This is a genomic window from Pedobacter montanisoli (assembly GCF_022809115.1).
Taxonomy (GTDB): Bacteria; Bacteroidota; Bacteroidia; order Sphingobacteriales; family Sphingobacteriaceae; genus Pedobacter; species Pedobacter montanisoli.
The window spans coordinates 575,845-685,444 of the sequence record NZ_JALGBH010000002.1 but is presented as its reverse complement, the minus strand read 5'-3'; the positions used below and the strand labels follow the sequence as shown (position 1 = coordinate 685,444).

Annotated in this window: 81 protein-coding genes and 1 tRNA gene (1 of these 82 cut by a window edge); 31 read left to right on the top strand and 51 right to left on the bottom strand. The window is 36.0% G+C overall.

What is annotated here, in order from left to right; all coding sequences use genetic code 11:
• Positions 1-3,037, bottom strand: a 3,037-nt coding sequence (locus MMF97_RS10725) for an Ig-like domain-containing protein (protein ID WP_243362279.1), incomplete at its 3' end; no start/stop codon positions are given.
• A gap of 308 nt (positions 3,038-3,345) precedes the next feature.
• Here MMF97_RS10725 and MMF97_RS10720 point away from each other — a divergent pair.
• On the top strand, positions 3,346-3,723 hold the full coding sequence (locus MMF97_RS10720) for a hypothetical protein (protein ID WP_243362278.1): 378 nt from the start codon (positions 3,346-3,348) through the stop codon (positions 3,721-3,723).
• 109 nt (positions 3,724-3,832) lie between these two features.
• Here MMF97_RS10720 and MMF97_RS10715 read toward each other — a convergent pair whose 3' ends face one another.
• The 9 genes from MMF97_RS10715 to MMF97_RS10675 form a co-directional block, all read right to left on the bottom strand.
• On the bottom strand, positions 3,833-4,516 hold the full coding sequence (locus MMF97_RS10715; protein WP_243362277.1) for a GDSL-type esterase/lipase family protein: 684 nt from the start codon (positions 4,514-4,516) through the stop codon (positions 3,833-3,835).
• 2 nt (positions 4,517-4,518) lie between these two features.
• Entirely contained in the window at positions 4,519-5,868 is a 1,350-nt protein-coding gene (gene glpT / locus MMF97_RS10710) for a glycerol-3-phosphate transporter (RefSeq protein ID WP_243362276.1), read from the bottom strand.
• 94 nt (positions 5,869-5,962) lie between these two features.
• Complete coding sequence (locus MMF97_RS10705) at positions 5,963-6,865, bottom strand: glycerophosphodiester phosphodiesterase family protein (protein ID WP_243362275.1); 903 nt, start codon at positions 6,863-6,865, stop codon at positions 5,963-5,965.
• A 10-nt stretch (positions 6,866-6,875) separates the two neighbouring features.
• Positions 6,876-8,294, bottom strand: coding sequence for a calcineurin-like phosphoesterase C-terminal domain-containing protein (locus MMF97_RS10700; protein ID WP_243362274.1), 1,419 nt, complete (start codon positions 8,292-8,294; stop codon positions 6,876-6,878).
• 13 nt (positions 8,295-8,307) lie between these two features.
• The gene (locus MMF97_RS10695; protein ID WP_243362273.1) at positions 8,308-9,504 is read right to left on the bottom strand and encodes a phospholipase D-like domain-containing protein; all 1,197 of its coding nucleotides are present in this window, start codon (positions 9,502-9,504) and stop codon (positions 8,308-8,310) included.
• A gap of 4 nt (positions 9,505-9,508) precedes the next feature.
• Positions 9,509-11,071 (bottom strand): DUF5689 domain-containing protein, encoded by a 1,563-nt coding sequence (locus MMF97_RS10690; RefSeq protein WP_243362272.1) that lies wholly within the window; start codon positions 11,069-11,071, stop codon positions 9,509-9,511.
• 11 nt (positions 11,072-11,082) lie between these two features.
• Positions 11,083-12,654 (bottom strand): SusD/RagB family nutrient-binding outer membrane lipoprotein, encoded by a 1,572-nt coding sequence (locus MMF97_RS10685; protein WP_243362270.1) that lies wholly within the window; start codon positions 12,652-12,654, stop codon positions 11,083-11,085.
• Positions 12,655-12,666: 12 nt separating this feature from the next.
• A complete protein-coding gene (locus tag MMF97_RS10680; RefSeq protein WP_243362268.1) occupies positions 12,667-15,996 on the bottom strand; it encodes a SusC/RagA family TonB-linked outer membrane protein in 3,330 nt (1,109 codons plus the stop codon).
• Between the two features lie 361 nt (positions 15,997-16,357).
• The gene (locus tag MMF97_RS10675; protein WP_243362266.1) at positions 16,358-17,119 is read right to left on the bottom strand and encodes a DeoR/GlpR family DNA-binding transcription regulator; all 762 of its coding nucleotides are present in this window, start codon (positions 17,117-17,119) and stop codon (positions 16,358-16,360) included.
• 167 nt (positions 17,120-17,286) lie between these two features.
• Here MMF97_RS10675 and MMF97_RS10670 point away from each other — a divergent pair, with 167 nt between their 5' ends.
• The 3 genes from MMF97_RS10670 to MMF97_RS10660 are packed head-to-tail and all read left to right on the top strand — an operon-like array spanning position 17,287 to position 21,133.
• On the top strand, positions 17,287-18,873 hold the full coding sequence (locus MMF97_RS10670; protein WP_243362264.1) for a glycerol-3-phosphate dehydrogenase/oxidase: 1,587 nt from the start codon (positions 17,287-17,289) through the stop codon (positions 18,871-18,873).
• 19 nt (positions 18,874-18,892) lie between these two features.
• On the top strand, positions 18,893-20,383 hold the full coding sequence (gene glpK, locus MMF97_RS10665) for a glycerol kinase GlpK (protein WP_243362262.1): 1,491 nt from the start codon (positions 18,893-18,895) through the stop codon (positions 20,381-20,383).
• 21 nt (positions 20,384-20,404) lie between these two features.
• Positions 20,405-21,133, top strand: coding sequence for an MIP/aquaporin family protein (locus MMF97_RS10660; protein WP_243362260.1), 729 nt, complete (start codon positions 20,405-20,407; stop codon positions 21,131-21,133).
• Positions 21,134-21,342: 209 nt separating this feature from the next.
• Here MMF97_RS10660 and rplT read toward each other — a convergent pair whose 3' ends face one another.
• The 5 genes from rplT to MMF97_RS10635 all read right to left on the bottom strand — a co-directional run bounded on the left by rplT (position 21,343) and on the right by MMF97_RS10635 (position 25,125).
• Positions 21,343-21,687, bottom strand: a complete 345-nt coding sequence (rplT, locus tag MMF97_RS10655) for a 50S ribosomal protein L20 (protein WP_113661241.1) — start codon at positions 21,685-21,687, stop codon at positions 21,343-21,345.
• A gap of 76 nt (positions 21,688-21,763) precedes the next feature.
• Positions 21,764-21,964: a 50S ribosomal protein L35 gene (rpmI, locus tag MMF97_RS10650; protein ID WP_243362259.1), complete on the bottom strand. Its 201-nt coding sequence runs from the start codon at positions 21,962-21,964 to the stop codon at positions 21,764-21,766.
• Positions 21,965-21,989: 25 nt separating this feature from the next.
• On the bottom strand, positions 21,990-22,562 hold the full coding sequence (gene infC / locus MMF97_RS10645) for a translation initiation factor IF-3 (RefSeq protein ID WP_243362258.1): 573 nt from the start codon (positions 22,560-22,562) through the stop codon (positions 21,990-21,992).
• Between the two features lie 11 nt (positions 22,563-22,573).
• Positions 22,574-24,499 carry a threonine--tRNA ligase gene (gene thrS, locus MMF97_RS10640; RefSeq protein WP_243362257.1) on the bottom strand — a complete coding sequence of 642 codons (1,926 nt, stop codon included), beginning with the start codon at positions 24,497-24,499 and terminating at the stop codon, positions 22,574-22,576.
• Between the two features lie 125 nt (positions 24,500-24,624).
• Positions 24,625-25,125: a D-glycero-alpha-D-manno-heptose-1,7-bisphosphate 7-phosphatase gene (locus MMF97_RS10635; RefSeq protein ID WP_243362256.1), complete on the bottom strand. Its 501-nt coding sequence runs from the start codon at positions 25,123-25,125 to the stop codon at positions 24,625-24,627.
• Between the two features lie 193 nt (positions 25,126-25,318).
• Between MMF97_RS10635 and MMF97_RS10630 the strand changes: the two genes are divergently transcribed.
• Positions 25,319-27,373, top strand: a complete 2,055-nt coding sequence (locus tag MMF97_RS10630; RefSeq protein WP_243362255.1) for an OPT family oligopeptide transporter — start codon at positions 25,319-25,321, stop codon at positions 27,371-27,373.
• 204 nt (positions 27,374-27,577) lie between these two features.
• Here MMF97_RS10630 and MMF97_RS10625 read toward each other — a convergent pair whose 3' ends face one another.
• From MMF97_RS10625 to guaB, 8 genes are all read right to left on the bottom strand, one after another.
• Complete coding sequence (locus MMF97_RS10625; protein WP_243362254.1) at positions 27,578-29,368, bottom strand: STN and carboxypeptidase regulatory-like domain-containing protein; 1,791 nt, start codon at positions 29,366-29,368, stop codon at positions 27,578-27,580.
• On the bottom strand, positions 29,365-30,339 hold the full coding sequence (locus MMF97_RS10620) for a FecR family protein (protein ID WP_243362253.1): 975 nt from the start codon (positions 30,337-30,339) through the stop codon (positions 29,365-29,367). The genes MMF97_RS10625 and MMF97_RS10620 overlap by 4 nt, the downstream gene beginning before the upstream one ends.
• A 10-nt stretch (positions 30,340-30,349) precedes the next feature.
• Positions 30,350-30,916: an RNA polymerase sigma-70 factor gene (locus MMF97_RS10615; protein ID WP_243362252.1), complete on the bottom strand. Its 567-nt coding sequence runs from the start codon at positions 30,914-30,916 to the stop codon at positions 30,350-30,352.
• A 36-nt stretch (positions 30,917-30,952) separates the two neighbouring features.
• A complete protein-coding gene (locus MMF97_RS10610) occupies positions 30,953-32,440 on the bottom strand; it encodes a DUF4833 domain-containing protein (RefSeq protein ID WP_243362250.1) in 1,488 nt (495 codons plus the stop codon).
• Between the two features lie 17 nt (positions 32,441-32,457).
• Entirely contained in the window at positions 32,458-33,123 is a 666-nt protein-coding gene (locus tag MMF97_RS10605) for a head GIN domain-containing protein (protein ID WP_243362249.1), read from the bottom strand.
• A 28-nt stretch (positions 33,124-33,151) separates the two neighbouring features.
• Entirely contained in the window at positions 33,152-34,210 is a 1,059-nt protein-coding gene (locus MMF97_RS10600; RefSeq protein ID WP_243362247.1) for a hypothetical protein, read from the bottom strand.
• A gap of 183 nt (positions 34,211-34,393) precedes the next feature.
• Positions 34,394-34,915 (bottom strand): hypothetical protein, encoded by a 522-nt coding sequence (locus MMF97_RS10595; protein ID WP_243362245.1) that lies wholly within the window; start codon positions 34,913-34,915, stop codon positions 34,394-34,396.
• Between the two features lie 33 nt (positions 34,916-34,948).
• A complete protein-coding gene (gene guaB, locus MMF97_RS10590; protein WP_243362243.1) occupies positions 34,949-36,418 on the bottom strand; it encodes an IMP dehydrogenase in 1,470 nt (489 codons plus the stop codon).
• A 228-nt stretch (positions 36,419-36,646) separates the two neighbouring features.
• On the opposite strand from guaB, the gene MMF97_RS14640 reads away from it, so the two are divergent.
• The 3 genes from MMF97_RS14640 to MMF97_RS10575 all read left to right on the top strand — a co-directional run bounded on the left by MMF97_RS14640 (position 36,647) and on the right by MMF97_RS10575 (position 42,623).
• Positions 36,647-38,479 carry an outer membrane protein assembly factor BamB family protein gene (locus MMF97_RS14640; protein ID WP_243362241.1) on the top strand — a complete coding sequence of 611 codons (1,833 nt, stop codon included), beginning with the start codon at positions 36,647-36,649 and terminating at the stop codon, positions 38,477-38,479.
• Between the two features lie 264 nt (positions 38,480-38,743).
• Positions 38,744-40,729 (top strand): DUF3858 domain-containing protein, encoded by a 1,986-nt coding sequence (locus tag MMF97_RS10580; RefSeq protein WP_243362239.1) that lies wholly within the window; start codon positions 38,744-38,746, stop codon positions 40,727-40,729.
• A gap of 1 nt (position 40,730) precedes the next feature.
• Positions 40,731-42,623: a DUF3857 domain-containing protein gene (locus tag MMF97_RS10575; protein ID WP_243362238.1), complete on the top strand. Its 1,893-nt coding sequence runs from the start codon at positions 40,731-40,733 to the stop codon at positions 42,621-42,623.
• Positions 42,624-42,680: 57 nt separating this feature from the next.
• Here the strand turns inward: MMF97_RS10575 and MMF97_RS10570 are convergent, their stop codons facing one another.
• Together MMF97_RS10570 and MMF97_RS10565 are read right to left on the bottom strand one after the other, a co-directional pair.
• A complete protein-coding gene (locus MMF97_RS10570) occupies positions 42,681-43,955 on the bottom strand; it encodes a M16 family metallopeptidase (RefSeq protein ID WP_243362237.1) in 1,275 nt (424 codons plus the stop codon).
• Positions 43,948-45,186, bottom strand: coding sequence for a M16 family metallopeptidase (locus tag MMF97_RS10565; protein ID WP_243362236.1), 1,239 nt, complete (start codon positions 45,184-45,186; stop codon positions 43,948-43,950). The genes MMF97_RS10570 and MMF97_RS10565 overlap by 8 nt, the downstream gene beginning before the upstream one ends.
• A 147-nt stretch (positions 45,187-45,333) precedes the next feature.
• Here MMF97_RS10565 and mqnC point away from each other — a divergent pair, with 147 nt between their 5' ends.
• The 7 genes from mqnC (at position 45,334) to MMF97_RS10530 (ending at position 53,420) form a co-directional block, all read left to right on the top strand.
• On the top strand, positions 45,334-46,458 hold the full coding sequence (gene mqnC / locus MMF97_RS10560; RefSeq protein WP_243362235.1) for a cyclic dehypoxanthinyl futalosine synthase: 1,125 nt from the start codon (positions 45,334-45,336) through the stop codon (positions 46,456-46,458).
• A 12-nt stretch (positions 46,459-46,470) separates the two neighbouring features.
• A complete protein-coding gene (locus tag MMF97_RS10555) occupies positions 46,471-46,986 on the top strand; it encodes a hypothetical protein (protein WP_243362234.1) in 516 nt (171 codons plus the stop codon).
• Positions 46,987-47,081: 95 nt separating this feature from the next.
• Positions 47,082-47,864: a LytR/AlgR family response regulator transcription factor gene (locus MMF97_RS14635; RefSeq protein WP_243362233.1), complete on the top strand. Its 783-nt coding sequence runs from the start codon at positions 47,082-47,084 to the stop codon at positions 47,862-47,864.
• On the top strand, positions 47,854-50,787 hold the full coding sequence (locus tag MMF97_RS10545; RefSeq protein WP_243362232.1) for a sensor histidine kinase: 2,934 nt from the start codon (positions 47,854-47,856) through the stop codon (positions 50,785-50,787). Before MMF97_RS14635 ends, MMF97_RS10545 begins: the two co-directional genes overlap by 11 nt.
• A 307-nt stretch (positions 50,788-51,094) precedes the next feature.
• A complete protein-coding gene (locus tag MMF97_RS10540) occupies positions 51,095-51,751 on the top strand; it encodes an ATP-binding cassette domain-containing protein (RefSeq protein WP_243362230.1) in 657 nt (218 codons plus the stop codon).
• Between the two features lie 263 nt (positions 51,752-52,014).
• Positions 52,015-52,212: a hypothetical protein gene (locus MMF97_RS10535; RefSeq protein WP_243362228.1), complete on the top strand. Its 198-nt coding sequence runs from the start codon at positions 52,015-52,017 to the stop codon at positions 52,210-52,212.
• An 89-nt stretch (positions 52,213-52,301) separates the two neighbouring features.
• The gene (locus MMF97_RS10530) at positions 52,302-53,420 is read left to right on the top strand and encodes a GNAT family N-acetyltransferase (protein WP_243362226.1); all 1,119 of its coding nucleotides are present in this window, start codon (positions 52,302-52,304) and stop codon (positions 53,418-53,420) included.
• A 116-nt stretch (positions 53,421-53,536) separates the two neighbouring features.
• Here the strand turns inward: MMF97_RS10530 and MMF97_RS10525 are convergent, their stop codons facing one another.
• From MMF97_RS10525 to MMF97_RS10495, 7 genes are all read right to left on the bottom strand, one after another.
• A complete protein-coding gene (locus MMF97_RS10525) occupies positions 53,537-54,115 on the bottom strand; it encodes a DJ-1/PfpI family protein (RefSeq protein ID WP_243362224.1) in 579 nt (192 codons plus the stop codon).
• 66 nt (positions 54,116-54,181) lie between these two features.
• Positions 54,182-54,529, bottom strand: a complete 348-nt coding sequence (locus MMF97_RS10520) for a helix-turn-helix domain-containing protein (RefSeq protein WP_243362222.1) — start codon at positions 54,527-54,529, stop codon at positions 54,182-54,184.
• A gap of 5 nt (positions 54,530-54,534) precedes the next feature.
• Entirely contained in the window at positions 54,535-55,887 is a 1,353-nt protein-coding gene (locus MMF97_RS10515) for a UDP-N-acetylmuramate--L-alanine ligase (RefSeq protein WP_243362221.1), read from the bottom strand.
• Positions 55,888-55,917: 30 nt separating this feature from the next.
• A complete protein-coding gene (prmA, locus tag MMF97_RS10510; RefSeq protein WP_243362220.1) occupies positions 55,918-56,754 on the bottom strand; it encodes a 50S ribosomal protein L11 methyltransferase in 837 nt (278 codons plus the stop codon).
• Positions 56,754-57,515 carry a triose-phosphate isomerase gene (tpiA, locus tag MMF97_RS10505; RefSeq protein WP_243362219.1) on the bottom strand — a complete coding sequence of 254 codons (762 nt, stop codon included), beginning with the start codon at positions 57,513-57,515 and terminating at the stop codon, positions 56,754-56,756. The genes prmA and tpiA overlap by 1 nt, the downstream gene beginning before the upstream one ends.
• 3 nt (positions 57,516-57,518) lie before the next feature.
• Positions 57,519-58,691 carry a putative sugar nucleotidyl transferase gene (locus MMF97_RS10500; protein WP_243362218.1) on the bottom strand — a complete coding sequence of 391 codons (1,173 nt, stop codon included), beginning with the start codon at positions 58,689-58,691 and terminating at the stop codon, positions 57,519-57,521.
• 73 nt (positions 58,692-58,764) lie between these two features.
• Positions 58,765-59,013, bottom strand: a complete 249-nt coding sequence (locus tag MMF97_RS10495; RefSeq protein ID WP_138721706.1) for a type B 50S ribosomal protein L31 — start codon at positions 59,011-59,013, stop codon at positions 58,765-58,767.
• 286 nt (positions 59,014-59,299) lie between these two features.
• Between MMF97_RS10495 and MMF97_RS10490 the strand changes: the two genes are divergently transcribed.
• The 8 genes from MMF97_RS10490 (at position 59,300) to MMF97_RS10455 (ending at position 67,732) form a co-directional block, all read left to right on the top strand.
• Entirely contained in the window at positions 59,300-60,478 is a 1,179-nt protein-coding gene (locus MMF97_RS10490) for an acetyl-CoA C-acyltransferase (RefSeq protein WP_243362217.1), read from the top strand.
• Positions 60,479-60,498: 20 nt separating this feature from the next.
• A complete protein-coding gene (locus MMF97_RS10485; RefSeq protein ID WP_243362216.1) occupies positions 60,499-61,431 on the top strand; it encodes a hypothetical protein in 933 nt (310 codons plus the stop codon).
• Between the two features lie 97 nt (positions 61,432-61,528).
• Positions 61,529-63,301 (top strand): peptide MFS transporter, encoded by a 1,773-nt coding sequence (locus tag MMF97_RS10480; protein ID WP_243362215.1) that lies wholly within the window; start codon positions 61,529-61,531, stop codon positions 63,299-63,301.
• Between the two features lie 88 nt (positions 63,302-63,389).
• Positions 63,390-64,970 carry a peptide MFS transporter gene (locus MMF97_RS10475; RefSeq protein ID WP_243362214.1) on the top strand — a complete coding sequence of 527 codons (1,581 nt, stop codon included), beginning with the start codon at positions 63,390-63,392 and terminating at the stop codon, positions 64,968-64,970.
• 97 nt (positions 64,971-65,067) lie between these two features.
• Positions 65,068-65,793, top strand: a complete 726-nt coding sequence (locus MMF97_RS10470; RefSeq protein ID WP_243362213.1) for a polyprenol monophosphomannose synthase — start codon at positions 65,068-65,070, stop codon at positions 65,791-65,793.
• Between the two features lie 13 nt (positions 65,794-65,806).
• Entirely contained in the window at positions 65,807-66,934 is a 1,128-nt protein-coding gene (locus tag MMF97_RS10465; RefSeq protein WP_243362212.1) for an aminotransferase class I/II-fold pyridoxal phosphate-dependent enzyme, read from the top strand.
• Positions 66,927-67,541 carry a dethiobiotin synthase gene (bioD, locus tag MMF97_RS10460; RefSeq protein WP_243362211.1) on the top strand — a complete coding sequence of 205 codons (615 nt, stop codon included), beginning with the start codon at positions 66,927-66,929 and terminating at the stop codon, positions 67,539-67,541. Before MMF97_RS10465 ends, bioD begins: the two co-directional genes overlap by 8 nt.
• Positions 67,542-67,659: 118 nt before the next feature.
• Positions 67,660-67,732 (top strand) — tRNA-Lys (locus MMF97_RS10455).
• A 92-nt stretch (positions 67,733-67,824) separates the two neighbouring features.
• On the opposite strand, the gene MMF97_RS10450 is transcribed toward MMF97_RS10455, so the two are convergent.
• Positions 67,825-69,348, bottom strand: a complete 1,524-nt coding sequence (locus tag MMF97_RS10450) for a TlpA family protein disulfide reductase (RefSeq protein WP_243362210.1) — start codon at positions 69,346-69,348, stop codon at positions 67,825-67,827.
• A gap of 234 nt (positions 69,349-69,582) precedes the next feature.
• Between MMF97_RS10450 and MMF97_RS10445 the strand changes: the two genes are divergently transcribed.
• From MMF97_RS10445 to MMF97_RS10435, 3 genes are all read left to right on the top strand, one after another.
• Entirely contained in the window at positions 69,583-70,800 is a 1,218-nt protein-coding gene (locus tag MMF97_RS10445; protein WP_243362209.1) for a S41 family peptidase, read from the top strand.
• 91 nt (positions 70,801-70,891) lie between these two features.
• Positions 70,892-71,464 (top strand): YdeI/OmpD-associated family protein, encoded by a 573-nt coding sequence (locus tag MMF97_RS10440; protein ID WP_243362207.1) that lies wholly within the window; start codon positions 70,892-70,894, stop codon positions 71,462-71,464.
• Between the two features lie 155 nt (positions 71,465-71,619).
• Positions 71,620-72,018, top strand: coding sequence for an SRPBCC family protein (locus MMF97_RS10435; RefSeq protein WP_243362206.1), 399 nt, complete (start codon positions 71,620-71,622; stop codon positions 72,016-72,018).
• A gap of 28 nt (positions 72,019-72,046) precedes the next feature.
• On the opposite strand, the gene MMF97_RS10430 is transcribed toward MMF97_RS10435, so the two are convergent.
• The 4 genes from MMF97_RS10430 to MMF97_RS10415 all read right to left on the bottom strand — a co-directional run bounded on the left by MMF97_RS10430 (position 72,047) and on the right by MMF97_RS10415 (position 76,540).
• Entirely contained in the window at positions 72,047-73,189 is a 1,143-nt protein-coding gene (locus MMF97_RS10430; RefSeq protein WP_243362205.1) for a serine hydrolase domain-containing protein, read from the bottom strand.
• Positions 73,190-73,528: 339 nt separating this feature from the next.
• Positions 73,529-74,452, bottom strand: a complete 924-nt coding sequence (locus MMF97_RS10425; protein ID WP_243362204.1) for an NAD-dependent epimerase/dehydratase family protein — start codon at positions 74,450-74,452, stop codon at positions 73,529-73,531.
• Positions 74,453-74,461: 9 nt separating this feature from the next.
• Positions 74,462-75,157, bottom strand: a complete 696-nt coding sequence (locus MMF97_RS10420) for a type 1 glutamine amidotransferase domain-containing protein (RefSeq protein ID WP_243362203.1) — start codon at positions 75,155-75,157, stop codon at positions 74,462-74,464.
• 186 nt (positions 75,158-75,343) lie between these two features.
• Positions 75,344-76,540 carry a serine hydrolase domain-containing protein gene (locus MMF97_RS10415; RefSeq protein WP_243362202.1) on the bottom strand — a complete coding sequence of 399 codons (1,197 nt, stop codon included), beginning with the start codon at positions 76,538-76,540 and terminating at the stop codon, positions 75,344-75,346.
• Positions 76,541-76,736: 196 nt separating this feature from the next.
• Between MMF97_RS10415 and MMF97_RS10410 the strand changes: the two genes are divergently transcribed.
• Both MMF97_RS10410 and MMF97_RS10405 read left to right on the top strand, forming a co-directional pair.
• A complete protein-coding gene (locus tag MMF97_RS10410; RefSeq protein ID WP_243362201.1) occupies positions 76,737-77,363 on the top strand; it encodes a SatD family protein in 627 nt (208 codons plus the stop codon).
• A gap of 4 nt (positions 77,364-77,367) precedes the next feature.
• On the top strand, positions 77,368-78,189 hold the full coding sequence (locus MMF97_RS10405; protein ID WP_243362200.1) for a DUF3307 domain-containing protein: 822 nt from the start codon (positions 77,368-77,370) through the stop codon (positions 78,187-78,189).
• A gap of 29 nt (positions 78,190-78,218) precedes the next feature.
• On the opposite strand, the gene MMF97_RS10400 is transcribed toward MMF97_RS10405, so the two are convergent.
• The 12 genes from MMF97_RS10400 to MMF97_RS10345 all read right to left on the bottom strand — a co-directional run bounded on the left by MMF97_RS10400 (position 78,219) and on the right by MMF97_RS10345 (position 104,628).
• Positions 78,219-78,941, bottom strand: a complete 723-nt coding sequence (locus MMF97_RS10400) for an AAA family ATPase (RefSeq protein ID WP_243362199.1) — start codon at positions 78,939-78,941, stop codon at positions 78,219-78,221.
• 311 nt (positions 78,942-79,252) lie between these two features.
• Entirely contained in the window at positions 79,253-80,323 is a 1,071-nt protein-coding gene (locus MMF97_RS10395) for a hypothetical protein (RefSeq protein ID WP_243362197.1), read from the bottom strand.
• A gap of 75 nt (positions 80,324-80,398) precedes the next feature.
• Entirely contained in the window at positions 80,399-82,741 is a 2,343-nt protein-coding gene (locus MMF97_RS10390; RefSeq protein ID WP_243362195.1) for an autotransporter outer membrane beta-barrel domain-containing protein, read from the bottom strand.
• A gap of 71 nt (positions 82,742-82,812) precedes the next feature.
• Entirely contained in the window at positions 82,813-84,615 is a 1,803-nt protein-coding gene (locus tag MMF97_RS10385) for a hypothetical protein (protein ID WP_243362193.1), read from the bottom strand.
• A 36-nt stretch (positions 84,616-84,651) separates the two neighbouring features.
• On the bottom strand, positions 84,652-85,278 hold the full coding sequence (locus MMF97_RS10380; protein WP_243362191.1) for a hypothetical protein: 627 nt from the start codon (positions 85,276-85,278) through the stop codon (positions 84,652-84,654).
• 3 nt (positions 85,279-85,281) lie between these two features.
• Positions 85,282-86,625: a hypothetical protein gene (locus MMF97_RS10375; protein WP_243362189.1), complete on the bottom strand. Its 1,344-nt coding sequence runs from the start codon at positions 86,623-86,625 to the stop codon at positions 85,282-85,284.
• Between the two features lie 12 nt (positions 86,626-86,637).
• Complete coding sequence (locus MMF97_RS10370) at positions 86,638-91,590, bottom strand: hypothetical protein (protein WP_243362187.1); 4,953 nt, start codon at positions 91,588-91,590, stop codon at positions 86,638-86,640.
• 20 nt (positions 91,591-91,610) lie between these two features.
• Positions 91,611-97,922, bottom strand: a complete 6,312-nt coding sequence (locus tag MMF97_RS10365; protein WP_243362185.1) for a hypothetical protein — start codon at positions 97,920-97,922, stop codon at positions 91,611-91,613.
• Positions 97,923-98,236: 314 nt separating this feature from the next.
• A complete protein-coding gene (locus tag MMF97_RS10360) occupies positions 98,237-98,788 on the bottom strand; it encodes an REP-associated tyrosine transposase (protein WP_243362184.1) in 552 nt (183 codons plus the stop codon).
• Positions 98,789-98,954: 166 nt separating this feature from the next.
• On the bottom strand, positions 98,955-99,560 hold the full coding sequence (locus MMF97_RS10355; protein ID WP_243362183.1) for a hypothetical protein: 606 nt from the start codon (positions 99,558-99,560) through the stop codon (positions 98,955-98,957).
• Positions 99,557-102,496 (bottom strand): hypothetical protein, encoded by a 2,940-nt coding sequence (locus tag MMF97_RS10350; protein ID WP_243362182.1) that lies wholly within the window; start codon positions 102,494-102,496, stop codon positions 99,557-99,559. The genes MMF97_RS10355 and MMF97_RS10350 overlap by 4 nt, the downstream gene beginning before the upstream one ends.
• Complete coding sequence (locus MMF97_RS10345) at positions 102,493-104,628, bottom strand: hypothetical protein (RefSeq protein WP_243362181.1); 2,136 nt, start codon at positions 104,626-104,628, stop codon at positions 102,493-102,495. Before MMF97_RS10345 ends, MMF97_RS10350 begins: the two co-directional genes overlap by 4 nt.
• A 473-nt stretch (positions 104,629-105,101) precedes the next feature.
• Between MMF97_RS10345 and MMF97_RS10340 the strand changes: the two genes are divergently transcribed.
• A complete protein-coding gene (locus MMF97_RS10340) occupies positions 105,102-106,031 on the top strand; it encodes a peptidoglycan-binding domain-containing protein (RefSeq protein WP_243362180.1) in 930 nt (309 codons plus the stop codon).
• A gap of 75 nt (positions 106,032-106,106) precedes the next feature.
• On the opposite strand, the gene MMF97_RS10335 is transcribed toward MMF97_RS10340, so the two are convergent.
• A complete protein-coding gene (locus MMF97_RS10335) occupies positions 106,107-106,919 on the bottom strand; it encodes a hypothetical protein (RefSeq protein ID WP_243362179.1) in 813 nt (270 codons plus the stop codon).
• 314 nt (positions 106,920-107,233) lie between these two features.
• Positions 107,234-108,283, bottom strand: coding sequence for a linear amide C-N hydrolase (locus MMF97_RS10330; protein ID WP_243362177.1), 1,050 nt, complete (start codon positions 108,281-108,283; stop codon positions 107,234-107,236).
• A 179-nt stretch (positions 108,284-108,462) separates the two neighbouring features.
• Here MMF97_RS10330 and MMF97_RS10325 point away from each other — a divergent pair, with 179 nt between their 5' ends.
• Entirely contained in the window at positions 108,463-109,410 is a 948-nt protein-coding gene (locus MMF97_RS10325) for a GLPGLI family protein (RefSeq protein ID WP_243362175.1), read from the top strand.
• Between the two features lie 31 nt (positions 109,411-109,441).
• A protein-coding gene (locus MMF97_RS10320) for a carboxypeptidase regulatory-like domain-containing protein (protein WP_243362173.1) crosses the window boundary here: on the top strand, positions 109,442-109,600 show its 5' end (the start). 2,481 nt of this gene lie beyond the right edge of the window; the window shows 159 of its 2,640 coding nt (coding positions 1-159); the start codon lies at positions 109,442-109,444; its stop codon lies off the right edge, out of view.

Below are 109,600 nucleotides of genomic sequence, written 5' to 3'. Positions count from 1 at the left end.
CTGCGATGTTATTAAAAACACCCGTAGAGTTCGTTACGCCATTTAAAGTATATTGGTAGCTTCCATTACCACCATTTGCAGTTAAAGTTACCGTTGAACTTCCGCCATTACAGTCGATCACCGTATGGTTTTCAGTTGCCGTGATCAGTGCAGGTTCGGTGACCGTTACGCTGCCCGTTGCAGGTGCACAGCTCTTGCCATCCGTTACGCTCCAAGTATATGTTCCAGCAGGGATGTTATTGAAAACGCCCGTAGAGTTGGTTACGCCATTGAAAGTATATTGGTAGCTTCCATTACCACCATTTGCAGTTAAAGTTACCGTTGAACTTCCGCCGTTACAGTTGATCACCGTATGGCTTTCAGTCGCAGTGATCAGTGCAGGTTGAGTTATCTCATATCCTTCAGTAATTGAACAGTTATTCGCATCCGTTACCTTTAAATAATAAGTTCCTGCTTTTAAATTGCTAATATCTTTGTTAATTGAAGAAAAAGAATCGGGTCCCGTCCAGCTATAGGTTAAAGTTCCAACTCCACCTCCTGCATTAATGATAATATTTCCATCACTTCCACCAAAACAGCTTATGTTTCCGATAGTAGGATTTGCATAAATTAAAGGTTTAGGCTGGTTAATAATCAGCGTGCCAATATCATATGCACCCAGTCGGTCTGTTACTCTAAACTTAATAGTAATTGTTCCAAAAAATCTTGTAGCAGGAAGAAAAAGAAAAGTACCATCAGAATTTAAAGTTAATGTACCTTTGGTGGTATCGTAGGTACCTTCTAATGAATACACTAAGTTTTGGGGCGTATGTACTTCATCAGGATCGGTTGCAGTCAATTGTCCAGCTGCTTTGTCATCACATTCGATTACATCCAACGTTAAATCGTTAGGTTTCGGTTTAGCGTTAATATGTACATCTTCGGTTATAGAAGCGGGTAAATTACCATTATAATTTATTCCTGCCACATTTGCCTGATCACCTGATTCATAATTAGTATTGGCACCTGAAAAAGCGTTCTGAAATGGCGTAATCCTTCTATCAGGATTTAGAAACGTTCTTGTTGGATCTAAATAGGTAGCCTGAGCACTTGTATGATGCATACCAGGTGAAACAGTATTAGCAATATTTACATTAATTGTAAAAACTACCTGATCTCCCGGTGAAATATTATATGATCCAAAAGAATAAACATTACCTGTCTGAGTAAATGAAGGAATTAACGGACCTGAAGCATTACCCGTTAAGTTAGCCGCTATGCTACTAATTGTAAAACCCGGAGGTAAATTCAGATTTGCCAGTACATCACCAGCATTTCCGCCATTAGGACTATTAGAAATAGTAAGGGTATACACTGCGGTTGAACCAGGGTTTCTACTGCCGGGTATTCCGGGATTAGCCTCTGAAAGTGTAACCGTTAATTCAGGGTAACAGATCTTTCCCCCTCCTTTTAAATGATTAGGTAGTTCAGCATTTGAAAAACCATATACTGAACCTGCTTTTCCATCGGCTGCTCCATGAGGAATACCTTTTCCATCGTCTGCTTTACCGGATTTTCCGAAATCAACTTTAGTAAATACTACTGCTCCTGGCACATTATGGTAAATCATCCCCCCACCAGCACCACCACCCGGCCCATGTTCATTACCTTTATCATTGGCTGTGTTTCCACCCATGCCTCCGTTGGCCTCTAAAGTTAACGTTGCACCAGCACTATTTGCTAAGGATCTTACAAAAATAGTTCCTCCGGCACCTCCCCCTCCGGCACCATCTGGAGAATTACCAAGAGCACCTCTCTTTCCATTTCCTCCGTTTGCCAAAATGGTACCATTACCAAGAATACGCTCAACATTTATCAATACTATTCCACCACCAACTCCCCCTATGACCCCACTTAGTGCATCGTTGGCATTACCGCCGCCGCCACCACCGCCCATAATTAATCTTGTAATATCTATGGGTACCTTAGTTCCTGGTCGGCCACCATTTGGAGTTGGGTTAGCACCACCAGCACCAGCCCATCCATCTCCACCTACTCCGCCATCTCCACCATTAGCTCCACCGCCGCCACCTGCATTATGGTTATTACCCCCACCACCTGCATTTGCTGGTGCTCCTTTGCCTGATGAACCTCCAGGCAAACCATCAGATCCATTATCTACCTGATTAAAGCCATCGTACATAAAACGTGGGGTCCCCGCAATTCCCTCACCTTTACCTACAGAGGTATTAATACTTGATGGCCCTACATAAACATCTCTTAAGTTTTCGCCAATGCCAACTAATTTTGGTGCATAGCCTCCTCTAAATCCTCTTTCACTAGCATCTATTTTATAACCTCCAAATGACATCGTCCCTGCTACATCAAAAGCAATTACCCCTCCTGCTCTACCATTATAAGGTGGCGTAGTAACATTTGATGTTAATACTAAATTAGAATATTGTGGAACTCTTACAATCTGAAAGCGCCTTTGTCCTCTGTTACTTGTCGCTGCAGAATTATTATATTCATTTATTGTCCCTCCATTATTAGCACCTTTAAATGTCAATGTTCCCCCGGTTAATGGAAGATTATTGGTGGCGATCACATATTCGTATTTCCCAGAAAAGCCCAAACCCGTATAACCAGTTCCACCTAAATTGTCAGGACCGGATTTATTATTACTAGCGCCATATAAATTATTATTTTCAAAATTTATAATCGCATCTTGCATTTGGATAATTAAAATCAGATCACCCGCTCTGATGCCTATTTTACCATAACTATTTCCATAGTTTGGATCATCAAGAGGTACAGGATCCAAAAAGATAAAGGTTGAACCTATGCTCAAAGTTACATCCTTATTCAAGGGAATAGGATAATAAGTATTAACCGGATTTGCATTGGTACTAGGTCCATCGATACCTGATGTACCACAGATCTGAGCTGAAGCTGAACAACAAAACAATAAATACAGAAGAATGATTACCGAAACTTTAAACAAACGTTCGGTCGCATTTTTTTTTAAAGAATTTCCACAAAGGTATTTGTTGGACATAGGCTAAAAAAATCAAATGCACAACACCACCTGTTAAAACAGCACCAGAAAATAAAATTGTGTATTTATAAACAGTTTGTTGTTTAGTTCACTAATGTAAAAAATATTCTACAAGTAAGAAATTTTCTCCACAAAATTAATCTTAATTTAATACTCTTAGCATTATTATGGGGAAAAATATACTCAAAAAATTACTAAGCCTACTTTTTAAAAATCCCTGTAATTTTTAACAGATTTTAACACCTTGCATATTAAACGATTAGCATTTAAACCTATCTATTCTATAAAAACCCTGAATCCTTTTAGTTATGAAAAAAGTATTTTATTTATTCGCTATTACGATACTGTTCATCACCAGTAGCTATGCCCAGCAACAAAAATATAATCGGGCTACACCAGAAGAAAAAGCAGATCGATATGCTGCCAGACTTCAGGAGAAATTGTCTTTAAGTAATGAGCAGAAAGACAAAATCAAGCAAATTGAATTAAAGGCCTTGAATGAAAACGTAAAACGTCGGAAACAAGACACAGAAAACAGAAAGAAATATATTAACGAAAGGCAGGCTAAAATTGAAGCTGTTTTAACTGCTGAGCAGCTTAAAAATTTTAAGGCTTTAAAAAAAGAGCATCATCCTGCTCAAAAAAAGGAAAGGAACAAAAAAGCTCCTCTAAAACAGGAAATGTAGTTTAACAATTTTGGGCTTGTATAATTAAAGCTATTGCAGTTAAGTTTCCAAGTTTCTTTTTGCAATATTTTCATTGTTCAAAAGCTTTTATACAAGCCCTTTTATTTTTCTAATTGAGGTATTTACCCTTGATAATCACATTTTTCCATACTTCATAGCCTTCATTATTGAGATGCAAACCATCTTTGGTATAAGCTGATTTTAAATGGTTATTCTCATCCAAGAATTGCGGATATAAATCTATAATAGTTAGGTTCTTATACTTTAACTTTCTAATCTGTTCGTTCAAATAGAGGATGTGCTGATCTTTGTTATAATGGTTCTTAAACTTTTCAAAAGCAGCGTTTACAGGCAACAAAGTATTGAAATAAATTTTGGTTTTAGGCGAACCTTTAACAATACGTTTAAGTATTTTATGGTAATTATCCAATATGATGCTATCAGGTATGTTTCTGGAAACATCATTTATACCAATCAGAATAAAAATTTTAGTAGGTTTTGAATCTATAATATCCTGTAAACGTTCAAGCACCCCAAAAGTAATATCGCCCGAGATACCTCGTTGTTTAGCATTATCTATATTCAACAATTTACCCCAATCTGTACCGGCGGTAATGCTATTGCCCAAAAAGACGAAGTTGTTTTTACGTATGGTGTCTTCTTTAAATTTAAGAACCTGCTCTTTATATTTTGTAGGTCTAAAAGTGCTGTCCCATTGTAAAGTCTGAGACTTGGCAACACCAGAGCCAACAATCAAAAAAGCGAAAACCAGTTTACAAATTATGCTTCTCATTTTTATTCAATTATATTTTCTGATAAATTTCTTTTTTCTCTGTTCCAGGTAAAGGCAGTAAACAATATAGCCAATACACAAGAAACCAAAATGGCAATAAAGCAATTATCCCAGCCTGAGTTATCTACCAAGCTTCCTAATGCAGCATTTGCCAATAAATCTCCAATAAAATAACCAAAAAGACCCGTTAAACCTGCTGCTGTTCCTGCAGCTTTTTTAGGCACCAAGTCTAAAGCCTGTACACCAATCAGCATAACCGGACCATAGATTAAAAAACCTATTGCCCATAAAGCTACGTTAACCAGCCAGGTTTCTGCACCAGCAGTTTTCCAGTAAACAAATACTGCTACAAATGTTAGTGCCATATAGATAATAGTTGCAGGTGCTCTTCTGCCTTTAAAAATCTTATCGCTCAATAAACCGCATAATATGGTACCCGGTATAGCTGCCAGTTCATAAAATGATGCCGACCATGCAGCCTGAGCAGGGGTGTAATGTTTGGCTTCTTGTAAAAAAGTAGGTGCCCAATTCACAATACCATTACGCACCAAATAAACAAAAGCGTTAGCTATGGCAATGTACCAAAGCATTTTATTGTTCAGCACATACTTTAAAAATATCTCTTTTGCAGTAAACTCCTTTTCTTGCGAAGCGTCGTATGTTTTAGGGTAATCATTATTGTATTCTTCTATTGGCGGCAAACCGCAAGATTGAGGTGTATCCCTAATGAACAAAATAGCGATCAATGAAAAAACGATAGCGATCAAACCCGGAAAGTACAGTCTGGCATGCCAATCCATAAACAGCTCTACACCCCAAATGGTTAAAGGCCCTACTAAAAACCCACCCATATTATGTGCCAGGTTCCATATAGACATTGCAGTTCCGCGTTCTTTTACAGAATACCAGTGCACCACCACACGACCACAGGCTGGCCATCCCATACCCTGAAACCACCCGTTTATAAATAAAAGAACAAACATGACCGTAACAGAGGATGTAGCAAAAGGGAAAAAGCCCATACAGATCATGGTTAATGATGATAAGATGAGACCTACTGCTAAAAAGTAACGGGCATTGCTCCTATCTGAAACGTTACCCATAAAGAATTTGCTAAAACCATAAGCAATAGAAAGTGCCGACATGGCCAAACCCAACTGCCCTTTGGTATAACCCAATTCTTGTAGGTCTTTAATAGCAAATGAGAAGTTTTTCCTTACAAAATAATAAGCTGTATATCCGATAAAAATACCAGCAAAAACCTGTAAACGTAATTTCCAATAAGAAGAATTCACTTCCTCTTTGGCTTTGATTGGTTTATGTGCCGCAGGTTTTAAAAAATTAAAAATCATATATTTAGTAGTAGTTAGTTGATTTATTTATTATAAACTCAAAAATCTACTGATTTTAAAACCAGTAGATTTTTTGAAAGACATGCCTTAGTTATTACAAAAGATTTGGATAATCAGATATAATCCCATCCACTTTTAAATTACGCAGTTTTTCAATTTCCTCTTTGGTATTTACCGTCCAAGGCACAACCTTAACTCCATCAGCGTGTGCTTTTTTTACCAGTTCGGCATCAACCATATTAGAATTAGGGCTTAATATAAAAGGTTTAAAACCTAGATCGGCCATATTTTCTTCGTATGTTTTTTTATTACTTACCAGATAAGAAGTCCTTACTTTAGGGTATTTCTTATGGATAATCTGAATGGTTCTTTTATCAAATGACTGGATAACCACATAAGGAGTAATATTTTTGCTCTCGATCACATCCATTAGCAATTTTACAAAAATCTCAGGCTTAGGATTGGTAACATCATCTCCTTTTTCGGTAGATTTTGTTTCAATGTTATAGAAACATTGTTTCCTGTTATTAACTTTTATATCGTGCTGTACGCTATCTATTAGATCGGCCAGTAAAGGGATATAAGTCTTTATCTTTTTTTGCTGGGGAAAATCTTTGTTAGGTTTTGAACCATTATCAAATGTTTTCAGATAATCATAGGTCATATCCAGTATTGCATACTTTTTGGAATCTTTAGCTGGAATGTCTTTTCCATCAGGCATGCGCATAAAAGAAGGGCTTAGATAATCATCGTGCGAAACCACAACTTTCCCATCTTTTGTAATATGCGTATCCATTTCAAGCGTGGTAATGTTGCCATAAGTTAGCGCATCTTTCATGGCTATGATCGTATTCTCAGGCATCAAACCTCTACCCCCTCTATGGGCTTCGGCGCTAAATGAAGGAAACTGGCTATTTTCAGTTTTTACGTTCTTATTTATAGAACAAGCATTGAATGCCAAAGCTGCGATACAAAGTGGATATATTATCTTTTTCATTGATCTGGTTTTAAATTATGTTTTTAATCGCTACAAATTTTTCTCCGAAACGGTCTGTTGCAACCACCTTAACTTCTTTTACTTCGGGGCCGCAATGTACCATAAATAAGTGATCAGTACTTTTAGGTTCTGCAAAACCTCTCGATGCAGGTAGTTCTGGCCCTTTATAGAGTCTTACTGCTTCTGGATCGTAGCCTTTTTGTTGCGGCATATCTCCCATCAATTTACCATCCAAATAATATTCTATCTTCCACTTAGGGTCATAATTCCAAACATTGGCTATTACCCTGTTGTTTCCGGTTAATTTCTCTACATCTAATGAAATTTGGTAAGTACGTTCCTGTCCGGTTCCTTTATAGTACCATTTCAGTTCATTTCCATTTACTTCATAAACACCATATCCACGAGGTGTGCCATCTTCACAGATTGGTCCTGTCCACCAAGCTCCACAAACTGCACCATGGTTATGCTCAAAAACGCCTTCTTTGATCACATTTCGATTGTAGTGGGTGTGTCCAGACATGACATGGGCATTTTTATAAGCTTTAAGTAATTTATAAAAATCTTTATTGTTTTTTACGCTGTTATGGATAGGTATATGCGCATTAACAATAACCAACGCATTCTTATCTACAAACTTGAGGTCTTTTTCCATCCAAGCCAATTGCTCTTCTGTAATATAGCCATCATAATTACGCTCTGTACCTAAATAGCGTACATCATCTAATACGATATAGTGCGCTTTTCCTCTGTTAAATGAATAATAAGTTGGCCCGAAATATTTTTTAAATGTACGGTCAGAAGTTTCATCCCCTCCCTGGCGGTAATCCATGTCATGGTTACCTAAACATTGAAAGAAAGGTATGCCCATTTCGGCAACAGCTTTATTATAAGATTCAAATAAAGGCAGGTTGTCCCATACCAAATCGCCTACACCTATGCCATGTACTAAGGCATCTTTACCCAAGCTTTCAACCACTTTTCTGGTATCAGGAACAGAAGTAGCCATCATCTGTTCTACATCTTTTTTATTCTTTACCTGTGGATCTGCCCAAATAATAAAATGATGTTTATTATCGTCTTTGCTAAGTTTTTTTAAGGTAAAATCAAACTCATTTATACTACTGATGTTTTCGTACTGCCTGTTGATACTGCCTCCATCTACCTTGAACTCGTATCCCGAAGGTGTGCTTAAAAATAAGAATTCTGATTTTTCACTTAATTTAATGGTGTAATAACCATCTTTATTGGTTTGTACAACTTCAAATCCATCTGATAAAACAGCATTCGCTATACCCTTCTTACCATCTGTTACTCTACCTTTTAACGTATCTGCATTTAAAAATCTATCGAAAGCGTTTAATTTAAGACTGATTACCATGCCACCGGCAAGTAAACCAAAGCCTTTTACAAATTCTCTTCTTTTCATCTGTGGTTCAAAATCAATTTATAGTTATACCGGGTAGCTTTTTCATTTCGGTATAATAGTTTAAATAGTTGTTATATATTTCTGTATAATTTTTCAGTAAAACTAAAGTTTCATTATTATTTCTAAGTGCATTTGTGGTATAATTATGACTTCCTGTAGCTATAATCTTGCATTGCTCACCTTTATACTTGCCATCTATCATTAAAAATTTAGAGTGGATGTTAGTCTGCGAGATATTATACATCTTAACAGTTGCTCCACGCTGTTCCATGCTTTTTAATACTGTTTGTATTTCGCTGTCAATTTTATTTTTAACCACGATTTCTACTTTAGCTCCTTTATCTAAAAGCTCACTTAATTTATTGGCAACATTAATTCTAGATGCTACCCAGTCTGACATGCCCACTCTAATAGTGGCGTTAGGCAAATCACTTATATTATTCAAAATTTCAATGATGCTATCTTCTCCATATGAGGTTCCATTACGTCTTTTGGGAAAGAAATAGGCATTAATTTTTCCATCTGTAGCGCTATACTCTTTATAGTAATAGTCTTTCATGCCCGATGTTGATTTTGCCTTGATGTCTTTCCAAAAATCTATATAAGCATTGTACAAACCGATATCATTTAAAATAATTGCATCCTGTATTTTCTTAGAGTCATCTAGGGTAAAATTGTGTGAGGTTTGAAACACTACATTTTCAAGGTTTCCATTTGTGGTTTTCAGTTCTGAGAACAGTACAAATTTGTTGTGGTTGATAGATGATGTATTCACATCATTGGTAACGATAACCAATTCAGAACCTGATTTAACAAAATCTCGTACAACTCCAATGGTAGACATGTTTTGCTTGATAGAATCATCAATACTGCTATCAATCATAATATGCAGGTAAACACCTCTATTTGAAGCTTCTTTTAAGGCATTGATCAAGGGTTGGTAATCGAACATATAAATGGACATGTAAATATGCGCCGATGCTGGTGTAGCATTGATCATACTAATAAGCTTATCCATTATAGCAGTTGAAGATTGCCCTTTACTAACCTTATCTAATTCTGTAAAAACAGAAGATGGCAGGGTTAAATTAACAGAGGTACCTTGATCGGTACCTCCGTTGTTATTATTGTTATTACTATTTTCTGATGTTTTTTTACAACCTGCAAATGCAAGAAATAAAGCGAGAAAATATATTTTAAATGAATTCATTTAATTAATTTTCAAGGGTTGTAATACCAACTCCTGTTTCCAATTCAGAAAGCTGCATAGTTAAAGACATTGTTATATTTCTCAATGATCTACCGGTTTTCCATCTGCCAGTAGCAGGATTGTAAATACCACCCAGACGTACAAAACTACCTCCGGTTGGATTTGACTGAGTAGCTTGAAACGACAGTCTGGTTGTATTACTTCCTCCGCCATAGATTGGCTGTGGTTTTCTCGTTGATGCATTAATAGTACTATAAAAATCAGTATTTGTAATTCTATAGCCTACTTCCGGAGGACCGGCAGAATAAACCATACCTGAAATAGGTGTGCTACCTCCATACATCATTACATCTAAAGGTACCGAACTGGCCGTAACTGTAGTTCCCTCGAATACGGCAATACCTGCAGGATTTCCACTATTGGCTAATAAATTGGTATTTGCAGTTCCAAAATCAGCACCATTATTTGAAGCATAATTAACTGCAGCAATCCATTTGGCATTTGAAACATTAGTTGAACCTGCGCCCCATATCAATTTTGATGATCCACCTACATAGAAAAACTCTCCTTTACGGACTGTTCCTGAAGTTAGATTAATTTTGTATGTTCTTACACCTCCTGTTGCCCATCCTAAGGTAGGATATGTAGCTGCTCCTGCGTTATTGTTTGTTACAACAGAAAATGGTGTTACAGCAAAATCGATATCTTTAGTAGCCATGAACTGTATATATTCATATTGAGCTGATGTAGAAGCATCTGTACCTTGAGGATCAGGAAGATATCCTGTAATAATTACCGGAGATGGTTTAATTAAAGGTAATTCGAAGGCATCATCTATATTTCTGATCCAAAGTTGTGGTTTACGTTGATTATTGTAATAAATAACCCCGGTAAAATTGGCACTTGGAGGTAATTGTTGGCTGGCAAAGTTAGCTGTTGCTTCTGTATGTAATGTGGCTATTCCAAAACCATCATTAATGGTTTTATCTCCTACATAAGTTTCGCCTTGAGCAGGTTCTGGCTCCAATACCGTATTACTCATGGTGATCAAGGTATTCTCGTATGTTCCAGGCGCTGCCAACAGTTGTGCAGAACTAACAATAGGCACTTTTATAGATTTTCCAGAAGCCACTTTATTTACAGCAGCCGATGATAATCCGGTAATCTGTAAAATACCATTCACTCTTTTTAATGTTCCTCCTTCAACTTTAATATGTACAGAATCACCAATAGCATATTTTACAGCATCGGCCCCTATATTAACCGCCATACCTCTTACTGAATCTATTCCGCTACCCACCATTCTGGAATTTTGGATAACCAATAAACCATTAGGTGCATTACCTGATGAATAATCAGATATAACTACTCCTTTTATTGAATTTGCACCAAGCATTATATCAGTATTCAGGAGTAAGTCTGCTTCTTTATATTGTTTCTTTAAGTCAAAATTAGAGATAAAAGGACTTGGAGTTCCTTTTATGTAATCAGCATCACGCTTGCATGCGCTCATCATGACACTTGTTATAATGGCCAATAGGCACAAATATTTTAACGTCTTTTTCATGATCAAAATAATTAAGGTTTCTGCCACCAAACTTTAGTACTGATTTCATCAGGACCTTGAGCTACCAAAGCATTCTTATAATTGGTAGGATTAGTTGACTGGGTAACAATTGGGTAATTTAGTCTTGCAGGCATTACTCCACCATTTACCAAACCTGCTCCTTTTGGTAAGAAAGGGTAAGAAGTACGGCGGTACTCAAACCATTGCTGGAAATCAACTAAGAACAACGCATAGTATTTCTGTTGGTGTATCAACAGCATTTTACTTACCTCGTTAGGGTTTGAACTTTCTAAAGGTAATGCGTTGTTCCATTTGATATCAGCAGCAGTCACATAACTTGCTACCGCAGGATCTGTTGCACCACCATTCATAATGCTTGGCACCCAATAGTTAATAGCATCAGCTATACCTTTATTATAATAAGTTTCAGCACTACCACTTATCCAGCCTTTTACAGCTGCTTCGGCTAAAATAAAATCAACTTCCGCACAGTTCATAATGATACCTGTATAAGGATCTGTTTGTAAGGTTATAGCTGGATTTTCATCTGCTGCATAAAAACGTGATTCAAGATTAGGTTTGCTACCAATTTCATAACCACTAGGTACACCGGCATAACCTCCCGATCCTGGTTTTATACCAAAACGGTTAACGTTATTTTTACCATAAGCCGGAAGGATACGGGGATCTGCCCATACGACCAAGTTATTGATAAAAAATTCTGCTATGCCAGGACCTCTAAAATCAACTGCTCTCACATTTATCATCAAAGGCGAAGAGAATAAGGAAGTTGTGCTGTTAGTACCATTCCATAAGATCTTGGCGGTATGGGTATTGTTTTCCATAATAGGATAATTGGCAGGATTGGTATCTACTATTTCCTTAATTTTTGCCAATACCATTGATGAAACTTCTGCTTTTTTAGCAATACGAAGTAGCAGTCTTAAATATAATGAATTACCTAATCTGCGCCATTTAGTTACATCACCTTTGTAAACCGGATCGCTGGTTGCTACAATAGTTGCTCCTTCTTTAAGGAGATTATTGGCTTCTTCCAGCTTTTTAAATAAATCCAGATAAATATCTTTCTGCTTATCAAAAGCAGGTTGATAATTTCCATTTCTTCCTTCATTAGCTTCTGAATATGGTACATCACCATAAGTATCCGTAATTAATGAATACACCCATGCCTGGGTAATAAGAGAAATACCCTGATAAGATTTGTTCAATGATTCAGGTTTACTGGCAATCGTATAAATATCCTTTAAATCGGTAAGGCTTAAATACCAGTTATTCCAGGTATAATCAGCCCATGTACGTCTAACATCATATCTAAATACCCTTCCGTCTGATTCGTTAAGATCAACGGTAACCTGCATTAATTCGTTATTAAAACTTCTGTTACGCACCAGATTAGTGCTTACAACATTAACTAACGAAGAAGCCATTAATTGATGTGCAGCCACATTACGCTGTCCAACAGGATCTGTATTTACTTTATTAAAATCTTTTGTACATGAAAATGAAGAAGTTATCAGAACTCCTAATAATGTATATGCGATTGTATTTTTTATAATCTTCATGGTTATTTGCTATTAAATGCCTACTACTAAACGTACACCAAAAGTTCTTGTTGATGGCAACTGTCCGGTTTCAAAACCTTGTACAATATCAGTCCCTGCCAAAGTACCAAACTCTGGATCAAATACTGGCCATGGCGACCATATAAATAAGTTACGGCCATAAACACCTAAGGTCATTTTGCTGAAGCCTACTTTTTGTAAAAAGCTCTTTTTAAAAGTATAAGTGATGTTAGCTTCTCTAAACTTTAAAAAATCGGTACTCATTACACTACCTTCAGCATTATTATTATACATTTCTGTATAGTACTGCTCCAGATTAGTAGCAATCACATCATTTTTACGATAAGTTCCATCGCCGTTAGCTATAACGCCATCTCCAATTATCCCGTTATATCTGCCTGGTAAAGTTATTTTCAATTTACCTAACGAAGCCATTCTGGCTAGTGTAAGTGAATGTGCTACCGCTCCTACCTGCGCATCAAACAATACGTTGGTACTAAATTGTTTATAAGAAATTCCTGTACCAAAGCTAAATTTATATTTAGGCATCGTATTTCCTAAATAGATAACATCTGTACTCCATTTTGGATAACCAGTATTTGCATCAAATACAATCTTTCCTTCTGGTGAACGTACAAATCCAAGCCCGTATAAGTCTCCCATACTACCTCCAACATTAGCCACTACTTGTCCGCCACCTAATGCGCCGGTACGTAATACTACAGAAGTATCTGCCAGTTCTTTAATAATATTTCTATTGGCTGAGAAAGTTCCGTTAAGTGTCCATTTAAAGGCTTTTGTTTGAACAGGTGTTGCACTCATTGTAAGCTCAATACCTTTATTATCTACTCTTCCTACGTTAAATATACCTACGCTATATCCTGTGGCTCGGTCTATAATCCTGCTAAGAATCTGGTTTTTTGTATTTCCAGCATATACCGCAACATCAAAATTTAAACGACTTTTAAACATCTTCAAATCCAAACCTAATTCTAAAGTTGTGGTTTTTAAAGGTTTTAAATTAGGATTAGGTAATATGCTAGGATTGGTCATAGCATTATCTGCGTAGATACCATTTGCTGCAACAAGGTAATTGTATTCTGTACGATATGGTATGGTACTACCACTTCCTACCTGAGCCAAAGATGCTCTCAATTTCGCAAAGCTTATCGCTTTAGGTAATCTCCAAAAGTCTGAAGCTATAAAAGATAAACTTGCAGATGGATAGAAGAAACCTACATTATCTGTTCTTGTAATGGTTGCTAAAGTACTGTTCCAGTCTTGACGGCCTGTTAAATCTAAAAACAGATAGTTTTTATATGCAAAAGATGCAGCGGCATAGAAACTATTAATTCTGTATCTTGCAGTATCAGGCACGTAGATTAAAGGATTTAAGTTATTATCTAATCTGTATTCATTTGGAATTACAAGGCCATCTGCCCTTACTTCATTTTTATCATATTCATTTCTCATCTGGCTACCACCCAATGAAGCTGTCAGACTTAAATCTTTATTGATTTTCTTATCGTATTTAAGCATGAAATCGGCATTGATCTCATAAGACCTGATATTGGTTACACGAAAAGAACCTTGATTAAATTTACCTCCAGAAGCATCATAAGGGCGTCTAGTTTCACGGATATCTTTTGTTAGATCACCCGAAGCTCTTACCATTAAACTTAATTCTTTAGTAAATTTATAGGTTGCCTGTACATTACCTAACCAACCGTTACGACGTTGCGCATTGGTATATTGCTCTGAAATCGCATAAGGACTTTCAGGGTTTGAGGTAGTAATATTTACAAGTTTTGTATAAGGTGCATATTTTGGATCATGATCCCAATAATCTCTGTACCAATCTGTATTTACGTTTGGTTGTGCAAACATAAACCAATACATTAATGACTGGTTGCCATATCCTGTAGCTGGTAAGTTATCACTATTTCTGTTATTGTATTGCGCCTTAATGCTTATACTTAAATTTTTAGTAAGGTTTGTATTAGCAGTAAATGAGGCTGAAGTACGTTCCATTCCTGTATTAGGTACAATCCAGTCGTTGCTGCCATGACTCGCAGAAAAACGCATTCCAACTTTTTTATAAGTACCATCTAAACTCACGGAGTTAGCTGATTCGAAACCAGTGGTGAAAAATGATTTGATTGGATCTTCATAAGCTACCCATGGTGTTCTGGTTAGACCACGCTTTTGCGTAGCAGGGTCATACTGATAGAACATCCCTCCTAACGAGAAAGGCGCCCCCCATGATGAACTGGTTCCATTTGTACTAGGTCCATCTTCAGTAGCACCATATGAAAAATATGAAACCCCGAACTGCCCCTGTCCATATTCACTTTGTCTGTCTGGCCAACGGTTTACCTGCTCCCATGTACTGTTAGAAGTAAAAGTAATCCCCATGGTCTTTCTGTTTTTTGTTGCCGATTTGGTTGTGATGATAATAGCTCCATTTGCACCACGTTGTCCATACAATGCTGATGCAGCAGGTCCTTTAAGTGTAGTAACACTCTCTATATCTTCCGGGTTTAAATCATTTAAGCCACTCCCAAAATCTGCCGGCATGATGTCTCCTGAAGTACCATATACTCCACCTCCTGTAGCAGCGGTTCTTCTAGACGAACTGGCAGCAACCACACCATCAATTACAATTAAAGCTTCATTATCACCGGTAAGGTTATTTTCACCACGTAGTATAATTTTATTAGAACCAGCAGGACCACCATTACGAACCAAGTTCAAACCCGCAACTTTACCAGACAAAGCATCAGTCCAGTTACTGGATACAGCGTCTGTAAATTGGTTACTATCTAATTTTGTAATGGCATAACCCAAAGCCTTTTCTTCACGCTTAATACCTAATGCGGTAACTACTACAGCATCAAGATCATGTGATGATGAAGCCATTTTTATAACCACTCCATTTTGGTCAGCATTAAAAGTTCTGTTAACGGTTCCAAATCCTATCATAGAGAAACTAACCGGTGTTCCTTTATTAATTGTGATAGAGAAATCACCCTTACCATCTGTAATACCTAAAACTTTTTTGCTTTGGTCAACTATACTTACGCCAGGTATCCCCAAATTATCAGCTCCATCAACCACAGTTCCTTTCACAACAATTTTTTGAGCCGGAGTTTGAGCAACAACCTGAACCGGATTAGCCAACTGGCCAATCAATACTCCGGCAGCCAGCAGTTTTCCACAGAAGGCCAAACCGGAAATTACTTTCTTTGTGTTTCGAAATACCGGATGCAATGGTCTGATTACCTCATCCTGATTTTCCAAAACTTCTGAAATCAATCTTCGCTTTGTAAATGTTTTGATCATAATTTAATTTATTCGGTTAGTTTTTAAAGCAAAACACGCTTCAGCTAACTGAAACGCAAATTTAGGTCACTTATGTTAAATTCATGTTAACACACAATTAACGATATGAAACCTTTCGCAATTACTATTTATTTGGTTTTTAATTACTAAATGTTTCGCAATATCAATAAAAAAACAATATGAAACTAAATATTAGTTTTAACTATTCAAAAATTTTATGATTTTTTTTTGAAAAAAAAATTTAGACAAGAAAATAAGCACCGAAATAAAATTGTTAAAATAAGCAGAAACGAAACAGAATATTTCGATTCAGAAAAAAGGAAGAAATTAAGAGAGTTAGCTAAAAAAGATGAACAATAGATTATACCAGGGTAACTGTAACCCCCATACTTTCTAAGTGATTAATAATCTGTTCAGAAACTCCCTTATCAGTTATAATATGATCAACATCCTCAAAACCACATATTTTACCAAAGCCACGTTTACCAAATTTGGTAGAATCGGCCAAGACCACAACTTTTTGCGAAACATCAATCATTTTTCTATTTAAATGTGCTTCCATAGCATTTGTAGTGGTTAAACCATGCTCCAGATCAATACCATCAACACCTAAAAACAAAGTATTAAAATAGAAATCCTGTAAAACCTGCTCAGCATAAGCCCCCAAAACAGAAGATGAACTTTTTCTCAATAAACCACCTAACTGAATAACCTCCACATCCGGATAACGCATCAGCTCCAAAGAAATATTTAAAGAAGATGAAACCGCAGTAAGATTTAAACCAGAAGGAATATTCTTAACAAAATAAAGCAAGGTAGTTCCTGATGCAATAACAATAGAATCATTAGCCTTAATCAGTTTCGTTGCCGCCATACCTATTTTATTCTTTTCAGAAGACTGTATCTTTTCCTTTTCATTAACTGGCCTATCAACAGCGTATGGATTATTCAAGGTCGCCCCACCATGCGTTCTGAAAAGTAAGCTCTTATCTTCCAATAATTTAAGATCTTTTCTTATCGTAACAGAAGAAACCTTCAGGTCTTTACAAAGCTCAATTACATTTATATATTGATCTTTTTGTATTTTGTTTATAATAAACTGATGGCGTTCAGCTAAAGTCATGTTTGTTGGTTTTAAGTAGACAAAGTCAGTATGCAAATTAGTAAAATAACCTCTAAAAAACATCTGTCTTTCATTTTTTTTATTTTTTTCATGTTATTTTTATTATTTGTGTTTTTGATTACTTATACTTGTTTATTGTTTCGTTTTATTACATATTACATTTTGAAATGCAAAGAATACACGCATATACATTATCAAATCAATCAAACTGGGATATTATCATTATAGGTGGAGGAGCTACAGGTTTGGGTACTGCTGTAGATGCAGCCAGCCGGGGTTTAAAAACCTTATTAGTGGAACAAGCCGATTTTGCAAAAGGTACGTCAAGTAGAAGCACTAAATTGGTGCATGGAGGTGTACGCTACCTGGCTCAAGGAGATATTGGACTGGTAAAACATGCATTAAAAGAAAGAGGTTTATTAGAAAAAAACGCTTCTCATTTAGTTAAAAAGGAAGAATTTATCATTCCCTGCTATAATTGGTTTGATGTAATCAAATATCTTACGGGATTAAAGATGTACGATTGGTTAGCTGGGAAATACAGCTTTGGTTCATCAAAATATTTATCCAAAACCGAAACCTTAAGTAGAATGCCCGGCATCAAACAACAAGGCTTAAAGGGTGGCATCAGCTACTTTGATGGTAAATTTGATGATTCTAGATTAGCTATAAATTTAGCCCAAACCGCAAAAGAAAAAGGTGCAACACTCATTAATTACATGAAAGTTGTAAACCTTATTAATCAAAATGAGGAAGTTAAAGGCGTAGAGGTACAAGATGTAATTACAGGAGAAACCTTTAAGCTTTCTGCCAAAGTGGTAATCAATGCTACCGGCGTATTTGTTGATGATATTTTGCAAATGAACAATCCAAAGGCCAAACCTATGGTAAGACCAAGCCAGGGTGTTCATGTTGTATTAAAAAATGAATTCCTGAAAAGCGATTCGGCATTGATGATTCCAAAAACTACAGATGGCAGAGTGCTTTTTGCTGTTCCTTGGCATGAACATTTATTGGTTGGCACTACAGATACACCTTTAAATGAACATAGCCTTGAACCAAGAGCCTTAAAAGAAGAAACTGATTTCATTTTAAATACTGCTGCGGCTTATTTTACCAAAGCACCTACAGAAAAAGATATTTTAAGTGTATTTTCAGGTTTACGTCCATTAGCCGCTCCTACCGATCCTAACAGCAACAGTACCAAAGAAATCAGCAGAGATCATAAACTAATGGTATCGGCAAAAGGACTGATTACCATTACTGGCGGTAAATGGACCACTTACAGACGTATGGCCGAAGAAACAGTTGACCTAGCTATGAAACATGCCGATTTGGGTAATATCAACTCACAAACAGATCATTTAACTATTCATGGCAATATAAATTTAACTGACGATAGTTATCTTAACACCTATGGTAGTGACAGAAAACATATAGAAGCTTTAATTGAGGAAAATCCTAAGTTAGGCAGCAAGCTTCATACTGATTTCCCACATACGGCAGCAGAAATCATCTGGTGTACCCGCAACGAAATGGCTGAAACAGTAGAAGATATTCTGAGCCGACGCCTCAGAATACTTTTTGTAGATGCCAGAGCTGCAATGGAAATGGCACCTCAGGTAGCTGTTCTTATGGCAAAAGAAATGGGCTTTGATACCAATTGGGAAAGAAACCAGATTAATTTATTTATAAATTTAGCTAACGGTTATATTTATCATTCAAAAAATGAACAATTGGCCGTTGCCAACTAAACCCGCAAATTAACAAACTATGGATAAATACATTTTAGCGTTAGATCAGGGAACTACCAGCTCAAGAGCTATTATTTTTGATGTTAATGGCGATATCATATCCATTGCCCAGAAAGAATTTAAGCAAATCTATCCACATGCCGGATGGGTAGAGCATGATGCCAATGAAATATGGTCTACTCAGCTAGCAGTAGCTACAGAAGCTCTGGCAAAAGCTCGCATAAATGCAGTCGAAATCAACTCAATAGGTATAACCAACCAGCGCGAGACTACTGTTTTATGGAATAAAAAAACAGGAAGACCTATATACAATGCTATAGTATGGCAAGACAGACGTACTTCAGCTTATTGCGATGAAAAAAAAGCATTGGGACTTACTGAAAAAATACAGGAAAAGACTGGTCTTATCATTGACTCTTATTTTTCTGCTACCAAAATCAACTGGATTCTAAATCATGTTGACGGAGCACGTGAACTTGCAGAAAAAGATCAGCTGGCTTTTGGCACTATAGACAGTTGGCTTGTATGGAATTTAACAGGAGGAAAAGAACATGTAACCGATGTTACCAATGCATCGAGAACCATGCTATATAATATCCATACCTTAACATGGGATGATGAGCTACTCAATATTTTCGATATCCCAAGATCAATTTTACCTGAAGTAAAATCTTCAAGTGAAATATATGGCGAAACAGCAGGAAATATCTTAGCAGCTAAAATTTGCATAGCCGGTATAGCCGGCGACCAACAGGCAGCTCTTTTTGGCCAAATGTGTACCAGCACAGGAATGGTAAAGAACACTTACGGAACGGGATGCTTTATGTTAATGAACATAGGATCCATACCTAAAATATCAAAAAATAACCTTTTAACTACCATTGCCTGGAAAATTAACAACGAAGTAATTTATGCACTTGAAGGTAGCATATTTATTGGTGGTGCTATTGTACAATGGCTACGCGATGAATTAGGTATCATACATAAATCATCTGAAGTTGAAGAGTTGGCAATGAAAGTTAAAGATACGCAGGGTGTTTATATCGTACCGGCTTTTGCAGGTTTAGGAGCACCTTATTGGAACCAATATGCCAGAGGTACAATAACAGGTCTTACCCGTGGTGCCAATAAAGCTCATATTGCCAGAGCTGCACTTGAAAGCATTGCCTTTCAAACTATGGATGTAATCAATGCCATGCAATCTGATGCAGATATCGCCATTAGTGAGTTGCGTGTAGATGGTGGTGCCACAGCTAATAATACATTGATGCAGTTCCAGGCAGACCTTTTACAGAAAAAAGTAATCAGACCAAAAGTAACCGAAGTAACTGCTACTGGAGCAGCATATTTGGCCGGATTGGCAACCGGATTCTGGAAAGATATTGAACAGATTAAAAAACAATGGCAGGTAGATCAAACTTTTAATGCAGACACTACTATTGATCACGGCCAGCATACTAAAGGATGGAAAAGAGCTGTCAAAGCAGCTATAGCCAATACTGAAGACTAGAACTTAACCAAAAAATAAACTATGAACGAACTTACTGCCGAATTTATTGGCACTGCTCTAATGATCTTATTAGGTGGCGGTGTTGTGGCTAATGTTGTTTTAAATGGCACAAAAGGTAATAACAGCGGATGGATTGTAATTACAACCGCATGGGCTTTAGCAGTATTTACAGGTGTGGTAGTAGCTGCTCCTTATAGCGGTGCTCACCTAAACCCTGCTGTTAGTATAGCACTGGCCATTGCACATAAATTTGACTGGGCTAAGGTCCCTTTATATGCACTTGCCCAGTTAGGCGGTGCTATGATAGGTTCTTTGCTGGTTTGGCTATTCTATAAAGATCATTTTGATGCAACTGCTGATAAAAACCTGAAAGCAGCACCTTTCGCCACAGCTCCTGCTATAAGAAACTTGACATCCAATCTGTTTTCTGAGATTTTGGCCACATTTGTACTGCTTTTCGTTATATTTTATTTTACCAATGCACAGTTAGAAGATCCTAAAACTCCTATCGGTTTGGGTTCAATAGGTGCAATACCTGTAGCTTTTTTAGTTTGGGTATTAGGTTTGGCATTAGGCGGCACAACTGGTTATGCCATGAACCCGGCAAGAGATTTAGGCCCTCGCATTATACATGCAATTGTACCCATTAAAGACAAAGCTAAAACAGACTGGGCTTATGCTTGGGTTCCAGTATTAGGACCTATTATAGGCGGTAGCTTAGCTGCAATGCTATATTTGATATTAAGTTAGCCCTTGTTAATTTAAGGGTTTTACAAATTCAAGATGGTTCAAACTCTACCTCATCGTCATCCTGAACTCGTTTTAGGATCTATCTTTTTAAAGAATGTTAATGCAGGAACAAAATAGCATTAAGATTATAATTTAAATCAACTATTAAAAACCTACAAAACAAAAAAGGAAGCAAAATTGCTCCCTTTTTTATTAGAAATTTCTTTCTCTTATTTTACCGCATCAATTACAGCTTTAAAAGCTTCCTTGTTGTTCATTGCTAAATCAGCTAATACTTTACGGTTTAAACCGATGTTTTTAGCAGCTAACTTACCAATTAATTGCGAGTAAGAAATGCCATGCTCACGAGCTCCGGCGTTAATACGCTGGATCCATAATGCACGAAACTCTCTTTTTTTAGCTTTACGGTCACGGTATGCATATTGCAAACCTTTTTCAACCGTGTTTTTAGCAATAGTAAAAACTTTGCTTCTTGAGCCCCAATAGCCTTTGGCCATATTTAGGACTTTTTTTCTTCTGCGTCTTGCAGCTACTACGTTTACCGAACGAGGCATAATGTGTTGTTTTTTGATAAGCGGTGTTGCTTTTTAAAGCAAACTTGATCGACCGAGTATCTGGTTAAAAAATTGATTACTTACCGATGCAAAGCATACGTTTAACGTTGCCCATATCTGCATCATTTACCAGACTAGTCTGGCCTAAGTTACGCTTACGTTTAGTGCTTTTCTTAGTTAAGATGTGGCTTTTGTAGGCGTTCTTTCTTGCAATTTTACCTGTTCCAGTAAGCGAAAAACGCTTTTTGGCACTGGAATTGGTTTTCATTTTTGGCATAACCTGTTTTAATTTATATAGTTTACTATTTTTTTACTGTTGCTTTAGGCGCTACGGTTAAGAACATACGTTTACCTTCTAGCTTAGGTAGCAATTCTACCTTGCCTACTTCTTCTAAAGCCTGTGCAAACTTTAACAATAAAATTTCACCTTGTTCTTTGTAAACAATGGCTCTACCTTTAAAGTGTACATAAGCCCTAACTTTTTCACCGTTCTCTAAAAAGCTGATAGCATGTTTTAACTTAAACTGGAAATCATGCTCGTTCGTATTAGGTCCGAAACGGATTTCCTTGATAACGGTCTGCTTAGCATTGGCTTTAATTTCCTTTTGCTTTTTCTTTTGCTCGTACAGGAATTTACTATAATCCATGATACGGCAAACCGGTGGATTGGCATTTGGAGAAATCTCTACCAAATCCAATTCAAGCTCATCAGCAATTGCCAATGCTTTTGACAAAGGATAAATACCCTGCTCTACATTATCTCCAGCTAGCCTAACTTCCTGAGCCGTTATAAACTCATTAATTCTGTGTTCTGCTTCTTTCTTTTTAAAAGGTGCTCGCGGCCCCCTATTAAATCCTGGTCTTCCTAATGCCAAATGCTTAATTGTTAAACTGTTACTTCTTTATTAATTAATGCGCTAAATTCTGCTAAAGTCATCGAGCCTAAATCTCCTTCGCCGTGTTTACGAACTGAAACTTTGCCTTCTTCCATCTCTTTCTCCCCTATAATTAACATATAAGGCAGTTTTTTAACCTCAGCATCTCTGATTTTCCTTCCAATTTTCTCATCACGGAAGTCAATCAGACCGCGAATATCGGAATTATTTAGCTCTTCTGAAACTTTTTTTGCATATTCTTCATATTTTTCTGAGATAGGAAGAATAATATATTGCTCGGGCGACAACCATAATGGGAAATTACCAGCACAGTGTTCTATCAGTACAGCAACAAAGCGTTCCATAGAACCAAAAGGTGCCCTGTGTATCATTACCGGTCTGTGTTTTTGATTATCGCTACCTGTATATTCAAGTTCAAAACGCTCAGGTAAATTGTAGTCAACCTGAATGGTCCCTAGTTGCCATTTTCTACCTAGCGCATCACGAACCATAAAATCTAATTTAGGCCCATAAAACGCTGCTTCGCCATACTCTACTACAGTAGGCAAACCTTTCTCCTCTGCCGATTCGATAATGGCCTGCTCTGCCAATCTCCAGTTTTCATCAGAACCAATGTATTTAGATTTATTTTCAGGATCTCTTAACGATATCTGTGCCACATATTCTGTAAAGCCTAAAGCACTAAAAACATGCAACACCAAATCTATCACCTTCTTAAATTCTTCTTTTACCTGATCAGGGCGGCAGAACAAATGCGCATCGTCCTGAGTAAAGCCACGTACACGGGTTAAGCCATGCAGCTCTCCACTTTGCTCATAACGATATACGGTACCAAATTCTGCAAAACGAACCGGAAGATCTTTGTATGAACGTGGTTTAAATTTATATAATTCGCAGTGATGCGGACAGTTCATTGGTTTTAATAAGAACTCCTCACCTTCTTGTGGTGTTTTTATAGGCTGAAAGCTGTCTTTACCATATTTTTCATAATGGCCTGAAGTAATGTATAAATTCTTATGACCAATATGAGGTGTAATTACTTGCTCGTAACCTGTTTTTTGCTGCGCCTTAGTTAAGAATTGTACCAAACGCTCACGCAAAGCAGTTCCTTTAGGTAACCACATCGGTAAACCCATACCTACTTTTTCAGAAAAAGTAAACAGTTCCAATTCTTTACCTAATTTACGGTGATCACGCTTCTTAGCCTCTTCAATCATATGAAGATATTCAGTAAGCTCACTCGCTTTAGGGAAAGTAACACCATAAATACGGGTCAATTGTTTTTTGGTTTCATCGCCACGCCAGTAAGCTCCGGCAACGTTCATCAGCTTTATAGCTTTGATAAAACCTGTATTTGGGATGTGTGGCCCACGACACAAATCAGTAAAATTTCCTTGTGTATAGAAAGTAATCTGACCGTCTTGTAAACCATCTATGAGGTCTAATTTGTACTCATCGCCTTTTTCAGTAAAATACTTTATAGCATCGGCTTTACTTACGTTTTCACGTTCAAAAACTTCTTTTTGTTTAGCCAGTTCAAGCATTTTATCTTCAATCTGCTTGAAATCATCAGATGAGAACTCGCGATCGCCAAAATCTACATCGTAGTAAAAACCTGTCTCAATAGCCGGACCAATACCAAATTTAGTGCCCGGATAAAGTGCTTCCAAAGCCTCAGCCATTAAGTGAGCTGATGAGTGCCAAAAAGTAGATTTTCCCTGTGGATCATTCCAGGTTAATAATTTAACCGTAGAATCGTTCTCAATTGGACGTGAACTGTCCCAAACTTCTCCGTTCACTTCTGCTGCCAATACATTTCTTGCTAAGCCTTCTGAGATTGATAGAGCAATCTGATGGGCATTTACGCCCTTTTCATACTGACGTACAGAGCCATCAGGTAAAGTAATGTTAATCATCTACAACTATGATTTAAAGTTTAAAATAAATTGTTTTGCAAAATCACTTACGTGTGTGATTTATTTTTCACAAAGATAGTAATTAGATTCTTAATTATAAGACCAATTTCGCAGATAAACAGGGTTTATTTACCGTTTAGAACAGCTTTGATTTCATCATAATCTAATTGCTGATTAGGCTCTATTAAAATGCCTTTTACACCTGCGCCATTGGCTGCTTCAACATCACGCGGTTTATCACCTATCATTACAGACTGCTCAGGATCTATATCAAACATATCAATAGCATCTAAAACCATTCCCGATTTAGGCTTACGACATTTGCATTCTCCATCTACTGTTGGGTGGTGCTTGCAGTAATAAAAAGCAGTAATATCGGCACCTTGTTTTACATAAGTTTGTTTTAAGATTTGGTGCATCATGGCTAGTTCTTCTTCAGTATATCTTTTTAACGCCAGTCCGCCTTGATTGGTGATAACAATAAGCATGTAGTCTTCATCAAAAAAACGTTTCAGTACAGGTATCTGATAGGTAAGCACTTCAAAGTCATCAACCCTACAGATATAATCGCCGATTTCCTTATTTAAAACACCGTCGCGATCTAAAAATATAGCTTTGTTAGTCATTTTCGTCTAAAGCACAAATGTACTATTTAGACCTTAATTTAAACGGTTATTTTGAGTTTTAAATTAGATTTACCAATTGTTAAGTTCTAATTTCTAACTTGTTTCTTTTGTTATTGATTTACTGAACGTTATCATTTTAGCTATTCCATAATTGCTTAATATTTGTAATTTTATTTTCCTAAAAATTTCTTAAATGAGTTCCGAAGATTTTAAACCCTTTGTTCCGGCCGAACAAAAAATGGCCGAGTTTACCATAAAATCTATTTTATTAGGTTGTATTGCAGGCATTATTTTTGGTGCTGCAACCGTTTATCTGGCCTTGAAAGCGGGATTAACAGTTTCTGCTTCTATTCCTATCGCTGTTTTAGCCATAACCTTAGGCAAACGTTTTTTTAAGACCACTATCTTAGAAAATAACATTATCCAGACTACAGGTTCGGCAGGCGAATCCATTGCTGCAGGTGTAGTTTTTACCCTTCCGGGATTTTTGTTTCTAAGTGTGAGCGAAAGTAGGCAAAGTACAGGTGATGCTTTTTTTAATTACATGACCATTCTTATACTGGCTATTTTAGGGGGCGCTTTGGGTACTTTAATGATGATACCTTTGCGTAAATCGCTCATTGTAAAAGAACACAAAAACCTGCCATATCCAGAAGGTACAGCTTGTGCATCGGTATTAGAAGCCGGTGAAAAAGGAGGAAACTTTGCCAAAACAGCTTTTTGGGGTTTAGGATTTTCACTGGTTTATGCCTTATTGCAAAAAGTTTTCCATTTAATAGCAGAAGCCCCAACATGGGCAACCAAACAGGCCAATAAGTTCCTCCCTTCAGCACAGGTAAGTGGTGAAATTACACCTGAATATTTAGGCGTGGGTTATATCATAGGACCTAAAATTGCAGGCGTACTGGTTGCCGGTGGTGTATTGGCATGGCTGGGCATTATCCCTTTGTTAGCTACTTTGATAGATCCTGTTATTGCGGCCAAACAATTGATTAAATTAGGCATGCTTGCCGATATCACTAAACCGGGTGGCGTAGGCGGATGGGATCCTCTTACACATACTTTTGCAGATTATCCAAGAGCCATTTATCAAGCTTTTGTGAAACAGATTGGTGCAGGCGCCGTTGCTGCAGGTGGTTTCATTACCCTATTAAAAACCATTCCTACCATTGTTTCTTCATTTAAAGATAGTTTAGGTTCCATTAAAAATAAAGATGAAAAGGCAGAGGTTAAACGTACTGAGCGTGATCTTTCTTTAAAAGTGGTAGCCTTAGGAAGTTTAGCCCTGATTATTTTAATGGCTATTTTACCACAAATACCGGGCGACAGTATCGTAAATAAACTGATTATTGGTCTTTTAGTGATTGTTTTTGGCGCATTCTTCGTTACGGTTTCAAGTCGTATTGTAGGTTTAATCGGTTCAAGCAACAACCCAATTTCGGGTATGACTATAGCTACTATTATGGGAACCTGTCTGGTGTTTATTGCTGTTGGGTGGACAGGAAAAATATATGAACCTATGGCTTTGGTTGTAGGTGGCATGATCTGTATTGCCGCAGCTAATGCTGGAGCTACATCTCAAGATTTGAAAACTGGGTATATTGTGGGTGCAACGCCTAAATACCAGCAATTAGCCTTATTTATAGGGGCTATTGTTTCTTCGATCGTAATTGGCGTAACTGTAAGGATCTTAGATACCCCTACTACTGAAATGCTTAATCAGGGCATTACCCATGCTATAGGTACAGAAAAATATGCTGCTCCACAAGCTACATTAATGGCTACTTTAATTAAAGGTATGCTTTCTTTTAACTTAGACTGGCAATATGTATTGGTTGGTGTTTTTATAGCGATTACCATAGAACTTTGCGGCATAAATGCTTTGTCTTTTGCTGTTGGTGCTTATCTGCCTTTATCTACTACCCTTCCCATTTTTGCTGGTGGTGCGGTTAAAGGTATTGTAAACTGGAGAGAAAAGAAAAAAACCAAATCTGCCGAAGAAGAAGAAATTGCACCGGGTAATTTATTTGCCACAGGCTTAGTGGCCGGAGGTGCCATTGCAGGAGTTATAGTGGCTATTTTAACGGTTATTCCTTCGGTAAATGACAATTTAGGAAAGGTAAATACAGAAACTTTCCTTACTCAGATTTTAGGAGATGGCGGTTACCAGTTATTGGGCGTTATCTTCTTTTTAATCATGGCTTTTGTATTGTATAGAATTAGTATGAAAAAGCAGGAAGAATTATAGGTTATTATACACTAAGATTACAGGTGTAGCATGATTGCTGCACCTTTTTTGTTTATTGCAAAATACCCTGATTAACTCGTAGTTGTCATGCTGAACTTGCATCTACAAGAAAAGTGTTATTTTAATCAAAGTCTATAGACCCTGAAATGAATTTACTCCGTAGCTTTACACTTCGTTCCAAGTCAGGTGACGCACCCTATTATCTTAAAACAAAGTAATTCCTGCATTCCATCCTAACCAGCCCTTGTGACCTCTGATGATTTTACTATTAGCAGGATCTATTTGTTTGTAGCCTACAGGACTCCTATAATCTGCAGGAGCATTGGTCACATAATAATTGGCAACAGGCCCACCGTATATACTCAATCCTTTAAAAACACGGAATTGTAGGTTAAGCTGAAATTTGTTTAAAATATTGACATAGTCCCACTGCCCGAGGTAAAGATGTTGGGCACTTAGCTCAGCAGCCACAGAAAACAGTTTTCCTGCAAAAAAATCATGTCCAAATCCCAAACCAAAGGTTTCTATATTTTCATCTTTAACAAAGTTCTTGCCCAACATAAATATGGTGTACAGGTTGGCATTGCCACTTTTAAAAGCTATGTTGGCATTAATCAATTCATTTGAAGAAATGCTGATTTTATGATAACCGTTCTTAACGAAATTAAACAAGCCTAAACTAACGCCAGATGAAGAATCAGCCGCATTAATCAACCCGATCTGCAAACCTTTATTTGACTTGGCATAGTTAAAAATACCCGATATCTGTATCCCTCGCATTAATCCTGATGTGATATTACCCAAAGCTGCTATTTGAACCCCTTTTGTGTTTTTACTTACAACATTACCAATTCCGGTAATCTGTAAACCTTGCAGGTCATCGGTTATAATATTTCCTACGGCCGATATCTGAACTGCTTTTGCTGAACGTCTTACATAATTTAAACCTGATACTTGTACACCCTCCATGTTTCGCTGCACATTATTAAAAGCACCCGATACCTGAACACCTTTAACATCTTGTCCGTTTATATTTAATGCTCCTGCTATTTGCACGCCTTTGGTCAATCCTCCCACCACATTAAATGCACCTGCCACCTGTACATATTGTACATTTCCTTTGTCAAGATTAAAAACTCCTGCGATCTCCATACCGTCAACTCCGGCTGTATAACCGCCTATAAGATTTAACGAAAATTTATTGACTACACTTGTACTCATTTTACCCTGCGAGCTTAAACCCGGTGTTAAAGAGGCTTGTATAGGCATATTGGCTAAAAAATTGGGTATGTTAATATTTTGAATACGTTGCTTTGAAGAAGTAAACCAACGGCTTATACGAAAGTTATCCAGCATATCTGAAAAAAGCGTTCCTTTTTCCTTATCGGGATCATCATAGCCCTGAGGTTTTACATTTATACTGGATAAAAATACAAGAGATGTATCACGGTAATTCTCTTTACTTGCCGTTAATACAATTGATTTATGCTCACCCTTAAATTTGAGGTTAAAAGTACCTTCTTCATCCGTAAGCGCCGATTGCAATAAGCGTTTTTCATAGACACTGGCATTTTTTACTCTTTTACCTGTCTGTATATCTACCACATAACCGGTAATAGCATAAAGGTTTTCTGCTGTAACAATACTTTCTGCCTCTATAGAAAACCGATTTGCAGCATACCTTAAAATGATATATTCCTCGTTTTCTTTATAAGCTACTTTACCTTCAAAAAGCTGGTCCAATACATCACGCACAGCTATATTTTTTACATTGAGGTTAACTACGCTGTCTTGTTTGAACAAGGCCCCATTATAAGCGAAGTAAAATTTTCCTGCATTGCTTATTTTCTGTAATACATCGCTTATACGATTATATTTAAGATCTAAGGTTACTCTTTTGGCTAAATTGCTCTGATTGTAATTTACAGCGGTTTGCGCCTGGGCTAAAAAACAGCTAAAAAATAGGATGATAAAGAATAATAGTCTGGTTCTCATTTACGTTTTTTAGACAACAAAATCTGGTTTTGGTTACGCTGTATTTCCAAATCTAATGCATCACATATATTATTCAGGTTTTTATCTAGGTTATTGAACGGAAGGGTTGTATATATCCTTAACCCTTTAATATCATCAGCAGGTACAATCTGTACGCCATAAGCCTCGTTAAGTACATTTACCAATCTGTAAAGCGGCGTATTACGGGCTACAAAAAGCTGCGTACGGTAATAATTATACAATTCGTCTTCATTGACCTGTTTTACAAGTTGTGCCTTAGCATCAGTACCTATAGTTATTCTTTCACCTTTTACCAAGCTTATTTCGCTCTGGTTTTTCTTAACCTTAACTACACCGCTTTCTACAATTACCTCTATACTGTTTGCATTTCGTTTGATGTTAAAAGAAGTACCTACTACTCGTACATTTACCTGATCCATTGAAATGGTAAAGGGATGTGAGCGGTCATGTGCCACATCAAAAAACACCTCTCCTCTTAATAGCAATACTTTGCGGTTTTGCTTAAAATCATCTGCGTAACTAAGTGTGGTATTTTTATTTAGCACCAGTTGAGACCCATCTGGCAATGCCTTATTCACGACCAAGGCCTCGCTTGAAACTTCTGTGTAGCCACTACCTATCAAACTGTAAACTAACCATGCGCCTGCCACAATAAATAGCGTTGCAGCTATGCTTAACCATTTTAAATTACTGTTATTTCGTTTTACTTTTAACTGAGCAGGCAGTATATTTTCTTCTTTTGGGACTACTCTTGTTTTAAATTTTTGCCAGGCCAGCTCTTCATCTACCGAAGACTGAATTGCCAAACCAGCACTCTCATTCCAGATCTGTTCAAGCTGTTTAAAATATTTTTCATTTTCCCCATCAGCACTAATCCAGTCCTGTACTTCGGCATTTTCTTTTTCAGAGGTTTCTTTAAGCAGAAACTTTATCAATAATTCATCATCCATATCGTTTTGCTTAATTTAAATAATCATGATAATTCCCTAATCCCAATAGCAACAGTACCATAAAATCTACCAGTTTTGAGCGTAGTATCTTAAGTGCTTTACCCATCTGGTTTTCTACCGTTTTAATTGAAATGCCTAGTTGTTCGGCTATTTCTTTATATTTTAATTCTTCAAAACGGCTTAACTGAAATATGGTTCTACATTGTTCAGGTAGCTCATTCAATGCTTTTTTCAATTGGTTTTGCAATTCTGAAAGCTCTATTTTATGTGATGCAGAAAGGCTATGCGTATCCATGGTATGTACTGTAAAATCCTGGTATTTTACTTTAACTTTTTCATGTTTCAAAAAGTTAAGGCTATCGTTATAAATACATCTATACAGATATGCTTTCACAGAATTCTGCGTTTCCAAAAGATATCGTTTTTCCCATAGTTTTAAGAACATGGATTGCACAATTTCTTCGGCAGTTTCTTCATCTTTTAATATCATATGGGCATAGGCATGCAAGGCCTTATAGTTGGCTTTAAACAACTGCTCAAATGCGCTATCGTTATATGTTCCTGTAGTGGTATTCACGTTAATTACTGGTTCAAATATAGAAGTTTGGCAACTTTAGTTAGCCTGTGCTATGTTAATTCTTTTTAGTATTTCATGTCCGTTATCACTATCAACCGTAAACAAATCTATATATTGAACTCTTGGAAACATAAAAGTATTTTTTTCTACTTTAACAAAAACGCGTTTTAGCAACAAGTCTTTCCCTTCTTCTTTAATATAAAGTTTATGTTGCTGATCTTCTTTAGATTTGAGCAGGTACATTGGCAGTTTCTTATATGATACCAACCGTACCTCATAAGCATCGTTTCCTATGTATTTGCATTGCACACCATAAGCCAGTTTCTTTTCTATATTGGTCAGATCCTTGTAAATCCCGTTCTCTTCGTATCTGATCCACGAAGCTTTTATAGGCACTTTGGTATCTAAGGTTCCATATTGATTGTAGTTAAGTTGGTAAACCACCGTATTGGCATCGGGCGTACGCTGAAGAAAGAACAACAGGTTTTTCAATTTAGGCTCGGGCAATCTATCCTGTGCAAAAGCACATTGTCCTATGATCAAAAGAGTAAGCACTACTATAGTGGCATACAAGTAATTTAGTTTTTGTGTTTTTACTTTCCTTATTTCAGAGGATTTATAGCGATATATTTTTGCAGGGCTCGCAAACAGGAAAAACAATATTTCTCTTAAGCTGTTACTTTGCCTGATATCCTTAACAATATCTCGATATTCGTGAAAATTAAGTACAAAAGGATTGCCTTTTTCGGCAAGAGGTGTGGTAAGTCCATATCTGGGTTTTTCTTCTTCGTATTGAAATGTGCCGAACCAATGATCCCACATCATGAACGTAGCACCAAAATTCTTATCTATATATTTTTCCTGACTGCCATGATGTACACGATGATTAGACGGTGTACCCAAATACTTTTCAATAAACGGATGAAGCTTACCTATGGTTTCTGTATGTACCCAAAACTGGTATAATGTACTTAACTGGCTAGCCAATAAAAATATGATGGGATGAAAACCACATAAAGCTACCGGAATAAAGAAAACAATTTTAACATGCTGTACCCAGCTTTGTCTGAAAGCAACGGTAAGGTTATAATGTTCGGCAGAATGATGTACCACATGCGATGCCCAGAAAAAACGGTTAAAGTGCGAGATGCGGTGCGACCAGTAACTACAAAAATCGTAAATGATAAAACAGGGAATAAGACTTAACCAGCTAAAATGTATGCGCCAAGGTAATAAATTGTACAGCCATACCGCCCCCATTAACAAGGCTGATTTTAGCAGTAAATTGACGATTAAGTTTCCTAAACCAACAAATAATGAACCTTTTAGTTCCTGAGCCTGAAAATCCTCATGCTTAAAGATTTTTGACAGCACAAACTCAAGTACGGTAAATACAACAACCAAAGGTAGCGCATATACCATGAGATTGGGAACGTTATTTTGCAGATGATAGAGTTCGTCTATCGAAAGCTTTTCGGCTCCAAAAACAGAACCTAAAACCGACCAATTAAACTGAGCAACCATAAATCCATTATTAATGCTTAAAATCTGATTACTTTTCCGCTACCACTGATGTATTGCTCTATAAGCGGATTTCCGGCATAATATATTTTCCCGCTACCGCTGATGTGGGCTTTCAATTTCTCTTCTACCTGTACAAAAGCATGACCACTACCTGATATACTAACATCTGCATATTTTGCATTTAGCTTTTTAAAATCGGCCTTACCCGATCCCGAGATTTCTATGTCAACCTCATGAGCATCTAGGTAATTGTTCAATAGCACATCTCCTGACCCGCTTACACCTATGTTTAGAAAAGGCAGCGTTTCAAAAGCACCTTCTATTTCAACTTTTCCGCTTCCGCTCAATAAAATCCTGTTAAAAGTTGGCATCGTAATCTCCACTTCAATATCATCATGCCTGATGTATGCGTTGTCAAAACCAATATTGAGTTTATTGTTTACTACACGGGTGGTAAAATAAGGGATGATATTTGTAGATCCTTTTATTCTTACATTATAGGATATCCCATATTTGATGCGAACCGGCGTACTGCCGTCCGAGTTAAGTCCTGTAAACTGACCTACATTTCTATCTTCTGAAACAACATGGCCATTTGCGGTGATTACTTCTTTTTTACATGCGGTAAAGGTTAAAATTAAACTTAAGACCAGTACCATATTTAGATATAATGTTCTTTTCATGTGTTTATATTTTATGTATTAAATTCTTTTAAAAAATAACCTTTAAACCAGCTTGGTACCCTACGTACAAAGTCTGTCTGTAATCAGACCAACGGTTGTTCCAGGTGTGGAGAACATTTCTATTGCCTTCGGAATGAAGCAATAAACCTTCTGGACTGTTCGTTGAAACAAAATTCAAAGAAGGCCCTGCAAAAATCTCGAACGATTTAGTGATTTTAAGTGCTGGCAATACCCTTAACGTACTTTTTATATATTCTCCTCTCTCAAAACTTTCCAACATTCCCTGTACCAGTTCTGTATTTAACCTGAAATGCCTCGACTGGAAGAAGTGTGCTCCTAAACCAGCTTCAAAGGCATAGATTTCTTCTTTATTTTTAAAATTATAGCCCACACCTATAATACCATACAGATATTTTCCGCCCGACCTGAACGTTAGCATAGACGTTTGGTCATCATCAATGGTTGCAGCTATGCTTTTCTCTCCATTTTTAACCAGATTGATGATACCTATCGGGAAGTCGCTGTTTTCAGCAATATTGATAAAACCTGCAGCTTGTATGCCTTTTACATTCTTAGCAACGTTGATAAAACCGGCAAACTGGTTACCTTCTACATTTTTGGAGACATTAATAAAACCAGCAAACTGACTGCCTTTGAGGTCTTTTACCGTATTGATAAAGCTTGCAAACTGTGCTCCGGTTACATTATTTTGGGCTACATTGGCAAAACCAGCAAACTGTACACCTTTTGCTGAACGATAGGTATTTAAAAATCCGGCAAATACAGCACCGTTTGCTTCGGTTCCGATATGATTTGAAAAACCTGCAAATTGTGCACCTTTGGTATAGTGACGGACTACATTAGATAAACCCGCAAAAGAGCTGCCATTTTCTGCCGATGAAACACCTGCTATTAAATTAAGAGAAAGGTTGTTGGTATCTAAAGGAGCATGGGTTCCATTTGTGCTCAAAGGATATACCAGCCCAATATTGGCCTTAAATGTTTGGGTATTCTGTGCGCTTACATTTTTAACAATGCCCACAAACGATAATATAAATACCGCTGCTTTAAGGCATTGTTTTGACATTTGTGTGTAGTATGATTTCTTCATCTTGTATCTTATTTAAATACAAGACAACAAAGTGTACACCTACCCCTACGTCTCCTGAAAAAAAATATTTTGGCTTTTTAAGCAACTACAGTTAACAAAAAAAGGGCAATCAATAAGATGCCCTTTTTATTCAAATTCGTTAATATCTATGTAAAGTATTTATTTAATTATTTCTAACTCACAATCTTTAGCTATCTTTTCAAAATCCTTTCTTATTTCAGCAATTTTAAATCCATCATTGGGATATTTTTCCTTTAATTTTTTTAAAGCACAATCAAACAGCTTATTTTTTTGGTCTTCAGAAAATTCAAAAGGCATAGATTTCAACATTGCTACCCTAAATCCCTTTAAATATTGCTCATTCCAAAAAAAGGGTAATTCGTCTTGAACATTTTGTTCATAAAAGCAACTTTTCATTAGTTGCTTAATGATTTCTATAAATTGATTAGTATCCAAGTTAACACCTTTAGGAAACTTAGACTTCAATTTACCAAATATACAATCAGCTAATTCTTTAGTTTTTGTTGTTCCTAAATTTAGTTTTATTAATGATTGATAACATTCATTGTAATTTAAATCAGCTTGTTGAGTTCCCCAGTTAAAAACAATTTTCTGTGCAAAACACTGTTGTTTTATGGTTATCAGAATAATAAAAGAAAGTGCTAGAGATATCCTAAACATAATTAATACTACCTTGTTTCTTCAGATAAAGTTCTATCTGCTATAATTTGGTGCTTCTTTGGTAATGGTAATATCATGTGGATGACTCTCACGCATACCGGCTGCCGTAATCTGTACAAACTGGGCTTCCTGTAGTTTTTCTATAGATGCAGCGCCTACATAACCCATACTTGCACGTAAACCACCTATATACTGGTACATTACTTCAGCTAGAGTTCCTTTATATGGTACACGACCTACAATACCTTCTGGTACAAGTTTCTTGATATCATCCTCTACATCCTGAAAATAACGGTCTTTAGAACCTTGTTCCATGGCTTCAATAGAACCCATACCACGATATGATTTAAATTTACGTCCTTCATAAATGATGGTTTCACCAGGACTTTCTTCTACACCTGCAAATAAAGAACCTGCCATAACGGTGCTTGCACCAGCAGCAATAGCTTTAGCTATATCACCTGTATGCTTGATACCACCATCGGCAATTACAGGTACACCTGTACCTTTTAATGCTTTTGCACATTCATAAACTGCATATAACTGTGGCACACCTACTCCGGCAATAATACGTGTGGTACAAATAGAACCAGGTCCAATACCTACTTTTACGGCATCGGCTCCTGCATCGGCTAAAGCTTTTGCAGCAGCGCCTGTAGCTATGTTTCCGGCTATTACCTGTAAATCAGGATATTTAGTTTTTACTTCTTTTAATTTATCAATTACACCTTTTGAATGTCCGTGTGCAGTATCAATAGCAATTACATCTACGCCTGCTTTTACCAACGCGTCTACACGTTGCATGGTATCTGCGGTTACACCTACAGCGGCACCTACACGTAAACGTCCCATTTCATCTTTACAGGCTGTTGGGTAATGCTTAACCTTTTGTATGTCTTTAAAGGTAATCAATCCATTTAGTGCCCCATCTTTGGTTACTACCGGAAGTTTTTCAATTTTATGGTTTTGTAAAATTTCTTCAGCTTCTTTTAGTGTTGTGCCTACCGGTGCAGTAATCAGGTTATCTTTGGTCATGATCTGCGCAATAGGTTTCTTCATGTCTTTTTGGAAACGCAAATCTCTGTTGGTAATAATGCCTACCAGTTTATTATCTGCATTTACTACAGGAATACCACCTATTTTATGTTCTTTCATAATCTGAAAAGCATCAGCAACAACCGATGTCTCCAATAAAGTAACCGGATCTTGGATCATACCGCTTTCAGAACGTTTTACTTTACGTACTTCTTCAGCCTGTCTTTCTATAGACATGTTCTTATGCAACATACCTAAACCACCATTTTGCGCAATGGCAATGGCCAGTTCTGCTTCTGTAACCGTATCCATGGCCGCAGAAACCAATGGCACATTAAGTTTTATTTTCTTGGTTAAATGAGTGCTGGTGTTAACTTCACGAGGCAGAATTTCTGAATACGCAGGTACCAAAAGTACGTCATCGTATGTTAAACCTAAAGCAAGAAATTTGTGGGGATCAAGTTGCATAGCAAATAAATTAAGATTTATTATTTGCCGGGCAAATATACGGAGTTAGCATTTTAAATTAAAATTAAATTTGTTGATTTTTTGTAAATCAATTCTATTGTCCAGTTCAGGAAGTGGCTGTAAAACCAATTTCCAAGCTTAAAAGAAAGAGAATGTAAAACTCTCAATATGATAACACAAAAAACATTTTCAAGTGCTAACTTAGTTGTTCATTAAACAAAACAGAACGTGAAAAAATTAGTTTTATTCCTTATTTTATGTAGTGTTACCAGCTTAACTTTTGCACAGAATTTTAAATATGCACATGTTACCGATACCCATGTAGGTACCGCTACAGGTGAAGAAGATCTGCGCAGAACAGTTGCTGATATTAATCAGCAGGACGATATCAATTTTATAATCATAACCGGTGATATTACCGAAATGGGCACAGATGAAGAGCTTAAATTAGCTAAAACCATTCTTGCCGATCTTAAAAAACCTTATTATATCATTCCTGGTAACCACGATACAGGCTGGTCTGAATCTGGCGGTGTTTCTTTCATTAAAAATTTTGGATATGATAAATTTACCTTCGATTACAACGGTTATCGTTTTATAGCTTGTGCATCGGGACCTTATGTAAGAATGAGTGATGGGCATATACCTCGTGATGCCACTGTATGGTTAGATAGCTTATTGAAAAAGACCCCTAAAACCATGCCTTTGATTTTTGTAAACCACTACCCTGTTGATAACAGTCTGGATAATTGGTATGAAATAACCGATCGATTAAAAAAATACAACATACAATACGCGATTTGCGGGCATGGCCACCAAAACAAAGCTCACGATTTTGAGGGTATTCCTGCTACAATGGGCAGATCCAATTTAAGGGCTAATGATGCAGTTGGCGGATACAATATTGTAACCATGAATAAAGATTCTGTTTTCTTTGCCACCAAAAAGCCAGCAGGAGAATTAGCACCTGCATGGCGTAAAATTGCTTTAAAAACTTTTGTAGATAACGGTAAATCTTATGAGAGACCGAGTTATGCCATTAACCAGACTTATGCCAATACAAAAGCTGCATGGACTTATCATAGCAATGCCAATGTAGTAAATACACCTGCTTATACAAACAACTTGGTTGTTTTCGGAAACAGTTTAGGCCATGTTGAAGCATTGAACAGAAATAATGGTAAACTGGTATGGACTTTCAAAACCAAAGGTGCCATTTACTCCTCTCCTGCTATTAGCGCAAATCTAGTTGTACTAGGCTCTGGCGATGGCAATATTTATGCGCTGAACACCACCAACGGTAAACAGGTTTGGAAAGTTGCTGCCCAAAAATCTATTCTCGGTTCCCCGATAATTCATGATGGTAAAGTTTACATTGGTGCTAGCGACAATACTTTTCAATGCCTGGACCTTAAAACAGGCAAAAGCATTTGGAAATTTAGCGAAGTAGAAGGAACCATTGTTGGCAAACCGCTTATTTACCAAGGCAAAATTATTTTCGGATCATGGGGACGTTATTTATATGCTTTAGATTTAAAAACAGGCAGTTTACAGTGGAAATGGACCAATGGCAGCGCCAACCGCATGTTCTCTCCTGCCATGTGCACACCAGTAGCAGCCAATGGTATCGTATATATTGCAGCTCCAGATCGGGTATTAACTGCTATCAATGCTCATAATGGCGAAACTTTATGGCGTAATAAAGAAGCTACCGTACGTGAGTCGATCGGTTTATCTGCTGATAGCTCATTAGTATATGGCAAAACCATGAATGATTACATCGTTGCCTACAAAACATCAGATACAGATAATGGCATAGCCGAAAAAATTAATGTAGGTTATGGTTACGAGCATACGCCTTCTGATCTGATAGAAAAAGATGGTATCTTGTTTTTTGGCACAAAGAACGGAATTATCTATGCAATCAATCCTAAAACCAAAGAAACCATATGGGCGCATAAAATTGATAATGCCATGGTTAACAGTTTTAAAGTAATTGATAAAAATACTGTACTGGCAAGTACAATGGATGGTATAGTAACCTTATTAAAGGTTAAATAACTCCCATTTTTCAAGCAATACTCTGATGCGATGATTTTACATCCTACCGCTGATGAAACAGATGCTTGTATTTAAATAGCTGATGAGAGATTAGATTACGATAAATAAATCTGAAACAGATTATACCTAAAAACCACCATTAAGGTGATTGATAAAGATATCAGCAAATAAACGGCTGATACTGTTATTTAAAAACGAGTAAATTAAAATTTAATTTACTCGTTTTTTGTTTTTTCTTTATTATCATTGCGTTTTAAAAGAATCATGAAAATTAATCGCCTTATCTACATATTGGGCATTGTATGCCTGTCTGTAACCACTTACGCTCAAAAAAAGGAATTCAAGTTTGGCAAAATTAATCCCGAAGATTTTAACATCAGACCCAGTGGACAAGATTCTGCTGCTGCTGCCGTGAAAATTTTTGATGTAGGTGATTGCTATTTCCAATATAATGAAAGGACTGGTTTTAGTTTTATATTTGAAAGACATATACGTTATAAAATCATTAATAAAAACGCTTATGATTTAGCCGATTTCAAAATTCCATTATACAAAAGCAGTAATAGTAACAGAGAAGATTTGTTAAGAATGGAGGCTGCAACCTATAATATGGAGGCTGGCAAAATGGCCGTAACTAAACTTAGTAAAGATTCAAAGTTTACTGAAGAATTCAACAAAAATTACCAAATCAAAAAGTACACTTTAGGTAACGTTAAGGAAGGTTCAATCATAGAATATAAATATGCCATTAGTTCTCCTTTCATCTTCAATTTAAGAGGATGGACCTTTCAATCTGATATTCCAACCCTCTATTCAGAGTACAATGTGAGAATTCCTGAATATTTTGTTTACAAACCATCTTATCAGGGTTATTACAAAATTAACCAGACTAAAAATGAAATGGTAAATGCCAACTATATTATAGGAATTAATTCTAATGCAACCTATACGCAATACGTAATGGAAAATGTTCCTTCTTTAAAAAAAGAACCTTTCATTACTACCGTAGATGATTATATGACATCCATTGATTTTGAACTGATGGGAACCCGTTATCCTAATGATACTTACAGAGATCTTACAGGCAATTGGCCTAAAATTATTAAAGGCCTAGTTAGTGACGAAAACTTTGGCTTATTTGTCAAAAAAAATGCAGCTGCCAAATCCCTTCTTCCTAGCATTATCAAAACAGAAACTGACCCATTGAAAATTACCACCTTGATTTACAATTATATTAAAAGTAATGTAAAATGGAATGACAGTTATAATTTATATACGAGTGAGCTTAACCCAAAAACAATATTAGACAAAAAAACTGGCAACTCAGCCGATATCAATTTGCTATTGTTAAGTTTTCTTAGAGAAGCTAAAATTGATGCAAATGCTCTTTTAGTTAGCACAAGGAGTAATGGTATGCACCCTGGCTTTCCTTTAATAACGAAATTTAATAGTGTATTGGTACATGTTAAGGGCTTAGGCAAAGATTTGATTTTAGATGCTACCAACAAAGATCATTTTTTAGGGATGGTTTCATTTGAAAACCTCAATCATCAGGGTTTTTCTATTGATATCAAAACAGAAACCGGAGCTTGGATTACCACAGAACCAGAATTTGGAGATGAAAAAATATACAGTTATATGCTAACCCTTGATAAAGAAAATAAGTTAAAAGGAAGCATTTTACAATACTATAAAGGTTATGGAGCTCTTTCCAGAAGAAACAGCTACCGTTCAAATGCAAATGAAGCTGAATTTATAAAGAACATCAAAAAAGATAAACAGGGTTTGGAAATAGATAGTTACAAACTGAACAACCTCGATAATTTTGACGAGATTTTAAGTGAAGAATTAGCTGTAACCATTGAAGAAAATGTAGAAGAAGCTGGCAATTTAATTTACTTAAATCCTTTATTATACGAAAGAACTAAGGAAAACTTCTTTAAGCACGAAACCAGAAATTTCCCGGTAGATTTTGCTTACCCTATGAAAGAAAGTATTAGAGCCATCATTAACTTTCCAGCAGATTATGATATTGAAAAATTGCCGCAGGGAGGTGTATTTAAATTACCCGAAAATAAAGGCTCTTTTAGCATAAGCTTTATAAATCAAGACAAAACCGTATTGGTTAGAAGTACAATAGAAATCAATAAAACACTTTTCAAACCAGAAGAATATTTTGATATCAAAGAGCTATTTAAGACGATTATTGAAAAACAAGCAGAACAAATTGTGTTTAAAAAGAAATCTTAACATGCAAAAATATTTTCTTTTAACCTTATTTACAGGATTAATGTCCTTAGCTGCACAATCGCAGAACAATTATGATGCGAGTAAAATTCCAGACAATTTAAAACAAGACGCTGTAGCAGTAGTTAGAAATGAGGAACAAATTTATGAGTACAAAACAATAGGATCAGGAACAATTAAGTATAAGATTGTAATCACTGTTCTTAACAAAGCCGGTGATGCTTATGCAGAATTTACCGAAGTTTATGATCGTTTCTCTAATATATATAATCTAAAAGGGATACTTTATGATGCTACAGGAAAAAAAATAAAAGACTATAAATCATCTGATTTTCTTGACCATAGTTTAGTTTCTAACTACACTATTTTTCAAGACGACCGCGTTAAGCTATTAAATATCTCGAATACCACTTATCCTTATACAGTTGAATACAGTTATTCACAAGACTTTAATGGGATTTTAACGTTGCCTTCATGGAAATCTTTGAAAGGCTATCACATTGCAACAGAAAAATCAAGCTATGTATTTCAAAAAAATGCAGGCTTAAATGTTCGTTTTTTAACGAGCGAAGGCTTAAAAACAGATTCTACTACCGTAAACAATAAAACTACCTATTCTTGGGTCGCAAATAATATTCCTGCAACCATTCACGAGCCTTTAAGTGTGGGTACAGACCAATTATCAGCATGGGTTAAAATTGCGCCAAATCAATTTGAATTTGATAGTTCTAAAGGCGATTTAAGTACTTGGAATAATTTAGGTGCATGGATATCAAAACTCAATGAAAATGGAGATGTTTTGCCCCCTGCAACCAAAACTATAGTGCAAAACCTCATTAAAGATGCTAAAACAGACCGCGAAAAAATACAAATTCTATATAATCATTTACAGCAAAACACTCGTTATGTAAGTGTTCAATTAGGTATTGGAGGGTTCAAACCTATTTTGGCCGAAAAAGTAGCTCAAGTAAATTATGGAGATTGCAAAGCCTTATCAAATTATATGAAAGCGTTGCTTAAAGAGGCTGGCATTCAATCTAATTTAATTGTGATAGGTAATGGCATGCCCGAGCTAAATAAAATGTACTCAAGTATTGGTCAGGCCAATCATATGATTTTAGCTGTACCATCAGCTAAAGACACTACGTTTCTGGAGTGCACCAGTCAAAATTACCCAATGGGTTACATTGGTTATAGTAATTCAGACAGAAATGTATTAATGGTTACAGAAAATGGCGGTAAGCTTATCAGAACTCCAAAATATCAAAGTAAAGACAATTACCAGCTTAGCAAAACATCTGTTTTACTTACTGAAGATGGTACTGCCAATATTTCTACCAAATCAAGCTATGGCAATGCTCAATATGAGGATAACTTACCAAATCTCCTATCTGAACCAACAGAGGTTCGCAAGAGAATTTTACAAAGTTTAGATTTTGCTGATGCTGAACTTCAACAGGTTAAGTTCGAACAAAATGATAAAAAACTTCCTATAGTCAATGGGGAAATCAAATATATAACCAAACAGTTATTAACCAAGGGTGGAGATAAAATGTTTTTAGTGATCAATCAGATTAACCGAAAAGAAAGTGTTCCTGAGAAAGTTACCAATAGAAAAACCTCTTTTGCTATTCCTTTTGATTATAATGACGAAGATGAAATCATCTATACACTGCCAGCAGGTTTAAAAGTTGATTTTTTACCAAAAGATGTTAAGTTAACCTCTGAATTTGGTGAATATACTGCTTCGTTTGTTGCTAATGGAAATACGATTACTTACAAACGCACTCAAACCATGAATTCGAAAACTTATCCTGCTTCTAAGTATAATGAGTATGTAGATTTTTATAAAAAGATTTATCAGGCAGATAAGGTAAAAGCTGTACTTAGCAAATAAGAATAAAGGCTGTTTCAAAAAGATAATCTCTCTTGTGAAACAGCCGATTATAAGATTTTATTTTTTCCCGATTACCACTTTGATCATCCGATCAGGATTTAAATATTTATTAGCGATATCAGTTAATTGAGCTGGTGTAATGGTTTTAACCGTATGGATATATCTGCTATAATAATCATAATCCATACCTGAAAAATAGATATTCTTAAATTTATCAGCATGTGAAAAAGCATTTTCCAGACTGCCCAACATTGAACCCAGCATGTAATTTCTAACCAGATTTAATTCTTCTTTACTAATTGGTTCTGTTTTCAATAACATGATCTCTTTTTCAATTTCCTTAAGCGCATCAGCACATACGTCTGCCCCTACTTCGGTAGCAATAAAGAAATAACCTGCCTGTTTTAACGAAGCTACGGCAGAACCTATGCCATAAGTATAACCCTTATCTTCTCTTATATTGGCCATTAATCTTGAGCCAAAATAGCCACCCAATACACAATTAAGTACTTGTAACGACGGGAAATCAGGGTGATTTCTATCTATAGCTAAATTTCCCATTCTAATGGCTGATTGCAAAGCATCTGGTTTTTCAACATAGATATCCTGACCGTCCTGTGCCGTAAACGACAACTTATTTTTCTCAAAAGGTTGTTCGTTTTTCCATAATTTCCCAAACACCTGATCCAGTACTTCAAAATCTTTATCCAGAAATTTACCAGAAACAATAATTATGCAGTTTTTAGGTTGGTAAGCACTTTGGTAATGAGTCAGCAAATCTTCTCTTTTTAGTTCATCATAATGAGCCATTGTAACATTTATACCATAAGGTGTATTACCAAAAATTGCATGAGCAAAAGTTTTACGACCTACAAAATCATTTTTCTGAAGGTTAACCTGTAAACGTTGCTTTTGGTTCTGCTTATAAATATCCAGTTCTTCCTGCGGAAAAATACTGTTGTTCAAAATATCATAAACAACAGGTAAAACAGAACTAAGGTGTTTAGTAAGCGTAAATAAGGTTACGTTGGTATAATCTGACGAGAAATCCGTTTGCAGAAAAGCACCATAATAATCTATTTTATCTGCAATTTCTTTGGCACTTAAATGAGCTGTACCCGAATTGATTAAACCATTTACGGCCATAGCTAATAATGGTTTGTTTGCATCCCAGTTTACATTCTCAAATATAAACTCAATGCGTACTAAATCCTGTTCTCCTATGTTTAGGGTAAAAACATCAATACCATTAGCCAATTGCTGTTTTACCGGAGGTATAAATTTAATATCGTTAACCTGCTTAAATGCAGGTGCCTGTGTTCTGTTAAGCATTTGCCAAGTAATATAATGTTGACGATTGTTCTTTTCTAAAAGTTTTGTGAGCAGCTTCCTGTATTTGCGCAGCGGTAATCTTTAAATACTTATCTATTTCTGTATTTAAGTTTGCCGCATCTCCCAACAATTCATAGTAAGCCAAATTCATCGCTTTATCCAACAAATTCATTTCAGAGAACACCATAATTGATTCAGACTTGTTTTTAACCTTGGTCAGTTCATTTTCAGTTACCGGCTCAGTGCTTAACTTTTCAAGTTCCTTCCAAATGGCTGCTTCAGCTTCTTCCATTTTAACCCCTTCAACTAATTTACCTTCAACAATAAACAAACCTTGATCTATACTGGCAGTGATATAAGCATTGATATCACTAAACAATTTCTGTTCTTTGAGCAAACTGTTAAATAAGCGTGATGATTGCCCTTGCGATAAAATATCAGACATCAGATCATAAATCTGATATGATTTATCTAAACGTTCCGGCATTTTAAAAGCCATATAGATTGCATTTAAAGGCACATTTGCCTCAACCGTTAATTTTCTCATTTCAGTCTGCACAGGTTCTTTTGGTAAATTTCTGTGGTATTTTTCTCCAGCAGGTATATTACCAAACCATTTTTCGGCCAGTTGTTTAACCTCTTCTGTTTTCACATTTCCGCCTACCACCATAATTGCATTTTGCGGATTGTAATGTTTTTTAAAGAAAGCTTTAACATCTTCCATTTTCGCATTTTCAATCTGTGCAAGATCTTGTCCAATGGTGGCCCATCTGTACGGATGCTTCTGATAAGCCAAAGGTCTTAATTTTAACCATACATCGCCATAAGGCTGGTTCAGGTAACGTTGCTTAAATTCTTCACAAACCACATTTCGCTGTGTTTCCAAGCTTTTTTCAGAAAAAGCAAGGCTCAACATACGATCACTTTCCAGCCAGAAAGCAGTTTCTATATTTACTGCAGGTAAAGTAATGTAATAATTGGTGATATCATTGCTGGTAAAGGCATTGTTCTCTCCGCCTACCCTTTGCAAAGGCTCATCATAACTTGGTATGTTAACAGAGCCACCAAACATCAGATGTTCGAAGAGATGTGCAAATCCGGTCCGTCCCTCTTCTTCATCTCTGGCACCTACATCATATAAAATATTTAAGACAGCCATAGGTGTGGTGTCATCTTCATGCACCAATATTTTTAGCCCATTGGCCAGTGTAAAACGATTGAAATTTATCATATTAATCTTTAGACGGGTAAAGATAGTCGTTTAGCTTTAAAATAAGAGTACACAAGCAATCGGGTTTTTATCCCCATGTGTTAAAATTACAACCTGCTAACGCGAATACCACTAAACGTTCTGTGCTTTTTCTTTATCTTTGTTCCTATGAATACAAGCGATTTACTGACCAGAGCATTAAATTTCGATTTCTTAACTCAGGAAGAGGGTGTTTTCTTATACCATAACGCTTCAACTGCCGAACTGGCTTTTGTGGCTAATGAACTTAGAAAAATCCAGGTACCAAGTGGTAAAGTAACCTGGCAAATCGACAGAAATGTAAATACCACCAACGTTTGTATTGCAAATTGCAAATTCTGTAACTTTTTTCGTAGACCAGGTCATGAAGAAAGCTATATTACTGATATTGAAACCTATAAAGTAAAGATAGAGGAAACCTTTAAATATGGAGGAGACCAGTTATTGCTACAAGGTGGTCACCACCCTGATTTAGGTTTAAATTTTTATGCTACTTTATTTAAACAACTCAAAGAGCTTTATCCTAATCTGAAATTACACGCTTTAGGTCCCCCTGAAATTGCACATATCGCTAAACTAGAAGGTATTTCTCATACCGAAGTACTTAAAGCATTAAAAGAAGCTGGCTTAGACAGTTTACCCGGTGCTGGTGCAGAAATTCTGAATGACCGTGTTCGTCGTTTAATCTCTAAAGGTAAATGCGGCGGACAGGAATGGCTGGATGTAATGCGTGCAGCTCACCAGTTGGATATCACCACTTCTGCCACCATGATGTTTGGACATATAGAAACCATTGAAGAACGTTTTGAGCATTTGGTATGGATACGTGAGGTACAAAGTGAGAAACCTGAGAGTGCAAATGGTTTTCTTGCATTTATTCCATGGCCTTTCCAAGATGATGGCACTTTACTTAAACGTTTGCGTGGCATCAGCAATAATGTTACGGGCGATGAATATGTAAGAATGATCGCATTGAGTAGAATTATGCTTCCTAATGTTAAAAATATACAGGCCAGTTGGTTAACCGTGGGTAAAACCGTTGCCCAACTTTGCTTGCATGCCGGAGCAAATGATTTTGGTTCAATCATGATCGAAGAAAACGTGGTATCGGCAGCAGGAGCCCCACACCGTTTTACAGCTAAAGGTATCCAGACTGCGATAAGAGAAGCTGGTTTTGAACCTCAGCTACGCGGACAGAAATACAACTACCGTGATCTGCCTGAGCATATGGAAGAACAGGTTATTACCTATTAAAAACAGTACATCATGAAAAAACTCTCGACACGAAATATAAGCTTAATTTTATTTTTTTTATGCTTAAGTTCAATTACGAATGCCCAAGATGGTTGGTTTAAACAAAAAATCAGCAATAGGATTACTGTCAGCTTTCCAACTGAGCCAAAAAAAATAAATGAAACTAGCTTTGGCTTAAATCAGGATGATATAATTTATGCTACTTCTTTTGTTGATTTACTAAAAGTAACCTCTTTGTCGCTAGAGGCATTTAACAAAAGCGTAATTTCACAAGAATATGCAGATGAATTTTTGGAAGGTTTAGCCCCTTCTTTTCCAAAATATGTTTTCGAAAAACCAAAAATTTACAACTTTCAAAGCTGCACATCTTATACAATTTACGGTAAAGACTCCGTAAACAGATCAACAATTCATATAAACATTGTGTTTGTTGATGGCATAGCTTATACAGTGGGTTGTATTTTACCTGAGAATAAAGACTCTAAGCTAAAAGATCTTTTTTTGGCCAATATTAACATATCGAAATAAGTATTTTTAAATATAATTTGTTAGCTCTTTAGGCAAAAACATCAATAATTTTCTTTAAGCACTATTTTTTTGATAAATTAACCAAAAAAACATTTGTGTTAAAAGCTATTATTGTTGATGACGAAGAGTTTGCCCGTTCTTCTCTGTATTTTTTATTGCAGGAGAATTGTCCGGATATCCATATTTCGGGTATTGCAAAATCTGTAAAAGAAGCACGAACCTTACTTGCAACACATGTTGTTGATCTCATCTTTCTGGATATAGCCATGCCCGGAGAAAACGGTTTTGAGCTGATTCCAGATGTACAACAGAGCAATGCTACGGTTATTTTTACTACTGCTTATGACCAGTATGCCTTAAAAGCCATTAAAGCCAATGCCATAGACTATCTGCTTAAACCTATAGATATTGATGATCTTAAAGATGCTGTTAGCAAAGCCTCTAAACACCATAAATTAAGCCAACTGGATAAGCAAATCCGTACTGAAAGTTTAAAAAACCTTGAAAACGACCTAAATAATCAGCAGAATATCAATAAAATTACGCTTCCGGCCAGTCAGGGCTACAGGGTTGTAGAACTGGATGATATTTTACATATAGAAGCCGACAGTAATTATTCTGTTTTTAATCTTGTAAATAAAGAAAAAATAACCGTTTCAAAGGTTTTAAAAGACTTTGAAGAAATCTTACCTGAAAATAGGTTTTTACGCATCCATAAGTCAAGTATTGTCAACCTTGCTCATGTTAAGGAGTATTACAATAAAAATGGACTAACTGTAGCTTTGCAAAATGGGGAAACCATAGCTGTTTCCAGACGAAGGGCAAGCGATTTCTATGAAAAAATAAAATCATACACCATTAAGAATAGTGACAAATAAAAAGCTTACATATTACTTCGTATGGTTGCTTTTAGTAGTATTGCCTTTAAGTACGCTAAAAGCACAGAAAATTTATTTGCCCCACTATACTACCAAACAGGGTTTACCCAGCAACAACTGCTTTTTTTCCATTCAGGATAAAAAAGGTTATTTATGGATAGCCACCGATGCGGGTGTAAGCCGCTTTGACGGTACGGTTTTTGAAAACTTCACGGTTAATAACGGTCTTCCAGATAACCAGATCTTACAATTGAGAGAAGATAGCAAAGGGCGTATCTGGTTCTTGTCGTTAAACGGACAGCTTAGTTATTTTTATAACGGTAAAATTTATAATCAGGATAACAATCCTCAGCTTAAAGAACTAAATTTCAATACCGTTATAGTTTCATTTTTTGAAGACAGCAAGGGACGTATCTGGTTTGGTACAAATACCAATTTAATTGGCTTATGGGATGGCAAATCTTTATCCAGGCTAAGCGCCTTATCTCAGTACAATAAATTTCAAAACGCTTTTATATACGAAGATAAGAACGGAAATATCTGGGCTTACAATGAAAATTCAACATTTTTATATACCAGAGGAAATTTTCTGCTGGTGGGTGATCATATCTTTCCTCAATCTTACAAAACAGTACAATATCATAATCACCATACTTTTTTGGTAGATAACACAGGGCTCAATCTTAAAGAAGGACCTAATAACACACTTCTTTTTACCATACCTAAAGAACTCGCCGCAAGCAAATTGGGTTATATCTTTTATGATGGAAATGAACTTTGGTTAAGCAATAATCATGGAGCCTATAAAGTAGATCAACAAGGTAATACAGAACATTTTTTAGGCAATGAAGATGTTAACCAAATTCTTAAAGACAGAACAGGAAACGTATGGTTCATTACCAAGAATGGCATCTATAAAATGCCCAACAACAATGAGCAATTGTTTATACTGGATAAAGAGTATGGTTTAACGGAAAACAACTTAAAAAGTATTTATAAAGACAATCGTAACAGGTTATGGCTTGGTACCGGAAATGCACAAATCAACATTTTAAACCTTCATAATAAGAAAGTTGAGAATTTTAGTTTACCCGACAAGGATAAATTCAATGCTATAAAACAACTGGGTTTTAACATACAGGATAACAAAATGTATTTTGTTTCCGATTATGGCTTAGGTAGTATAGATGCAAATTATCCTGCTTCAAAAAACATCAGTTATTTAAAAGAAAAAGAGAATCTGTTTTTTGTCGTTAAGAATTTCACATTTAACAAATTTAATAATTTAAGCATTGCACTTTCATCAGGTGTATTTACTTTAAACGACAATAACCTTAGTTTCTCGACCCAAAAATCTGATTTCCAGAAAAGCCTTAAAGGCAGAGCTTACCGGGTTTTTTACGATCACAACAACAACCTCTGGTTCTCTAATATCAATGGCTTAAACGAGATCAGAAATAAATCTGTTTACCCCCATTACCAAAATCATCCGCTCTTAAAAAAGCGCATTAACGACATACAGCAATTACCAGATCAGACACTGGTTCTCGCTACTGATGGCTATGGTATTCTGTATTATAAAAACAATAAAATTCTTAATCAGATTACTACGGTTAATGGTTTAAGTAACAATATTGTAAACCGACTGTTTGTAAAAAACAATGCAGTATGGGCCATCAGTAACACGGGAATTAACCGTATTACCTTACACAAGAATATACCCAGTATTACTTCTTTTGACTATTTAAATGAAGTTCTTTCTGATGACCTGAATGATCTGTATATCGATTCTGATACCGCCTATTTTGCCACAAAGAATGGCCTGCTATATTTTGCGCATAAACAGAGTATCCAAAATAATCCTGCTCCACAGGTATATATCTCTTCTGTAAGCAAAAATCATCAGGATTTAGACTTAGGTGTACCTAACTCTATTTTGCAACCCGATGAACAGAATATAACCATTAATTACAGCGCCATAGATTTCAAAAACCGCAATATTATCTACAGATATCGCTTAAAAGCCGATGCCACATGGATAGAAACCAAAAGCAGAAGATTAGACCTTACCTCTTTAGAACCGGGCTCTTATGTTTTTGAAGTTTGTGCCAAAAGTCAGGATAGCAAATGGAGCAAAGCCTCTACTTTTAGCTTTACCTTAAAAAAATACTTTTACCAAACCTGGTGGTTCATCTGTATTATTATTGTTTTGGCAGCGTGTTTACTTTATCTCATCGCTTCAGATATTACCAAACGCAAGAAAAATAAAGAACAGGAACAGCTCCTGTTAAGGAATAAAGTATTAATGCTTGAGCAAAAGGCTTTACAAGCTATGATGAATCCGCATTTTGTATTTAATGTAATGAACTCCATACAGCATTATATCAATACAAAAAATACTTCTTCAGCCAATAAGGTGTTAACCGGTTTTGCTAAACTTATCCGTAAAAATCTTGAAGTCTGTACCAAAAGCTATATCAATTTGGAAGAAGAAATCGAATATCTTAACCTCTATCTAAGTTTAGAAAAATACCGTTTCGGCGATAAATTTAATTACCACATCATCATTAACGATGAAATTGATAAAGATGAAACCTATATTCCTTCAATGCTGTTACAGCCTTTTATTGAAAATGCAATATGGCATGGCATTATGCCGAAAGAAGAAGGTGGTACAGTTACCATAGACATCGGTGTACTTGAAAAAGAAAGTGATTGTTTACTGATCAAAATTATAGATGATGGCATTGGTATTGAAAATTCACTCAAGAATAAACAAAAAAGTCATCAGAGTAAAGGTATGAGTCTTACCCTTGAACGGATTAACTTACTCAACAAGATTGAAGCAAAATCTATACGCTTTAAGGTACAACAGAATGGAAATTGGGGCACTACGGTTACAATTAATATACCGATGAACTAAGACTTTACCGTTTACTCAAAAAAACCTACCATTCACTAAATAAGAAACCCGAAGCCCTAAGTTTTGTATTAAACTTGTTTTAGAAAATTAAACAAATCCATTAGTGATATTGTTGAATATACGTTCTTAAAGGATTGGTAAGATATTTTTTAACCTAACCTAAAATTATATCTCAATTCAGGTTTCATTTGTGTGTTAAAAGCGTCCCGATTAAACAATCAGGACGCTTTTTTATTTTAGTTATATTTTTGGCGGTATCATGCTAGTTGATTTCTTTTTTCAGTTCTAACTTTATTCCTCTAATGATATGCCAGAACTATATGTAGATAGTGTTTCTCATCATTTTAAAAACCAGAATGTGCTTAATGGTGTGCATCTGCAATGCAACACAGGCGACATAAAAGGAATATTAGGCAGAAATGGTTGCGGAAAATCAACCTTGCTAAAATGTATATTTGGGAGTATCAAAGCAGATCATATTTACCTTAAATTAAACGGTAAGATGATTAAAAAACCCGCATACCTTACACAACAGATAGCTTATCTGCCACAACATCCTTTCTTGCCACAACAATTAAAATTAGAAACTATCATCAATTTACTTTGCAACAGGTATAAAAAAGAGCTACTCGATATCAAGCTCATACAACAGCATCTCAAAAGTAAGATAGCCACTTTATCAGGCGGTACAGTTCGCTTAGTTGAAGCAATTCTGACAATATACAGCGATGCAGATTTTGTTCTTTTAGATGAACCCTTCTCTCAATTGTCGCCAGTTATGATCCAGGAAATCAAAAAACATATCTTATTGCTAAAACAGCACAAAGCATTTGTGATCACTGATCATTATTACCGTGATATTATCGATATTTCTACCGAGATCATGCTACTTAAAAACGGGTCTAATTATGCCATCAACAGTATGGAAGATTTAAGTCTGCATAACTATATACCTTATCATTAAGCATATATAGAACAATACGCTTCTTTCTTATTTTAAAATCTTCTTTTTTTATTTACACCTTAAAAATATTCCCTATAAAAACCCGTTTTTAATGACATTAAATATCGTTTTAAAAATTTTAAAAAAAATTTCACAGAAGCGGTTTTTATTATAATTTTGGCACCCGTAAACGAAACAGGAAAAGAACTTTCTACTTTAGAAAAGATTTTCTTAATTTTAACTAAGCATACAACTTTCGAATATTTTAACTATTTTTTTGTGTTATGAAAACGCCTAAAAAATCTATTCCGAACAAACCAACAAGTAAGCCTAAATCAAAAGAAGACTTAGACGACGATTTTGATGATGATGATGTAACCGCGGACAAAAGTTACGAAGATGAAGACGAAGATGACTTTGACATGCCGCTTGATGATTTAGATACCTTCGAAAGTTTTGATGACGACGATGACGATTATTAATCTAAAATCAGCATAAAATAAAAAGCATCCCTTTCAGGATGCTTTTTATTTTATTAACTTTTGCCATTCTAAAGTTTAAACCGGAGTAAATGAAAGTTACCGAAGTAAAAGACAGATCAACACAGCAACGTTTCTTAAATATAGTTGAAGAGTTGTACAAAAACGACCCAAACTATATAAGACCTTTAGATCAGGATATAGAAAAGGTTTTTGATCAACATGCCAATCCTTTTTTTAAACATGGCGAGTGCACCAGATGGATACTGGAAGACAAACAAGGGAATACCGTTGGCCGCATAGCTGCATTTATAAACCAGAAGAAAGCGCATCTTTATGAAAAACCTACGGGTGGCATAGGCTTTTTTGAAAGCATAAATCAACAAGATACCGCTAATGTGCTCTTTGATACGGCAAAAGCCTGGTTAAAAGAACGAAACATTGAGGTAATGGAAGGACCTATAAATTTTGGCGAGAATGATTCTTTCTGGGGTTTGTTGGTAGAGGGGTTTACCCCTGCTTCGTACGGCATGAATTATCATTTACCTTATTACCATAACCTGTTTACTAATTATGGCTTTAAAACGGCTTATGAGCAATTAACCAATATCATTGATATTAGGATACCTTTTCCTGAGCGCTTTACTAAAATTGCCAATTGGGTTGCATCTAAACCAGCTTACAGCTTCGAACATTTTCAAAAATCGAATGCCAGTAAATACATTTCTGATTTAATGGAGATTTATAATGATGGCTGGAAAGATTTTGAAAACTTCGTTCCTATAAAAAGAGAAACTTTGGAAGAGAGTTTTAAACAGATGGAAGTAATCATGGATGAAAAGCTGATCTGGTTTGCTTATTCTAATGGCGAACCTGCTTCTTTTGTTGTAATTATTCCGGATGCCAACCAAATGATCAAAGGTTTTAACGGCAAATTAGGGCTGTTACAGAAGTTAAAATTTGCGTATAGACGCTGGAAAGGCATTAACCGTATGCGTGCCATTGTAATGGGAACCAAACAGGCTTATCAGAAACATGGCCTGGAATCGGCATTATTCATTAAGCTTAAAGAATACGTGATACCCAAAAATCAGTACGATGAGCTGGAGCTTTCATGGGTAGGCGATTTTAACGAAAAAATGCTGGCCATACATGAAGCAACCGGCGCCCGATTTGGCAAAAAGCATTTGACCTTAAGGGTAGATATTTAAAAAGAGGCTGTTCAATATATTTTTATCTATCATTCTGAACTCGTTTCAGGAACTTAAATAAATAGATTCCATATCAAGTACAGAATGACGCAGGGTAAATTGAACAGCCTTTCTACTTACATATTTATGGTTATTCCTAAAAGCTTGTAAAATTCTTTTAAGATAGCAGGATGTCCTGGCCATGCAGGTGAGGTTACTAAATTACCATCAACTACAGCCTGGTCTGCAGGAATATTTTTCCATGTACCTCCTGCCAGTTTAATATCAGGGCCTACTGCAACATAAGCAGTTAATGTTCTTCCTTTTAAAACCTCTGCTGCGGTTAAAACTTGTATGCCATGACAAATTGCTGCAACTGGCTTATTTTCATTGAAGAAATGGCGAGTATATTCCAGTACTTTTTCATTTAAGCGGATGTATTCAGGGGCTCTGCCTCCACAAACATACAAACCATCATAATCTGCAAGGTTTACTTCATCAAAGCTCTTGTTCAACATAAAATTATGACCACGAAGCTCACAATAAGTCTGATCGCCTACAAAATCGTGAACGGCAGTTGGTACTGTTTCTCCTGCTTTTTTATCCGGACAAACCACATCAACACTCAAACCTACAGATAGTAAAGCCTGAAAAGGAACCATCACTTCATAGTCTTCTACAAAGTCGCCGGCTAACATTAAAATTTTCTTACTCATAATCATTAATTTTTAGCTAAGTAAATTTAAAGCTTTAATGAGTGAGAATTGTTAAATCAATGTTAATTAAATACCGAGTTTTTCGTATAAAGAAATTACTTTTTGCTGTAGTTTCATCACTTCTCTGTCCTTGTCGGCCAGTTTATTTTTTAACTGTGATAATTTTTCTACCAAGTCTTGTGAAGCCCCACTTACAATATCTTTAGATATGATAGAAATAACAGACACCTTAAAATATTTAGCAATCTGTGCTAAGCGTGAAATATTAAGGTCCGTTAATCCAGATTCTATTTTTGAAAGTGCCGCAACCGAAATATCCAAAGCTTTGGCAACCTCTGTCTGGCCTTTATCTGCATCTAAACGCAGTTGCCTAATGTTTTTGCCTATCTCTTTAACTAAGGGGGTTTGCGGCATTTTAACTACGATTTAATTTCGGCAGCGAGTTTTGGCAAGTCCATACCCGCATAATTACCAGAGCTCATCAGCAACAGATTCTTGTTACGAAAATCAAAGCTTCTTAAATAAGCTTCCAGTTTGACTGGATTATTAAAGAACATAATAGCTTTGTCATTAAATGCCGTTTGAATATCATCTTCTGTTAAAGGCTCCATCCTTTTGATCAAAAACGTCTTGTCATCTATGTACACCATGGCTACATCTGCATCTTTCATGGCATCTTTATATTCTTTTAGAAAATCTTTATTCAAACTGCTAAAGGTATGTAACTCTATCATGGCCACAAGTTCTCTGTCTGGAAACTGAGCTTTAACCGCTTGTATAGTCGCTTTCAGTTTTGAGGGCGAATGCGCAAAGTCTTTATAGACATTGGTCTGGTTTACAGCATTTAATAGCTCGAGGCGTTTAGCAGCACCCGTAAAAGTTGAGATTGCCTTATCAAATTCAGTTTCACTAATCCCTAACTCCCTGCAAACCATACGTGCGGCATTGAGGTTCATCAGGTTATGATCTCCAAATACTTTTAAAGGTGTATGTTCAGGTAAAAGATAAGTAATTCCATTTTTTACTTCATGTAAAGGAATTTGGTAAGGTATTTTAACAATATTTGCAGCAGAAGTCTCAACGGTTTGTTTCAGCACTTCATCCGTTTCGCAATAGATTACTTTTCCTTTAGGCTCAATGGTTGTTAAAAAATTGGCAAACTGCTCAACATAATTCTCAAAAGTTGGAAAAACATTGATGTGATCCCAAGCTATACCACTTAAAATGGCAATATTAGCTTTATATAGATGGAATTTAGGTCGCCTGTCTATAGGAGAAGCCAAATATTCATCTCCTTCTATAATAATAACCGGAGCGCTATCGGTAATCTTTACCATGGTATCGAAGCCAGCAAGCTGTGCACCTACCAAATAATCAAAATCTTTCTGGTAATAATTGAGCACGTGCAAGATCATTGAAGTAATGGTAGTTTTACCATGGCTACCTCCTATTACCACACGGGTCTTATTTTTCGACTGCTCGTATATATATTCGGGATAAGAGTAAATCTTTAATCCCAATGCTTGCGCTTTAAGTAGCTCAGGATTATCAACACGGGCATGCATACCTAAAATTACGGCATCGATATCAGTAGTGATATTTTCTTCATGCCAACCTATTTCTGTGGGCAGCAGGCCATATTTAGCCAGTCTGCTGTTTGAAGGTTCAAAAATCACATCATCTGAACCTGTAACCAAAAAACCTTTTTTATGCAGAGCAATAGCTAAATTGTGCATAGCTGCTCCACCTATGGCTATAAAATGAACTCTCATTGTTATTCTTTTTAAACAGAAAATTAAACCTTAATTAGCTTTAACAAATTGGGCTGCCACCCAATTGTTTAAGTTCTTATGATCAACATAAGCAAGTCCTAACTTTTCGGCTGCTTGTCTGATCATATCCAGGTCTGTTTCTTCGTAAAAACCACTAAAGAATATTAAACCATTTTTTGCCAATACATTTACATAGGCATCCATTTGATCTAATAAAATATTTCTGTTGATATTGGCTAAAATAATATCATATGTATGTTGAGGAATAGCTTCTTTACTTCCGCAAAGCGAAGTTAAATTAGCTACCTCATTTAATGCTGCATTTTCGATAGCACTTTGATAACAAACATCATCATAATCTATGGCAGTGATATGTTTAGCCCCTCTTTTTGCAGCTAAAATTCCCAAAATACCTGTTCCCGCTCCCATATCTAGAACATCCTTACCTGTAAAGTCGGTTTCCAATATGTATTGCATCATCATGGTTGTAGTTTGGTGATGACCTGTACCAAAAGCCATTTTAGGATCTACTACAATTTCATATTTGTACTGGGCTTGCGCCTCATGAAAGGTTGCACGTACATAGCATTCATCTGTTATGATTAAGGGGCTAAAGTTTTTTTCCCATTCTTCATTCCAGTTCTGCGAAACTACCTGTTCAACTTGATAAGTAGCCCTAACCTCATTCTCGCTAATTACTTCAACTAATTGCTCTTCTTTAAAGAGGTCATCTGCAATAAAAGCATCGAAACCTGCTGAAGTATCTTCAAAGCTATCAAATCCTATATCAGCTAAATCGGCCATTAGCAAATCTTTCTGATATTCCTCTATATCCTTAAATGTAAAACTAACTTTGGTATAATTCATTAGGCATTAAATGTTTTAACAATATCTACAAAATCGCGTGATTTTAACGATGCTCCACCAATCAGGCCTCCATCTATATCTTTCTGCGCAAATAGTTCTTCTGCATTTTTAGGATTACAGCTTCCTCCATATAAAATAGAGGTATCATCTGCAATATTAAAACCATATTTCACATCTACTTTATTTCTGATAAAAGCATGGATATCTTGCGCTTGCTCTGGCGTTGCTGTTAAGCCCGTTCCAATTGCCCAAACAGGTTCATAAGCTAAAATAACATGAGCAAATTGCTCTGGCGAAAGATGGAACAAACCTTCTTCGAGTTGTTTTTCTATCACATGGAAATAACTGCCATTTTCACGCTCATCCAAAGTTTCTCCTATACAAAATATAGGTTTAAGGTTATGTTTAAGCGCTATATTGGTTTTTTCTGCCAAAACTGCATTGCTTTCTGCAAAATACTGACGACGCTCTGAATGTCCGATAATGACATACTCAGCTCCGGTTGAACTGATCATTTTTGCAGAGATTTCGCCGGTATAGGCTCCGCTCTCGTTCTGATGACAGTTTTGTGCACCTATTTTTACCACACCTGATGAAAGTTGCACTAAGCTGTTTATATGTATAAACGGTGAGCATATTACGGCAATCTGATCGCCTTTTCGCTCATCTCTTACCATATTTATAATTTCTGAAAATAGCGATATCCCCTCTTGATAGTCTAAATTCATTTTCCAGTTACCTGCAACAATATTCTTTCTCATAATCTAAAAACGTCTGTACGGTTGTGTAATATCAAAAATGTGTGTTAATATATTTATCTCTGTTTCGTCTAAAACGATATTTCTTCTTTCAAATACCAATTTGGCTGTTTCGAGCATTTTATGAATGGTATAGATGTCAAAACCATGCGCTCCCCCCCATGCAAAATCAGGGATAAAATTACGTGGAAAACCCGGCCCGAAAACATTAGCGCTCACGCCCACTACAGTACCTGTATTAAACATGGTATTGATGGCACATTTGGCATGATCGGCCATAATCAATCCGCAAAACTGCAAGCCTGTTTTTCTGAAGCTTTCTACCGTATAATCCCATAAACGAACTTCAGCGTAATTATTTTTCAGGTTAGAGTTATTGCTGTCTGCACCAATGTTGCACCACTGCCCCAAAACCGCATTACCCAGATAACCATCATGCCCTTTAGAAGAGTAGCCCCAGATTACGGCATTGTTAATCTCACCTCCCACACGGCTAAAAGGCCCTATAGTTGTTTTTCCATAAATCTTGGCTCCCATTTTCACCTGCGAATCATGGCATAAAGCAAATGACCCTCGGATATGGCACCCTTCCCACACTTCACTCTTTTTACCTAAATAAATAGGTCCTTGTAAAGTGTTAAAAGTAGAACACTCGGCAATGGCTCCCTCTTCTGCAAAAAACTGATCGCCTAAAATTGTATTTGTACTACTTATAGCAGCAGAAGTTCTACCACTAGTAAGCAAGTTAAAATCATTTGTCAGTTCTTTATCGTTAAAGCCAAATATATGCTCTGGGTATTCTATTTTTAGGAAGTTATTTTCTACAGTTACAGGAGTTAGCTTTTCTGCAACCAATTGATAAGCAACATTTTCTTTGCATCTATACGCAATAACACATTGCTTATGCAAAAGATATTCGCTTTCTTTAAGATTGGTAATTTTATCTACGAGATAACTATTTGGGCAAACCGAACCATTGATAAAAAGCTCAGCCTCTATTGATGCGTATTTGACACTTAGATAAGGCTGTGTACAATAGCCATAAGAGCTGGCATTAAGATGTTTAGACCACTTTTCGGCAATGGTCAAAATACCTATCCTCAGGTCGGCAACCGGCCGCGTAAAAGTAAGAGGCCTTAACCGTTCCCAAGATTGATCATCAAAAAAATTGATTTTCATAGGTTACAAAAATAAAAAAAGTCTCGAGAGTATATACACCCGAGACTTTAAATATCTATCAATTAATAGCTGACTATTTTTTTGCGTAACGATTTTTGAATTTATCAATACGTCCGGCAGTGTCAACCAATTTCATTTTACCAGTGTAAAAAGGGTGAGAAGTATGAGAAATCTCTAATTTGTATAATGGATATTCATTTCCATCTTCCCATTTAATTGTTTCTTTAGTTTCTACACAAGATTTAGTTAAAAAAGCGTAGTCATTAGACATATCTTTAAAAACAACAAATCTGTAGCTTGATGGATGCAAATCTTTTTTCATTTTAATTCTGTGTTTAATATTTATTTATTGAAACCCCAAAAACATTTAATTGCAATTTGCTGGCAATAATATTGATGATCAGTTTCTAATTAGCAATTTGTTTTTCTCTATCTTCCTTTTTAGAGGTTGCAAATATCCTAATTATTTTTTTTAGAAACAAGTGTGTTCAGAATAATTTTTGAATAAATCCCGTTTTATGTACAGCAAAACAGAAATAGTAAAGCTAATTCATAAAATCGACTATCTTTGCCGTACTAACCAATTTTATTTAAAGTAATTTAAAACTATGAAAGATGTAGTAATTGTTTCGGCTACCCGCACACCTATTGGTAGCTTTGGTGGTTCTCTTTCCGCATTCTCGGCTACCCAGTTAGGTGCCATTGTCATAAAATCAGCTATAGAAAAAGCCGGTATCAAACCTGCTGATGTACAGGAAGTTTATATGGGAAACGTATTGTCGGCAAATCTTGGTCAGGCTCCTGCTACGCAAGCCGTTAAATTTGCTGGTCTTCCTGATATTCCTGCTACAACCATTAACAAAGTTTGTGCATCGGGCACTAAAGCTATTATGTTAGCTGCACAAGCTATTGCCCTTGGCGATAAAGATATTATTGTTGCAGGTGGTATGGAAAGCATGAGCAATGTTCCTTATTATTTAGATAAAGCCCGTAATGGTTACCGTTTAGGCCATGGACAAATTACAGACGGTTTGGTAAAAGATGGTTTGTGGGATGTTTATAATGATTACCATATGGGTTCTGCTGCTGAACTTTGTGCAGAAACCTGTCACTTTAGCCGTGAAGAGCAAGATAATTATGCAATACAATCTTACCAAAGAGCGCAGAAAGCACAACAGGAAGGCAAGTTTACGAGCGAAATTACACCAGTTGAGCTTAAAAATAAAAAAGGAGAAATAACCTTATTTGAAAATGATGAGGAACCTGCAGCAGTTAAATTTGACAAGATCCTTGGTTTAAAACCGGTATTTAAAAAAGATGGTACGGTTACTGCCGCAAATGCATCGTCTTTAAATGACGGAGCTGCAGCTTTGGTATTGATGAGTGCAGATAAAGCAAAAGAATTGGGCTTAAAGCCATTGGCTAAAATCTTATCGTATGCAGATGCACAACAAGCACCAGAATGGTTCACTACTGCTCCTGCTAAAGCCATTCCCTTAGCTTTACATAAAGCAAATGTTGACATTAAAGATGTAGATTATTTCGAGATCAATGAGGCTTTCTCTGTGGTATCTTTAGCCAACAATAAAGAATTAAACTTAAGCAGCGATAACGTAAACATCAACGGCGGTGCAGTAGCAATTGGTCATCCGCTTGGTGCATCAGGTGCCCGTATTGTGGTTACTCTTTTAGCTGTTTTACAACAAAACAATGGAAAGATTGGTGTTGCCGGTATCTGTAACGGTGGTGGTGGCGCAAGTGCAATAGTTGTAGAAAATCTGCATTAAGGAGTTTTACAAGCTAAACTATGCTTAAGAATTTTGTAAGGCTTTTATGTTTAACCGGATTGATTTTGGTTTGGGGATCTTTTGCAAAGGCCCAGAGCCAGCTTACACCCGGCAATTTAGCCTTGCTAAATAAATTACAGATTAGTCTGGCAGATATCAGCGATTCTACCTTTAACATTGAAAATGATGAAGGAAAAATCGCTCAGAATACACATTTTGTGAAAGAATTGGTAAAGGCCTTAAAAACGCCTCATTCTTATGCTTTTAATTTCGATTCATTAAAAAACATCAGCATCTTAAAAGCACCCAATAATTCTTTCAAGATTTTTACCTGGTCTTTAGCACTCAGCAACGGAACTTATAAATTTTACGGAACTATTCAATTGCCCACAAAAGATGGGCAATTGAAACTTGTTCCACTAAACGATGCCACATCACAGATTTCTGATCCGGATGCAATTACAAACGCCAAAAACTGGTACGGCGCACGTTACTATGAAATCATGCCTGTAAGCAGTTATAATAATCAGCCTTCTTATTTTATTTTATTAGGATGGAAAGGCTATACAAATAAGACAACTCAGAAAGTAATTGAAGTGTTGACCTTAGACAAAGACGAAGCCATTTTTGGCAAAAAAATATTTGAAACTGCCGTTAACAGCAACACACTCAAGAACCGGGTTATTTTTGAATACAGCAGCAAAAACAGTATGACACTTACCTATAACCGGTCTGTAAGCATGATTGTTTTTGACCATTTGGCTCCTTATGAGCCTTCTATGAAAGATCAGTTTGAATACTATGTATCTGATTCAAGTTTTGATGGTTATATAATCAATTATAACCGTTTCAAACTCAAAGAAAACATTACATTAAAAAACGACCCATCTGTACAGGATGAGCATTATAAACCACCTGTTAAAGCCACTACCCTCTTAAAAAAAGCTAATTAAATAGCTATAAATAACAAAACTCTCCTTACATTCAACTATATTGCGAGCTTTACTTTTTTAACACACACTAAAACTAAATTTATATCTGATTAAAATTATGCAAGTTACTACTGCAGAAAGCAACAATGATCTTTTTAAAGACAAAGTTATAGGCCACCCTGCGGGGCTTTTTGTGCTGTTCTTTACCGAAATGTGGGAACGTTTCTCGTATTATGGAATGCGGGCACTATTGGTTCTTTTCTTAACATCTTCTATAACGGGTATGAATCCGGGTTGGGGCTGGCCAAGAGAAACCGCTTTGGCTATTTATGGTTCATATACCTCATTAGCTTACCTTACACCTATTCTGGGTGGTTACATTGCCGATAAAATCATCGGTTACAGAGCTGCCGTTATTGTAGGTGCCTCATTAATGACCTTAGGCCACCTTTCTATGGCTATGGAATTTGATCCTATTTTTATGTATCTGGGATTAGGCCTTTTGGTTTTGGGTAATGGTTTCTTTAAACCTAACATGACTTCCATCCTTTCGCATATGTATAAAAAACATCCTGAGAAAAAAGATGGCGCTTATACCATTTTCTATATGGGTGTAAATTCAGGCGCTTTCTTAGGTATGCTTTTATGTGGTTATATAGGCGAAAGTCCTGATTGGGGTTGGAGTTACGGTTTTGGTTTAGCAGGTATATTTATGTTTATAGGTATGCTTCAGTTCTATTTTACCAGAAATATTTTTGGCAATATAGGGGTTAAGCCTGAGAAAAATGAGGTAGTAGTTGAAGAAAACGAATCACCTGAAGAAGCTAAAAGAAATCCATTCTCAAAATTTGATATTTCTATTATTGCGATCATTTCTGTTGTAGGGCTTTTATGGACCATCAACGATCCACTTTCTAAGATCACCTCAGTTAACTTTTTCAATTTTGAAGTTGCAGGATTAACGGGCAGTAACTTTGCCATTTTAGCAGCACTGGTACTTTTTGTGTTTATTCTGATTAAAAGAATTAGCCAATACACACCTGTTTTACGCGATAAAATGATTGCGGTAATTATATTGGCTTTCATTACCATCTTCTTCTGGGCATCTTTTGAGCAAGCAGGTGGATCTATGACCATCTTTGCCAAAGATTATACGGCTAGGGTTTTAGAAGGAAACCAGAAACTATTGTTCAACATTGCCAATACTTTAATTACAGTAACTCCGCTCTTAATTATTTCATTTGTACTGATCAAATTATTCTCTAAAACATTTAAGCGTTTTGCTTTAGGTAACGTGATTTTAGCTACAGGATTTTTAATTATATGGGGCCTTGTAATTTATATGTTGAGCGCTCAATATAAAGATGTTAAAGCAGAGGTTCCAGCTACTTGGTTCGGTATAATGAACTCTTTGTTTATTATATCATTGGCTCCGCTTGTATCTAAATTATGGGAAAGCAAATATTCTCCTTTTGCTACTATAAAGAACGGTATTGGAATGATCTTATTGGGTATAGGTTTTGCCGCTTTAGCTTATGGTTCACTTTCTATCCCTTCGGGTGCAAAAACTGCTTCTGTAAGTATGATATGGCTGATTCTAGCTTATCTTTTTCATACTTTGGGAGAATTGTTCATTTCTCCTGTAGGTCTATCTTATGTAAGTAAACTCGTACCGGGACGTATGATTGCCATCATGTTTGGTATTTGGTACCTGGCTATTGCCATCGGAAATAAAATTGCAGGAAAAATGGGCGGAATGATCGATGAGATCACAGCACAATATTCTATGAAAACCTTCTTCCTGATTTTTACACTGGTACCGTTTGCATTAGGTGTATTTATTATGTTACTAACACCTGTGCTAAAAAAATTAATGCACGGTGTAAGGTAACACCAACTTATAAAGCCTTTGAATTATCAAAGGCTTTTTTTATTTTCAAAACGTCAACTAATAATATTCAACTAAACTAAAAATAAACGTGTCAGATAATTTAAATCAGCAAGATCAGGAATTGGATCTTTATTTAGAGCGGTCGGGTATTGAACAAGCTAAGCTTATTCAGCATCCAGTGGGCCTTTTTGTATTGTTTTTCACCGAAATGTGGGAACGCTTTAGTTACTACGGCATGCGTGCTTTACTTACGCTGTTTTTGGTAAGTGAAATCAGTAAAGGTGGTTGGGGCTGGACACGTCCTGAGGCGCTTAACCTGTATTCTTGGTACACTGGTCTTGTTTACCTTACCCCTATTTTAGGTGGTTATATTGCTGATAGGCTTACTGGTTATCGTAAAGCCATTATTTTAGGGGCATTGATCATGACTTTGGGTCATGCATCTATGGCTTTAGAAGGTGTTAATTCTAACTTTTTCTATCTAGGTCTATTTTTAATGATCACAGGTAATGGTTTATTCAAACCGAATATTTCATCAATGGTGGGTCAGTTATATCCTGCTTCTGGCGAAAAAAAGAAAGATGCTGCATACACCATTTTTTATATGGGTATTAACTCAGGTGCCTTTTTAGGCATTTTAATGTGTGGATATGTAGGTGAGAAAATAGGATGGCACTGGGGCTTTGGTTTAGCAGGTATTTTTATGTTCTTTGGTATGTTGCAATTCTATTTTGGCCAAAAAATCTTTGGTAAAATAGGTATCAATGTAATCAAGAATAACAACAAAGAAGCGGCCAGCGATGGTGAATTGCCAAGCAAAGTAGTTAACCAACGTATGTGGGTTATTGGGGTACTGTCTATTTTTACCATTTTCTTTTGGATGGTATTTGAGCAGGCCGGAGGTTCTATGACCATCTTTGCCAAAGATTACACCTTACGTAACCTTACAGGTTCTACAGCTACTTTATTTAAATGGTCTGATGCATTGTTAACCATATTTCCACTTATAGCTGTTACAGTGGTTTTACTGGGCTTAGGCAAGAAAATATTTAGCAAATACCCTGCAACCATTATTTTCACAGGACTGAGTTTTTTCATTATATGGATTTTAGCCATCTGGAAGATCCAAAAAGAATTTAATGCCGTAAATACAGAAGTTCCTGCCTCGTGGTTTGGTATTTTGAACTCGTTCTTTATTGTTGCCCTTGCTCCCGTTTTCTCTAAATTATGGGAAACCAAGATCAATCCAAGCGGACCGGTTAAGTTTGCCTTCGGTTTAATCTTTGTTGGTTTAGGCTTTGCCGGACTGGCTTATGGCGGCATGAACATTCCTAAAGGTGCAACCACTGCCGAAGTAAGCATGTTCTGGTTAATATTTGCTTATTTGTTCCACACCATTGGAGAGCTTTGTGTTTCTCCTGTAGGTTTATCTTATGTAAGTAAACTGGCTCCTGCCAAATTTGTAGGCTTAATGTTTGGCTTCTGGTTTACCTGTACAGCTATAGGTAACTGGCTGGCTGGCAAAACAGGTGGTTTAATCGATTACATTAGTTCTACTTATTCTATTTCGATTTTCTTCCTGATCTTTACGTTTATTCCTGTGGTAGCCGGATTGATACTTTTCTTGCTTAACCCGTTATTGCGTAAATGGATGCATGGCATACATTAATAGATTTTAACATCATTTAACTAAAGCCTCGAATATTTGTTTGGGGCTTTTAGTTTTTAATAGCTAATTTCGTCGGTTAGAAATATAAATACATCCCGTGTCAAACAGCCTTGTAATCATCCCTACTTATAACGAGAAAGAAAACATTGAACGCATCATCAGGAAAGTTTTTTCCTTAAATGCCGATATAGATGTGCTGATCATTGATGATGGTTCTCCGGATGGTACAGCTACCATTGTACAAGACTTGCAAAAAGAATTTACAGGTTTACAATTAGAACAGCGCAGCGGAAAATTGGGTTTAGGTACTGCTTACATTCATGGCTTTAAATGGGCACTCAGTCACAATTATGAATATATTTTTGAAATGGATGCCGATTTTTCTCACAATCCTGATGATCTGGTGAGATTGAGAGAAGCCTGTATAAACGGTGCAGATGTAGCTATAGGTTCAAGGTATGTAAAAGGCGTTAATGTGGTAAACTGGCCTATGGGCAGGGTATTGATGTCTTATTTCGCTTCAATGTATGTAAGATTTATTACAGGCATACAAATACAAGATGCTACTGCCGGTTTTAAATGTTACAGAAGGATTGTTTTGGAAACTATACCTTTAGATAAGATTAAGTTTGTAGGCTACGCTTTCCAGATTGAAATGAAATTTACAGCCATTAAGTATGGTTTTAATGTAGTTGAAGTTCCCATTATCTTTACCGATCGTACAGAAGGCACCTCAAAAATGAGCACAAAAATTTTCAGGGAAGCTTTTCTGGGTGTTATACAAATGAAAATAAACAGCTGGTTCAGGTCTTATAAAAGATAAGTACAAATTGCTGATGAAAAAGGCAGAAGATTTTCTGATTAAAAAATTAGAAGAACGTAAACAATCTCACAACTTACGCTGCTTATCTGTTTCTAATCCCAACCTTATTGACTTTTGTTCAAATGATTATTTAGGCTTCGCCAAATCATCTTTGTTAAAAGATAAAATCGAAGCCCTTGAGCAACAAAAAGGAATAGCTGAAAATGGTTCTGGTGGCTCCAGGTTATTAACCGGAAACAGAAAATTTACCGAAGAAACAGAAAATTTCATTGCCCGTTTTCATGAAACTGAAAGTGCGCTGATATTTAATTCGGGTTACGATGCCAATCTAGGGCTGCTCTCCTCTTTGGGTCAACGTGGCGATACCATTATTTATGATGAACTTACACATGCCAGTCTAATTGATGGTGCCAGGTTAAGTTTTGCCGACAGGCTAAAATTTAAGCATAACAATATTCATGATCTTGAATTAAAGCTACAAAAAGCAAAAGGTACAATCTATGTGGTAATAGAAAGCATATATTCTATGGATGGCGATATGGCTCCTTTAGAGAGTATTTATGAAACCTGCGAAAAATACGGTGCCCATCTCATTGTTGACGAGGCCCACGCTATTGGTGTTTTTGGAGATTATGGCAGAGGTTTGGTTCATCAAAATGGATTAAACGATAAAATATTTGCCTGCGTAGTTACTTTTGGTAAGGCTTTGGGATGTCATGGAGCTGCTGTTTTAGGTAGTCTTAACCTGAGAAATTACCTTATTAATTTTGCCCGTTCTTTTATCTATACTACCGCAATGCCTTTGCATGGTATTATGAGTATAAGAGCCGCTTATGCTCTACTCACAGAACAAAATTACCAGCAAAACCTGTATCAAAACATCGCTTTATATAGAAAACTGACTTCTACACTTAAAGGGTCTTGTATAGATAGTTTAAGTGCAATACAAACCATTATTTTAGGTAGCGCAGAAAAAGCTAGAGGTATGGCTCTTTATCTGCAAGAAGCAGGCTATGATGTCAGGGCCATCTTAAGTCCTACTGTATCTAAAGGTACAGAACGATTAAGAATTTGCCTACATAGCTTCAACACACCTGAAGCCATTGAAGGGCTTATTTCAAAACTAAAATCACATGAATAATAAATATTTTGTTACCGGAATTGGAACCGGAATAGGTAAAACCGTAGCCAGTGCCGTATTGGTAGAAAAATTAAATGCCGATTACTGGAAACCCATCCAATCTGGAGATTTAGACCAAAGCGATAGCTTAACTATTGAAAGCTTGATCAGTAATAGCCAAACTGTTATCCATCCTGAAACATACCGCCTTAGCCAACCCTTATCCCCTCATCTTTCAGCTAAATTAGATGAAATAGAAATTACTTTAGATCAGTTTTCTTTACCCGAAACAACGCGTTCTTTAATTGTTGAAGGTGCCGGTGGATTGATGGTACCCTTAAATGACAAAGATCTTATCTTAGATCTGATTACCCATCTTAACTTAGAAACCATTGTGGTAAGCAGTAATTATTTGGGCAGCATCAATCACACCCTGCTTACCATAAATACGCTTAAACAGCATGGCATAAAGATTAAAGGCATTCTTTTTTGTGGGGAAGAGAATGCGGAAAGTCAAAGTTATATCTTGAATTATACAAACCTTCCTTTTCTCGGACGTATTCCGCAACTGAAAAATCTTGACAAAAGCGGCATAAAGGAAGCTGCTCAGCATATAAACCTTGCTTAAAAACAGCTAATTTTAAATTTAAGCAACTATAAACCAATCACTAAAAGAAAATGTTATATTTTTTCTTGCATGTATTTTTAATAAATTCTATATTTGCACCTCGTTAATCAAAAACGATGATTCCGTAGCTCAGCTGGTAGAGCATTACACTTTTAATGTAGTGGTCCTGGGTTCGAATCCCAGCGGGATCACAAAAGCCTCAACAAAAGTTGAGGCTTTTTCTATTAAAAGGTATCTGAAGTTCTGAAGATAATAAGTAATTATAAACTTACCTATTCATTTTCTATAGTAGACCATTTATCATCTCCTTCATCTTCTCATTTCCGGGAAAGGCCGTAAACTTATTAATGAGTACACCTTCTTTGTTGTATAACAGATATGAAGGAATGGCTTCGAAACCAAAATGATTCATAATGTGCCCCCATTGAGAGTCTTTCAGATAATAATGTTCACTGCCTATGCCTTTAATTTTTTCTTCCCATAACTTTTTAGGTGAGGATACATTTGTTAGATATACAAATGTGACATTCTTATTCTTAAACTCGTTTTTTGTGCTCCTGAATTGTTCCATTGCATTTAGACAAGGCACGCACCAAGTGGCCCAAAGGTCAATCAAAACAACCTTGTTCTTATACTTAGAAAGAATTGTTTCAATAACTTTATCATCTGAAACAGATGAGATTTCATTGATTACAACAGGTAGTTTGAACTCGCCTAATTCAGCAATCTTTTGATTTTTTCGTAATAGTATTTTGGCGATCTCTCCATTTTTCCAATATTTTTCAATATTCTCTTTTTGCTTGTCGGTTAATGGTCTTACTTCTTCATTTAGTTGTCTGGCATAAGCATTAGCGGCTAAAATATCATAATAGGGTCCATTATTGAAACCAACCAAGTCCGATAAGATAGCTTTTACCTTTGCCAACCAGGAAGAAATCTCACTTTCTCCAATTTCAGGGAGATCCAATACTTCATTTTGGAGAATTCTGCTTTGAAATTCCAAAAACGTAGGACATTGCAAATATTGCGGGTCATTGAGCTTGAAATCTTTCAGGAAACCAAAATATGATCTATCAATTTTTTGGATATCAGGCTGCTTACTTTCATTAGGGTTAATGTTCCGATAATTTATCCTCATCGCCTCTGCATAATCAAAGGGAGATCCTCTATATGCAAATAATTTGAAATCTTTAGATAACATTTTTTTAAATTCTTCAGATAACAATGTATCATTATCTACAACTGCTAATCTTTCTGATAATACTTCTTTAAAATAATTCAGATAATACACTGTACTTTTATTGTACAAAGGTTCTGGTGCCCTGCTTGGTTGATATCTTAACATTTTATCCAGAACCTCAAAGCCTAGAGTAACATCATTTTTATTCGTGGCAGGTATTAACTCAATGTTGTGGATTTCATCATTCAAATTATAGACTATATTAATGTTCGTAACTCCACCACTTGTTAATTTAACAAAAAGGGGTCTCTCCTCATCAAAGCTTGTTTTTAAGATAATTAGCGAAATTTGTGTTTCAACATCAATATCGATAGAGAATTTTCCATATTGATCAACAAGCGTTTTGTATCTAGCTTTTTCTCCCGAAATAGGTTGTGGAGCAATAATATCTACATAAATATTGTTCTTATTGGCATTTCCAAGACTTGTTATGCTTCCTGTTATTTTGGCTGTACCTGCTTTTATAAGAATAGGAACATCTATTAACTTATCAGTTGTTGACTTAAACGATAACAAGAACAAAAGGCAAAAAGATGCAGCAAAGATGTAAGGATATTTTTTAAGCATAGAAATCTTAATTTTAGTTAGCGGAATATTTAGGTCATTACTATTTTCAACATTTAAAAGCTGTTTCCCAAATATGTGAAATTTTTGCACATATAATTCACTTTTCCTTATACTAGCAATAATCCGTTAAGGAGATTAATACTTCTAATCATTTGCTTTCTGATGCAACATTCTTAAAAAATACTTGTCTTTTCATGGTACATATATTCCGAGAATCATAACTATTAACCAAACATGAAGAAAATCATTGTTCTTATCTTCTTTACATTAATTGCTCATTTTGGCTTCGCTCAAAGCTTATCAAAAGCCGATTTTATAGAAGATCTGGAGTTTCTCAAAAAAACTTTACCTATTAAGCATACAAATCTTTTTGCAAAAATCACGCAGGCAAATTTTAAAACCAAGGTAGATGCCGTTATAAGTAAAGCCGGTGCTTTAGATTATGAAACCTTTACTACCGAACTTTTTAAACTTATGGTAAGTATTGGAGATGAACATACCTTTGTTGAACCAAAATTCACTAAAATTCTTCCTATTCAATTTGAACTTTTTAAGGAAGGACTTTTCGTAACAGGTATAGATGAAGCCAATTCGGATCTTCTGCAAGCCAAACTAATCGCTATCAACAACCAAAGCACCGCTAATGTAATCTCTTTATTCAAAGAAATTATTCAAAGCGAAAATCAGTCTTACTTTGATGACCATCTCCTTCATTACATTAATAATCCTGCTTTTTTAAAAGGTTTAGGTATTATTAATTCTGACGATGAAGCCGAATTTACCTTGATTGATAAAAACAATAAACAGGTAAAAATTAAATTAGCAGCCATTAAGGGCAATGATATTACCGACATAAAATTAGCTTTTGCTCAAGTTAACCTGCTATCTAAAAAAGAAAAAGGAAACTATTGGTTCAACTATGATCCTGATAGGAAAGTACTTTATTTCAATTACAATAAATGTCAGGAAGAACAGGATGTTCCTTTCTCAAAATTTAATGATGAACTGTTCGCTTTTATAACCCAACATAAGCCAGAAAAAATCATACTTGACCTACGCTACAATAATGGGGGAAACTCAGGTGTTTTAACTCCATTTATAGAAAAAATCAAGGATAGTTACTTTAACCAGAAGGGAAAATTCTTTGTGTTAATTGGCAAAAAAACATTCTCCTCAGCGGTAATGAATGCGGTTGATTTAAAAAGAAACACAAATGCCTTTTTTATTGGCGAACCTACCAGTGGCAATATCAATCATTATGGAGAAGTAAGGGGATTTAGTTTACCAAAAACTAAAATAGTAATCGCTTACTCTACCAGATATTGGGAAACCTGGAAAGGTAAAAAGGGGCCACTAAAACCTGATGTTGATGTGAAGTATTCGATTAAAAACTTCATAGAAGGAAAAGATGAAGCTCTGATGCAGGTATATAAAAATAAAAGTACCCTATAACAGATCTATGCCTTTCACCAAACCCTATTGATATTAAAGATTTTTTGCATCTTTAAGCATAAAACTTGGAAAAACAGCCTTAAACTAAAGAATGCAAGAAACAGAAGTATTTTATCCAAAAAGCCCGGAAGCGTGGCGTGAATGGTTAGCAGAGAACCATTTTTTAAAAAAAGATGTATGGGTTGTTTTTTATGTTAAATCATCAGAAAAACCATCCATTACCTGGAGCGATGCGGTAGATACAGCGCTTTGTTTCGGCTGGATAGATAGTAAGAGAGTAAAAATAGACGAAGAATCTTCACATCAGTTTTTCAGTAAACGAAAAGCCCAGAGCACTTGGTCAAAAATTAATAAAGAAAAAATTCAGCGCCTTATAGACAATGGATTGATGGCACAGGCAGGTTTAGATAGTATTGAAATTGCCAAACAAAATGGTTCATGGACAATTCTGGATGAAGTTGAACAATTGATTATCCCGAACGATTTGGAAGAAGCATTCAACAAGCATGAGGGTTCAAAAGATTATTTTCTAAGTTTAAGTAAGACTATCAAAAAAATGATGCTACAATGGCTTGTGCTAGCCAAACGGCCTGAAACCCGACAGAAGCGTATAGATGAAATTGCCGAACTTGCAGGACAAAGAAAAAAGCCCAAACAGTTTTAAGCAAAAAGAACAAAGTTTCTTTTATTTGTCTGTTTCTCTTCAATAATTATTGCATTGAAAATGACACGAACCATAAACTCAAAGCATTTTTACCTTATAACCAAGATCAAGTTTGGCAAGCCTTAACAGATTCTAAGCTTTTAGGCAGTTGGTTTATGGAGAACAACATTGAACCCACACAAGGGCATTATTTTACGTTCAGGATGAAGCCTCAAAAAGGTTGGGATGGAATAACGCATTGTAAAATCATTGCCATTGAACCACAAAAATACATTTCTTATACCTATCGTGGCGAAGCTACAGGCGAAAAAGCACTTGCTTGTGCAGGTATCCATTCTGATAAGGCAGATCAATTAACGAAAGGAATTTTTGCTCAATTAGATACCATTTTAAGCTTTACATTAGAACCAACTTGTGGCGGAACCATCCTATATCTGGAACACTCAGGTTATAAGGGATTAAAACTTGCCATTATTAGTTTGATTATGCAAATGGGATGGAAAAAGCAATTGAAGAAAAAGTTACCCAAGGCTTTAGAAAAAACTTTAGGCTAGAAATTTTGAATAATGGGTAGCTTGTACTTTATCGCAAAATATGAGAAACCAGTTCATTCTTTAAATCTGCTACCCTTTCTTGCCCGGTACTGTCATTTACCAAAATGATAATTGCGGTTTGATGATCAGGATAAAGATAACATAACGAAGAAAAACCAAATCCGTCTCTACCTGTATGCATGATAAAAGGTAAGCCATTGTCTTCTTTACCTAACATCCAGCTTAGGCCCATATACGTGCCATCTGGTTTTGTGAAGGTAATTTTATGGCTCAGGTTAATTGCAGCATTTTTTCTGCTCAGGTTAGCACTGGCATATTTAAGCATATCAGCTGGTGTAGAAAACATAGAAGGTGCTGCCCTGAAACCATTATCTGGAATAAAAGTTATGGCTTTACCATTTTCATCATAACCTGCTAAAAGTCGTTTCTCTTCATTTGCGGTTAACCGGGTTTTGGTATCTGCTATTCCAATTTGTTTTTTCAGAAATGAAGTAACCAACTGCTCATAAGGCATATGATAAACGCGTTGTAAAATAGCGATCAGTACCATCATTGCGTTTCCATTATATCGGTATTTGGTTCCTGGAATGGTATCGAGCGTAAAATGGTGCATATCTTTAAACAAGCTATCGGCTGTATAAACGCTATAAAACGCTCTGAATGCTTTAGGTTCCAATTTAGAAATACTATCCAGGTATTTATCGCTGTAATCTCTAGACATGGCAGGTAAGGCCGAAGTATGATTTGCCAGATCTACTAATCTTACCGGATGTCCCTTATATTGTAAATTTGGATAGTTACCCGGCAAATATTTTCTGATATCATCACTTAACTTTACTTTCTTTTCAACAACCGCCTGCGCAAGCATAATACCGGCAAAAGTTTTTGCTACAGAGCCTAAACCAAAATAAGTATTGTTCTGAATTAAATTACCCTCGCCACGATGAAAACTATACTGATGTTGTACTCCGTCTTTAACTATTCCTATAGACAGATCAACTGTTGCAGGAGCATGCAGATAATGCTCAGCTGCCCGCTGAACCAAACTATCGAGAGGTGTTCTTAAAGGATTATTACTCTTAATTACTGATTTGGATCCTGACTGTTGTGCGTTGCAATACTGCGCTAGAATGATAAATACGGCAAAGATCTTAAAACAAATTGACTTCATATACATAACCATTTAAGGCTTAGCACAATACTACATAAAAGCATTTTTTTTTCAAAGTAAATTATCTTTTGCAATTGCAATAAAGTTGTGCTAGTCTGGCTTAAATTCAAAAAACAATAGTTGACTTTATCAACTATTGTTTTTATTCTGTAATGATTAATCCCAACTCTAATTAAAATGGCAAAATCAAGTGTAACGATTGTATTCAAAGTAAACAAATCAATTTGACATTCATACAAAGTCACCCTAAACGATTACGTCAGCCTGAACTCGTTTCAGGGTCTATATTTATCAATTTTCGTACATTCGACAAGCTCAATGTGACAGATAAATTATTCTTTAATTTCCAGCTTTTATCTGCATCATTCCTTCTTTATAAGTTGTGATCTTGAATTCAGGAAAATGGTTTTTGAACTTTGAAACATCAAAAATATTGTTGTGCGCATATCTTGGCAAAAGTTCTTGCAGTTCTTTTGCCCGTTTGCTGAAAAGAGCCCCAATCTTAAATACAAACCTTGGAACAACTGTATAATCCAATTCCTTTCCATAAACTTCTGATGCCAGTTTGATAAACTGCTGATAGGTCAATCTGTTCTCATCTATAGGCAAATGCCATGTTTGCCCGTAAGCATCTGGTGTATTGCCAATCAAGGCGGTTGCCCTGCTGGCATCAGGTGTCCAGATCAAGCTTCTCAATTTACGATCGCTTAGAGGAACTTTTAACTTTTTGTTTGCTTTGATAGCATCAAAAATAAAGGTATTGGTAATGCTTTGGGTTTTACCTGGTCCGTAAAACTCTGGTGCACGGCAGATTACAGCTTCAACTTCTCCTCTTTCCATTGCCTGCAACAGCATATTTATAATTTTTCTTCTTACCTCTCCTTTTCTTCCTACTGGAGCAAAAGCACTTTTTTCTGTCAATACTGCATCATCTTGAGGATACATGTACGTATTGTCGAAAAACACCAGTTTAGCACCATGCTTTTTACAGGCTGCTATTACATTTTGCATAATCAACGGAAATTGCTCTTCCCACATCTTGCTATCCATCGGAAGACCTAAAGTAAAGTAAGCAATAGCACTGCCTTTTACCGCTTCATTTGCTTGCTTGCTGTCCAACAAATTGGCGGTGAACAAGGTATCCGTATCATTTACTTTTTTTGGATTTCGGCTTACCAACCTAATATCTGAGGTGTAATTTCGTTTGAGTTCTTTGGCCAGTTCTTCTGCTATTTGTCCGTTAGCACCTAATATTGTTTGCATTTCTTGAGCTTATTTATGATTTCTTTTGAGTTCTTCTATAACCACCTTTGCCATTTCTTTTGAACTGAAAGGGTTTTGTCCGGTAATGAGGTTACCGTCTGTTACCACTTTTGAGGTCATTGGGATAAAGGCTTTTTTATAATCAGCACCTCTTTCTTTTAAGGCTGCCTCTAAATTAAAAGGTACTTTCTTTTTACGCCTTGCCAAACTTTCTTCAAACCAGTTAAAGCCTGTTAAGGTTTTACCTTTGATCAGGTATTCTCCATTTGATAGCTTAACATTTAACAAGCCGCCCACGCCATGACAAATGGCCGCAACGATTTGATGTTTCTCATAATGATTTTTGATGATATCTTGCAACAGGGTATTATTCGGAAAATCATACATAGTACCGTGCCCTCCAGCTAAATAAACTCCATCAAATTCTTGCTCTTCCACTTCTTGCAAGCTCTTGGTATGTCTCAGCAAATTCCTAAAATTGGCATCATCCCAATAATCTTTGGAAATCTTGTCTAATACTAAAGGTTTCAAACTTTCGGGATCTATGGGTATATCTCCTCCATTTGGACTTGCAATGGTAATATCGTAGCTCTTTTCTTTGGCACTATGGTAAATATGTGTAAGCTCGCTCAGCCATAATCCTGTTTCCAGGTCATTACTCTCGTATTTATTTACACTGGTTACTACAATCAATAGCTTTAGCATATCCTGTTAACACTTTTGTAGGTATAAAGTTCTGTTGTTTGGGTATAAGTATCGAATTAATCTAAGAAATTTGCAATATAATCTACAGAAAGTGCTCTATTATAGAACAAAAGCTCTATAAATGCAGTTTATAGAGTAAAATATCTATATTTAAGGGTTATTTCTAAACGAACCGTAATTAAATTCCTATTTGGCAAACTGAGGAACAAAAAAACGATCCCAATTGTAAACCCTGGCAACACTGTTACAAATTTCGAGCATTAATTCCTGACTATTGCTATTGGTCATAACCACCACTCCGTAACCTTTATCGAGGCTGCCATAAGATGCGCAAGTGAAACCTTCGTTACCTCCGTTATGGTTAAAATAATATGCTCCGTTTTTATACCGGTGAAATACGCCCAGCGCCACTTTGCTTTTATCATAATCAACCACAGGCTTAAACCGTTCTTCCATATATTTCTTAGACAGAACTTTTGCCGATTTGCCTTGTAGCGCCAATTGGCATTCTATCATATATTTAGCAAGGTCTGTTGGTGTAGTCCACAAGCCGGCCGCAGCATACTCCGGATACAAATGGTATTTTCCTTTTACCTTTTTTCCATCGGCATAGTAGCCTGATGCAATATTCAAGGTATCGTTCTTTACAGTATATCGACTATGGGCCATTTGCAAAGGCTCAAAAACTTCTCTTTTCATAAAATCCTCATATTTTTCGCCAGCAGTTTCAATAAGAATGAGTTGAGAGATTACAGAGCCCCCACCAGAGTAATCAAATGCAATTCCCGGCTCTTTTATAGCACGGACGGCTTTTGAATTTGCCGGATAAGTTCCGTTTAAGACCTGTACAATATCTGGTATTGTGGCAGTTCTTTCATAACCTGCAAAACCCGAAACGCCTAATCCGCCTGAGTGGCTTAACAAATTTCTTGATGTGATGATCTTGTTTTTAGAAACACTATCATAAGGAAATTTCCAGCTTTTGAGATAATGATTGATATCCTGATCTAGGTCTATCTTTCCAAGCTGTACCAACTTCATAAATCCTAAGCTGTTGATAGATTTACTAATAGAAGCTGCCTGAAATAAGGTGTTGACATCAGCCTTTCTGTTTTCTTCTTCGTCCGCATAACCATAAGCTTTTACCCATTCTATCTTATAATTATTGATTACAGCAATGCTTACTCCTTTTACATTAAGCTGTTTCATCCTATCAAGAATATTGTTGTTGGGAACCTGATCACTACCTTTAATAACCGATGGGCTGAGGGAGTTTTCTACTTTTTCAATTTTAACTTTAATATCGTTGCCAGGCTTTTGAGCGTACAATAAATTTGAAGACAGCACAAAAAGTAAAGCCAGAATGCCTTGTATAGCTTTCATTGTCAATACATTGATTAAATTATTTTCGTTTTACAATTTAATCATTTAGTTCGAAACCACGTATTAAATTACCTAATCTCGCAATCCTTCCGGTCTTAAAATTCACGTAAAAAAACATCTTATAGAATAAATACTCTATAATTTGCATTTATAGAACAAACACTCTATATTTATATAACATTTGAGGCACAAGTTGATGAAAACACAAGCTGTAATGACAGGAGATATCATTAATTTCACCAAATTATCTCCCTCCAAAAGAAAAAACCTGATCAGAGAAACTGAAGTATTGCTCAAAACCTGGATCAAAGAAAAGGAAAATGCAGAGATATTTAGAGGTGACAGCTATCAGGTATTGTTTAATGATGCGTTAGAGGCTATAACCAAAAGCATACAACTTATTTGCTGGTTCAAAAAGCACTCAGACGAAAAAAATAAAGTATCTCTAAGCACAAGAATTTCAATAGGTATCGGAGAAGTTTCTTATCGGGGTAAAAATGTACTCAACTCTGATGGTGAAGCGTTTCATCTTTCTGGTAGGCATTTCGATACCCTAAAAGATGACCAGTTTTTAGCTATTCACACCAACAATATTGCCAAGAATAACGGAATTGAGATTATCCTTAACTTCATTAATAAATACATAGGTAACTGGACAATTGCACAGGCAGAAGTTATTTTCCTGTTGCTTGAAGGTAAAACCCAACAAGAGATTGCAGAAACACTTTCTCTCTCTCAGCCCTCGGTTAACAGCAGATTAAAATCTGCCGGATGGAAAGAATTTGAACCTGCCATAAAATATATTGCCAACTTAGTACAATAACATAATGGAACTAAATTTACTACTGAGATTACTCGTTGCACACCTGCTCACCGATTTTATATTGCAACCCAAAAGTTGGGTAACCGACCGTGAAGAAAAAAGAGGTAAATCTTCAAAGCTTTATCTCCATGTGTTCATTACCACGCTTGTAGCTTATATCTTATCTGGGTTATACAATAACTGGGTTATTCCTGTAGTTATTTTTAGTTCGCACTTATTGATAGATTACCTCAAATCAAAGGCCGACAAGAACAAATTCAGTTATTTTATAGCAGACCAGATGGCTCATTTACTGGTAATTGTAATACTTTGGCTATCTATAGAAAATAAGTGGACTGAAATATGTCCATTTATAGAAACCGTTACCAGAAACAACAGATTCTGGATCATAACAGCCGGATATACGTTTGTAAGTTTTCCATTAGGTATCATCATTGGAAAAGCAACACAGAAATGGCGAGATCAGATCAGCAGAGAAAAAAGGCAAGTAGCGATAGCCCATCTGGAAAATCAGGAGGCAGAAAAATCAGATGAGGAGCTTAGGGAAGAAATTTCTATCATTACCAAAAGCAACGAAGAGCAGGACGTTGGATTAGCCAATGCAGGTAAATGGATCGGCATCTGTGAAAGAGTGCTCATTCTAACCTTTGTACTCATGCAACAATATTCTGCCATAGGCTTTTTAATGACAGCCAAATCAATTTTAAGATTTAGCGAAAAAGAAACCAATACCCAGTTAAAAACCGAATATATTTTAGTGGGAACCTTGGTTAGTTTTGCTACTTCTGCAATGATTGGGGTAATTATGAAGATGGCAATGGGCTAAAGAGATTCGTTGCAATAATAACTATCTATTCATACGGCTATACTATTTTCTTTTTGCTCCCATTCTTCAATCAATATAGATTTTACTGCTGTATAGATGTAATCTTTGGCTTCGGCAAAAGAAATGGCATATTTACGTTGGATCTGCTGTACATTTTCAGGAAAAGGAGTCAGTAACTTATCATAATATTTATCTAAAACCGTATCATTTGGCATTTCAAACTGAATGCTCAATTGAAATCTCCTCAATAAAGCCACATCAATAATTTCGGGATGATTGGTAGCACAGATCAGTAAAGCATTAGCTGGAAAATAATCGATCAGCTGAATAATGGTATTAACCAATCTTCGCATCTCTCCTACATCTTTATCTTCACTTCCTCTGGCCTTACCAATCTGATCAAATTCATCTAAAAATAAAACCGACTGTTCTTTTGCAGCCTTATCAAATACTTGTTTAATATTTTGCGATGTTTCGCCAATGCGAGAGCAGATTACGTTACTGAGATTGAGCACCAATATTTTTTTACCCAGTTTATGGGCAATAGCCTTAGCGGTCATGGTTTTACCGCAGCCTGAGTTCCCTTCCAATAAAATCTTATTATTTACAGGTAATCCATAATGCGTAAGCTCATTTACATATTTATATTCTTTGATCAGTTGCGTAATACTCAGTTGATTTTCCTTGTGCAGAAAAACATCCTCTAAAGCTACTGTTTCTTTGTCATTGATGATCAGGTCAAAAACATTCATTCTTTTAGGTCTTTAAATGCAGCAAAAATATCTATAAATAAGTGCTATCCCAAAGATTTGATTTGTAAGGTTTGCTCTTACATAGCCTAGCCAAGTTTCTCAATTGTTAATTTCAGTTTTAGCTCGTCTGTCCAGGGTAAACCCATACAAAGGCGCATTCAATTTTGAAATTGATCTTGTAAAGTAAACATTCTGTATTAACAGTTACCTTGGGCGTTATTTTATGTGTGGCTGCTACAAGAAAGTTTTGGAAGTGATTTAAAACAAAGCCTCTTTACGTTAAAGAGGCTTTAATGTTTCTATGATTTTCTCTAACTATTCTTTGTTACAGTTAGAATAGAATTCTGAACATTGAAATTAAACTTAAGAATAGTAAGCAAATAATCTTTGTTATAGTTACCGTTTGCACCAGCACTTACCGAAGTCTGGTAATTTACAGGGCCTCCAACATTACCACCTCCTGTTACCGTTGGAATAAAAGAACCTGGTGCGCCATACATAACCATTTTAGTATCATAAGTTTTTAATCCATAGGCTCCATATAAAATTCTGGCAGAATTTGATCTTGCTCTCACTTCAAAAACAAAATCTTTTATATTGGGATATTGGTTAACGATTTTTAAAATGTTGAACTGAAATCGCCATTTTAAAGAACTGCCATTATTTATATAATCAGAAGCCAGTATAAGGGCGTCATTTGGAGTAGCATTTGCGGGTATAAAATTATTACCTGTATAAGCCAATACCTGACCATTATTGACATCAGGATTAGCAATTAAAGCCCCTATATTTAAAGTGCTTACGTCAAAAATATCAACTACCAATACAGCAGGATATTTTTTGGTTGTATTTAATATGGTTAAGTTTTTAGTTCCGGATACATTGTACACTGAAGCTGTAACTACTGCGTTTTTATCTTCAAAACTCGTTACATCATTATACGTCGTTAATAAATTAGAATCAAATGTCCCTCCTGTATTGATGCTAAAAACTGCTTTATCTGTAACTTTTACAATCTCCTGATTCCCAAAATGAAGATAAGCTTCATACGTGGCAACATCTCCTTCATTCACAGTATCCGGGCCTTCAACCACTAATAAATCAGGCATTACATTTGTATAAAAATCAAATTCTTTAAGGCCAGACCATCCCTGATTGTTTAAAACCCTTACTCCTATAAAATGTTTACCAGTCAAAGCTTTCGCAGTAACCTGAATTGATCCCTCCTCTATCATTAAAACATTATCCAGATACCATTCATAAGCGAGAATATCATTTTGATCTGAAGGATTATCAAATTCTAAGGTAAAGCTAAAAGTATCCTCAGGCAGAAATCTGTTCCCGCTAATGTTAAATGGAGGTCCTAAAAAACATGTTGACATTGGCGTATATATTTAGTGAAATGAATGGTGATGTACATTATGCATTTTTTGTTTTGATGAGTTTTAATCCTGTAATTAAAATTGTCCAATTATATAGTACATATTGCTTCCATCACCAGCAGCTTGAACTGTGACACACTTATAAACCCCACTACTGGTAGTAGGCCCAACTATAATTGTTCCATTATCTTCAAATTGCCCACCTACTCCATCTACAGAAACTAATACGCTTGCTGTTCCGATAGCCTTGAGAATGAAAATTCTACCTTTTATATTCCTCGCATCAGGAAGAGTCATAGTACCAGCATTACCACTTCCATCAATTAAAATAGTATGATCTATCTTACCATCTACATCATAATGAAAGTTGTTGGTAGCATAGTTAACTTTTTTAATAGGCCTAGAAAAGTTGAGCACGTTTGCATCGGCAATATCTACATTACCCCCTGAAACACTAAGGTTCTGGCCTTCAATATAACTGCCATAAATATCATCTAACACACTCAACATATTTGTAGTGATGCTGGGGAATGTATTGCTATCCCCTGTAAATGTATTGTCTCCAGCTAAATTAGCTTTACCACTTATATCAATAGGGCCTGGTATATCAGATTTGACAGCTAATAAATCTCCATTAACGTTAGGAATAGAAGTAAAAGTAATATTGGCAGAATCTCTATTAACAGTAAAGGAAGTAATAAAATCTCCATTTGATCTGACCGTTCTGAATAACGTACTTCCATTACTTGCTTCTGTTGCAATTCTAAACGCCATTGCTCCAGCAGTATCTGTTATTCCATATCCATTTTTAGAATAGAGATAATAAGTATATACATTTGCATTAAAGGCTGCAGTTCCACTAAAGACATTATTAGCATACAAATCAGCATACCTACTTAGATTAGGAATATCAGCTAGTAAAGCAATAGTCCCATTTTTTCTTTGCAATTTCTGATCATATGTATCATCCGGATCGCCGTCTCCTGGCTGAAATGTTGTATTGGTAATTTTAACAGCCTCAACCTGAAATGATTCAAATACCTTATTGCCATTAATATATTCATCTCCGGTTTTATGCACTACATTAGCATCCGCTGCTTTACTATTATTTAATTGTTCCAAAGCATCAGTTATATAATTTCCAGAGATGCTGGATTGATTAAGAATCTGATCTGAGGTGTAATCTCCGGCAACAGCTACCACATTTCCTATCCTTCCAAATACAGAAATAACAGTATCTGAATTTGAGATTTTCTCCCAAGCCGTCCCATTAGATAAAATCCAATCGCCCACATTATAGCTAATGCTATTGTAAACGCCTGCTGTTTGTGTAATATAGAAATGCCCTTTATTTTGTGCAGAAACAGCAGGGATTGCAGGTGTATTTGTAGAAGCATTCCATTGCGACTGAAATTGCAAAGCACCTAAAATAGCATCAGGTAGCTGTGAAACTGGCACTTTTCCTGCATTATCTAATGTAGCCAGTCCTAATGCTTGTCCTTTTTGATTGAGTACTTCGTCTAATTTAATTTTTACCAGTTTCGATGTAGGGATAGAAGTATCTGTTTCTGTTAAACCCAATGCATCTACATCTAACATCTCTTGAGATCCATCTGCTTTTTTTGCATATAACTGAGTTTTAGCAGTTGAAGTAGTTATTTTATCTAGTTTACCCGATATATTTGGAATTTGAGATGTTAATGCTAGTTTTCCTGATTCATCAGGAAGTTCTGCATAAATATCTCTTGATCCATAAGCAGGTATTATTTTGGCACTAATATAATCATCTGCTAAACCATCCCAAGAACTTACTCCAAATTCAATACTCTGATAAGCTACACGAGTAAAGTAGCCATCTCCATTGGTAACTTGGATTTGCGGATTAAATGCATCCCTAATATCTAAAGTTATAGTACCGTAAGCATTTGGCAAAGGATCGTATTGGGTTAGTATTAAGCTACCCGTCATGTTATCTCCTTCTTTTGAAACACTTTGATCAGGTTGGTGGATTAAATTTTTTAAATCTTTAAACGGAGTTACGCCATCCGCTATTTTCATCTGTATTGGTACAATCTTTCCATTTACCTCTTCTGTAGCGATAAGCATCATATGTACGGGTTGTCCGTTAGTACCAAATACCTGCTCAGGATCAAAATTAACTAGCGGCCTAATGATAAACGGTCTTTTGGAATTTCCTTCTTCTGGCAGCTCTTTCAAAAAATCCTGAACTACGAAATCAGAATCATTAATAAGATCAGAAGTTTTTTTAGGTATTTCCTGTTCAAAATAATCCCGCAGCTTTTTAATCAGCTCACGAAGTTTTATTCCTTGTGTTTTGTTTTTAGTCGCCACATAGTCGCCTGAAGATTTGATGACCTCGTCAATATACTCATCTAAAATTGGTGGAATTTGTGCCATATGAATTATTTTAAAGCTTTTAGTTATAGATTTTTTAGTTTGCCTGGTTTGTTTGAATTATTTTTGTCTGGTTACCATCTCCTTAAATAATTATCTTCTGTTGCTTCATAAGTATAAGTACCATCGTCATATCTTTGACCTTTATACATAACCTTATTATTTGCTGGGGTGATATTGGCTCTATTTGAAGACCAACTTGCTCCTGTAATTGCAGAAATTACATCGCTATCATAAACCCATCTCTCTGCTACTTTAACCGAATTACTTAAATCACCGTATTGATTAGACATTAGGATGTAATTACCATCAGATTTTAAAAGTTCATTATTGTAAAGTTTAACCATTCTGTTTACAATGGAGTTCTCCATTAATTTCAATTCTCCGGCATTGTTCCATACATCTCCATTTACAGGAGAAGTAACATCTGTGGCAGATGGTGTTAGATTTACCTGCGATTTAGCTGTGGTATTAGCGGCAAGTTTTAAGAAAGAGCTCGTTACCCCCGCTATACCAATTCCTATGCCTACTGTAAACTGCCATAAAGCCGTAATATTATTTACAATACCTTTTAGATAGCCCCAGTTAGCAGGTGTAAGATACTTGTTTGTAACTGTACCAGCTTGTGCTTCTGTATCAGTGGCTGCGAGCTGAGTAGCTCTTCTGGCTATTCTTATAGGCGTTGTATCGTTATAGAAGTAATACCAGTAATTAGCATCAGCATAAAATTGCATTTGGTATGCGCCTGTTATAGCTGTTCCTGTATATACATCAGAAGCATTCCAGTTTGCGGCAGTGGTTAATTGTGTAATAATAGTAGCATTACTAATAACCGGCTGAGTTATTTCATAGAAACTTTCAATTTCTTTAGTAGCAGAGAGTGAAAGCATACGATTACCTGTAAGGCTTTCTAAAGCAGGAGCCTGCTGAAATGTCTTTTTACCCGTAATACTTTCATTCAAATTGCCTGTTTTATGTAATACATCTGCATCATTTGCCTTTCCACTTATATCAACAGGTGTAGGAATATCCGTTTTTAATGCCAATTTTCCACTTTCAGAAGGAAAACTTATTTCTATATCATCCGTTAGTACACCAGGTTTTACAGTAGTTTTCTTTTCATTAGTACCTGTAAATACTATACTATCTCTCTTACAGAAGATACTTTCATTATCTTTCTTAATTTCTAAACCTTCTGCTTTTAAAGCAACATTGGTATTATTAGTACTATGATGAATCCATAATTGGTCATTATAATACCCAGCAGTAGAGGTATCAGAAAGCTCCGTAATTATACCCATACCATAGGACGAAATTCTATTATACAACCCATCCTCAGTACCATTAAAAGTAGCTCCATTTTTATTAATCAATGTTTCTACTTCCCAATTATCACCCTGAAATATTTTGCCTTCGGATATTGTCTGAAATGTATCTAGAGTTACAAAATTACCAGCAGAAGATCCTACTAAATTCTTCAAGTCTTTAAAAGCCGTAACACCATCACTAATTTTTAACTGGGTAACTGTTTCCTTACCAGCAATCAACTCTGTTGCAATCAGCATAACATGAAGCGGCTGCGTACCTGTTCCAAAGACCTCATCAGGATTGTAATTAGCTAAAGATCTGATTATAAATGGTCTTTTAGAGTTATTCTCTTCTGGCAAACCACTAATTAATGGGTTGGTTACATAATTAGAATCATTAATCAGTTGCGATGTGTTTTTGGGAATTTCCTGCTCAAAATAATTATTTAACCGCTTAATCAGCTCACGCAACTTAATGCCTTGTGTTTTGTTAATCCCCTCAATATAAGCGCCCTGCGATTTGATGATCTCATCAATATAACTATCTGTAATTGGTGGTATTTGTGCCATATGAATTGTTTTAGAGCTTTATTATGAAATAAGATTTTAATTGTTACTTAAATATTTTTCTGTCTGATTTTTAATTAATTCTTTTATTCTATTTTCTTCTACATCAAACAGATGATTAAAATTACTTCCTCCTGCTACCAACATTGAAGGAATATCGGTTCTTTGTTTTGATAAAAAAGGATAGGTTAAACCTACTTTTAATCTTGGACGTACAAAACTTAAAAAATCGTCAAAGTAGTTGCATTCTTCAGCCTCCAGAATACGTTTATAAGCATTTTTGTAAATGACTAAAAGTTGAGTTCCTCTAAATCTCAATACATCCAATAAATCCGGATCGTTCAATTCATAGCCATACCCTTCCCAAGAACCCGTAGCTATAATATCATATCCTTTTTTGTATCCTAGTTCTATATAATGTTCCAAACGTTCCATACTGAATGTTTTCGTTAGTATTAAATCATCCTCCCCAAAAAGTAGATGATCTTTATCAAGGTTGTCTTGAATAAGCATTTTTATACTTTTAAATGCACTGTCATATCCATTTACAGTTCTCTTACCTATATAAAATTTAATTTTTAACCCACTCCCTTCTAAATGATGAACTAAATCCTTTTGCCGCTTTTGTCCCTCATTTTCATTTACACTTATTACGTTAATCACCATACATCAAGGACTTTCAAACAATGGGATAGCTATAGGATTACCTGTAACAACATCCACAGATAATATATAATTTTTATATTCAGCAGGTGATACCAAACGGTCAAATACCGTAAGTAGTTTATATGGTTTAGGAATATTTCTCCCCGGCAAAACATGACCGTCCAATAAATAATTATTTAATGCATTAACTATACTTGCACTAGTATTATAATCCGCTGTTATTTCAAGATTGGAAAGGTTATTAAAAATAGAATCGCTAGATTTATTAAAATTAAACAATCCATTTATTTTGCAATTATGCATGTTCACAAAAGGAGCAATACAATACGAATTGATAATTTCTGTATCAGAAATATTGCATACTACAAAGTGTGAATTTACAGAAACACTAGCATTATCTACCCCCCATCCCCTTACAATAAACATATACCTATTTAGATATCTTGCACTAATAGCAAGTATGGTAGTGTTATAACAACCATTGAAATCTACAGCATTGCATTCGGTTTCATTATATTTATACTTTAACGCAACCATATCTAGAGAGAAATAGTTATTTCTTGAAACATCGCGCCTATATAAAATCGTACCTTTAGTGGAAGCTAAAACTTCTTGTAATAAATTATCTGTTGTATATTCTAATATGTGTTCAGGATAAATGGTAGAGTATGCCAAAGGTTCTAATGTATCTACTCCTGCAGCAGTTACAATAATTGGCTCAACGTCTCCTGAATAAACATTATCGGTAAAATTTAAACTGTTAATCTTGGTAACGTTATCATATAAAAGTTCACATTCATTAAATGTGCTTTGAAAATCATTGATAATATACTTTTGACCCGGAACCAATAAGGCATTATCTTTTAAGTTTCTTAATTGAGTATAGGTTAAAGAAATAGAAGGTTGTAATCCATTTTCACCAGATCCGCCACCTCCAATTAAATTTTTCAAATTCTTAAAAGCCGTAATACCATCACTGATTTTTAACTGGGTAACCGTTTCCTTACCAGCAATAAGCTCTGTTGCAACCAACATCACATGAAGCGGCTGGTTGTCTATTCCAAAAATCTCGTCAGGATTATAGCTGGTTAAAGCCCTGATGATAAAAGGTCGTCTCGAGCCGCTCTCTTCTGGCAAACCACTAATTAATGGGCTAGTTACATAATTAGAATCATTGACTAATTGTGAGGTATTTTTAGGAATTTCCTGTTCAAAATAATCTCTTAACCGTTTAATCAGCTCACGAAATTTAATGCCCTGGGTTTTATTAATTGCATCAATATAAGGCCCGTATGATTTAATGATATCATCAATATATGCATCTGAAATTGGTGGAATTTGTGCCATAGCTGTTTTTCATTAAATGGTTAATTCATTTTCTATAATATTCATTCTTCCTGATAGATTTTCTACCTGCACCTTAAAGCGGTGATAGATTCTATCTCCATCTTCATCCGTAAAATTTAAAGGAGCTGGTATTTCATAATCCATCTGCGCATTGGTTAAAGGTGGTAATACAGAATAAATATGCTCCCAGTTACCCCTATTATTTTGTTTATACAGGTAATAGCTACCTGTATCTGTAGTGGCATTCCATGAGATTTTATTTTGCTGGTCATCATATACCAGCAAAGGCGCATCCGGGCTTCTTAAATCAATAAGCTGTACTTCAAATAATTCTGAAGGATAAGACAGGATTTCTTCATTTTCTCCTTCTTCATTGTTTATGATCCTTATTCCTGCTACACGATAATACATGGTTTTGCCTAAAGGAATGTTTTCAATACCTGAAAAGTCATCTGTAATTTCATAGCTTTCTTCCTGCAACGGGTCTATATCAACATCAAAACTATATTCCATCTGTATTACAGACAGCGTATGGCTTAATTCCGCCGTCCTGTATATTCTTAATTTGCTTATATGCTCAACTTCTGGTATTAAAGCTATTTTTATTTGTACGGTTATATCATTATCAGACAATACAGTAGCTGGAACAAAAGTATATGACTGAATTACAGGTGGAAGAGCAGGCGTTGTTTGAAGAACTTCTACAAGTCCTAAGAAAGGGCTTAAAGGGCCATAATTTAATAAATTATTAACCTCAACACCTGCATAAAAATAAAGATCTCTATAAGAAGAATCGAGTAGATAATCTGTAAATCGGATGTATGTAGCATTAACATCGGTATCTTTTGTATAATACCTCACCATTGGAAAAGGTTTAAATCTTGGATCGCCAGGATCTAAAAGATTACCATCAGCATCTCTTATAACAGGAATTTGATTTGAAGTTTGCAGGCCTTCTTCAAGATACCTTAATATGGGCGGTTGTTCGGTTAAAGGCAACAATGTACTAAAAACAGCTGCTTGTAATTTCGCCATCTTTTGTTCTGTTGTATCACCCACTTCAATCAAACCTGCTTTATCTGGAGAAGGAAAACCATAAGGCTGAGGTTCGGCATTATATACTTTAAACTGCAATGTAGTCTGATTCTCAAAATCCAAATGAACCATATCCAGATAACGCTGATTGTAATAGAGGTCACTACTCAAAGATGCTAAATCTGCTAAGATTGCATCAATAGTTTGTGGTTCATATAAAGCCGATAAAACCTGCTGATGAGAAGTGCGGTAAAACATAAAACCAAAAGGTTTTCGGGCGGCTCCCTGTTCTGGCGGAATGCGCATATCAAAAGTAAATGCAGCTTTCTTGGTTGCATCTGGTCTTACTTTTAACCCTGCAGCTACAGGTGTATCAGGTTGTTTAGGTTCGTATATATTTCTGGCCAGCAACACTGCAGGTGTTGAAACCGAAGATGTGTAATTTAATGAAGTACAAACTGTTTGTATCGCCATTAAAGTACGTTTATCATTATCATCTTCTCCAGGCAAAATATGCTGTGCATTAAATTGATAAACAGGTTCTGGCTCTGCAAACAAATAAGCTCTGTAACCCGGATGATAATTTACCTGTATATAATCTGTTTCCGTTGCTGAAAATTTTATTGGATTTGTAGCGTAACCAGCATCATATACATAGAGTTTTAACGGGTTGTTCTGTTGTAAAATAAGTACTTGTAAGAGTTTCTTTTCTGTACCTTCATTCATATCAATACGCACTACTCCACCATACCATTCTACATGTGGGCCATGTAAGGATCCCGGCTCATTCTGATCTGGTTGCTGTGGATCATATGGAATATTAACCTGCGGATGATCTGGTAACGCCGTCTGATCGAAGCTGATTTGGTAATAACCATCAAATGGCTCATCAACATGGGTAACTTTAGTAATAATAGCATTCCCATGAATTCCGCCTACCCAAAATCTGCTGTCTCCACCTTCAGCACTTTCAACTTCTATAACCGGATTTTGTTCATCTGCATAACTTACCAGCTGTATTTTTTCGTTGAGTTTAAACCAGTTATTTTCATTTCCCAGATTTTCTACTAACGAAAACCTGCTGCCTATAACCGGTACAGTATATTCTTTATAAGCCCCATACATTCCTTCTTCTTCATCTTCTTCTGTTCTTATAATTTTATAAAGCTTTTCAATGGTAATTACAGGTAAATCATTGGCATCATTATATACACTAAGTACTTTAAACTGTCCTTCATTAGTAGATAAAATACTTCCTGTAAACCTATTCAGATCAGTATTATTAATTGTTGGCTTCTTTAACTCTCCGGTAATAAGCTGATAACCTGAAGTATATAAAAGAAGCTGATCTTCAGTTCCTGAAACCGATCTGATATCTGAGATTATTCCTACTACTTCCTTCTGTAGCGCTGGTTTAAAAAATATATTGGTTTCATTTGCCCGTACTACATCCTGTAAAGTTTGAGGTGTAATATCTGGTATTGAACTTACATCGACTATATCCAGCCAGTTGAAAGTTATTCTTGTAAGCCCTATATCCTGCCCCGGAAAACGCAATGCTCTTTTTTGATACCATCCCTGCTCAATGCTGGTAGTAAAAATAAGTTCATCTTCTTTTTGTATATACTGAACAGCTAAATCTGTAGGTGGTATCAACTGGTTATTTGGCGTAAAAACCGTTTCATCTGTATGTTCTTCATCACTTAATACGGATGATCTGGAAAACCAGTTTACCCCGTAAATTGCATAATAATGTACACCCGGATTCCGTTCAAAATGAACAAATAAACTATAAGGATCATCAGGAAGAACTGTAACTTCTGGTATGCCTGTTACAGGGAAATCATTGTCATAAGCATAATAAACTTTGCCAAAAGCAGGATCTTCTGTAGAAGTTATTTCTGGCTTAACATAAGTTGTGCTATTTGATGCCCTGTATTCTATCCCATAAAATACAGGTTTTGGTGCAAGACAAAAGTTTTCATTATCTGACTGTTGCAGATCGGCAAAGAAATCATACGCTTTCAATTCGCTGTTGAAAAAATCCCTGCCTATATTCACTACCCTTATCTGATCTAATTTACCATAACCATACTCATCAAAAGAAGAAACAAAATCACTGGGTTGTGCGTACAGATTATAATTTACAGGTCTCATTACCGGTTTACCAGGCAGTCTCTTATCCTGCTTTGAAACTGGTAAACTCATATAATTAAATTGGGTTACAACAGTAGATCCTAAAGTTTTCTTATTCTGATATGAAATTCTGTATATGTACTGTTGACCTGGAGCTACAGCTCCTGGTGTATCAATATGTCCAAGCCCAAGCATTCTGGCCATGTGGTAATCTAAGGCCTGTAAATTTAAAATATCAAGTAGGCTTACATCTTGTCCCTGTGCAGGATCTGTTCCATCTTCAAAAATGCGGTAATAAGCACGGGGATCTGTTTCACTTTTTGTTAAATACAGCTGAACCAGTTCTTTAACATTCTGATCTATCTGTTCGATGTAAGCGCCAGACCATTTATCTTTATAATTATTAACTTTTACTCGGGTACCATCATTGTACTGTGGCCACAAATTATCAATAGGATATGAAGCATTCTCCAAACGTTCAAAAACCTTTGTATCTGTAAGATCCAATGCAAAACCATCACCTATTTCCTGCCAGTTACTTAATGATCTGCTATGATAGAAATCATGATAAGTTTCAAAACTTAACTTACGTATTTTAACATCAGCAGATTTTTTGACCTTTAATAAAGAAATATTATCTCCTGTAATGAATGCATTTGTTGTTCCTTGATTTATATTTTGGGTAAGCCTAATCTGGTCTGCATTTTCATTTAGCTCATTATGAGCTTCTACTTTAAGAACCGATGTTCCGCTTGTAGTTTTACTCAACTCAAAATTAAAGCTGAAACCTGTTTTTCCTATAACTTCTGCCTCTATAACAGCATCATAGTTATTGATAAAATTAAAGCTATCTGTGTTAGGGCTTAGCGTTGTAGCCAGCTGATAATATTTTTGCTGATCGGTAAAATATAGTCTTACCTGATTGCTGAAAATTTTACCGTTAACGGTTTGATTAATGGTATAAGTCCAGTATAATCTGGCAGAATTAACTACCGGTCTTACGGTTTCAAAATCTAATATGGCAATTACCGGATCCTGGTATGGGGTTCTGTAAACTTTAATAAAATCATTGCTTTTATTAAAGCCATTTGAATTTGTATTCTGTGTAAAATAATCGCCTTTTGGCAAATGGTTTTCTGCCAGTGCCCCAGCTAAGCTCCATCTTAAATGGAAGCCTTCTGCAATATTGTCAAAACCATCCGATCCGGCAACCTGTAAAAATATCTCTTTTGAATTGTTATAATATTTTGAGGCTGAATCTGTACATGGATTTATACCCAAACTTTCAAGCAAATTCTGTAATTCTGCAAAGGCATCTAAAAATGGTTGTAATGATGCATCAATCAGTGCTTTTTCATACTCACCCAATTCATCACTGCGCATACAAAATTCTTTGAAAATATTCAATATAGTCTGGAATACAGCAACATAATCGTCGTTTTCGCTGTCCATAAACCCTACCCAGAAATCTAACTCAAAAAAGTCCTGTTTAAAAAAATCTCCCGAAATATTAGAGTCTGAAAATCCTACCCAAAAATCCAGCTCATCAAAATCCAGCTCATCAAAATCTCCATCTATTCTTACTTCAGGAAATCCTTCTTCGCCATTTAATATTCCAAGTATGGTAATTACCCGCAGGTAAAGCTTACGCAGAAAATCGCTATCTAAAGAATTAATACGCTGTAAAACTTCAGGATAATCATTAAAATCTCCATTTCTTGCTGCTAACTGAATAGCCACCAGGCAGTTCTTAATTGAACTATAATCTGAACAAAAGGCGTTATTATTAGGCATATAATTATCTGGCTTAATTCTTATTTATTTAAAACAAACTGTGGAGTGATGTACTCTTCATATTCGGTTTCATAGTTCTCTCCGTTAAACATTTTATATCTAAATGTTAACTGGGCTTTTCCAACAGGTAATTCCATATCTGTATTGGTAATGAACACTGCAGAAGTATCTCTGGAGTGTATGTACAAAAATTCGCCTGCTTCAATTACCGTATCGTCATCCTCTGTTACCTGCATTTTTACGGTATTCTTTAAGGGCTCTTCTGGCAATTTCGGATCATTAAATGGCTCAGGATTTCTGACCAGTAAACCTAAAATGCGTTTATTCTGTGTATCAGGTTCTATGTTAATGATGATGTTAAATACCGAATGTTCAATCATCTCGGTATGCTTTATTTTTAATCCTCCATATATTATCCGGTCATATTTAACAGCATAACGCATTACCGCTTCAGGTGCATCTATTGGATCGTTATTCAATAAAACCTTTATCTCATTTGAAATCTCATTGGCAGTAAAAGCGGTATAAAGTGGATAAATGGCATAACTTTCTTCTCCCGGAGTATCATTTATGATAAAACTACCTGCCTGCTCTTCAAAACTCGAAAACCTCGATGTTATAAAGCTAAATCTGTGTACTTCTGCAACGCTTTCTTGCAAACCTTGTGGCTGATATTTTGCATTAAAGAGCGCTGTATAAAGCTTGTTAGGATATAAATCAGGTAGTTGATAAGAGCCTTGTTTGGTACGTTTGTTTATGGTTAAAGGCTTTGCATTACAATTATCACCCGATGCAGCTAAATTCATCATGAATATGATTTGCTGATCTGCCGGTAAAGAACGGAAATTGCCCATATTGATCTCTTTATCAGGAAGCTGTTCCCAAACCAGAGCCGGACTCAATACTGTACCAAAATTATCTACAACCTGCATTTCCAAGCTGTTTTTTACTTCTGGCAGCCCCTGATAGCTATCAAAATTCTCATACATTGCATGGATATAAGGTTGATTGAATAACAATCTTATTTTTGGCTGGTGGTAAAATACTGGCTTACTTAAATCGTGCCTGCTTTGCGCATCAGGATAAGAGCGATCATAGTCTATGTAATTCTTTAAATTGGTTAGCTTAAACTCATCTCCTCTATCTTCTGCTGCCAGTTTATCATATACCGAGCTTTGCTGGTGAAAATGACCAATTGGTCCTGCAGTTTTAAAACCATATACCTGTGTATAAGTTACAGCACTATTTACATTTCCATTTACCACATCTCTGGTTTTAACTGCAACCGCATAGTTGGTATTTGGTCGCCATACAGGTTGTATGGTCTTGCTCAACCCATCGCCCATTAATTGTATTTCGTCAATCAATTTCTGCTCTGTAACCTCATTTTCTTCTTGTCTTCTTTGCAGTTCTTCTGTTAAGTAAGATAATTGTTTTAACCGCGTAGATCTGATCTGTACCTCTTCCTGTTTCAGTTCATCTGGTATGGCTATACTCAGTTTTTGCTCTTTATCTATAAATATTTCGAGCAAATCATTCTGTCTGTTTACAGAAACCAATACATTCTTATACTGTTTTCCTTCTATATATTGCGTATCACAATGTACTGTTAAAGGTGTAGATACTTTAAATCCTGAGTAGCTTTGCCCACTATAACAGGTAAAATAAAAAGCACATACCGGTAAAGTATTTTCAGTATAAACCGTAAGGTCATATACCGGATCTTCTTGCAACAAGTGTAAAGTATATCCTTTAAGATTACCTGTTAATTCATCTTTTTCTACTTTACTGAATAAGGTGGCTATACCTTTGTTAAACGGATTAAATACCACTGTAGTTTCAAGCGCAAAGTTTCCTTCTTCTACTTTTAATACAGGTTGATAAGGTACAATCAGTGCATCTTCTTTTGAATTGTAATGATAGATCTCACTCATTTGCTCAGTACCTTCCTCGTTTCTAAAGTACCCCGGTGTTAGATCAGGGCTGCCCAATGGAATGGCCATTAAATTACCTGTTGTAGCGATATTGCTGTTGAATAACCAGCTGGCTACAACTCCCGGACTGTCATTATAATTTTTAGCAATAACTTCCTGCAGATTAAAAGCTTTATTAAACAGATTAAAGTAAACCAATGCCTTATCTTTCTCATTAACATGCTCAGATACCGCATAAGAAAGAGGTAACTGATAATATCTGCCTAAATTTAAGTCGCCTTTAAAATTAAGCTGTAGAGCTTTTTCAAATGTAATTTCAACCCGGGTTATCGGGTTATTTAAATTTGAATAGACCACTGTAGCCTGATCATGATTTCTTTCTACATAAACCGGCTGCATATAAACATCTGTTGTTTCTATTCTGGTAAATCTGCTGTCAAAATCAGGCCTGCTGGTTCTTACTTGCTTTATAAAATCTACCTTTATCCTGTTTTCATTTGTACCGAATTCTATTTTAAAAGAACTTACCGGAACTGGTATGTTTATAACAATTTTTCCGCCATAGGTTTCAATCAACAGGTCTTGGGCTTCATAATCTGTATCATAACTTACTTTGGCATTTACACCATGTAAACTAAATGAGCTGCCTCCCTGATCAAAAACAGTTTCATCAGGATAAACAGTATCTTCTGCAACTGTTTTCCATGAGATATAATGCTGTTTGATCAGGTTCTCAAAGCAGAATAGATCTTTACGCCTGAAATTAAGACCATCTAAATCGCCCAGAGTTTGTACAGACTGGTTGCTGAAGCTAAACATATTCTGTGAAAGCAGACGTACCTTATTGTAGCGGTTGGGCTGTGCAAACTGCCAGTAACCAATTTTAAGGTTACTAAGATCAATTATTGGAAGACTGGTATGTGGATCTATATTTTCTTTTACAATGGCAGTTACGGCCTCATAAATATTATAAGGTTTCCAATGCAGAGCACTTTCATCCCAGCAATAAATATCTATGCCCAACAAATCATATTCATGGCGTACTTGTGCAGATAAGCCTCTTTGCGGAGGCATAAGTTCACTATACCCTTCAGGTAACTGGTTTCCTGCTCCACCCAAACGGTTAAAAGAAGGTTTTACCGCTTTAAGCAACTCTATGTCAATAAAACTGTCTAAGGGTACGGTAATCAGCTTAATTTTTTCAGGATCAGTAAAGCTATATTTCCAAGCAGGGTCTCCAAGGGCTGGTGGTTCTGTAAGAACTCCGGTAATCTGTTGGGTAAAATAGTTCAGAGTAAAGATATCACCAGAAAGGATATTGGTTGCTGCTATAGGCAAGTATCCATTGCCATCAGGTAAATTGATAACCCGTTGTGGCTCACGTAAAGGTGCATCATTAGAACTGATACGCCATGTAAGCTCAAGATTAATATTAAATCTTACAAAAATTACCTTGAAACTGATGCGGATACTACCCTGTATTACAAACGGATGTGGGGCATCAACTGCAAGACCAAGCTGTACAGATAAACTTATTTTAGCTTTCCATACTTTCAGATACACGTAGCCACCTACCTGTATAAAGGCACCTACCTGTATTGGTTTAAAGCTTAGTGAGCCACCCATATCAAGCCATGCACCCAAGCCTAATGCTACAGGGCCAAAACTTCTGTTAAAATCAAAACGGGCGCCAGCACCAACTTTAAAACCTTTTGATGAAATCATCAGGTAAGCATAGCCCTGAAAGAGTGTTAATATGCGTGCCCTGATCCGTTCACTTTCCGGCTGGTCTTTACCCAGATTTAAATACCATCCTGAAGCATTATTAAAGAAGAAAGCCAGTTCCATTTTACCCGACAGGGATAAAATAGCTCCGTTTAAGCCACCGTCTTCAGGCAGTTTGTAATCTACCCCCAAACCAGCGGCAAAGCCGTTACTATCTATAGAAATAAATGCGCTGAACGGTGGATCTGCTGGATCGGTCAATCCAATTCTTGAACGAAGTATAGCGGCTTGTCCCTGTAATAAAAATACATCTGGAAGGCCCAGTAGTAAAAACAGTTTACTCGAAAAGATCTTACCCGAATCAAAAGCAGTAGCAATAGAAGCGCCTGCTCCTAATGAGAAGCCCGATTTACTTGCAAACTTATCAATCTCTATACCCTCACGTTTTGTAACAGTACTTTTGGCCTTATAATATTGCCACCATGTAGCATTTTCTGCGAGCGGTGGTGTGGTAGCCTGTTTAGAAGGTAAATAATGCTGGCCTATAAGCCCTCTAAAACCGTATATACCCAAACCTGTTGCCCCCAGTAAAATTGGCGTAGGCAGTTCCATGCCTATATCTACAATAAATGCAGGTACAGACGGATTTAAACGCATACCTCCGCTTCCGGCCAAACGCATACGCGGCAAACTGAAACTGATTGCACCTGCATATTCTGTAGTAGCCTGCGAACCTTCTACTGCCGGGTTCGCAGCGCTCAAATAACCGTTCAGTATAAAAGCAGCTTTTTCTTTCGATACATTTCCCGGTATGGTAAGGTCTATATTTAAACGATCTACACTTAAAAACGAATGGAAAACACCATCATCAATGGTAAAGTAGTATTTAATACCATTACCAGAAGTATTGATACCTGCACGACCGGTATTGACCATACCATCAAAGCTGAAGTATCCGTAACTGCGTTCTACACCGTTATGTTTTCCTTTATATGCCGCAACACTGATGTTGCTTACTTCCAGTTTTACAGGTCCTATTTTCAGGAAGAAAGATTTAGACAGTTTAATACTACCTCCGCCCTCAAATTCCATACTGCCATCATCCCATATCCGCAGCCTGTTTATGTCTATACCTTTTGGTAGCACTTTGCCCATTAAAGGTATATTGGCAGTAAAATCTAAAACACCTGCTACCTCCGTATAATATCCTTTATCTTCTTTTCCTAATTGCAGGCTTGTGAGTTTAATCTCCAGTACATTAAGCAGGTTAATTGGCGGGATATCCTGCGATACTGCAGTTAAATTAAAATTACCATCATTTTTTATCTGTGCCTGTATATCTATAACGGCAGGCAGATCGTCCTGTTTAAATTTATTTAAGGTAAGTTTTCCTCTAATATCTGAATGTACAATGGAGCCCATTTTAAACTCCATCTGAAAAAGATTAAGCTCTGCTTTAAATTTGCCAAAGTCTCTGCAGAGCAATCCATTACTTTCTAATGCAAATAAACCCGATATGCCTCCTGTACCAATAAAAACATTTTCGGCCCTGATCTGTGCACTTTCTCCATCTGCACTCTCTGCACCAAAACGGTGCAGACCTAAAACCACCTGCTTGGCATATAATCCTGTAAAATCAGCAGGGTAACCCGCCGCATCGGCTTCAGGAATATTGGTGGTACGGCTCAGATCTAATTTAGCCGTATCAAAATTTAGGGTAAGGCCCGTATTGCCTATCTGGTGCAAGGCTTCAGGATATGCAGGTAACAAAGATCCTGCTAAGGTAATATCTGAACCTATACCTGCTTCGGTATCTGCATAAAAAGTGGCTTCGGCAAATTTAAAGAGCGATCTGGTATTGGGAATAGGCACACCTGCCTGCGTAACCGGTTTTAAAATATTGTTTGGAAATTCAATAGCTGCCGAAAGCGTTAATGTGGTACGCAATTTGGGTTTGAGCAGTTTTCTGATGTAATTCTCAATACCATCTGGTACCATTAAAGCATAAAATTGCTCCAAGTTGCGTTTGGTTTCTGCAAGATCTGTACGCAAAACATAGAGCAGAAACATAACCTGCGCAACACTATCCGGAATAGCAGGGCTATTGGCAATTAGATTAGATACGATTTCTACCGTTGGTTCCTCTCCTGTAGGTAAACTCAGGTTAGCTGCAGGGTAATAATCATTAATAGCATCTATCAGCTCCTGAAACTTGCCATCTGTACCCTCATCACTTTCCACAAAATAATTTAAGGTCTGCGCAATTACCTGAGCTTCGGTAATTTTAAATATCCGCAGGCCTAACTGGAAAAAAGCTTCGGGTGTAAAGGCAAAATTCTGTAATTTAAAAGAGCGTAAAAAAGCCAGTAACTCCCATTGGTACTGCAATGAAATAGGAAAAGAAGAAATATTTACATCATCTGCAGAAGGGTTAAGCACCAAACGTAAACCAAAAGGCAGATCCAAACCCAGATTATTGGTTACAATCTCCAAGCTGTAAAAAGCAGAATCGCCACGGGCACTTTTAGAAAACTGGAAATTCTTATAGTGAATACGGTTCAGCAAATTCTCTAACCCGGTCTCGGCAAATTGCAAAAAATCTGGCAGATCATCTACCGTGATCAGCTCTGAAAGGGCCGGGTAATATCTTTGGCTTACGGGTTTGGTTGACATATTAAATTATCTTAATAGCGTTAAACTTTTAAATAGTTTGGCGTTTTAATACTGTACGTATTGGCAGTTTACCAAGCAAAACTTACGAAGTACATCCCTTCTTTGTTATGGAATTTGTATTTGCGGCTCATGTTAATATTCTGTTTACATTTATCTTTTAATTTTTATATGCATACGCGGCACGTGTGGGCCAGTATAAGGGGCCAGTATAAAGGGGGGGGGTAGAAATGTATGTAAATCCCCTTTGGTTTAAGTGTTCCGCAGGGCCGCTTAAATCCTTTCTGTGTACCAGGTCTCCAGACCGGAATGCAGCACTACATAAACAATATAGGTACAAGTCCCCTCCCTTCTTCGTAATAATCTGTTGCGCTACTGTACTTATAATATTGGGCCTCGGTAACCAGGCCCGATGTTACAGGGTTCTCATGCAGGTAGTTCAATCTCTGTTCTATCATCTTATTTGTACTTAATTCTATCGGGTGGTTGTCCTGTTGCCAAAATTGGTATACCTTGTTATTGCTGTTTCTTGCTCCCGCACGCTTAAACATCCATAGCATCCAATCTTTTCTGCTCTCCCGTTGGTTATTTTCAATTTCCGAGATAACCATTTTTGCTGTATATTTCTTTAAATCTCTAATAATAGCTGTAAGTTCAAAGCCCTCTTTGGCAGAAGCAATTAAGTGGATGTGGTTGCTCATAATTATCCAAGCATTTAGGTTCAGGCCTTTTTCGGCAATACAGAACTTTAGGCTTTCTACCACTATTTCCCTGTAACACTCCCGGCTAAATACATCTATCCAGTTTACCACCGCAAAAGTTATAAAATGCGGCAGGCTATTATCTCCAAACCTGTACCTTGTTGCCATCTCTTATTTTTTACGGCTTTTACTTGCCTTTTTCATTGCCTTTGCTGCTGCTATTACCAGACTAAGTCTTCGGTTCTCATTTTAGATTTAAGTGACCGCAAGCGAACACTTAAACCAAGAGGGTACGCCAGTATAAGGGGGGGGGTAGAAATGTATTGTAAATCATTTATAGAGAATTATATTCTTCCCATAACTCATTAACTTTCTCTTGATTAGGAAAATCAGAGCATTTACTATCAACAAAATCTAAGAAATTATCAGCAATTGAAGGCAAAACAAACTGATTATCATATTTTAAATAAGTTATGTCGTTTATTACAAATTTGTTATCTGATCTATAAATCAGCCCCCCTCTTTTCAATAGTATAAACAAGGTTTCATAAGGGTGAGGAAGAATACTTAAATCTTTAATTTCCTTTTCCGATTTGAAAATTTCCCAATTAACAAATAGTGTTAGAAATAAAGACATATATTCCCTAGGACCTACATAGAAATAATCTAACCCCATATTATTTAAATCCATTATTAGTTTCTCCTCTGTTATTAATTCATTAAACCAAGGAGGATTAATATCTAGGAAAAGATTATGATAACTTTTTCTTTTATTAAAAAAATCATTACCATCGAATTTTAGAGCAAGTTTCCAGTTATAAAGTCTTGATTGATACTCTCTAAATAGCAAAATCTTTGAAAAACTGAATTCTCTTTTTTCAATGGTCTTTATAATAGACAATTTTTCTAATTCAATATTATATTTTCTTGTTATATTCATAATTTATAAAAATCAATAAACCAATTTACTATATTATCTAGATTTGAGAAGTCATCTAAATTAGGTGAAGGAGGATAACCTAGCTCAACTCTTCTATTTAATTGGAGGTAATTACCAGAACTTATAATTGGGGACATCTCATGAGCTCCTATATCTGAAACAGTCGTATTTAGATACTTATCTAAGGCTCTAAAACTCAATCCATTTTCCATCAGTTTAGCTTCTATATATTCATGTACTAATAATCGTTTGAAAAGTATTTTTCTAGTTTCATCTAAGGTGTTATTAATAGCATCGTTCCATTCTATAATATCTTCAAGTGTTCTTTCAAAACGACCAATTTGATAAGTTCCATTTTCTACTAAAATAAAATGTTCCTCTATCCAAAAATGATTTTTAACTTTTGTCATTACTTCTAATGGTACATTATAGTTTGAACAAATTATACTTATATCAGAACTATTGTTTGCTATATTGTTAGCAGCAACTAAAGCGCTCACATCTGGTGTCCCATCCACAACCCATTTAACTCCAGGTACTGCAGAAGTTTCATAAGCTGCACTAAATTCCTTACTAAATAGCTGAGCTACTTCTTCATAATCTTTAATTTTAAGATATCCTCTTGCCTTGAAGGATTTTAACCAAATCTGAGAATCTATCTTTATTAAAAGTTGTCCTGCTTCATCTATCTTACCAAAAACAATAGGAGCACTAGGAACCTGTTTAAGAAGGGCTACCATATCATCAGGTAAATCAGAAAAATAATTCAAGAATCTAGCTTTATTAGCTTCATCTAAAATCTCTATTTCTCCTCTTAAAATTAAATCATCATAAAATTTCATTATACCCTCAGTTGTCCTTACTTCAGAGATAACTTCAGGTGTGTACCTTACGGGAAAAGCTCCATCTTTAAATCGTTTAATACCCTCTTCTAAAATAACTCGTTCGTTCTGGGTAAGTTTCGATGCCAATGTAGTATCTTCCAATACTCTTTCACCTATGGCCCAAAAACGGGCAGCTTCTATTTTTGTATAACGTTTAAATATACCTGAACCTATTACCGTACCTGAACCTATGGAAGCTAAAATTCCAGCAGTTCGCATCACATCAAGAATGTCCTGAAAATCTTCGGGGTAGCGTTCTTGTAAATAGGCAACAAAGGCAGAACTAGATGTTAAATATTGAGAAGTATCTCCCGTTACCATAACGGCCCCTACAATAAACCGTACTACCTGTGCCGAACGAACAGCAGCAACAACTTCTCCTATGCCAACTGCTAATGTTAATGCAAAAAGAGTGGTGTTTAAAACATCAAGTATTGTTTCTGTTTTTTCTTTTTCAAGCAAATAATCTACATATCCCGCAAAAGTAAAGAAACTTTTGCCCTGATATTGATTATTAGGATTATTGTCAACAAAAGAAGGGTTTTCATAAAATGTAATAAAAACAATATCAAAATGCTCTAGCGTAAAATAATTAGTTTGATTTTGTAAACATTTCTTGTAATATCCACCAGAAACAGGAACGCCTGGACCTACAGAAGTGATGGCCATCTCAACAAGCGCGGATTTTATACAATAAGTTTCACTAAATTCTATATTACTATCAGTATTTGTTACAATTTCATATTTAACATTATTTTTTTTATTTTTTTCCTTAAGATCATTTATTGATCCCCAAAAAAACTGACCTTTTGATTTGGTTTTAATTTCTTGGTCTGTATAGGGAATTGTAGATTCTGGTGGGATATTGTTATTTATCAACACCATTTTATTCAATTCTTTTACAAAAGCTGTAAAATTGGGCTTGCCAAAAAAATCATCAATTTTCTTAAACAATTGTTTATATAAAGTAATAGATACATCAACGATTTTAGGCATAGTTGCTGTGCCGATGTTGCTCTTTACTTTTAATCTGGTAGATATGAGTTTTTTTAAGAATGAATCATATTGTTGAGGAGTAATAGACAAGAGTATTTTTAAGGCTAAGGTCTCCCGTTCCTGGTAATCTCCATTTGGGGAAACGAAGAACAAATCAGAAAGGCCATCTCTACATAAAACTTTTAACATCAATATTTTCTGATCAACATCAAAAAGCGTTAACATGTTATATTTAAAGAGTAGATTGCAAGCAATGTACATTTGTTCAGGTTCAGTAAGTTTTACTAGCTGATCCTGATGCTCTTTATATATTTGTATCCACCTCTCTAATCCTTTTTTATAATCTAAAAGTTCCCTTTTGGAATAACTGCCATCAAAATCTTGGGTAAATTTAAAAGGGCCCACATTTTGTGCTATTTCTGTAAATTTGTTAAAAGCCAATAGCATCTGCTCGTTGGTATTCTTCATTAATGAAGCAACGTCTGCTACCAGTCTTTTGTCTTTAGATACTACGCCACCATCATAAAAATCAAAATCTTTATACGTTTCAAAGAAGTTTTTAGCAAATGGGCTACTATCTAAGCTTTCACATCTAAAGCGATTACTTTCATCTCTTCCCGGAGCCAATTGTGGGTTTTTTGGGCCATTATAAGGCGGTATATAATTCCAAATATGAAAATTATAACATAATCCACTATCATCTCTTAATGCTCCATAAATCTGATCGTTTGGTTGCGCTTGAACTAATTCGGAATAATTCTTAAATGTAATATCTATAGAAGTATCTTTATTTTTCCAAAGCTTAATATCAACACCTGAATAATCAGTTCCTTTTACCTTCTTGATGTTGTCCATTAGAACTTTAAATTTTACTTCTTCAGCATATGCGATAAATTCTTGGGTAGAATACACATAAATTGCAATATATTTTACTTCATTATAAATAAAAGAAGCAACTTTGCCATTAAGAGTAAAACCAAGATTACTTAATTCGCCAAAGTTGGAAGATTTAACGACTAAGTTATTATGTTGTAGTACGACTGCGTAGTTACTCATATCGAATAGTCTTCTTCGTAATTAATATTTCCCTTAATACTGCTAACCTGTTCTACATATTTGCTGTAATCTTTTGAAAAATAGACATGTTCATCTAAAGAATAAACTATTATTTCTTCTGAAAGAGATAGAATTGAAAGTCGACCCAGAAATGTTTCTACTGACAAAGACAGTGTGTATTTTTTATAAATATCACTATCAGATATAATATCTTCTTCTTTATAATATGGTAATAATATTATTTTGACGTTATTCACATTTGTGTTTTCTATGGCAGATAAAAGAATTTCATTTTCCTGTTTACTTATCCCTAATACAAAATTGGTTTTGATCTGATTATTTCTACTTAATATTAATCCATTTACTTGAATATCATTATCAGTAAAGTCTATTGTTTCAAAAATGGGAAGAAGCTCAGAAATTGAATATTCTCCTTCCTTACTAATTATGGAAGAAGATGTTCCATTGCTCATTACTCCCATATTTATAGGATCTATTTGATCATTTAGTATATCTATGGTTTCACTTAAATAGCTTACTCTACTCATCTGTTCGGTTAGCGACGAGATGATATCTTGTAAAATAATTATACCCACAGCAACTATAAGATTTGGAGTATTTTCTTGTCTTATATTGATAAGTCTAATTTTGTTTATTGATACAGATTTACTTAAAAGAACTTTATCTGTCTTATATAAAGGGCTAGCGTCAACTCCTTCAAAAACATCATCAATATAACTTGGAAAAAATGTTATATCTGAATCACCAAAGAATAAGTCATAATCTTTTCCTTGATAAAACAGTATAGCAAAAGAAGCAATATTGTATTTATTGCCACTGTCTTCTATAGCCGGAACGGTTAACTGTAAAGGTCTTGTCCACTCTGCAGGCGTTCCGTCCACATCATCGGGCAGTGAAAGATTTATCGCATCGCAAAAATTATTATGCTGTGCATTTACCACATTGCCGAGCTGCGCATAAAACATGGCGTTTTGGTTATTAGGGGTTTTGGTAAACTGCAGGTACAAACGATTGATATTTTCGCTATGCAAGCGTGCATCTTCATCTATCAATACAGGCCATTCATTGGTGCGGTAAATGGTTTCGCTAATGGCATTTTCCGTATAACCTTTTTTAAGATCATTGCTGTTGGTATCACTAACTACATAATTGCCATAAAAATTATAAGACCGGGTACGGTCGCCCTGTATATAAATATACCAACGGTGCTTGGTGTATAAAATACTCAGCAAATCGGTATAAATATCATTTGCGGTTTTGTTATGCCACTGGCCAGAAATTCTGGCTTTTACAATACCACCTGCAGCATGAGCACCATAAAAAGCAACAACATCAATAAACTGCAGGACCTGCTCCATACGGCGCAAACGTAGTGCTCCGGTACCTATGGTGTCCCAGATATTGAGTTCTGCCCGCCATAAACGGGCGTATTCAAGATTAAATACAAATCTGGCATCATCGCTAGGTTCGCGAAAATCGCCATAATCAAGCACTACATCTACGCCAAAAACATTGTTATCTACAAACCGGCCCAAAGAGGCACCGCCTTGTATTAAAGGCAGTTCAAAAGCCATATCCGGATCTTCGGTATTGTTGGTATAAGTAGCTTGTTTAAAGAAAAGATCATCCAGCAACATAGTTCCAGGCTGGTTAACAGGGTCATAGCCTATATATTTGGCCAGAAAATCGGGAACAGCCTGCCCCCTACTGGTATAGAAACTGGCAAAGCTGGTATTGATCTTATGGATAAAATCTGAGGTGTTTTCACTAGAAGTCAGTACCTTATTATTGTTATCAAAAAAATCTCCCTTACGCAATCCCCTATATACGAAATATTTTACCTTAATGCCCGGAAAAGGCTGATCAAAAGGACGCAAGATCAGATTAACCAGATCAGCGTTATCTGTTTGAGGCTGCACCAGCACCACGCCTCTGCAAATGGCATAAGCATTGGTTACATAATTTTCCCAGGTTCTAAAAACAGCAGTAAGGCTAAATTGATTGGCTTTTTCTAACGCATTGCTACCCCTCGGACCAAAAGCCTGCCACTCTTCCTGTGAGAAGGTCATAGGATCTGCAAAAAAATAAGATATAGGTGCTGACTTTTCCATACCGGGTCCTGAGTTATTTAGAGGTTTTTATAAATGTTGTACTGCTAACCAGCAAAAAGCATGAAAGTAAAATTTTTAAGTTTTTCATAGCATATAAAGTAATAAGAGTAGAAAAACCCAAACCTAATTTTAAGGTTTAGCAGTTATATATAATTCTGTGTTTGTAAAAAGTACCTAGCTACTGGTAAATCAATACCAGAAGAAATGTTTACAGATAAATTTTCCGGAATTTTTTAGGAAAGAAAAAGTCTTATCCGTTAAAAAAAGACAGCTTGTTATCAGCCTGTTTTCTTTGAGCTTGTTTTGTCTTCATAGGAGTGCGTCTTGGTTTTTAATGAAAGAATAAAAATTTGGTTGTGTAAGCTCAAGATATAAACATTTATTGAATAAGCAAAGAGCTTATTTACTTTTTTCTAATGTTTAACAAAAATTTTATATTTATACTTATTATTTAAACTAAATTAAACTATCTCATGGCAAATTTTAACATTAACGATACTCTGTTAAAGGATCTCATCCATATTAACCAGTACACTTTACCAGAAAGCGATCTTATTTTTATCGGTGTAAGAGGGGCTATCAGTACTACTCCAAACGATCAGTCTTTTAAAAAAGCCCAGACGTTGAACCTAATGGATCTCAATTATATCAATCCCAGATGTACCATATTGCAATGGGCTATCAAAACAAACCAACTGGCTTCATTCCCTGCCAGTACCGTACCCCATATCAGCAGTATAAAAGCAGCTTTGGTGCACGAGGGATTAGGTGCCAATAGCTTGTTTACCGGTATGTACAATGATTACCGCAAGGGATGGCATAAAGCCGGAACAGCTACCGGACATGAAGCATTTAGGCAAAATGCCATACGCCCAATCAGAAGAAGTGCAGATGATCTGGATTATGACAAAGATGATCGTATTGAATACAGCAATCCGCAGGATAATATGCATTGTGGATGGTTCCAGAGTTTAGACTCTACCAGTTATTCAAGTGCCGGATGCCAGGTTATTATGGGTTATCCTAAATGCGGCAGACCAGGCAGAGAAAAAAACATAGGACCATGGGCAGTTTTTCATAAAAATGCTTACAACATACCACAAAATTCTTTCCCCTACCTGTTATTTACCGGAACCGAAGTTTTTCAGCTTGCATCGGGTAACACACCAAAAACCTTTAAACTAAGGTTTGGCTCTAAAGGTTTACTTGTATCTGTTTTGCAGGAGGCTTTAAAAACAAAATCATATTACGAAGGAAATATAGATGGCGATTTTGGCGAGAGAACCATGAGGGCTTTGGTAAATTTTCAGCTCAAAGTTTTTGGCAAAGATGGTGCTGATGGTATTGCCGGACCTTTAACCGCTGAAGAGTTAAAGATTAATCTAAAATATAAAAAAATATAATGGTTCTATAGCGTATTTAAACAAAAAAGCACGTGTTTAATACGTGCTTTTTTGTTTAATCTTAAAATACTAATTCTAAGCATATATATCCTCTGTATATTGAGCAAAAACAAGATCTTTATTGCTTTCTTCTGTTTGTATAAGTGGACTGTTTTTAATGGTTTCAAGCATCATATCTGAATAATTTTTAGCATAAGGTTTAAATTCATTATCAAACCATAAAAATGACGACTGGATTTTAGAAAGCCCAACCAGAGGAATTAGCCCTTCTTCTGTAACCACTTTATAGCCACTCGATTTTTGTGATTTAATGCTCAAACCTAATGAAGCATTAGCCAGATCAATAACCGGCACTTTAGCTGCCGCTTCCAGTGTTATCGAATAATCATTAGAAGTAGATACAACAATAAGTGCCCGCTTGGCTACTACCCTATCTGTAACCAGCACATATTCTCTGCGCCAGATATTTTTATTTTTTTTATGAAGCTCAAGTAACCTCTGTCCAACCTGAAACTTATTTTCTATCATTTCAAACTTGCACTGGGCAGCATTAAAAAACACAGCATTTTCTTTTGAAAAACTGATTTCAATAGAAGCATTTACCGGAACATTCTGTGCATTGGCTTTTACCTGCGGTTTTAACTCAAACTGTACCCCTGTTTTACTGGTAAAAAATTTTTCGTCAGAGCTGTTATCTTTACGTATTTTTATTTTAAGATCTTTAAGCTCTTCTATGTTTGCAATATTACCCTGCTGAACAAAGATATTGCCTTCCATAACACCAAAATCTCCTAGTTTAACCGGAAATCCGGGCTCCCAAACTCCATACAGAACTTTTTGGTTCTCTTTTACTGCATCTGAGTAAACTTTTGCTATTGAATTTGCCATAACTTTTGGTTTTAGATAGATTAATATAATTTATAAACGGATCTCTCTAGTTGTAATTATTACCCCAAAATGTACCGACCAATTGTGTATTAAGAAAATAGAATGAAAAGAATGGCGAAAATTCATGAGGCATTAATTAGCTGTAAAATAAAGACTTACAATAAGCAATATACCATAAAAGAATAAACAAAGCAAATCTAATTTAGGTAGTTCATTTACAGCAGATAAGCATCATAGAAAAACATCTGGAGGTTAAACATAAAAAAACGCAACCCATTTTACCGGATTGCGCTGTTATAAAATTTACAAAAAATTTAAATCCCTAAAAACTTAAAAGCTTTGGTTTCTTTAAAATAGCCATTGGTTTTACCATTGTACGTAGCATAATTAGATAAATCTAACTTCATCACCTTTCCCCTATTGCTCAGATCAAAATCTTTAAGATTTACCCAGAAAGTATTGGGGGTTAATACAGTTTCAAAGTAATAAACCAGATTTTTCTGATCGGCAACAGAACGCCAGCGGGTTGATGAGATATTAGGTTCAGTTTCTGATGAAATACCAAAAGGTACAGAACAGTTTCTGATTACGCTGAATACACTTGCTACGGCAATTCTTGCATCTTCTGTTTGAGGTATGGCATTGATATAATAAGAAGCCCGTACAAAACGATCGGCGGCCCTGTTCGTTCCGGGCAATACCATTGTTCCCGGTACGCTTTTCCAGTAACTATCTAGTGCAAGCTGCTCATTAAATAAAGGCGAGTTGGTCATTACCGTATATTTATTACTATGATGAACCATCAGTTTGCCTTTAACGTATTCAAAAATGGCATTATCTCCTTTGGCATCAGATATAGATAAATGCAGGGTGGTAAATTTTTTCGTACCCGGCACATAATCGCTCACAATTACAAAGGGTTCTTTCTTTAAAACCTGCACAGCCTCTTCAACCGTGCCGTAATTATCCAATACATATTGTGCCCAGGCCGAGATTGAAATTCCTCTTTTACTCCCTTTAGGATCAAACTTAGGATATTCAGATTCTACCAGCCACAAAACATTGGCTACCAAACCTTTTTCATTTAAACCGTCAACAGTGGCAATGTCCCAGGCACTGCTAATTACACTTCCATACTTTGAAGTCCATTCTACCGATCTAGGGCCAACCTCGCCAGATCGCTGCATACCACGCGGAAAAGCCCAGATATTTGCCTGAATCTCATCTTTCCAGTCCATTGATCGGGCGGTAATCACATTCCCATTTGGGCCCTTATAAACCACCCGGGTACAGGCAAATAAACTGTTGAAGGGTAAAAAGAAGCTGCTGCACGTTATTAATAACGTGAATAATGATTTTTTCATAGATAAGTTTTTTTAGTGATGTATGTTAAATATACATTTTTAAAGTGAGCATGCCAAAGTTTTCAGACTTCTAAACCATGCTATATATCTCTTTCAGCAATATGCATCGTTAAAAAGTGTTAAAACATTTTTGTTATTACGAATTATTCGTAGATTTACGATAAACAAATAGAATAAATATGAAAAAACTTTATTTCTCCCTATTGGCTGTTGTAATCAGTGTCAATAGTTTTGCCCAGAAGGCCGATAAAACCTTAGCTACAATTACCTATAAACTTTCGCACGTTAAAGATACTACCCAACGTGATAATGTAATCCCTGAAGAAATGATCGTTTTTTTAGGTAAGAATACTGCGTATTATACCAGCTATGATCGTATTAAAAGAGATATACAGGTTAGAAAATCTATCGAAGAACAGATCAAGAACCAGGGCGGTCAACCTACTTCAATTTCTATTAACAGAACATCAACCACTCCTGTTACCAATGTAGATTTTTATTTTTTTCTGAAAGATAACAAGTTCTTTGAAAAAGAAAACCTTATTAACGACTATCTGATAGAAAATCCTCTAGATAAGCCTAATTGGACCATTACCAAAGAAACCAAACTCATAGCCGATATGAAATGTACCAAGGCTACAGCCCGTTTTAAAGGCCGCAACTGGACAGCATGGTTTAACCCTGATATGCCTTTTCAAGCCGGTCCATGGAAGCTTAATAACCTGCCAGGTTTAATTGCAGAAGCTTATGATGATAAAAATGAAGTACGTTTCGATTTTATCAGTTTTGAAAAAATGACCCCTGAAAAAATAGCCGAATTAAAAGGCACTGATAATTCTAATGTTGTTCCGGGAGTAAAAATGGTAGCATTGGGTAACTCCTCTACATTACCTTTTGAAGAAATTAAATTACCTGAAAATGCCTCACAAATAAGTGCTAAAGAACTGGCAAGGTTAAAAGAAGCCCGAGATAAAGATCCTCAAGGCTTTTATAAAACGCAAATGGCAGCACGCGGAATGGATATGGGTAGTATGATCACCACAACCGGACGTAGAATGACCGTAGCCGCTTCGGTTCCTGCAGTTAAATTCACTTTTAATAATCCTATTGAATTGCCTGAGAAATAATCTTATTTAAAAACCAAACACACAATACAACATGAATAAGCCAATTTGTTTATGTTTCATCATTAACCTTTTAGTCTGCTTCAGTGCGCTTGCACAAAAGCAGCTAAAGGGTAAGGTGAGCGATGCTAACGGCAAGCCCGTTGATGCCTGTATCATTAACATTAAAGATCAGGAAGATAACATTGTAAAT

What these genes read in the sequence shown, in the direction of transcription:
- MMF97_RS10720 (WP_243362278.1), top strand. Translation starts at nt 3,346, where the DNA reads ATGAAAAAAGTATTTTATTTATTCGCTATTACGATACTGTTCATCACC.
- MMF97_RS10715 (WP_243362277.1), bottom strand. Translation starts at nt 4,516, where the DNA reads ATGAGAAGCATAATTTGTAAACTGGTTTTCGCTTTTTTGATTGTTGGC.
- glpT (WP_243362276.1), bottom strand. Translation starts at nt 5,868, where the DNA reads ATGATTTTTAATTTTTTAAAACCTGCGGCACATAAACCAATCAAAGCC.
- MMF97_RS10705 (WP_243362275.1), bottom strand. Translation starts at nt 6,865, where the DNA reads ATGAAAAAGATAATATATCCACTTTGTATCGCAGCTTTGGCATTCAAT.
- MMF97_RS10700 (WP_243362274.1), bottom strand. Translation starts at nt 8,294, where the DNA reads ATGAAAAGAAGAGAATTTGTAAAAGGCTTTGGTTTACTTGCCGGTGGC.
- MMF97_RS10695 (WP_243362273.1), bottom strand. Translation starts at nt 9,504, where the DNA reads ATGAATTCATTTAAAATATATTTTCTCGCTTTATTTCTTGCATTTGCA.
- MMF97_RS10690 (WP_243362272.1), bottom strand. Translation starts at nt 11,071, where the DNA reads ATGAAAAAGACGTTAAAATATTTGTGCCTATTGGCCATTATAACAAGT.
- MMF97_RS10685 (WP_243362270.1), bottom strand. Translation starts at nt 12,654, where the DNA reads ATGAAGATTATAAAAAATACAATCGCATATACATTATTAGGAGTTCTG.
- MMF97_RS10680 (WP_243362268.1), bottom strand. Translation starts at nt 15,996, where the DNA reads ATGATCAAAACATTTACAAAGCGAAGATTGATTTCAGAAGTTTTGGAA.
- MMF97_RS10675 (WP_243362266.1), bottom strand. Translation starts at nt 17,119, where the DNA reads ATGACTTTAGCTGAACGCCATCAGTTTATTATAAACAAAATACAAAAA.
- MMF97_RS10670 (WP_243362264.1), top strand. Translation starts at nt 17,287, where the DNA reads ATGCAAAGAATACACGCATATACATTATCAAATCAATCAAACTGGGAT.
- glpK (WP_243362262.1), top strand. Translation starts at nt 18,893, where the DNA reads ATGGATAAATACATTTTAGCGTTAGATCAGGGAACTACCAGCTCAAGA.
- MMF97_RS10660 (WP_243362260.1), top strand. Translation starts at nt 20,405, where the DNA reads ATGAACGAACTTACTGCCGAATTTATTGGCACTGCTCTAATGATCTTA.
- rplT (WP_113661241.1), bottom strand. Translation starts at nt 21,687, where the DNA reads ATGCCTCGTTCGGTAAACGTAGTAGCTGCAAGACGCAGAAGAAAAAAA.
- rpmI (WP_243362259.1), bottom strand. Translation starts at nt 21,964, where the DNA reads ATGCCAAAAATGAAAACCAATTCCAGTGCCAAAAAGCGTTTTTCGCTT.
- thrS (WP_243362257.1), bottom strand. Translation starts at nt 24,499, where the DNA reads ATGATTAACATTACTTTACCTGATGGCTCTGTACGTCAGTATGAAAAG.
- MMF97_RS10635 (WP_243362256.1), bottom strand. Translation starts at nt 25,125, where the DNA reads ATGACTAACAAAGCTATATTTTTAGATCGCGACGGTGTTTTAAATAAG.
- MMF97_RS10630 (WP_243362255.1), top strand. Translation starts at nt 25,319, where the DNA reads ATGAGTTCCGAAGATTTTAAACCCTTTGTTCCGGCCGAACAAAAAATG.
- MMF97_RS10625 (WP_243362254.1), bottom strand. Translation starts at nt 29,368, where the DNA reads ATGAGAACCAGACTATTATTCTTTATCATCCTATTTTTTAGCTGTTTT.
- MMF97_RS10620 (WP_243362253.1), bottom strand. Translation starts at nt 30,339, where the DNA reads ATGGATGATGAATTATTGATAAAGTTTCTGCTTAAAGAAACCTCTGAA.
- MMF97_RS10610 (WP_243362250.1), bottom strand. Translation starts at nt 32,440, where the DNA reads ATGGTTGCTCAGTTTAATTGGTCGGTTTTAGGTTCTGTTTTTGGAGCC.
- MMF97_RS10605 (WP_243362249.1), bottom strand. Translation starts at nt 33,123, where the DNA reads ATGAAAAGAACATTATATCTAAATATGGTACTGGTCTTAAGTTTAATT.
- MMF97_RS10600 (WP_243362247.1), bottom strand. Translation starts at nt 34,210, where the DNA reads ATGTCAAAACAATGCCTTAAAGCAGCGGTATTTATATTATCGTTTGTG.
- MMF97_RS10595 (WP_243362245.1), bottom strand. Translation starts at nt 34,915, where the DNA reads ATGTTTAGGATATCTCTAGCACTTTCTTTTATTATTCTGATAACCATA.
- guaB (WP_243362243.1), bottom strand. Translation starts at nt 36,418, where the DNA reads ATGCAACTTGATCCCCACAAATTTCTTGCTTTAGGTTTAACATACGAT.
- MMF97_RS10580 (WP_243362239.1), top strand. Translation starts at nt 38,744, where the DNA reads ATGAAAATTAATCGCCTTATCTACATATTGGGCATTGTATGCCTGTCT.
- MMF97_RS10575 (WP_243362238.1), top strand. Translation starts at nt 40,731, where the DNA reads ATGCAAAAATATTTTCTTTTAACCTTATTTACAGGATTAATGTCCTTA.
- MMF97_RS10570 (WP_243362237.1), bottom strand. Translation starts at nt 43,955, where the DNA reads ATGCTTAACAGAACACAGGCACCTGCATTTAAGCAGGTTAACGATATT.
- MMF97_RS10565 (WP_243362236.1), bottom strand. Translation starts at nt 45,186, where the DNA reads ATGATAAATTTCAATCGTTTTACACTGGCCAATGGGCTAAAAATATTG.
- mqnC (WP_243362235.1), top strand. Translation starts at nt 45,334, where the DNA reads ATGAATACAAGCGATTTACTGACCAGAGCATTAAATTTCGATTTCTTA.
- MMF97_RS10555 (WP_243362234.1), top strand. Translation starts at nt 46,471, where the DNA reads ATGAAAAAACTCTCGACACGAAATATAAGCTTAATTTTATTTTTTTTA.
- MMF97_RS10540 (WP_243362230.1), top strand. Translation starts at nt 51,095, where the DNA reads ATGCCAGAACTATATGTAGATAGTGTTTCTCATCATTTTAAAAACCAG.
- MMF97_RS10535 (WP_243362228.1), top strand. Translation starts at nt 52,015, where the DNA reads ATGAAAACGCCTAAAAAATCTATTCCGAACAAACCAACAAGTAAGCCT.
- MMF97_RS10530 (WP_243362226.1), top strand. Translation starts at nt 52,302, where the DNA reads ATGAAAGTTACCGAAGTAAAAGACAGATCAACACAGCAACGTTTCTTA.
- MMF97_RS10525 (WP_243362224.1), bottom strand. Translation starts at nt 54,115, where the DNA reads ATGAGTAAGAAAATTTTAATGTTAGCCGGCGACTTTGTAGAAGACTAT.
- MMF97_RS10520 (WP_243362222.1), bottom strand. Translation starts at nt 54,529, where the DNA reads ATGCCGCAAACCCCCTTAGTTAAAGAGATAGGCAAAAACATTAGGCAA.
- MMF97_RS10515 (WP_243362221.1), bottom strand. Translation starts at nt 55,887, where the DNA reads ATGAGAGTTCATTTTATAGCCATAGGTGGAGCAGCTATGCACAATTTA.
- prmA (WP_243362220.1), bottom strand. Translation starts at nt 56,754, where the DNA reads ATGAATTATACCAAAGTTAGTTTTACATTTAAGGATATAGAGGAATAT.
- tpiA (WP_243362219.1), bottom strand. Translation starts at nt 57,515, where the DNA reads ATGAGAAAGAATATTGTTGCAGGTAACTGGAAAATGAATTTAGACTAT.
- MMF97_RS10500 (WP_243362218.1), bottom strand. Translation starts at nt 58,691, where the DNA reads ATGAAAATCAATTTTTTTGATGATCAATCTTGGGAACGGTTAAGGCCT.
- MMF97_RS10495 (WP_138721706.1), bottom strand. Translation starts at nt 59,013, where the DNA reads ATGAAAAAAGATTTGCATCCATCAAGCTACAGATTTGTTGTTTTTAAA.
- MMF97_RS10490 (WP_243362217.1), top strand. Translation starts at nt 59,300, where the DNA reads ATGAAAGATGTAGTAATTGTTTCGGCTACCCGCACACCTATTGGTAGC.
- MMF97_RS10485 (WP_243362216.1), top strand. Translation starts at nt 60,499, where the DNA reads ATGCTTAAGAATTTTGTAAGGCTTTTATGTTTAACCGGATTGATTTTG.
- MMF97_RS10480 (WP_243362215.1), top strand. Translation starts at nt 61,529, where the DNA reads ATGCAAGTTACTACTGCAGAAAGCAACAATGATCTTTTTAAAGACAAA.
- MMF97_RS10465 (WP_243362212.1), top strand. Translation starts at nt 65,807, where the DNA reads ATGAAAAAGGCAGAAGATTTTCTGATTAAAAAATTAGAAGAACGTAAA.
- bioD (WP_243362211.1), top strand. Translation starts at nt 66,927, where the DNA reads ATGAATAATAAATATTTTGTTACCGGAATTGGAACCGGAATAGGTAAA.
- MMF97_RS10450 (WP_243362210.1), bottom strand. Translation starts at nt 69,348, where the DNA reads ATGCTTAAAAAATATCCTTACATCTTTGCTGCATCTTTTTGCCTTTTG.
- MMF97_RS10445 (WP_243362209.1), top strand. Translation starts at nt 69,583, where the DNA reads ATGAAGAAAATCATTGTTCTTATCTTCTTTACATTAATTGCTCATTTT.
- MMF97_RS10440 (WP_243362207.1), top strand. Translation starts at nt 70,892, where the DNA reads ATGCAAGAAACAGAAGTATTTTATCCAAAAAGCCCGGAAGCGTGGCGT.
- MMF97_RS10435 (WP_243362206.1), top strand. Translation starts at nt 71,620, where the DNA reads ATGGAGAACAACATTGAACCCACACAAGGGCATTATTTTACGTTCAGG.
- MMF97_RS10430 (WP_243362205.1), bottom strand. Translation starts at nt 73,189, where the DNA reads ATGAAGTCAATTTGTTTTAAGATCTTTGCCGTATTTATCATTCTAGCG.
- MMF97_RS10425 (WP_243362204.1), bottom strand. Translation starts at nt 74,452, where the DNA reads ATGCAAACAATATTAGGTGCTAACGGACAAATAGCAGAAGAACTGGCC.
- MMF97_RS10420 (WP_243362203.1), bottom strand. Translation starts at nt 75,157, where the DNA reads ATGCTAAAGCTATTGATTGTAGTAACCAGTGTAAATAAATACGAGAGT.
- MMF97_RS10415 (WP_243362202.1), bottom strand. Translation starts at nt 76,540, where the DNA reads ATGAAAGCTATACAAGGCATTCTGGCTTTACTTTTTGTGCTGTCTTCA.
- MMF97_RS10410 (WP_243362201.1), top strand. Translation starts at nt 76,737, where the DNA reads ATGAAAACACAAGCTGTAATGACAGGAGATATCATTAATTTCACCAAA.
- MMF97_RS10405 (WP_243362200.1), top strand. Translation starts at nt 77,368, where the DNA reads ATGGAACTAAATTTACTACTGAGATTACTCGTTGCACACCTGCTCACC.
- MMF97_RS10400 (WP_243362199.1), bottom strand. Translation starts at nt 78,941, where the DNA reads ATGAATGTTTTTGACCTGATCATCAATGACAAAGAAACAGTAGCTTTA.
- MMF97_RS10395 (WP_243362197.1), bottom strand. Translation starts at nt 80,323, where the DNA reads ATGTCAACATGTTTTTTAGGACCTCCATTTAACATTAGCGGGAACAGA.
- MMF97_RS10390 (WP_243362195.1), bottom strand. Translation starts at nt 82,741, where the DNA reads ATGGCACAAATTCCACCAATTTTAGATGAGTATATTGACGAGGTCATC.
- MMF97_RS10385 (WP_243362193.1), bottom strand. Translation starts at nt 84,615, where the DNA reads ATGGCACAAATACCACCAATTACAGATAGTTATATTGATGAGATCATC.
- MMF97_RS10380 (WP_243362191.1), bottom strand. Translation starts at nt 85,278, where the DNA reads ATGGTGATTAACGTAATAAGTGTAAATGAAAATGAGGGACAAAAGCGG.
- MMF97_RS10375 (WP_243362189.1), bottom strand. Translation starts at nt 86,625, where the DNA reads ATGGCACAAATTCCACCAATTTCAGATGCATATATTGATGATATCATT.
- MMF97_RS10370 (WP_243362187.1), bottom strand. Translation starts at nt 91,590, where the DNA reads ATGCCTAATAATAACGCCTTTTGTTCAGATTATAGTTCAATTAAGAAC.
- MMF97_RS10365 (WP_243362185.1), bottom strand. Translation starts at nt 97,922, where the DNA reads ATGTCAACCAAACCCGTAAGCCAAAGATATTACCCGGCCCTTTCAGAG.
- MMF97_RS10360 (WP_243362184.1), bottom strand. Translation starts at nt 98,788, where the DNA reads ATGGCAACAAGGTACAGGTTTGGAGATAATAGCCTGCCGCATTTTATA.
- MMF97_RS10355 (WP_243362183.1), bottom strand. Translation starts at nt 99,560, where the DNA reads ATGAATATAACAAGAAAATATAATATTGAATTAGAAAAATTGTCTATT.
- MMF97_RS10350 (WP_243362182.1), bottom strand. Translation starts at nt 102,496, where the DNA reads ATGAGTAACTACGCAGTCGTACTACAACATAATAACTTAGTCGTTAAA.
- MMF97_RS10345 (WP_243362181.1), bottom strand. Translation starts at nt 104,628, where the DNA reads ATGGAAAAGTCAGCACCTATATCTTATTTTTTTGCAGATCCTATGACC.
- MMF97_RS10340 (WP_243362180.1), top strand. Translation starts at nt 105,102, where the DNA reads ATGGCAAATTTTAACATTAACGATACTCTGTTAAAGGATCTCATCCAT.
- MMF97_RS10335 (WP_243362179.1), bottom strand. Translation starts at nt 106,919, where the DNA reads ATGGCAAATTCAATAGCAAAAGTTTACTCAGATGCAGTAAAAGAGAAC.
- MMF97_RS10330 (WP_243362177.1), bottom strand. Translation starts at nt 108,283, where the DNA reads ATGAAAAAATCATTATTCACGTTATTAATAACGTGCAGCAGCTTCTTT.
- MMF97_RS10325 (WP_243362175.1), top strand. Translation starts at nt 108,463, where the DNA reads ATGAAAAAACTTTATTTCTCCCTATTGGCTGTTGTAATCAGTGTCAAT.